Below are 114,324 nucleotides of genomic sequence, written 5' to 3'. Positions count from 1 at the left end.
GTGGGCACTGACGGGAGGGAAGCGACCGGTTCGCCGGACACATGAAGAGTGGCCAGTGCGGTACCGTCCGACTGGTCTGCGGGGCTCCGTGTTCCGCGCCCCGGTCTTATCATTCGCTCCATGGTTCCCCGGTCCTGATAGAACGCGCGGAGGACGGAGCCGCCGGTTGCTGTGGTCACGAGAAGGTCTGCCCGGTTTCCGGGAGTGAGTAGAAGTTCAGCCAGTGTCTTCGGTGTCGGGAAGCGGCCGGAGTCCACGCCAATGAGCTGCAACTGCTGACCGTCGAGCCGTAGCCGGAGGTAGCGGGCAACGCATGCGTTGATGATGCGCCACCTTTCGCGCTGCCCGGGGCGGGCACTGAATTGCGGATTGCTTTGACCGTTGACCAGGATCAGGTCACCCTCCCGGCCCATCATTCGCTCCATTTCCGGGATCGCAGCGATATTGCCCAGGCCGTCCAGAGTGGTGTCCGAAATGACCAGCACCCGCTCCACACTTGACTCGATCGGCGCGAGGTCCTCGACAATGATGGCTCCAAAGAGGCCCGCGAAGATCTGATCGGCGACCATGCCGTGATGGTGGGGGTGGTACCAGTACACGCCCGAGGGGTGATCCACGGGAAGTTTGTATTCGTAGTCGAAGGTTTCACCGGGGTCCACCGAGACGAATACATTGTCTCCGTTGCCTTCCGGGGAGACGTGGAGTCCGTGCACGTGAAGGTTAGTGGCCTGGGCCAGGTTGTTGACCAGCCCGATCCTCAGGACATCGCCCGGCTGTACCCGAAGCGTTGGGCCGGGGATGCCGCCGTTATAGCCAAGGGCTGCGACCTGCTGGCCGGCAAGCAGAATTTTTCCGGGTGCGGCTTCGAGCCGCACCTGCAGCTGGCCATTTGCACTCCGTTCCTCCGGAGGTTGGGTCAGCTCACGTCCCGTAACGGGATTCTGCCGCGAGGTCAGGGCCCAGACCAGCCCGGCACCACCGGCTGCTGTACCTGCAACGCCGAACCCGCCCAGAAACAGAACCTGGCGACGGCTGATGGCTCGCACTATCGGTCCTCACCGAGCACATTGAGGTACTCGCGGTACTGGTCTGCCGTGAGTTCCCCCTTCGCAAATCGCTCATCGAGGATCTGGCGAGCCCTGCTCCCTTTAACCAGTGGCGGGTCGCCTGGCCCCTGTGGGCCTGTAGGCACGTAACCGCCACGGCCGCCGCCTAAGACCCTTATTGCCAGAAGTGCAAGCAAAGCGATGCCGACAACTAGCAGAGGAACCCAAAGCCACATCCACACCATGCCTTGTCCATAACCCCACATCATGATCGGCACCTTTCCCTCCTGGGATTTACTCCCAGTCTTAGCCCGAACCCGAGCCACAAATAGAGTCCGAGGTCCCTGTCCTGCGCTGCTTCGGAATCCTGTTCACCGGCAAAACGGAGTTCGCGGTACGGGTTGTCTGCCAGGATCATGACGCCGTAGTGCTCGGCCAGCCGGACCAGTTCCTTCCAAGGGGGGCATCCGAGCCGTTCAGGAAGTCGATGGACGCTCCGTTGTTAACGAGGACGACGGCGGGAGTTTTCCTCCCGCCGTCGTGCGCTGTTCAGCTTGGCGCCCCGCGTTGTTGGCGCGGCGCTTAGCCGTCAAGCTTGGAATGGTCGCCAAGACGGTGCCATGAACGGTTGTGGTAGACCAGAGCGTCGCCGGGTTCTCCCGCTGGGACCTCACGCATCACGCGGGACTCCAGGGCGTGAACGGCGACGATAGTGGAGGTCCCCACCTCCATGCGATTAATGACGGCGCAGCGCACCCAGGCGCGGACATCGTCATACACCGCTTCGCCGGTTGCCAGGGCCGACCAGCGGTGCGTTTGGTTGAAGCGGTCGGCGCCGGGGGTCGCTCCAAACTTCGCCAAGTCGACGTCGTGCGCGTCCAGCAGGTGCACGACGACGGTGTCGGCGCGCGAAAGGACCTCCGACGCAGAGGACAATGCCGACACCGAGAAAATCAGCAACGGAGGTTCCGCACTCACTGACACCACCGACGATACCGTCAGTGCCACCGGCCCTTCGCCGGCATCCGCCGTGATGACGGCGACACCACCTGGGTGGCCACGAAACAGTGCTTTGAATTCGTCGGCCGAGAGGGAGGACGGGAAGCTCTGGTTCGGAGCCCCGAGCCAAGTGTCTGGGGGGTAGGCGTGAAACATCGTTATGACACCCTGGTGGTGGAGCGGGCGAGTTCCTCGCGAACGATGTCCGTCCCTGCGCTGAGGGCACTGAGTTTGGCCAGTGCGACGTCCCGGGGGAACGGGGCCATGCCGCAGTTGGAGCTGGCGATGAGCTTGTCCGCATCGACGAACTGCAGGGCCTTGCGGAGGGTGTTGGCGACGTCCTCCGGGGTCTCGATGGTCTCGCTTGCGACGTCGATTGCCCCGAGCATGACTTTCTTGCCGCGGAGGAGCTCGATGAGGTCCATGGGCACGTGGGAGTTCTGGGATTCCAGCGAGATGATGTCGATGCTGGAGCTCTGAAGCAGCGGGAACGTTTCCTCGTACTGCCGCCACTGCGACCCGAGCGTCGCCTTCCAGTCATTATTCGCCTTGATCCCATAGCCGTAGCAGATATGCACAGCGGTCTCCGCACGCAGCCCCTCTGCCGCTCTCTCAAGCGCAGCCACGCCCCAGTCCTTGACCTCATCGAGGAAGACATTGAACGCGGGCTCGTCGAACTGGATGATGTCCACGCCGGCCGCCTCCAGCTCTTTCGCTTCCTGGTTCAGGATCGCAGCGAACTCCCAGGCCAGCTTCTCGCGGCTCTTGTAGTGGTCATCGAAGAGCGTGTCCACCATGGTCATGGGACCGGGAAGAGTCCATTTGATCGGCCGGTCGGTGGTTGCGCGGAGGAACTTCGCGTCCTCGACGAACACCGGCCGCTCGCGGCGCACCGGCCCGACGACGGTCGGCACGCTCGCGTCGTAGCGATCGCGGATGCGCACGGTCTTGCGCTGTTCAAAGTCGACCCCGCTGAGATGTTCGATGAAGGTCGTGACGAAGTGCTGGCGGGTTTGCTCGCCGTCGCTGACGATGTCGATGCCGCGTCGGCTCTGCTCGTGGATTGCAATGCGCAGCGCATCCTGCTTGCCCTCGAGCAGCGCATCTCCCTCCAGCTTCCAGGGAGACCACAGGGTCTCCGGCTGTGCGAGCCACGATGGTTTGGGCAGGCTTCCAACAACGGTGGTGGGCAAAAGTGTGTTCATGATTGACGATTCTCCGTGGGTCAGTTGACGAGAGCGGGGTATTTGGCGGTCCACTGGTCCAATAGATCCTTGTGGGGCGTGATGAAGTGTTCCTCCGTGTACTTCGCCTGAGTGACCGCGAGCTGACTACGCTCGACGCGGTCGTAATCGATCTGGGTCCGCGAGTAATCCTGCTCGCCCAGGCTCGGCTGATAGACGACGGCGGCGGCGGAGTTCGCGTTGTAGACCTCCGGGCGGTAGATCTTCTGGAACGTCTCCATGGTGCTGATCGTGCCGATGAGCTGCAGGTTGGAGTAGTCGTTGAGCAGGTCGCCGCGGAAGTAGAAGGCGAGCGGCGCAACGCTGCCGCGTGGCATGAAGTAGCGGACCTGCAGCCCCATCTTTGCGAAGTAGGCGTCCGTCAGTGAGAACTCGTCCTGCTGGTACTCGACGCCCAGGACGGGGTGATGGTTCTCCGTTCGCCGGTACGTCTTGGTCGTGGAGACGCTGATGCACACGACGGGCGGCTGCGGAAAGCGTTCCTGGCATGCCGGGGAATCGAGGAATTGCTGGAACAGTTTGCCGTGAAGATCGCCGAAGTCCTCAGGAACGGTGGGCTTGCCTGCCTCCGCTGATGCCGCTGGCAGTACGACGCTGAAGTCGAAGTCACGGACGTAGGAGGAGAAGTTGTTCCCCACGATCCCTTGGTGGCGGACCCCGTTCAGCTGGTCGACGATCTGGATGTCGAGAACCTCGAACAGGGGGAACTTCTGATCCGTACCTTCGGCAGTGAACTCTATTTGCACGGAAACGATCTCAAGCTCGAGCGTGTAACGGTTCCGGTCCGGGTTGTCCCAGCTGGCGAGATCGTTGAAGCGGCGCCGGATCATGGTCAAGGCGTTGCGGAGGTTCTCCTGGCGGTGCTCGCCGCGTGCCAGGTTGGCGAAATTCGTGGTGATCCGCGATCCTTCCGAGGGGGAGTAGTCCTCGTCGAAGGGGGTCGTGGTGATGCTGAAGGTGAAGTCGTCTGCCATGTGCTGCCATTCCGTTGATGGGCCGGAGACGGCCTTTCCGAAGGTGATGTATCCATGGTGCAGCCTGGGGCGGGGTATCAGGTAACTAGTGGTTGCTATGCATTGATATAGAATTTTCCTATGGCCCAGATTTCGAGCGGATTGACCCTGCAACAGCTCCGCTACTTCATAGAGGTTGCAGCGGAGGGGTCGATCTCCGCGGCTGCCGATCTTCTTTACGTCGCGCAGCCGACAATGTCTGCATCGATGAAGGACCTTGAGGCCAGGGTGGGCCGTGCGCTCCTGGTTCGTTCCGCCCGCGGGGCTACCCTCACCGCCGACGGGGTAGAGTTCCTTGGCTACGCGAGGCAGGTCGTCGAGCAGTTCGCTCTCCTGGAGCAGCGCTACCTTGGCAGGCCACCGAGGCGACGTCTGCTCGGGGTGTCAACACAGCACTACTCGTTCGCAGTGGACGCCTTCGTCCGGATGGTCAAGGCCACTGATGTGGCCGAGTACGAGTTCTCGCTCCGTGAGTCCCGCACGTGGGACATCATCGAGGATGTCCGGACGCTGCGCAGCGAGATAGGCATCCTGTACCGGAACGATTTCAACCGGAAGGTCATCGACAAGCTGCTCCGGGAATCCGGGCTGGCGTTTACTCCGCTTTTCCTCGCCGATCCGCACATTTTCGTTGCACGGAACAACCCGCTCGCCTCAAAAGAGCGTGCGACCCTCGATGATCTCGCCGGCTTGCCGCGGCTGACCTTCGATCAAGGTGCGAACAACTCTTTCTACTTCGCGGAGGAGATTCTCTCCACCATGTCCAGTAAGCAGGAGATCCGGGTCTCTGACCGTGCCACGATCTTCAACCTCATGATCGGGCTCCACGGCTACACGATCTCGACGGGCATCATCAGTGGGCAGCTCGACCCGGAGATCGTCGCCATCCCGCTCGACGTTGACGAACGCATCGAGATCGGCTGGATCGGCCACGCCGCGATTCCGCTCACCGACCAGGCGCAGCACTACCTCAGGGAATTGCGGGCCGTCGTCGCTGAGTTCGGCGTAGCGCTGCTCGACTGACCGCAGGTCAAGCGGGCCGCCAGCGAGGAAAAAATCTGCTGCATCCTGCCGGAAAATCGTGGCCAGTCGCTGGTTCGGGCTAAGGAGCCTCGGGCGGAGATCCCCCGATGCCGCATCACGCCCAGCCACACACAAACGAGCCCTGCCAGCGCGACACCGCACAAGGCCAGAAGAGTAACGATATCCATCGGCGGAAACTCCATCCCTGCCTGCATCCATCACCGCAACGGCAAGATAGGCCGCGATTTCGTCGTAACAATCGCGATTCCCGTCGCAGCGGTTCGGGCTCGCGTTGAATGCTTAGGCATGGCTAACCTAAAGTTCTCGGAGGAGATAGTCCCCACCATCCCCTCTTCCCCAAGAAAGTAGCCCCCATGAAGTTCCGCAAAAATGCGTTGGCCGGAGTCGCACTCGCAGCCACCGCAACCCTAGGCCTCACAGCCTGTGGCTCCGACGCCGGCACCGCACCTGCCGCCTCGGATGCCGCTGCTTCAGGCGATGGCATCACGGTGTACAACGCCCAGCATGAGAGCCTGACCAAGGAATGGATCGACGCCTTCAGCAAGGAGACCGGCATCAAGGTCACCCTTCGGCAGGGCTCGGACACTGAGATGTCCAATCAGATCGTCCAGGAAGGCGCGGCGTCCCCGGCCGACGTTTTCCTCACGGAGAACTCACCTGCAATGGCGCAGGTTGAGAACGCTGGCCTCTTCGCTGATGTCGATGCGGCCACGATCGATCAGGTTCCGGCAGAGTTCCGCCCGTCCACGGGTAAGTGGACCGGCATTGCCGCTCGCTCCACGGTTTTGGTTTTTGACAAGAACAAGATCAGTGAAGACAAGCTGCCCAAGTCCATGCTTGATCTGGCCAACCCCGAATGGAAGGGCAAGTGGGCTGCTTCGCCCACCGGCGCTGACTACCAGGCAATCGTTGCCGCCCTGCTCGAGCTCAAGGGTGAGGCCGCTACGGAAGCCTGGCTCAAGGGCATGAAGGAAAACTTCAAGGCTTACAAGGGCAACGGCACGGCCATGAAGGCGGTCAACGCCGGAGAAGTCGACTCAGCACTGATTTACCACTACTACTATTACGGCGATCAGGCCAAGACCGGCGAGAACTCCAAGAACGTCACGCCGTACTACTTCAAGAACCAGGATCCGGGAGCGTTCCTCTCCATCTCCGGTGGCGGTGTCCTGAAGTCCTCCAAGAAGTCAGCGGACGCCCAGGCGTTCCTGAAGTTCGTCACGGGCAAGGAAGGCCAGGAGATCCTCAAGAACGGTACGTCGTTCGAGTACGCCATCGCATCGCAGGTTGATGCCAACGAGAAGCTTGTTCCCATCAAGGAGCTGCAGGCACCTGCCGTTGACCCGGCCAAGCTGAATTCCACCAAGGTCACCGAACTGATGACCAAGGCAGGGCTGCTGTAATTCCGTGACCGTTCGACTTTCGGCTCCCGGCTCGCAGAGACCGGAAAGCACGACGACGGCGGGTGGGGGCAAGCGCCCCGGCCCGCCTTTCGGCGTTTCCGCTGTGTCCTTGCTGGCAGTGTTCATTGCGCTGTTTTCGCTGGTGCCGTTGGGTTACGTCGTCTATATGACAGCAGCGACAGGCTGGGACACCGCCGTCGAACTTATTGTCCGGCCACGGGTCGGCGAGCTGCTGCTGAACACCATCATGCTGATGGTCCTGACAGTTCCCTTGTGCCTGGTGCTGGGGGTTGGAGGCGCTTGGCTGGTGGAGCGGACCAATCTCCGCGGTCACCGCTGGTGGGCCGTCGCGTTGGCAGCACCCTTGGCAATCCCTGCGTTTGTGAACAGCTACTCATGGGTTTCGGCGGTTCCTTCGCTGGAGGGAGTCTGGTCCGGCGTGCTGATCGCCACGCTGTCCTACTTCCCGCTGGTCTACATCCCCGCAGCCGCCACTCTGGGCAGGCTGGACCCGGCGATCGAACAATCCGCCGCTTCGATGGGTCTTGGCCCGTGGGCCGTGTTTTTCCGTGTGGTGCTGCCGCAACTTCGCATCGCCATGACCGGCGGTGCTCTGTTGGTGGCGTTGCACCTCTTGGCGGAATATGGAGCCTTCGCCATGATCCGTTTCGATACCTTCACCACTGCGATCATGGTCCAGTTCCAGTCGACGTTCAACGGCACGGCTGGAAATATGCTGGCCAGCGTGCTGGTCCTTCTCTGCCTCATTCTGTTGCTCGCCGAGGTGAAGAGCCGCGGCACCGCCCGCTACGCACGCATAGGTTCCGGTGCTCAAGCCAAAGCCACCCGAACTCCGCTTGGACACTATCAAGCGCCGGCGCAACTGGGGTTGTTGAGTCTGACCGTCCTGGCTTTCGGGCTCCCGGTGTGGTTTGTGCTGCGCTGGACCGTAGCTGGAGGGCCGGAGGTTTGGGCAGCGGACGAGTTCGTCCCGGCACTCCTGCAAACCCTCATGTACGGGGCAGCGGGCGCCGCAGTTACCACAGTGGTGGCCTTCCCCCTGGCCTATCTGGCTGTCCGGCATCCGAGCTGGTTCAGCAAAATGCTTGAGCTCGCCAATTACGTGACCAGCTCGATGCCGGGGATCGTGGTGGGCCTTGCGTTCGTCACCGTGAGCATCCGTGCCATTCCGGGTGTCTACCAAACTGCGGGTGTCCTGATCGCTGCCTACGTGCTGCTTTTTGTTCCCCGTGCCCTGGTCAACCTCCGTTCCGGCCTGGCCCAGGCGCCCAAGGAGCTCGACGAGGCCGCCCAGTCCCTGGGTAAGGCTCCGCTGGTGTCCTTCTTCAAAGTAACCCTGCGGTTGACGGCGCCTGCAGCAGCCGGGGGAGCGGCCTTGGTCTTCCTTGCCATCGTCAATGAACTTACGGCCACACTCCTGCTTTCACCCAACGGCACCCGGACGCTCGCAACAGAGTTCTGGAGCAAGAGCAGCGAAATCGACTACACCGGCGCGGCACCCTACGCGCTGCTGATGATCCTGCTCTCGGCCCCCATGACATACCTGCTCTTCCAACAGTCCAAGAAAGTGGCCGGACAGTGACTACTCATTCCACCCCGGGACTCGCGGCTCCGCGCGTTGCACCCTCTGTTGCGCCAACAACGGACACTCACCTCGACATTGCCGGCGTCACCAAGAATTTTGGTCCGCAGGCGGTGTTAGGGGGAATTGACCTCTCCGTATCCAAAGGTGGCACCACGGCCATTGTGGGTCCGTCAGGCTCGGGCAAGACTACGTTGCTCAGGCTCATCGCCGGTTTTGAACATCCCACCAGCGGAGCGATCAGCCTCAACGGAACCCTGGTGGCCGGAAACGGCGTCCGAGTTCCCGCGCACAAACGCCACGTTGGCTACGTCGCCCAGGACGGCGCCCTCTTCCCCCATCTTTCGGTGGGGCAGAACATCTCCTTCGGCCTGGACGTTGGAAATCTCGACGGCGGTCGCCGCAGCGTGCGGGGACGCGTTGAGGAGCTGCTCGCAATGGTTTCGCTCGATGCGTCCATGGCAAAGCGCCGGCCCCATCAGTTGTCGGGCGGTCAACAGCAGAGGGTTGCTCTGGCCAGGGCTCTGGCCCGCGAGCCTGAATTGATGCTGCTCGACGAGCCATTCTCAGCACTCGACGCCGGGCTTCGCGTCGCGACGCGGAGAGCCGTGGCCAAGGTTCTGAACGAAGCGGGTGTGACCACCATCCTGGTCACACACGACCAAGCCGAAGCTTTGTCCTTCGCGGACCAGGTGGCCATCATGCGTGACGGAACACTGGCCCAGATTGGTAACCCGTTCGTTGTCTACACTCGTCCCGCGGACCGTGCCACCGCGGAGTTCCTGGGAGAGGCAGTCATTCTGGACGCCTGGATGGAGGGCTCCCTGGCCACGTGCTCGCTGGGCGGCATTCCCGTGAGGCGACCACCTGCCCAAGGAAAGGTCCAGCTCATGCTGCGGCCGGAACAAATCCGTATCGCCCCGGACGGCCCCATTCGTGGCGTCGTAGTGGACACCGACTACTTCGGCCCGGAAACCACCGTGCGCATCAAACTCGGCGCTTATGCCGCTCCCGACGGAGGAAGTTCCGGCAACGGTCATCGCTACCCTGGCGGCGGCGAAGTGATCACCATCAGGCATTGGAATGCATCCATCACCAAGCCTGGAACGGAGCTCTGCCTGCGAGTGGTCGGTGAGGGCGTCGCGTTCCCGGTGAGCGCTTAGCCAAGGTCATTTTCGTTCCCCAGGCATTATCCAGTTGAGTTAGGTTAGGTATACCTGTCTAATTTCCGACGTGACTATTCAACCGGATTTGGCCGGAGTCTCGTTCGCCGCCAACCTGGCCTCGTTCGGAGACCATACCGCCATAAGCGTCGGGGACCGCTCAATCAGCTATGGTGAGCTGGCCCAAATCGTCGGGTCGATGGCGCTCTCTTTCGGTCCCGCCCGACGGCTGATTGCCTTGGAAGCCGAGAACACACTGTCGGCTTTGACGGTTTATCTCGCCGCTATGGCGTCCGGACATCCATTGCTGATATTACCTCCGGGTGGCGGCCAAGCGTCCGAAGCCCTCATTGCCGCCTATGATCCCGACATTGTTGCCCGTTCAGGCTTGGGCGATTGTGTCCTGGACGTGCGGAGGGATGAGACCCGGCACGATTTACACCCTGAGTTGGCGCTCTTGGTCAGCACCTCAGGTTCCACCGGATCACCGAAACTTGTGCGTCTCTCCGGTGCCTCCGTTCAGGCAAACGCCGCCGCTATCGCCGAGTACTTGCACCTGCGTCCCAGTGACACCGCAGCCACCACGCTTCCCCTCTCGTACTGCTACGGGATGAGCGTGCTCAACAGCCACCTGCTGGTGGGGGCATCGTTGGCACTGACGGACCTTTCGGTGGTGGATCCCTGTTTTTGGGACTTGGTCCGATCACGGCATGTGACGTCATTTGCCGCCGTGCCGTACACTTTCGATCTTCTGGACCGGGTCGGCTTCAAGCACATGGACCTTCCAAGCCTGCGCTACATCACCCAGGCCGGGGGCCGTCTCGCACCGGAGCGCGTCCGTTGCTATGCAGAGCTGGGCCAAAAACGCGGCTGGGACCTTTTTGTCATGTACGGGCAGACGGAGGCGACAGCCCGGATGGCGTACCTGCCACCCGACCAAGCGGTAGTCCGCCCGCACGCTATCGGAGTGCCAGTACCAGGCGGAGCGTTCCGGCTTGAACCAGTTCCGGGGCTCGATGCCAGCGAACTCGTATTCAGCGGCCCCAACGTCATGATGGGCTATGCGGAGCGGCCCGAGGATCTTGCTACTGGCCGCGAAGTCACCGAGCTCTACACGGGAGATCTTGCCCGGCAAGGTCCTGACGGACTCTATGAGATCGTTGGCCGTCGCAGCAGATTCGTCAAGATCGTTGGCCTGCGGGTTGATCTGGGGCGCGTAGAACGGCTCCTTGCAGAGCTTGGCCTTAGCGCCGCCGCTACCGGCTCGGACGAGATGGTGGTGGCGGCCGTGGAAGGGGACCACGACCTCGCCTTGGTTGCCAAAACATTGGCGCACGACCTGGGGGTGCCGCGTGCCGCCGTCGAACTTCATTCTGTACCGTCCATTCCGCGGCTCGCCAATGGGAAACCCGACTACCCGGCCATCCTGGCATTTTCCCGCCAGCCCGATTCAGATCGGCAACCGGAATCGGCAGCACGAACGGGTTCAGCGTCATCGACGGACACAGCGCGGGAGATTTTCGAGGATGTCCTTGAATGCCAGGACGTCAAAGACGCCGACACATTTGTTTCCTTGGGTGGTGACTCGCTTTCCTATGTGGCTGCTTCGGTCCGCCTGGAGCGCGCTCTCGGCTGTGTTCCGACCGGATGGCACGTCATGCCTGTGTGTGAGCTCACGCCCGTCCCTTCATCCGCTGGTCGCACGTCCGGCGCGGTGACCAGCGAAACGGGCAAAGCCAGGACTTTACGGGGACGGCTGTTCGCCCGCATGGAGACAAGTATTGTTCTGCGCGCAGTGGCAATCGTCTTCATAGTGTCCACGCACTTCAAATTCTTCGACTGGGAAGGAACAGCGCACGTCCTGATGGCGCTGGCCGGCTATAACTTTGCCCGCTTCCAGTTGTCCGGTTCCCGCAAGGAGCGGCTGCTGAGGCAGCTGCGTACTATCGGGCGACTCGTGATGCCGAGCGTGGTCGTGATTGCCGTCGCGTTCGTGCTCACGGACGATTATGGCTGGCACAACGTGTTTTTGCTGAACTCTCTCCTGGGTCCCCAGGGGTGGACGGATATGTCCCGATTCTGGTTCGTTGAGGTCCTCGTCCACATCTTGCTCGGCTTGGCTGTGCTGCTCGCGATACCGGCGGCTCACCGGGCCCAGCGCAGGTGGCCCTGGGGCTTCCCGCTGGCATTGGCAGGAGTGGACTTACTGCAGCGCTTCGACGTCGTCGAACTCCCGTATCCCGGGCAGGGGCCTGTGCTGTGGCTCTTTGCGCTGGGGTGGGCGGCCGCAGCGTCGCGAAACGTCCGGCAGCGCGCCGTCGTGACTGCCCTGGCCCTATTGACGATCCCGGGATCATTTTCGGATGAGTACCGCAGTGCAACCATCCTGGTCGGATTCCTTGTTCTGCTCTGGATCCCCACCCTGCCCGTGCCCCGCGGACTGCACCGAATTACGGCTCTGCTGGCTACGTCTTCCCTGTATGTCTACGTCACCCACTGGCTGATTTACCCCCTGTTGGTGGAGGGGGATCAAGGGTTTGCCGTCCTCGCTTCCTTGGCAGTGGGTGTGGCTTACTGGGCTGCCGCCACCCGCGCCATGGCCAGCGCCGAGCGGTGGCTTCGGGTTCGCAGGGCTAACGGTTTCCCACGTTGGCTGCCGTCCCGGTCGTCAGGTGCGCGCTGATTTCTCAGCTTTGGGGCGCGAACGGTACCGGTTGTGGGCGTTGTCCAAGCCGCTAACCACAGTCCTTGCAGCCCCGAGATTGAACCCGACCGCTTCACCTGCTGTGACCGCCAGCATCCACCGCCCCGGAAAAGTGCTGTGCATATTCGTTTGCCTCCGACGCGATGCTCCCACATCCAATATTCGACGCCCCGGAGGCCTTGGCAAGAGCAGCCCCGAGTCTGGTCCTGGGGGAAGGAGAAATTGCCCATGTAACACGGGAAGTGCTGCGGCAAGCTGGACCGGATGTCACCCGGTTGCCCTGGGTCCACGTCGGCTGAATCCGGATCTGGTCTGGAGCGGCGTTAAGGATTCGTCAAGAATCCCCCCGCCGGCATTAAGGAACCGTAAGGATCGTCTTTTCGGCCCCGTTCAAGGGATTGACTGAGGTCAGCCCCGCGAACGGGGCGCTGATGAAAGGACGTTCCAGTGGCCGACGTGGCTGTTGTGGTGATTCTTATGGTGTGCATGGGAATCGTGATGTGGGTTGCCCACCTCTTGGGCAAAATGGTCGACGGCGATGGTCCGGTGAGCGGGCAATGACGCTGGATGCGATCATGTGGATCGGACTGCTCCTGGCAGGCCTCGCAACGATGGGCTATCTGCTGGCAGTGTTGCTTCACCCGGAAAAGTGGTGATGGCCGATGGTCTTCAGCACTGCTTCCTTCATCACTCAAATAGTTGTCCTTTTGCTCGTTCTCCTGCTCTTGCACAAGCCCTTGGGCGTGTATCTGGAGCGGGTTTTCTCGGGCACTGAATCGTCGCGGCCTGAGAGGTTGTTCTACCGCTTGGCCGGGGTCGATGCCGGAACTGAACAGAGCTGGACTGTGTATCTGCGCAGCGTTCTGGTGTTTTCGGCGGTCTCCATTCTGATGATTTTCCTGCTGCAGCGTCTCCAAGGGGTGCTTCCCGGCAGCAATGACCTTCCGGGCGTCGACCCGTGGATCGCGATGAACACGGCTATCTCGTTCGTCACCAATACCAACTGGCAAACGTACGTGCCAGAGGCCACTGTGGGCATTTTCGTCCAGATGTGCTTGCTGGCCGTCCAGAACTTCCTCTCGGCCGCCGTGGGGATCGTGGTGGTGGTCGCCCTGATCCGCGGCATCATGCGAACCAAAACCGACCGTCTTGGCAACTTCTGGGTTGACCTCGCGCGGGCCTCCTTCCGTGTCCTGCTGCCCCTGGCAACCGTGGGGGCCATCGCGTTGGTGATCGGCGGCGTCGTCCAGAACTTCTGGTCCACGGAGGTCACCAGCGCTGCTGGCGGAGTTACCCAGGTGATTCCCGGCGGGCCGGTCGCTTCCCAGGAAGCAATCAAGGTCTTGGGCACCAACGGTGGAGGCTACTTCAATGCAAACTCCGCGCATCCGTTGGAGAACCCGAGCATTTTCACAAGCATGTTCCAGGTCTTCCTGATTCTGCTGATCCCTTCGGCTCTCCCGTACATGTACGGGCGCATGGTGGGGGACCAGCGCCAGGGCTACACCATTGCCGGTGTCATGGCAGCTCTCTGGCTGACGTCCACGGCCTTGATGGGTTGGGCCGTTGCTACGGGCCAAGGAACTGCGACGGCGGCGGCCGGCGGTCTGGGCGAAGGTTTCGAACAGCGTCTGGGACCGGCTGCCAGCTCGATTTTTGCAGCCTCCACCACCCTGACGTCCACCGGAGCGGTCAACGTCGCGCACGACTCGTTATCCCCCCTGGCCGGCGGCATCGCCATGCTGAACATGATGCTTGGTGAGGTGGCCCCCGGAGGAACGGGATCCGGACTGTACGGAATGCTGGTCCTGGCCATAATCGCCGTCTTCATTGCCGGCCTCATGGTGGGCCGCACGCCCGAGTTCCTGGGCAAGAAGATCGGTCCGCGGGAGATGAAACTCGCTGCCCTCTACATCCTGGTGACACCTACTTTGGTGCTGGCCATGGCCGGCGTCACAGTGCTGCTGCCGGACGTCATGGCCAACGCGCCGGCATCCGGCCCGCACCAATTCAGCGAGGTGCTCTACGCCTTTACCTCGGGTGCGAACAACAATGGTTCTGCCTTCGGCGGCATCACCAGTTCCGGCCCCTACCTCTCGGTGATGCTCGGGATCGCCATGCTGCTTGGACGCTTCCTGCCCATCGCGCTCGTGCTGGCGCTGGCTGGTTCCTTGGCCAGGCAGCGCAAGATCCCGGCGTCGTCCGGAACCGTACCCAGCCACGGCTGGCTCTTCGGATCACTGTTGCTCAGCGTGACCGTGATCATGACCGCACTAAGCTACTTCCCGGCCCTCGCACTGGGCCCCCTCGCAGAAGGACTCCTCAAATGACCCGGTCCACCACGGCATCCGCATCGGATACTGCCGCGCTGACCTACGCCGACGGCAACCCTCTTGGTACTCCGGGAGAACATAAACACCACACCAAAGCGCCGGCGAAGCTGAACGCAGCCACTATCCGGTCCGCCCTTCCCGTCGCCCTGAAAAAACTTTCCCCGCGGCAGATGATCCATTCACCAGTGATGTTCGTGGTGCTGGCGGGCGCCGCCATCTGCACGGTGATCTGTGTGGTTAGGCCAGACGTATTCGGCATCGCCGTGACTGTTTGGCTCTGGCTCACAGTGCTGTTCGGCACGCTGTCCGAGGCTATTGCCGAAGGCCGGGGGAAGGCCCAGGCCGATAGTCTCCGGGCCAGTCGCCAGGGTGTTTTCGCGAGGCTCCGTTTGGAGGATGGGAGCACCAAGGAGGTCCCTGGAACGGACCTGGGATTGAACGATGTGGTCATCTGTGAAGCCGGCGACGTCATCCCGTCCGACGGCGAGATCATCGAGGGCCTGGCCAGCGTTGACGAGTCCACCATCACGGGCGAATCAGCGCCCGTGATCCGTGAATCCGGGGGTGACCGTTCGTCCGTCACCGGTGGCACCAAGGTTCTCTCCGACCGCATCCTGGTCCGTATTACGGCAGAGCCGGGGGCCACGTTCATCGACAGGATGATCAAGCTCGTTGAAGGCGCTGTCAGGCAAAAAACGCCCAACGAGATCGCTTTGCACGTACTGCTGGTGTCCCTCACCATCGTCTTCCTGGTGGTCACCATGACGCTGGCGCCATTCGCCTCCTTGGCCGGGGCCACGCCGTCGCCCATCGTGCTGGTGGCCCTGCTGGTCTGTTTGATTCCCACAACTATTGGGGCGCTGGTACCAGCCATCGGCATCGCAGGCATGGACCGGCTGGTCCAGCACAATGTCCTGGCAACCTCCGGGCGTGCGGTGGAAACGGCCGGCGATATCACCACGTTGTTGCTGGACAAGACCGGCACCATCACTTACGGCAACCGGCGCGCCGTCAATTTCTTCCCGGCCAATGACGTGGAACGCTCCGAACTCATCTCGGCCGCACGCCTGTCAAGCTTGGCCGATGAGACCCCGGAAGGGCGCTCCATCGTGGACCTCGCCGGTGACAGGGGCGTGAACGGTCCCGACTTGGAGCAGATCCGGAAAGCCTCCAAGGAGATTGTCATTGTTGAGTTCACGGCCAGCACGCGCATGAGCGGGTTGGACGTTGACGGTCGCCGCATCCGCAAAGGTGCTGCGTCCGCCGTCGAACGTTATGTCACGGAGGCAGGCGGGCGCATGCCCGCAGAGGTCCAGCGTCGGGTGCAGGAGATATCAGCTGAGGGCGGCACGCCGCTGCTGGTAGCCGAAACCACGCACGACGGCGGAGCCCGGGTTTTAGGAACAGTGCACCTGGCCGACGTGGTCAAGCCGGGCATGCACGCCCGGTTCGCCGAACTCCGCAACATGGGGATCCGGACGGTCATGATCACTGGAGACAACCCTGTCACGGCAAAAGCGATTGCGGCGGAGGCCGGTGTCGACGATTTCGTCGCTGAAGCCACCCCCGAAGACAAACTGGACGTCATCCGCCGCGAGCAGGGAGAAGGCCGCCTTGTTGCGATGACCGGCGACGGCACCAACGACGCACCGGCCCTTGCCGCCGCCGACGTTGGCGTGGCCATGAACTCCGGGACACCGGCTGCCAAGGAAGCGGCGAACATGGTGGACCTGGATTCCGATCCCACCAAGCTGATCAACATCGTCGGCATCGGTAAACAGTTGCTCATCACCCGGGGAGCGTTGACCACGTTCTCGGTGGCGAACGACGTCGCAAAGTACTTCGCGATAGTCCCGGCATTGTTTACCGCAGCGTTCCCGGGCCTTGGACTGCTGAACATCATGGGCCTGGCCACGCCGGCCTCAGCCATCCTGTCAGCCGTGATCTTCAACGCCCTCATCATCATTGTGCTGGTGCCGCTGGCCCTGCGTGGGGTGAAGTACCGGGCGGTGTCGGCAAACCAAGCACTCGGACGGAACCTGCTCCTCTACGGACTCGGCGGGCTCGTGGCCCCGTTCATCGGCATCAAACTGATTGACCTGATCATTTCCCTCATCCCCGGCATCGGCTAGGACACCCATCATGAACATGCTGCTCGGCTATTTCCGACAGGCAGGCACCGCCATCCGGTTCCTCCTGCTCTCCACCCTCATCCTGGGACTCGCCTATCCGCTGGCAATCTTCGGAGTGGGACAGGCTGTTGCCCCGTTCCAGGCCAACGGCTCCATCGTCAAAGACGATGCCGGAAATCCGGCGGCGTCAGCACTGATCGCACAGGCCTCCGCAGACGACGCAGGGACACAAGACCCGGCCTGGTTCCACGCGCGTCCCTCGGCCGTTGGCTGGGACCCGGCGTCGTCCTCGGCCAGCAATCTAGGCCCCAACGACGCAGAATTGCTCGACGCCGTCACCGCCAACCGCGCCGCCGTTGCGGAGTTGGAAGATGTCAGCGAGGCCGCAGTGCCTGCAGATGCCGTGACGGCCAGCGGATCCGGACTGGACCCGGACATCTCCGTTGAGTACGCCACACTCCAGATCCCGCGTGTGGCGCGAGCCCATGGGCTCAGTCCCGAAGCTGTTCAGGGCCTCGTGGACAACAACACGAGCGATGGACTGGAAGCATTTCTGAGCCAACCATCGGTGAATGTCACCGAACTGAACCTGGCCGTTGCGGAGGCCGCACGGTGAGGCGCCCGACCGCCGGAGTGGAAAGCGTTCAGGGTGGAAGAATGAGGCTATGGCACGGGCGACACTGAGAATCTTCCTGGGGGCTGCCCCGGGTGTCGGCAAGACTTACGCCATGCTCGAAGAGGCCCACCGGCTGGTGGGCCGCGGCGAGGACGTCGCGGTGGCCTTCGCCATGGATCACGGCCGAAGCGATACGCGGGCACTGACCCAGGGGCTGGAATCAATCCCATCACGGACCATCCAGTACCGGGGGACGGCCTTTGAGGAGATGGATCTCGAGGCCGTTCTGGCCCGGCGGCCTCACACCGCCGTCGTCGATGAGTACGCACACACCAACATCCCGGGCAGCCGCAATGAAAAACGCTGGCAGGACATCGAGGAACTTCTCGAGGCTGGCATCAACGTGCTGTCCACCGTGAACGTACAACATCTGGCGTCACTGGGCGACGTTGTTCTGGCCATCACGGAAGTCCGCCAAGCAGAGACCGTTCCCGACGACGTCGTGCGTCGTGCCGACCAGATCCATCTGGTGGACATCTCCCCGGAACTGCTCCGCCAGCGCCTGGGAGACGGAAAAATCTATGCTGCTGACAAAGTGGATGCAGCCCTGTCGAACTACTTCCGGCTCGGAAATCTGACGGCGTTGCGGGAGCTCGCCCTGCTCTGGCTCGCCGACCGCGTGGATGAAGGACTGGCGAAGTACCGGGCAGAGAACAACATCGACGCCAGCTGGCCAGCCCGGGAGCGCATCGTTATCGGGTTGACCGGCGGTCCCGAAGGCGAAGTCCTGATCCGGCGCGCCGCCAGAATACTCAAACGGGTCAACGGCGGCGACCTCCTGGCAGTCCACGTCCGCGCAGCCGATGGTGTTTCCGCTGAGTCACCACAGGATCTCGAATCGCAGCGGCACCTGATCCGGGACCTCGGCGGGAGCTATCACACAGTGGCGGGGGAGGACCCGGCCCAAGCGCTTCTGGAGTTCGCCCGCAGCGTCAACGCAACCCAAATCGTGGTGGGCGTGTCCCGCCACCGTTCCCTGGCCGGGCGGTTGATGGGCAGCGGTGTCGGTAACAGGGTCGTTCGGGAATCGGGAGACATCGATGTCCACATGGTCTCCCATCCGCTGGGTGGCCAAGGTGTGGACCGCCCCCACCGCGGTGAGCTGGGCAAGGCTCGCGTAGTCGTAGGGTTTGGGCTGGCCGTCGTCCTTCCGACATTGTTGCAGTTTGTCCTGGCGGCCAGTCCATCCCACAACATCGCGACGGCAGTCCTCGTCCAACTCACTGGTTCTGTCGCCGTCGCCTTGGTCGGCGGGCTCTGGCCAGCGCTTCTGGGCGCAGTCTGGAGCAGCCTCCTGGTGAACTACTTCTCCACGCCACCTATTGGAAACCTGACCATCAGCGATCCCCAAAACCTTCTGGCCCTCCTGGTCTTCGTCGGCGTCTCAGCCGCGGTGGCGGCCGTCGTCGACATCTCTGCAAGGCGATCAAAAGAGGCCAGGCGCGCCCGCGCAGAAGCTGCAACCATGGCTGACCTGACACGCGGAGCAACGGACGCGGAGGACACCGTCCAGGGACTGTTGGCGCAGGCCTTGGACGTCTTCCAAATGCGCGGTGCGGCATTGTTCACCGCCGACGACAGGTCGGACCCGGAAGGTGGCTGGAGCCTGCTGGCCAAGGCCGGAGAAACAGCCGCAGTGATACCTGAAAGCCATGAACAGCTTGTCGGCGACACCACGGAGCGGATCGATGATCGGACCAGGCTGGTTCTTTACGGCAGGACGCTTCCAGCGAGCGACCGCCGCTTGCTGGGAGCCTTCGGCACGCATCTTGCTGCCCAGCTCGAGCGCAGGCAGCTTGCGGCCAGTCGCCGCGAAGTCATGCGGCTGGCAGAAAGCAACATCATGCGAACGTCCATCCTTCGAGCCGTTTCCCACGATCTCCGCACGCCGCTGGCCGGCATCAAACTGGCCGTAGGAGGGCTGAAACAACATGACGTGGAGTACACGCCCGAAGAAGAGCAGGACCTGCTGACTACCATTGACGAGTGTTCGGATCGGCTCGACGTCCTGGTGGGAAACCTCCTTGACATGTCCAGAATCACCTCCGATTCCGTCAACGCTCTCATCAAGCCCGTCCGGTGGTCTGAAGTCATCCCGCCCGCCTTGCGCGGAGTACCTGCCGGCAGTGTGCGCGTGGACCTGCCGGCGAACCTCCCCGCCATCGACGCAGATGCGGGCATGCTGGAACGTGTGATTGCCAACATCGCGGAGAACGCCGTCAAGTATGCGCCGGGTTCGGACACAGTGATAGTCGCTTCGGGTGGCGGGTTGAGCACAACGACCTTGGCCGGGCGACCCTCGGGAGAGCTGCGGATCATCGATCACGGCCAAGGTGTTCCCGCCGACGGCGTCGTGCGCATGTTCCAACCATTCCAGCGGCTGGATGACGTGCCCGCGAGCACCGGTGTCGGATTGGGCCTGGCTGTCGCGAAGGGCTTCGCGGAAGCCATGGGAGGCACCTTGACGGCCGAGGCCACACCGGGCGGAGGCCTGACCATGGTCATCCGGATGCCGCTCTCCACGGGGGCGCCGCTGGAACGGGCTTCTGGCGAGGTGCCCATGGAGGGGCAATCTGTGCTGCTTCACCACCCTCATGTCCCACCTGCTGACATCCGGCGGACCGTTTGATGAACAATATTCTGGTGGTGGATGACGATCCGCACATCCTCAAGGCATTGCAGATCACACTGAAGGCCCACGGCTATGGAGTAGCGATGGCCGACAACGGTGAAGCCGCGCTGCTGTCAGCGGCCCAGCACCCGGTCGCCGTCGTCGTCCTGGACCTTGGACTGCCCGACATCGACGGCACCGAGGTCATTATCAGGCTCCGGGAATGGAGCGATGTGCCAATTCTGGTACTTTCCGCACGTCACGGTTCCACCGACAAGGTGGAAGCACTCGATGCCGGAGCAGACGACTACATCACCAAGCCCTTTGGCCTGGAGGAACTTCTGGCCCGCCTTCGCGCGATCCTTCGGCGGACGGTTGAACCCGCTGACGAAGAAGCCCTGGTGGCGACGTCTTCCTTCACCCTCGATCTGTCCGGGCGAAAAGCCAACCGCGATGGTGACGACGTTCGATTGACTCCCACCGAATGGAGCATTCTGGACGTCCTTGTACGGAACCCCGGGAAACTCATCACCCAGCAACAGCTCCTCACCGAGGTATGGGGGCCGGCCTATGCCAAGGAATCAAACTACCTCCGGGTTTACATGGCGCAGCTTCGGCGCAAACTCGAACCGGAGCCAGGGAATCCGCGACACTTCATCACCGAACCCGGGATGGGGTACCGCTTCCAGCCGTGAGTGGTTTGTTGCGGCTGGTACCCGGTGCCGGATCCACAGGCGTCGTTGCGCTACGGTCTCCTGCCAAAGGTCCCTCCGAGTACCCGTAACAACAGTGGCTCCTGCCCGCCGTCGGCGGCTGCTTTGCTGGAACGGACCGAGTTATGCCTTTGAAAAGGACTACCTGCCATGCAAATGAAGAAGCAGGCACTGGTGATGATCACTGCGCTGGCGCTTTCCCTTGCCGGGTGCAGCAGCGCGTCGGACAGCCCGGCCTCGACGAGTACGACCAGCGGGGACACTATCCCCGCGAACCCTACGACGACCCCGCAGGAAACTGCCAGCCCGGAAGGAACAGAAAGGATGACAGCCAGCGGGAACCAGGAAAGGACTCCGATCACCATCCGGATTGACGGCCGGACCGTGAACGGAACCCTGTCAGGGAACGCGACCGCGCGCTCATTGATGGACCAGCTTCCCCTGACGCTGACCTTCAGCGAATTCGGCGGACAGGAGAAGCACGCAGAACTACCTCAGCCGCTGTCGCTCGACGGCGTTCCCGCTGGCGATGACGCTGATCCGCTGACGATTGGCTACTACGCCCCCGGCCGGACCCTTGTCCTCTACTACGAACCCGTGGGGCATTACACCGGGATTGTACGAATCGGAACGTTCGATGACCTCGCGGCAATCCGTGACCGCAGCGGCCGTTTTCAAGCCACCCTGAGCCTCAGGGACTGAGCAGCCCCATAGAAGATACGAAGGCCGGTTCTTCCGACCGGGACCACCGGTTCCCGGGGTCGCCGACACGTTCGACGGCTCCATGTTGGACGGCGCTGCCAAAGTCCAAGCGATCCCGTTCTTCCCCTTGACGCAGCAACACCTGGGCCATCCGGCTGAGGTCAGCGCCGCTTCGGCCGGTAGGTTCGACCAAAACTGCGTTCGGCGCCCTCGTAAATCCGGACGAGTTCCCAGTCGTAGCGGCGCCCGCCGGGGACATCGAAGATGCGGGTGCCATCGCCGAGGAACACTGGGGCTACGAAGACCTGCAGTTCGTCGATGAGGTCGAGCTCCAGTGCTTGTCGGGCGATGTCGGCGCTGATGATCTGAACGTCGTTGTCGCCGGCAATCTCCTGGGCGCGGCGGACCGCCTCCACAACGTCGCAGTTAAGCGCAATGATGGTGGGGTCGTCGGCGATCTCCTCCGGCCGGTGGGTAAGGATGATCTCGGTCCCGGACCAGGCACCGCCATAAGCCTCGGCGGTCATCTGATCCCGCTGGTTCCTTTGGGCTTTCGCGGCGTCGTAGCCGTCCCTGCCGGAGATGATCACGGCGACCTCGCCCGCCATCTGCTCGGTGGTGCCATTGTCGAGTGGTTCGGCATCGGCTAACCAGCTCATGTCATGTCCGGGTCCAGCGATGAAGCCGTCGATGGAGCATGTGAATCCCCAGGCTACTTTGCCCATGTCTGTTCCTCGTCTCCGGTGGTCCGTGCTTGTTCCAAATCGGCCGCGTTGGCAAGCGCCCCGCTCAAGCTATCCCGCTGCTCGTCGATGGATCGGCAGGGCAACAGTGGGACGGTGATCTCACCTGACATGGCTTCATCCTCACGGGTAGGAGAGCAGCAACTCCGCACAGCGTACGGCAAAGTTGCGATGGGTGCTCAGAGGCCCTGGCGGAGGCCCGGGTCCCCGGAGCCTATTTGGTGCGGTCTGGCTGGTTGAAGGTGAGGCCGAGCAGGGCATTTTCGGTGACTTCGGGCAAGGCGGGGTGGATCCAGTATTGGTTGGCAGCGAACTGTCGGACGTCGAGGTCGAAGGCCAGGACGGTGATCATCTGCTGGATCAGGGTTGATGCTTGCGGGCCCATGTAGTGGGCGCCCAGGAGTTTTCCGGTGTCTTGGTCGGCGATGAGTTTGCACATGCCGGTGGTGTCCTCCAAGGCCCAGCCGTAGGCAACATCCCCGTAGTTCTGGACCGTGGTTGTCACGTTGTGGCCGTGTTCGCGGGCTTGGGACTCGGTCATTCCGACGGTGGCGATCTGGGGGTGGGTGAAGACCGCGGCAGGGACGTGGTCGTGCGGCATTTTCTGCAGTTTTTCCGGGTTCAGGAGGTTGTGGCGCACCGCGCGCATCTCGGCGTTGGCGACGTGTTTAAGCATGTAGGGCGAGGAGACGTCGCCGAGGGCCCAGACGCCTGCAGCGGAGGTTGATCGGCCGTACTCATCGACCTTGATGCGCCCGGCGCCTCTCGTCTCGATCCCGCCGGAGGGCAAGTCCAGCAGGTCCCCGTTGGGGATGCGCCCGGTGGCCACCAACAGTACCTCCCCGGTGGCGGAGGAGCCGTCGTCGAGCCTGACGGTTATGCCTTGGTCTGTCTGGTCCGCACCAATGGTGGTCCGGCCGGTGCGGATATCGAAGCGTTCTGCGGCGAGGTCGTTGAACGGGCCGTGAAGGTCCGGATCGAGGTTCCGCAGGAGCGTGGAGCGGGCGATGATCGTGACGTCCGTGCCGAGGGCGTCGAAGACGTGGGCGAACTCCATGGCGATGTAGCCACCACCGATGATGACCAAGGATTTGGGCAGCCGGGGGAGCCGCATGATGTCCTCGTTGGTGTGGTACCGCACACCCGAAGCAGAGATGGCCTCGGGGACGACGGGCCGGGAACCTGCGGCGATGACTACTTGGTCACCTGAGATTATTCTCTGCCGGGCGCCTTGGCCTGTGCGCAAGGTCCGTTCTCCGACGAACACTGCGTGTTGATCGTAGACGTCGATGTTCGGGGTCTTTGGGCCGCGGCGGTACTCCTCACCGGCGGCGGCGATGGGGTTGACCCGGTTCTCGAAGATCCGGCTCACTATGCCCGGCCAGTCTACGGAGTTGACCTCGGCGTGGAGGCCCAGCCGTCCGGACCTGGTGGTCTGCAGCGCGGTATCGGCGGTGTGCACGTACATTTTCGAGGGGATGCAGCCGGCGTTCAGGCAGGTGCCGCCGAACGTCCCTTCCTCGATGATGGCGATCGACTGGTCTTCGAATTCGGGTCCGGGAATGGAGTTCCCTGACCCGGTGCCAATGATGACCAGGTCGTAGTGCTGGTCTACGGCGGTCTTGCCGGCAGCGGTGTGCATAGGGATGGTCCTCACTGTGGGGTCTTCCCAACCCTACTGAACACGACCCAAACGGGATAACCTCACGCAGGTGTACCTGCACGCAAAGGGTGCAGAATGAGGTTCATGAAGATGGCTGCGGGCTTACGGCGCCGCGAACGCAAGAACCGGCATTGATGGACGCGACGACGATGACGGGGACCGCGTACGACGACGCAGTCCGGGCAGTCCGTGGGGGCGGGATCAACGCGGATGAAGCGGCAAACCAGCTGATCGGCCAGATGACGGATCAGGAGATCCTCGGGCTGCTCGACGGCGACTCGCCCAGATTGCTGCTCCCCTTCATCCCGATCCTGTTGGACAGGGTGCCCTTCGTGGCCGGGGCCGTCCCGCGGCTCGGTATACCGGGCATTCGGTTCAGCGACGGGGGTCGCGGCGTAGTGATCGGTGCCTGCACGGCTTTCCCGGTCACTATTGCACGGGCAGCGACCTGGGATCCATCGCTGGAAGAACGCGTCGGAGTCGCCATCGGTCTGGAAACCAGGGCGCGTGGAGCGAACTACTCGGCCTCGGTCTGCGTGAACCTGCTTCGCCACGCAGCATGGGGCCGGGCGCAGGAGTGCTATGGGGAGGATCCAGTACTCACAGCCCGGATGGGATCGGCCCTTACCCGAGGTGTGCGGGTGAACACGATGGCGTGCGTCAAGCACTTTGCGCTCAACTCGATGGAGAACGAGCGCTTTGAAGTGGACGTGGCGGTGGACGAGCACTCCCTGCACGAGGTGTATCTGCCCCACTTCAAAGCGGTCATTGACGCCGGCGCAGACTCCGTCATGAGTGCCTACAACCGTGTGAGAGGCGAGTACATGGATGTCAATCGAGCCCTGCTCACGGACGTTTTGAGGCACGAGTGGGGCTTCTCCGGGTTCGTGACGAGCGACTGGGTGTTCGGGACGCACGACGCGGTGGTCAGCCTCGAGGCGGGAATGGACGTGGAGATGCCCCTCCGGTTGCTGCGCGCCCGCGCCCTGCCGGCCGCGCTGCGCAACGGTGTCTTGGCCCGCGCCACCGTGCTGGAGTCCGCACGCCGCATTCTGCGCACGTGCGTTCAGCACGCCGCCACCCGTGAATCAGCGGTTCCTTCCCGCACCGTCATCGCCTCTCCGGCCCACCGGGCCCTTGCCCACGAGGTCGCGACGGAGTCGATCGTCCTGCTGAAGAACGAAGCCGTCGGCGCGGCGCCGCTGCTGCCGTTGGCTCCCGCTACCCGGCATCTCGCCGTGATCGGACGACTCGCGTCACAAGCGAACCTCGGCGATCACGGCTCGTCACGCGTTCGGCCTCCCTCTACAGTCTCGCCGCTGCGGGGGCTGCGTGCGGCGCTTCCAGGGGTTCGGATCACTTCTACCACCGGGAGGAACGAGCACCGCGCGGCGGCTTTGGCCGCTGCAGCAGAGACGGCGATCGTCGTCGTAGGCCTGGACCAGCACGACGAGGGCGAATCCGTCGTTACCGGAGGGGTCGACGTGGGTGTGCTCGGTCGGGAATTCGGCTCAGGCCCCCTCCGCCGGTTGGTCATCGGACTGGCGCACCTTGCCTCCCGCTTCGTCCGGGGCGGCGACCGCAGCTCGCTGACGCTCCGCCCCTCTGACGAGCGGCTTATCCAGGCGGTCGTCGCAGCGAACCCCCGGACCGTCGTGGTGCTTGTCAGCGGCAGTGCGATCCTCACCGAGGCGTGGCGTGACCGCGTGCCAGCGCTCCTCTTTGCCTGGTACGGCGGTATGGAGGGCGGCCGCGCGCTCGCGAGTGTGCTGACCGGCGGCGAGGAGCCCGGCGGACGGCTGCCCTTTGTGCTGCCAACGGAGGCCGCACACCTGCCATTCTTCGACTCCACGGCAAAGTCTGTTGTCTATGACAACCAATGGGGTCAGCGCAGGCTCGACGGCGAGGGGCATAGGCCGGCGTTCCCGTTCGGGTTCGGCCTGGGCTACACAAGGATCGAGCACCGGCTTCTCGGCCACACGTTCGACAATACAGGGGGCCATGCGGACGTGCTCCTTACAAACAAAGGCGACCGGAAGGGCTCAACAGTCGTTCAGGTCTACGCTGCAGATGTGTCCCTCCGCAGACCTGTGGCTCAGCTCCTGGGATTCCAGAAGGTGTCCCTGCAGCCCGGCGCGGAGACCACTGTGCGGGTCGTTTTGGATGCGGGCCCCACCCTGCAGCGCGATCCGACAACACGGCGCTGGTCTCCCCGCGGAGGGGAGTGGGCCCTGCAAGCGGGCCAGCATAGCCCGGGCAGCTGGGAGAACGCCGTCCGTTTGCGGCACAAGGAGGTTCTGATGGACCAGGAAGATATCCCGGGTCAAGCCGGCCTGATGTAGTCAAGCGTTCCACCATTTAGGCGTTAAGATCGCGGAACGGCACCCACGGCCCTTCGACCCGGACTGGCAGTTCGTCGTCGCCCTGCAGCATGGCGCGGAGCAACCGACGTTCCTCCCAATGCAGAAGCAGGGACGCTTGGCCCGGCCGCAGCACCAAGTCTCCGTCCGACGTCGCGTACCGCTTTTGCAGGTCCGCCAGCTCTTCCTCTTGCAGGAGGGCAACCGTGCTGCCCGAAGTCTGGTCAACGAAACGGACCAAGGACGAGGGCCCCGTGAGATCGGTCGCGACGAAGCGCTGCTCGCTGGCGGCAAGAATTGTCCTTTGAGCCGCCCGCGTCACGACCAGCGGACGGGAGGGCCCGTCCAGCAGGGCGCTTAGTACGTCGGCCGCGGCGTCGGGGCGACCTGTTCTCTGCGCCGCCGCCTGCATCATCTGTAAACGGCCGGGTTCGCGCAGCACTTCATCGATTTTCCAGCCGATGGTTGCAGCTGCGTTGCAGCGGACGGCCGCACCCTGCTCCATGAGGTAATCGCCGTTGCGGACCTCCTGACCAGGGATCGGGTTCACAAGCACCATGGGGAGCCCCGCGGCCATGCATTCCGACGCCGAGAGCCCGCCCGGCTTGCCCACGAACAGGTCCGCGCGCTGCAGTAGTTGCGGCATCTCCGTCGTGAAGCCGAGTACGCTGTAGCGGTCGCCGGCCGGCGCCACGAGCGTCTCGATGCGCTGACGCAGCGCGTCATTGTGTCCGCACACGACTGTGGCTGTGAACGCCGAGCGCATATGCATCGTCTGCCGCACCACCGAGACAGCGTAGTCGCCACCTGTCGCGCCCGCCGAGATGAGCAACATCGGCGGCTTGTCGGCATCGCGCACGGGCGCTGGGGTGAGCTGTTTACTGATCGGAATTCCAGTAGCAGCGACACGGTCGGGAGGAAGGCCGAGCGCCATGAGCTCCACCTTTCCCTCCTCCCTGGCCACAAAGATCTTATGGAAGGCGCCTGAGAGCGACAGGCCCTGGAAGTCATAGTCGGTGGTCACCACAGCGGTTTTCGCGTCGATCACGCCGCGAAGGAGCAGTGAGGCCAACAGCTGGGCAGGGAGGAAATGCGTGCAGATAATTGCGGTGGGCCGGAAACGCTTGATGGCACTGACAACCGGGGCGGCGTTCACCCGCGTCCAGGGGTCGATCGGGCCACGACGCCGGTACGGCGGGTTGCTGATGTCGTAGCCCCACTCGACCAGCCAAGGCAAGTCTTCTACGAGGACGAAGTAGCCCTTGGCCAGCAGTGCACGGTAGAGAACGCTGCTGACCTGCAGCACGTCCAGCACCTGCACTTCGGCGATGTCAGCGCGGGTGGTGCATGCTTGCTGCACCGCCGCCGCGGCGCTGTTATGTCCGGATCCCACGCCTGCGGACAGTATGAGAATGCGCTGTCCGCTGGCAGAGGCTGTGGTTCGTGCCGACGTTGTGCGCATGGGGAGAGGCTAGCAGGCCGCACACCGGGAGGGCGGGGGCGTAGCCCTGTCCTCAGGGCCGCTGTTCGATAAGGGTGAGCTGGGTGCCATCCCGGGTCAGGGGACACGCCAGGGGGCGCCCGTGAAGCACGGACACCCCCTGCCGAGTTACCCAGCCGCCCGATCATGACGTCATGGGGTCAACTTTTTGCTGGCCGGTTCTTCCGGTGGGGTACCCCCGACGCCCTAAGTGATGGGTGCGGGGGGTTGTTCCCCGCTCAGCACTGCGAGGGCGTTGTCGGCGGCGAGCATGGCCATGGCGGTGCGAGTCTCCACTGTCGCCGAGCCAAGGTGCGGCAGGAGCGCAACGTTGTCCAGTTCCAGGAGCCCCGGATGGACCCGCGGCTCCTGTTCGTAGACGTCGAGTCCGGCTCCAGCGATGGTCCGGTCCCGGAGTGCTGTAGCAAGCGCGTCTTCATCGACGATAGGTCCGCGGGCGGTGTTGACGAGGAACGCGGAGCTCTTCATCGCAGCGAGTTGCTCGGCTCCGATCAGGTGATGAGTGGCAGGACCATAGGGGCAGTGCAGTGAGACGACGTCGGAAACGGCCAGGAGCTCGTCGAGATCGACGCGTCGTGCATTCAACTCGGCGGTGATCGTGGGATCGATTTCGCTGCGGGACTGGTACACGATCTCCATGCCAAAGGCCTTGGCCCGACGCGCGGTTGCCTGGCCGATGCCGCCCATGCCCACGACGCCGAGGGTCTTTCCTTGAAGGCTGGACCCCAGCAGGAAGAACATGCCCCACTTCCATGCCTCGCCTGAGCGGATAAGCCGTTCGCCCTCGCCGAGCCGACGGGTCGCCATCAGGATGAGGCCGAACGCGATGTCCGCCGTGGCGTCGGTGAGCACACCGGGAGTGTTGGTGGCAACGACACCGCGTGCGGTGCAGGCGGACACGTCGATGTTGTCATATCCGACGGCGACGTTGGCCACGACTTTGAGCTGTGGCCCGGCGGCGTCGAGCAGTTCGGCATCAACGCGTTCGGTCAGCAGGCTCACGATCGCGTCTGCACCGGCTACGCGACGCAGGAGTTCCTCGCGCCCAATGGACTCCGGGCCACTCCAGGCATCGACGTCGTGCTCGGCGCGAAGCTTTTCGATCGCAGCTTCCGGGATGCGTCCCGTGACGACAACCCGGCTCATGCGGTCACGATCCATTCGCGGAGGCGGCCGAGGCCGTCGCGGATGTCCGCGACGTCGATGCCGGAGTAGGCGAGCCGGATGTACTGCCGTTCTTCTCCAGGTTGGCGTCGGCCGAAGTGCTCGCGAGTGCAGAACGAAACCCCGGTTTTGTACAGAGCGTCGCTGGCGAAGTCGCCCACTGCCGTGTACCCCATTTTCTGCATGACGTCGGTGACGTCGGGGAACAGGTAGAAGGTCGATTGCGGCACGGCGACGTGCATTCCAGGGACGGAATTTACGAGCTCGCAGGCAGCATCCCGGCGTTCACGCAGGATATCCAGCATCTGCTGGACGGGTTCCTGTGTGCCCCGCAGTGCTTCGATGCCTGCCCACTGCACGTAGTGGGTGGTGCATGATTCATCGTTGGTGTTGAGGGTGCTGAGGACTTTTGCGATCTCAAGTGGTGCAACTGCGCAGCCCAGCCGTGAGCCGGTCATGGCGAACTTCTTGCTGAAGGTGTAGAGGATGACAGTACGTTCTGCCATGCCGGGAATGGAGGCGATCGAGCTGGAGACTCCCTCATAGCGGGTCTCGAAGTAAGCCTCGTCGGAGAGTACCCACAGGTTGTGTTCCTGGGCGATCTGCGCGATGGCCTCGCGCTCAGCTGTGGTCGACTCCGCTGAGATCGGGTTTTGCAGGTCGTTGTAAATGATCGCCACCGTGTTGGGGGTGATGGACGCGCGCACCTGATCGAGGTCGATCGAAAAGCCCTGGCTCGTGGGGAGGTAGCGGTAGGGTACGGCTGTGCCTCCGAGGTATTCGATCTGCGACTCATAGATGGGGAAGCCTGGATTCGGGTAGAGCACCTCCTGCCCGGGGTTCATCACAGCTTGAAGGAACTTGGTGATGACCGGCTTGCCGCCCGTCATCACCACGACGTTGTCGGCAGAGAAAGTCATGCCACGGCGTGAGCCGAGGTCCTCGGCGAGGGCTTCACGGAGTTGCGGGATGCCTGGTCCGGGGCAGTAGCCCGTGTAACCGTCAGCGATCGCCTTGGTCATGGCTTCGACGATATGTGGGGCGGTCGGGATGTTGATGTCGCCGAGGTGGAAGGGGTAAACCAGATTTCCCTTCGCCTTCCAGGCGGCCGCAGCTTGGGCGACGCTAAAGGCGGTTTCCGTGCCGAGCCGTTCGAGTCGATGCGCGAGTTGCTGCATGCTGTTTACTCCTCGTTGAGTTTAGGGTCCTTCATAGGCATCTAATACTTAACTAATATATCAAAAGCCGAGCAGCCTGCTCAAGGACTCTCGAATCAGCCGGCTACCCCCATGGCCAATGACCCGGATCCGGATACATGGGCTACCGCACTGGTGGTCCTGGGAGGTTGTGGGTTTGCATGTCATTCGCTGCGCGTATTACTGTCTTGCTACTGAAACCGGCATGGGCACAATCGCCCGGAGGGGAGGAGCGCATCACCGCTGACCAATCCAAGCATTTAGTCCCATTCCCGTTGAAAGCCCCTCCTGAGGGGCTTTCCCTATGTTTCGGGGGATGAGATTTGTAAGTATACTTATCATATTGCCAGTTCGAATATCCCGGCACACGTTGTCGAGGTTTTTGGTCTCCGTCGTTGCGAGGAGTAGTTCATGGTCAGCTTTCGTCCCCTGGCCCGCATCGCCTCGGTTTTTACCACCCCGCTTGCGCCTGAGGATGTCCTGGCGCTGTTTAACCCGGTCTACTCGTCCCGTCAATTGCGTGGAGTCGTCACCGAGGTAGTCCGCGAAACAGCTCAATCAGCCACCATTTTCTTCCGGCCGGGCCGTGGCTGGCATGCCCACCTCGCCGGCCAGTGGGCAAGAATAGGCGTCGAAATCGACGGTGTACGCCAATGGCGGTCCTATTCGCTGAGTGCGCCGGCAGGCAAAGGTCCGGCGATCACGGTTACTGACGTAGGAACCGTGTCCGGAACCTTGGTCCGTAAGACCAAGGTGGGTGACGTTCTCTTCCTGGCACCGCCTCAGGGCGATTTTGTCCTCCCTGAGCACCCCCGTTCGCTTCTCATGCTCACGGCGGGAAGTGGCATCACGCCCGTCATGTCAATGATTCGGACGCTTGTCCCAAGCCGCCCTGACGCGGACGTCGTCCTGATCCACTCCGCCCGTGAAGAAGGCGACAGTATCTTCCGCGAGGAACTGGACGAACTTGCTGACCAATTTCCCAACTTCCGCGTGGTGCAGTGGCTCACCGGTGGACGTGGCCGCATGAACTTCGCGTCTACGGCCGTTCTCGAGGAAGTGTGCCCGGACTGGCGTGACAGGGCGGCGTACGCGTGCGGCCCTGAGTCTTTCCTGGATGACGCCGAAGCCATGTGGAAACAGGCGGCGTTGACTCCTGCCGCCACGTCGGGGAAGACAACCATCGGTGGAACAGGGCACGGCTCGCTCACCATCGAACGGTTCAGCACCGAACTCATGGGAGGGGACGGCAGTGAAGGCGGCATGGTCACGTTCGAAACTTCCGATCGCGAGGTCCAGGCCGACGGTGGCGTTCCCCTCCTCGACGTCGGCGAGGACGCCGGGGTACTGATGCCCAGCGGCTGCCGGATGGGTATTTGTCACAGCTGCCTGACTCCATTGCTTGCCGGCAGGGTCCGTGATCTGCGCACCGGGGAGATTCACGGGGCGCCCGGGGAACTCATCCAAACCTGTGTCTCGGCAGCCGCCGGGCCCGTCAACCTGGAAATCTGAGGAGTACAACCGCATGTCAGTAGTTTCAGCCAAAAGCTCCGCCACCGCCGTCGGAACCAAAACCCGGCCTGGTGCCCTTGCCGACGAGGGAAGGCCCACGGTGAGGCCGCCTGCGGCCGCGCACCTGAGCGACGAGCAAGTAGCCCAACTGGGCCGTGAGCTCGATGCAATCCGTGACGAAGTCCTTGCCAAGCGCGGCTCCAGCGACGCCGCCTACATCAGGCGCATGATCAAGATCCAACGTGGGTTGGAAATCTCAGGTCGAGCCGCACTGCTGGTAGGCAAGAACAAGGCTGCCTGGTTCACCGGGACAACACTCCTCAGCCTGGCAAAAATCCTGGAGAACATGGAACTTGGCCACAACATCCTCCACGGCCAGTGGGACTGGATGCGTGATCCGGACATCCACTCCACCACTTGGGAGTGGGACTTCGTTACCCCCTCGCGTTCGTGGCAGCACACGCACAACGACCTCCACCATCGTTGGACCAACGTCGTAGGCAAGGACCGCGACGTCGGATACAACCTTCTGCGCATGGACCCTGACCAGGAGTGGAAGCCCTTCAACCTGGGCAACCCTCTTTACAACGCCTTGCTTGCGCCCGTTTTTGAATGGGGCATAGCCCTCTACGACTTGGAGATCCCTGAGTACAAGGAAGGGCTGAAGTCGAAAGAGGCCATGAACAAGGACCTCAAAGCCTTGGGACGGAAGGCGCTCAAACAGTTCGCCAAGGACTATGCAGCCACCCCAGCCTTGGCCATGCTGTCGGGCTCCGGGAAGCAAGCGCTCTACGGCACTCTCACTGCCAACGCCATTCGCAACGTATGGGCCCACGCCGTCATCTTCTGCGGCCACTTCCCGGAAGGAACGGACACGTTCACCGAGGAAATGGTGGAAGGCGAGACCCGCGGCGACTGGTACGTCCGTCAGATGATCGGATCCGCCAACATTTCCGGGTCACCGTTCATGCACCTCATGACGGGGAATCTGTCGCACCAGATTGAGCACCATCTCTTCCCTGACCTGCCGTCCAACCGCTACGCCGAGATTGCGCCCAAGGTCCGTGACATATGCCAGCGCTACGGCTTGAAGTACACCACAGGGCCACTGCTGAAACAGGTCGGCTCTGCCTGGGCTAAAGTTTTCAAGCTCGCCGTGCCCTAGTCCTGCCGGTTGAGTGCCCGTCCGAGGCGCAATCCCGGTCCCAGGGCCTCGGTGTACCGGCTTCTACTGTGGCTTGAACGGTGACAGCCGGCTGATCCTCTGTCGTGCGGCAGCTATCAGCGGACGTGCTGCCAAGGCTCCTGACTTCACAGAAGTCAGGAGCTTACCGAGGGCGTCACTGAAGCGTCCCTTGCTTCGCAGGTTTTGCGTCAGTTCCCACGTGGTTCGAATGGAGTGCACGGCGAGGACGACGACGAAGAGTGAGACCACCAGGCCGGCAACTGAGGCGGCCACGATCATCACCCCTGTGATGTGCACCAGGAGCACGGCAGAAATCACAACGGTGTGGGCGTCAAAAAGTTCCATATTCATTTCTCGCGGAGTAGTGGGTGGGGTGGTTTTCGTGGGGGATCCGGTATCCGGAATTCCCTAGAACAGAGGCCAGGGGACCGCCGGCATGTCACCGCTTGGAGCCGGAAACCGTCCAAGCAGGCGCAACCGGGCGCAGCGTGTGGCGAGTGATGCGACTTCTTCGGCGCTCAGCAAGTCCGCCAGGTCTTGACCGAGCCCACCGTTCAGACCCTCAGCGACACGATCTATGCCTTCGAGTTCCCCGGCGGCCAGCGGGTCGCCCAGCCAACCCCACAGCACCGTGCGCAACTTGTGGTCCTGGTGGAATGTCAGTCCATGGTCCACGCCGTGCCGGTGTCCGTCCGGCATGGCAAGAATGTGGTCGCCTTTACGGTCGGCGTTGTTGACGATCACGTCGAAGACCGCCATGCGTCGTAGCGCTGGCAAGTCTTCGTGAATGAGGGTGACCATCCGTCCCTTCTCATCCTGTCCTTCGAGAACGTGCTTCCATCCCGTCTCCGGCGCGTGGTCCTTGACGACCAAGTCGACGGCGCGCTGGGCAGGGTCTTGCTCTTGCCAGAGTTGGACCATTCCTTCACCCAAAGGGCCATCGCGCAGCCAGGTGCGCGGCACGATATCCCCACCGAATACCTGCGATACCAAGTAGGCGGCAACCTCCCGGTGGGCAAGATTTCCATGGGGAAAATCCCAGAGCGGACTTTCGCCTGCTATCGGCTTATAAACGACCTTCACGTCGCCGATGGCGCCCAAGAATGTCGCGTTTGAAGCCGTCGTGATGCGGCCAGTGAGCGTCAGCTCGGTGGCCGCCAAATCAGGCGCCGGCATCACGCCTCGGGAAGGGTGCAACTATGCCCGTCGGCGTCCATGGGGTACCCACAGAGCGGGCACGTCGGGCGCCCGGCTCCGACGATTTCACGGGTGCGCTTGGCGAATGCGCGGGCGGTACCGACCGGCATGCGCACCAGCAGCATTTCCGCTTCGATTGCGCCGTCCTCAACCAGCGGTTCGTCGTTGTCATCAGCATCGACCTCGACCATGGGGTAGGCCTCAATCACTACCTGGGCCGTGGTTGGATCCCAACCCAAGCTCATGGCTCCGGCGCGAAACTGCTCGTCAACTGCCTCAAGGGGATCGTTATCGACAAGCTCAATGGGAGTGCTCGTCGGAACGCTGAACGGGTTGCCCTGAACCGTGATGAGCTGGTCAAGGATCTCGTCGATTTTCTCTGCGAGCTGGGCCGACTGTTGCTTCTCCAGGGCAATGCTCACTATCTGTTTTCCTGCACGCACCTGCAGGTAGAACGTCCGCGACCCTGGAACGCCAATGGTCCCAACTACAACCCGATCAGGCCAGGCAAACTCGTGAACACTTGTAGGCATGTCAGTATTTTAGGCACATAAGGTTCACGGCGCGTTCTGTCCTGCACCGCCGCCCACCGGCGCGTCCCCGGAATGAATGCCGTTGGACAGCCAAGACAGATCACCCGCATCGGTGTTGGTCGCGTAGACGCTCGGCCGATCAGCGCCGTAACGGACGATCGATACGGAGGCGGGACCCACATTAATGCGCTGGAACAGGTCAAGGTGCATGCCGAGCGCGTCGGCAAGGATCGACTTGATGATGTCGCCGTGACTCACCGCCACCCACACTGCCCCCGGCCCATGCTCGGCTTCGAAAGCCGCATCGTGGCGCCTGATGGCTGCCACGGACCTGGCCTGCATTGCCGCCATTGATTCACCGCCGGGAAACACGACGGCGGATGGTTGCGTTTGCACCACCGGCCACAAGTCCTCGGTTGCCAGCTCACTGAGCATGCGGCCCTGCCACTTGCCGTAATCGCACTCGGTGATATCGATTTCGACGGGAGCGTGCGGCGAGCCGGCCTGGTGGGCGAGAATTAGCTCGGCGGTCTCCCGGCAGCGCTCAAGAGGACTCGTCACCACCCCGACTAGCGGCACGGCTGCGAGCCGGTCTGCCGCCAGAGCCGCCTGCTCGCGCCCCGTCTGGTCCAAGCTCACACCGACGGTCCGGCCAGCCAGCAGTCCAGTTGCATTGGCTGTGGTGCGGCCGTGCCGCACGAGAAGAACTGTCGCCATGCAACCAGCCTAGTTCCCCGCACGTCCCGGCGTGATCCGGTGAATCGCGTCTTCCCGTCAGGCCGTCATCAGGGCCGCAGCTTGTTCGGGCAGCAGGAGGCCTTCAGCGACAGCGATGTCGAGGACACTCTGTCCGGACACGACCGCCTTGTGGGCGATGTCGGCCGCAACGGCGTATCCCAGCATTGGGAGCAGTGCCGTGGCTTGTGCTGTGGAGGCCCGTGCCCTTAACCGCAACAACGCTTCGTTCGCTTCGATGCCCTCAACGCACAGATCCCGCAGCACATCGGTTCCGTTGGTGAGCCAGCTCAGTGATTGCAGCAGGGCGTGAGCGATGACCGGTTCGAACGCGTTGAGCTGGAGCTGTCCGTTGTCGGCGGCCATGGTGACGGTGAGGTCGGCCCCGGCGACGAAGAAGGCGATCTGGTTCACGACCTCCGGAATCACCGGGTTGACCTTGCCGGGCATGATCGAGGAGCCCGCCTGCCGAGGAGGCAAGCGGATCTCCGCGAGCCCTGTTTGCGGACCGCTGGAGAGCAGGCGAAGGTCGCTGCAGATCTTGGAGAGCTTGATGGCGGTACGTTTGAGCGCTCCGGAGAACGTCATGAACGCACCGGTGTCCCAGGTTGCTTCGACGAAATCGTGGGCACGGACCAGTTGGACGCCGCTCACGGCTGAGAGCTTGTCGATGATGCGCTCAACATACATGGGGTCGGCGGTGATGCCGGTTCCGATTGCTGTGGCCCCGAGGCTGCACTCGAGCAAAAGTGCGGCCGCTTCGCTTAGCCGCCGTTGGTCTTCCTCGAGCGTGACGGAGAAGGCGGTGAACTCTTGTCCGAGGGTCATCGGCACGGCGTCCTGCAGTTGCGTGCGGCCAACCTTGGGGATGGCTGCGAAGGCCAGGCCCCGTTCGGCGAATGCTGCCGAAAGCAGTGCCAGGCGTTCCAGCAGATCCTCCAGTGCGAACACCAGGGCCAGGCGCACCGCCGTCGGGTAGACGTCATTGGTGGACTGGCATTTGTTGACATGCCCGATCGGGTCCACCACGTCATAGGTGCCGCGGGGGTGGCCCAAGGCTTCCAGTGCGAGGTTGGCCATGACCTCGTTGGCGTTCATGTTGGTGGATGTTCCGGCGCCGCCTTGGATGACGTCCACAGGAAAAGCGTGGTCGACGTCGCCGGCGGCCACAGTGTCGCAGGCTGCGGCGATGGCGTGGCCAATGTCCGCCGGGATGAGGCCAAGTTCGGTGTTGGTCAGCGCTGCGGCTTTCTTCACGAACGCGAGGGCGCGGACAAGGTGTCGGTGGGTTCCGAGTTGCATGCCGCTGATGGGGAAGTTGAGGATGGCCCGTTCGGTGTGGATTCCCCACAGGGCGGATTTCGGGACAGCCAGGGAGCCGAGGCTGTCTTGTTCGATTCTTACGCCTGTGGTCATGAGGCGATCGCGATGACTTTGGGCTGGGTCATTTCCTCGTAGGCAAAGTGGACGCCTTCGCGGCCCATGCTGCCGTACTTGGAACCGCCGAAGGGCATGGCGTCATGCCGGTAGTCGGAGGAGTCGTTGATCATTACGCCACCCGCGTCGATCGCCTTCGCGGTGGCCAAGGCCCGGCCCAGGTCCTTGGTGAAAACCCCTGCCTGCAGGGCGTATTCACTGTCGTTGGCCAGTGCGATGGCTTCCTCGGTGGTGTCGAAAGGCTCGATCAGGACGACCGGGGCGAACAGTTCCTCGCTCCAGGCCTCGCAGTTGCGGGGCACCCCGGTGAGAACAGCGGGTGTGAGGACCGGCCCGTTCAGGTCTCCGCCCGTGAGGAGTTGTGCCCCGGCGGCCACAGCCTCGTCGATCTTCCGTTTCGCTTCGGCGGCGGAGGCATTGCTGATCATGGGCCCGACGTCGGTTTGTTCGTTACCCGGGTCCCCGGTCTTCAGCGCCGCGGTTTGGGTGACGAAGTCCTGCACGAAGGTGTCAAAGACTGATCGTTGGACGAGGATCCGCTGGGCACCGATGCAGTTCTGCCCGGCGGCCCAGAAGGAACCGGAGACGCTGGCATCGACGGCGGCTGGAAGGTCTGCGTCGTCAAAGACGATGACCGGTGCGTTGCCGCCAAGTTCCATGGACAGGCGCTTAAGGCCGGCGTTCGCCGCGATAGCCCGGCCGGTGGCGAAGCCGCCGGTGAAGGAGACCATACGGACCAGTTTGGAAGAAATGATGGTTTGAGCGATCGTGCGGTCGCCCAGGACAACGGTGACGAGCTCCGCGGGCAGCCCGGCCTCGCGGAGAAGGTCCACCAGAAGAATGGCTGTCAACGGAGTCAGCTGGGACGGCTTAAGAATGACGGCGTTCCCACCGGCGATCGCCGGTCCGAGCTTGTGCGCCACCAAGTTCAACGCGTCGTTGTACGGGGTGATCGCTGCAATGAGGCCCAGCGGTTCACGGGTGAACCAGCCCTGCCGGTTTTCAGAACCGGCGAAGGAGTCGAACGGAACGACTTCTCCGACATTGCGACGCGTTTCCGCTGCCGAGAGTTTGAGGGTGTTGACCGCGCGGGAGACTTCCTTGCGGGCCTGCTTGATGGTCTTGCCGGCTTCGGCGACGATCAGTTCCGCGACTTTTTGGGACCGTTCTTGGAGCAGGTCAGCTGCGGTGTCCAAAATCCGGCCACGCTCGTGACGCGGCATGGCGGCCGCTGCGGGAGCGGACGCCGCCGCGCGGATGAGCTCCACGCGGACGTCCGCCTCGGAGCACTGGTCCAAGGTGGCCAGGACGGTGCCGTCAAACTTGTTGCGCACCACCAGTTGATTGACGGTGGCTTCGCTGATGGTCTCGGCGATGGCTGTTTCAGGCACGGACGGCTCCTTTGACGAATTCGTCGACGGCAATGATGTCGGAAATGAGGGCGTACGCGGTCTCGACGCGACCAGCACCCGGACCGGAGACGGTGACGGCCCCGAGCAGGTCGGTGATGAAGGAGACGGCGTTGGTGGCACCGGAAATGCCGGCGAGGGGGTGATCGGCTTCAAGGGCGATGGGCTGGACGCTGGCAACGATGCGGCCGTCGCTCTCGCGGCGGGCTTCGCCGATCAGTTTCCAGCGGAGGCCGTTGGCCAGGGCCTGGGCTACGTCATCGCTGGTGATGTCCTGAATGCCGGTGGTGTGAACGTCACTCGGATGGATGGTGGCGCCGAGAAGTTCGTTGGCCAAAATGGCGACCTTGAGCCGAACGTCGGAACCGCCGATGTCAGCGGTCGGGTCGGCTTCGGCATATCCGAGGTTCTGGGCTTCGGCGATGGCCTCGTCCAGGCGCAGGCCGGCTTCCATCCGGCCCAGGACGTAATTGCTGGTTCCGTTCAGGATTCCCTGCACGGCGTTCAGTTCCAGGCCGCCGAGCATCTTGTGTGCCAGACGGATCACCGGCGTGCCGCTCATGACGGCGCCTTCGTACTCGAACCGGACGCCGTTGCCTGCAGCGAGCTTGGACAGTGACGTGCCCTGCAACGCTACCGGTCCCTTGTTGGTGGTCACCACGTGCTTGCCCGACTCTATAGCCCACCTCACGTGCGAGACCGCGGGTTCGCCGTCGACCGGGCTGGTGAAGGTGGCCTCGACGACGATGTCGGCGGGGCTGTTCTTGATGACCTCTTCGTTGCGGGGGGCGGAGCTGCCGCCCGGAAGCCTGTCGAAAGAAGAACCGCAAGGCATTGCCAGAACAGCTGCAAGGTCAATGCCATCGCCCTGGACCAGTGAGCCAAAGGCGAGGTCGGTGATGGCTACGACGCGGAGCTCGAACCCCAGGGAAGAGAAGCGCTGCGGTTCGTCGCGGATCAGTTCTGCCAGGGCGCGGTTAACGCCTCCGAAACCGATCAGGGCCAGGTTGTAAGTAGTCACGGGATCTCCTTGGGTAGGGCGGTGATGTTGTCCTCTAAGCCTCAGCCCCAGGAGTGTCAGTTACCTATGGGCGAATTGCCCGTCGGAGATGCCGAAACGCCCAAACGCGGACAGTTTGATCCGTGGTCGCTTCACATCGCGAGTATTACAGTGGATGTATGGCTGCAAGCCGCAATCCGCTCGATGAGCTGAGGGAAACCATTGGCCATCTGGCCAATCAGCTCAAGCTGCCTGGTTCAGAACGCGTTGACGACCTGGTGGGCGATTTCATCGGCGCGCGGCCAGGTCCGGCCCGGCCGTTGTCCGAGGTGCAGGCCGAGCTCGATGCGCTGGTCGGGCTGGAGACTGTGAAGGAACAGGTCAGGGCCTTGGTGGCATTGCTCCAGGTTCAGGCCCGTCGCAAAGCCCACGGACTGCCGGAGGTGGCCACATCCCAGCATCTTGTGTTTCTCGGAAACCCGGGCACGGGCAAGACCACCGTGGCGCGGCTCCTGGCCGAAATGTACCGTGCGGTGGGCCTGCTGCAGAAAGGACACCTGGTTGAGGTGGACCGTTCCGGCCTGGTGGGGCAGTACGTTGGGGCAACTGCCATCAAGACGGACCGGGTGATCCGGCGGGCCCTGGACGGCGTCCTGTTCATCGACGAGGCCTACGCGCTTGCCCCGGAGGACGGCCGGATGGACTTCGGCCCCGAGGCGATCGAGGTCCTGCTCAAGCGGATGGAGGACCACCGCCACCGTTTGGTGGTGATCGTGGCCGGTTACCCGCGGCTCATGGAAGCCTTCCTGCTCTCCAACCCCGGGCTGCGCTCCCGGTTCGCCCGCGAGATCACCTTCCCCGACTACTCCGTGGACGAACTCGAAACGATATTCCAGCAGATGCTGGCCCAGCACGAGTACACGCTGGAGCCAGGCGCGGATCACATGCTGCGCCGCATCCTCGCCGGGCTTCACGCGGGAGAAGACTCCGGGAACGCGCGGTTCGCCCGCACCCTGTTTGAGCAGTCACTTAATCGCCAGGCGCTGCGGCTGACGCGCGACGAAGAACCGGGCCTCGACGGCCTTGATCGTGAAGCGGTCATCACGCTCACCGAGGATGACATCGTCGGGGCTGCCCTGGCCCTGGGCCAGGAGCCGCAGCCGGAACCTGCTCCGGAACCGGAACCTTCACGCTGGTGGCGCTGGCTCGCCTGACCTGTCAGATGATGCCCGCCGGGGCAGGCCCACCGGCTGTTTGGATTCTGCGTCAAGCGGCTACGCGCACCCGGGGTAGCGCGGCCTCCCTGCTTCACGCGTCCTAGCCGTTCTTGCGAAGCCCTGCCTGTTCGACGAGTTCGGTCAGCCACGGCCGGTGTCCTTGATGGAACACCATCCCATCGGGCAGTCCCTGCACCGTGGGGACCGAATCGGCAATGTCGATGGTCACCCTGCCGCCCGCCATGGGCGCGTTGGTGATGTGCAAGTCGCCGTAAGAGGCCGGCAGCTGGGGATCCATCCAGAATCCGCCGTGGGACACGTGGGCGTCGTACCTCATCAGGCTCGTGATCAGCTGGATGGGAGAGGTGGCGGCCCAGGCTTGGGGTGAGCAGGCTGTGGGATAGGGCACGGGTTCGCTGTACTCCTCGCGGCTGAACCCGCAGAACAGCTCGGGGAGACGGCCTTCGGAGTGGTCGGCCGCATCGAGCAGGGCTGTGGCGATCCGTTGAGCCTCCTCTACGAATCCGTAGCGCATCAGCCCCGCCGCGATGACTGCGTTATCGTGCGGCCAAACGGATCCGTTGTGGTAGCTGGCGGGGTTGAAGGCACCCATGTCGGTTGCCAGCGTGCGCACACCCCAGCCGCTGAACATCTCTGGTGACATCAGCCGCTCTGCTACGAGGGGCGCCTTGTCCTCGTCCACCAAGCCGACCCAGAGGCAGTGGCCCATGTTGGAGGCGCACGCGTCCACCTGCCGCTTATTACCATCCAGCGCAATCGCGTAGTAGCCCCGGTCCGGCATCCAAAATTGTTCGTTGAAACGTTCCTTCAACAGTGCCGCGCGGTCGGCGAGTTCGCGCGCCAGTGGTGCGTCACCGGCGTCGTAGGCCATCCACGCCCGGGCCATGTACGCGTCATAGACATATGCCTGGACCTCGCACAGCGCGATGGGCGGTTTGGCGAGCCGCCCGTCCGCGAAGTTGATTCCGTCCCATGAGTCCTTCCACCCTTGATTGATCAGCCCGCGATCGTTGAGGCGCTCATATTCGACGAAACCATCGCCATCCCTGTCGCCGTAGTCCCGGATCCATTCGAGGGCACGGTCTGCGTGGGGCAGCAGGGCGGCGATGGTGTCCTTGGCGAAACCCCAGCGGCTCACCGAACCCAGAACCACCACAAACAGGGGAGTGGCATCGATGCTGCCGTAGTAGATGGACTTCCCACCCAGGGCCAGGCTGCTGGAGACGTCCAACCGGACCTCATGCAAAATCTTGCCCGGTTCTTCCTCCGTCACCGGGTCAACCACCGCGCCTTGCCGCTCAGCCAACGTCTGCAATGTTCCCAAGGCAAGCGAGGGATCAACCGGCATGGCCATTTCCGACGCCCACAACGAGTCCCGGCCAAAGAGCGTCATGAACCACGGAGCTCCGGCGGCCACAACCACTCTTTCCGGGTGGGCTGGGTCCTCTATCCGGAGGGCGCCGAGATCGTCATAACTCCGTCGGAGTGTCCTTTCGATCGAGCGGTTACCCATCTGCAGGACGGGAATCTTGGCGACCCACTCTTGCCGGCGTCGATCGCTTCGGGATAATTTGCCAACGGCGGGACGCACCACGGGTGCGGCCGGCGCTGCCGCTTCAAACCCTGGAGTGACCAGGAGTTCGGTGCTCCAGGAGCCTCGCGCCGGGATAGTTGTCCGGTAGCTGAAACCGTCGCGGTTCGCTTCAGCCAGATCAGAACTTACGACGACGGACTTCCGGACTTCCTGCCAACGGGCACGGATTGCCAGTGTGGTGGCGTGGGTTTCGCGGCTTTCTTCCCACAGCGTTTGCACGCGCGCTTCCTTCACCTCGAAGACATCGGCGAAATCGGAAGCTACGGTGAGCGCGATGAAGCAATCCGCCGGCTTCGTCGAATAGTTACGCACGGTGATGTGCTCCACCATGCCGACGCCCAACTCCCGGGCGCGCTCCACGATCAGCGGGGTGTCCGCATATCCGTCGGACGTGGTGATCCGGCCGGCGAAGACCGCTCTGTAAGGTTCCTTCGTCTGGGCTGTCAGGGGTTCCACGGCCTGCCCGTTCACCGTCAGGCCCCATGCGGAGAGTATCCGGGTGTCCTGGAAGAACAGGCCGTGCGGATGATCCGGACTGATATCACCGCTGGGCAGCGAGATGCAGAATGAGGTCCCTTCCACCAGGGTGACGGTACCGGAGCCCAGCGGGCCAGCGGCGGTATCGGCATTCCATCCGGCCATGTCCGGGCTCCTTTGGCGGTCCTGCTGCATCCTCAGTGTCCTGCTGCATTCTTGAAATGACGCTACTCTTGCCCGGCGATGCGGGCCAGAGCTTTGAGGGACGCCTGACGGCTCAATTTCCGCCCACCCGGTTCTATCGGTTGTACCTCCGGTGTCCACACCGTAACCATTTCCACTCAAAGCTATCGTCGATTGTTGACAATTGTTAGGATGGGGCATGTGCTCTTCCAAAGACGGCGGGCACATTTACACGGGTCTGAGACCCAGAAGGAGCAGCAATGGTCAAGGCCACTGTCATGACAAATGCCAACACCCAGGATCCTGGCGAGCACCTGCCAAAGCCCACATCAAGCACTCCCGGTCAGACGGAAGTGTCCCTCCGCCTGTGGGCCAGGGAAGGACTCAAGACCGGTATTTGGGAGGCAACGCCCGGTGTGTCCACGAGTACCAGGCCCGGCTATGACGAGATTTGCCAGATCCTCAGTGGCTCAGCGACCATCACCGAGGAAGATGGAACCAGCTTCGACGTCGGCCCCGGCTCGTTGTTCGTCACGCCGGCCGGTTGGACGGGAACGTGGACCATCCACGAAACACTGCGGAAGATGTGGGTAGTGGCCGATCTTCCCAAGGCCTAACAGCGAAGGTCCCATAGATGAAAGGAGGGGCCCGGTTCAGTGAACCGGGCCCCTCCTTAATACGGAATTCGACGTGACTATGCGGTTATTCCTGTCACTTCAGGTTTGGACGTGAGGTCCTCCACGGCCTTGTGCATGTGGCGTTTGATGGCGTCCTGAAGACCGCTCCGATCACGTGCTTCGAGCAGGTCCAGGATCATCTGGTGCTCCTGCACCAGCGCATCGATGCGCGGGTACGCCACCTCCAGGCTGAGGATACACATCCTGGATTCGGCAGCAAGGGTCTCGTAGATCCGGATCAGGCGTGTGTTTCCGGTTCCGGACACAAACGCCGTGTGGAACTGCATGTCCAGCCGGGCGATAGCCTGCCAGTCCGAAGCAGCAACCTGCTTGGCCATGCCTCGGATGATGCCTTTGAGTTCCCTGCACGTATCAGAGACCTGATCCGGCTCAGAATCCAGAAGTGTGCTGGCGGCTGCCAATTCCACTGCCTCGCGCACGGCGTAGATTTCCTTGACGTCCTCTGTGGAGAGCTCCAGTACGAAGACGCCCCGGTTGCGCTTGCTCACCAGGATGCCCTCCTGGCACAGTCGCTGCAGTGCTTCGCGGAGCGGGCCCCTGGACGTGCTGAGTTGACTGGCCAGTGCAGATTCGTTGACTTGCTGTCCAGGCCTGAAGGCTCCCTGGACAATAAGCTCCCGCAATTGGTCAGCGATCAGCTGCGCCGTGGGCCGGCCCTCCAAAACGAACATTCCCTCCGGTGCCGCCATTGACATCCCCTCATTCCATGCTCGGCAAGTTGAATCTATTAGACCGCTACTGCGGTGTACTTGTATTCCAAAAACTCTTCGATCCCAATTTTGCCGCCTTCGCGGCCCAGCCCTGACTGTTTGACCCCGCCGAACGGCGCGGCGGGATTGGACACCAGGCCGGTGTTCAGTCCGACCATGCCAACTTCCAGGTCAGCCGAGAACCGCAATGCCTTTGCCATGCTCTCGGTGAACACGTACCCCACCAGGCCCCACTCAGTATCATTGGCCAGGCGCAGGACTTCGTCTTCGCTGTCAAACGCCGTGATGGCAGCTACGGGGCCGAAGATTTCCGTGGACATCAGTGCCGCGTTGGCAGGCACATCCACCAAAACTGTGGGTGGGTAGAAGTAGCCCGGTCCTTCCGGACGGGTTCCGCCGGTGAGGATGCGCGCTCCCTTGGAAACGGCGTCCGCAACAAGGCTTTCGACCTTTTCCAGGCCCTTCTGCTCAATGAGGGGTCCGACGTCGGTCCCTGCCGAAGCGCCATTGCCCACCTGCAATTCTGACATCTTTTTAGAGAACTTCCCGCCAAACTCTTCCACCACGGAGCGGTGGACAAAGAAGCGGTTGGCTGCCGTGCACGCCTCTCCCATGTTCCGCATCTTGGCTTTCATGGCTCCGTCAACGGCCTTCTCAATGTCCGCGTCCGCAAGGACGATGAAAGGTGCGTTTCCACCGAGTTCCATGGAGGATCGCATGACGTTGTCCGCGGCCTGCCGCAGGAGAACCTTACCCACTTCGGTAGAACCCGTGAAGCTGATCTTGCGGGCGATGCCGCTGTCAGTCCAGGTCCGGACCACGCCCGAAGCCCTCGACGTCGTCACAACGTTCAGCACGCCGTCGGGAAGTCCTGCTTCCTTGAAGATCGCAACGAGCGCCAACGACGTGAGCGGCGTCAGCTCCGCCGGTTTGAACACCATGGTGCAACCGGCAGCTACGGCCGGAGCGATCTTCCGCGCACCCATGGCGAGCGGAAAGTTCCACGGCGTCACCAGCACTGAAGGCCCAACGGGTTCCTTGGTAATAAGGATGCGTGTGTTGCCGTCCACGGATGAGGTGTTGTCGCCACCGATCCTCACGGCCTCTTCAGAGAACCAGCGGAGCATCTCGGCACCATAGGCCACCTCGCCCCTTGCTTCTGCCAAGGGCTTGCCCATCTCGGCGGTCATGATCGCTGCCAAACGGTCCGTGTTTGCCATGACGAGGTCGAAGGCGCGGCGGAGGATGTCTGCGCGCTCACGGGGAGTGGACTTTCCCCACTCTGCTTGGGCGCGTCCTGCGGCTTCGATGGCCAACGCGGCATCTTCAACGCTGCCGTCGGCAACATGCGCGATGACTTCGTTGGTGGCCGGGTTTTCCACCGCAAAGGTGGCGCCGTTTGCCGCCTGCTGCCAGCGACCGTCGATGAACAAGTCTGTCTGCAGTGAGCTGGAATCAAATGAGGGGGTCATGGTGGCTCTTTCAGGAATCAGGGGGACTAGGAGGTGGCCGACTTGAGTGCTTGCGAGAGCTTGGACAGGCCGACGTGGATCTCGTCGCTGCTGACGTTCAACGCCGGGATGAGGCGGATGACGTTACCGTGCGGACCGCAGGTAAGAAGCAGGAGTTCTTCCTTGATGGCGGCCTGTTGGACAGCCAAAGCAGTCGACGCATCCGGGGTCTTGTCGGCGGCAGTGAACTCGACGCCCTGCATCAGGCCCCTGCCCCGGACATTGCCGATTCCGGCGAATTCTGTTTGCAGTGCCTCCAAACCCGTCCGCAGTTCGTCGCCGCGAAGAAGCGCGTTTTCCACGAGGTTTTCGCGCTGGATGACGCCGAGAGTGGCGACGCCGGCGGCTGCCGCCACGGCGTTTCCACCGTAGGTTCCGCCCTGGGAGCCCGGCCAGGCTTTGCCCATCAGCGCTGCTGAGGCTGCGATTGCCGAGATGGGGAAGCCGCTGGCGAGGCCCTTGGCGGTGATGACGACGTCGGGCGTGATTCCGGCCCAGTCGTGGCCCCAGAACTTGCCGGTGCGGCCCACCCCGGCCTGAACCTCATCCAGGACCAGCACGATGCCGTGCTTGTCGGCGCGTTCGCGGAGTCCTTGGAGGAAGGCTACGGGGGTTGGGATATAGCCGCCGTCACCGAGCACGGGTTCGATGATGAAGCCGGCAGTATCGCTTGGTGCGCTGATGGTCAGCAGGAGGTGGTCCAGTTCCTTCAACGCGAATTCCACGGCGGTGGCCTCGTCCCAGCCGTATCGGTACCAGTGCGGAAACGGGGCGACGTGCACGCCGCCCATGATGGGGGAGAACCCGGAGCGGAACTTGGTTCCGGCTGTTGTCAGCGATGCCGCTGCGACGGTCCGACCGTGGAACCCACCCTGAAAGGAGATGATGTTAGGCCGGCCGGTGGCCATACGCGCGAGGCGAATGGAGGCCTCTACGGCTTCAGAGCCTGATGTGGCGTAGAAGACGCTGTCCAAACCTTGCGGCAAGAAGCTGCCAAGAAGTTCGGTGAGTTCCAGCAGTGGCTTATGCATCACGGTGGTGTACTGGGCGTGGACAATCTTGCCCACCTGTTCGCGGGCAGCGGCCACAACATCGGGGTGGCAGTGACCGGTGCTCGTCACGCCAATCCCGGTGGTGAAATCCAGGTACTTCTTGCCGTCGGTCGCGTGGATCCAGCTACCGGCCGCGTGGTCGACAACCACGGGGGTTGCCTGCTTCAGGATGGGGCTAAGTGTTGCCATGGCTTCATACTTTCTTAGGAACTGTAGATTGTCAACAATATGCGATCAATGAGGTATTCCGCGATCAGGGCAGTACTCGTCAGGACTCTTGGAATCTCTGTGGACGAAGGAAGTCCAAACCGTCAAACCAGCGCTTGCCCAGTGCCTCGCTGGCTGCAATTTCCCCGTAGCCGGTAGCCATCTTGAAACCGGCTCCCGAATACCCCGTCGCGGAGTAAATCCTGCTGGACTCACTGAGGAAGCCCATCAACGGCTGCGAATCCGAAGTGAAGAGGTCCGGGTAGGCATCGGAGCGTACGATACTTGGAATCAAACCAGGGAAGAATTCCGAAACTGTCTCTGTTGTCTCCGAAATCTCGTCAGGGGTGAGATCCCGGGGCACTGAATCGGCGGCGGGAGTTGGTGCTCCTCGGCCATCGAGCGTGGCTTTGACGGTGACGCCATCCACTGCTGGTGCGCCGTACATGGAGCGATCACCGGAAATCCTGATGAAGACCGGAAACTTCTCCGGTGAGAATTGCTCTGCCTCACGGGCGACGAACCATGAAAGGAAGATCCTCTTGGTTTCGGTGTGGGCCCTGAGGTATTCGGGCATGAGCTGTTTGGACCATGCCCCTGAGGCGACAATGACCCGTTCGAAGGTCCAGGAATTGGCACCGGATGTGATAACGACGCCAGTGTCGGTTTCAGTGATGCTGTCAATAGGAGTGTTGGTGTTCACTGTTGCGCCGTTGGCCTCGGCTGCGGTGATGGCCGCGGTGATGGCACGATCGGTTCGCAGGGCGCCGGCATGGGGGTCGTAAACGGCGATGTCGTCGGGCCGGAGGTTGTGTTGCGGGTAGCGTTCCGCCATTTCCCCGCGGCTGAGGACCTGATGGATGGCTCCGGTAACCCGTGTGGTTTCGAGAAGGCTTTTCAGGTATGACCCGTCGCTTGTGCCGATGGAGAGTCCGCCGCAGCGGGTCAGAATACTTTGGCCCGTCTCGGCTTCGAGTTCCGCCCAGAGTTCGCGGGAGCGGCTCAGGATGGGGTAATAGACAGGGTTCCCCCGGTAAATCATCCTGAAGAGCCGGGTGTCTCCGCCGGCGGCGCTGCGTGCGTGGGCAGGGGAGTGCGCTTCGAATCCGACCACGGAGTCGGTGAGCCGGGAGGCTTGCCAGAGGGCCATGCTGCCAATGCTGCCCAAACCGATGATTGCGAGCTTTCCGTCCATGGTTAGAGGACCTGCTTGAGGAAGGCCTGGGTGCGGGGTTCTTTGGGATTGGTGAGGACTTCGCGGGCGTCGCCGCGTTCTACGACGTTGCCGTCGTCCATGAAGATCAGGGAGTCTGCTACTTCGCGGGCAAAACCCATCTCGTGGGTGACGACCACCATGGTCATGCCTTTTTTGGCGAGGTCCTGCATGACGGCCAGGACTTCACCGACCTTTTCGGGGTCCAAGGCGGAGGTCGGCTCGTCGAAGAGGATGATTTCGGGGTTCATGGCCAGGGACCGGGCGATGGCGACGCGTTGTTGTTGGCCCCCGGAGAGTTCGGCAGGGTAGCGGTCACCGAAGGCGCCGAGGCCGACGCTGGTGAGCAGTTCCTGGGCTTGTTTGGCTGATTGCTTTTTGTCGGCACGCTTGACCAGTACGGGCCCGGCCATGACGTTGTCGCGGGCAGTCATGTTGGGGAAGAGGTTGAAGGACTGGAACACCATGCCCACGCGGGTGCGTTGTTGGGCCAGTTTTTTAGGTGGCAGGGCGTGGTAGGCGTTGTCGGTTTCGTAGTAGCCGAAGTTTTCGCCATTGACTTTCAGGATGCCGGAGTCGACGGTTTCGAGGCCGTTGATGCAACGCAGCAGGGTGGATTTCCCGGAGCCGGAGGGGCCGATGATGCAGCAGATTTCGCCGCTGGCGATCTCAAGGTCGACGTCTTTGAGGACTGTCTTGGGTCCGAAGGATTTCCGGATTTTGTGGGCTTGGATGGTGCCGTCAGCGTTCATCGTGCGATGCCTTCCGGTGCGGTGAGTGTCACTTTGCGGGCTTTGCGGGGGACCCGGGCGGAGGTGTGTGAGTATTTTCGCTCGAGTTTTGATTGGGGGTAGCTCAGCAGCATGGTCATCACCAGGTACCAGAGGCTGGCGACGATCAGCAGCGGGATGGTTTCGTAGGTGCGGGCGTAGATGAGTTGAGCGCTTTGGAGGAGCTCGGCGACGCCCAGGACGGAGACCAGGGAGGTGCCTTTGAACATGCCGATGACCTGGTTGCCGGTGGCCGGGATGATGGAGGGCATGGCTTGGGGGATGATGACTTTGCGCATTTTCATGGCCCCGCTCATGCCCAGGGAGTCGGCCGCTTCGATTTGGCCTTTGCCCACGGAGGAGAATCCGCCGCGGATGATTTCGGCCATGTAGGCCGCTTCGTTCAGGGTCAGGCCGATCAGGGCCGCGGTGATGGGGCCCATGAGTGCGTTGGTGTCGATCGCGGTGCCGATGTCGGTGAACGGGATCCCGATGCTCAGGTTCGGGTAGAGGGCGGAGAGGTTGAACCAGAAGATCAGTTGGACCAGGACCGGCGTGCCGCGGAAGATCGTGATGTAGACCCCGGCGAGGGCTGCGATGGGTTTGATGGTGGAGGCCCTCATGATGGCCAGGCCAAGTCCCAGGAGCGTGCCCAGGGCCATGCTTGCCACGGTGAGGAAGATGGTGAGCATCAGCCCGCGCAGGATGGATTCGTGCGTGAAGTACTTCGCTACGACGTCCCATTTGAAGTTCGGGTTCGTCGCGACCGAGCTCAGGACGCCGATCCCGACCAGGATGCACACAACCCAGGAAACGTACTCGAAGGTGCTGCGCCGCTTCAGCCGCGGCTTCAACGCCGAATCCAACCCGCTCATCGCTTTGCTTCTTTCCATGGTCGCTTGCTTCATCGGAGCACCCACTAGTTCAGTTTGGCGTCGGTAATGGCTCCGGACTCCAGGCCCCAGTTGTCGAGGGACTCTTTATACTCCGGAGTCTGAAGAACGGACTGCAGCGCCGTCTGGAAAGCCGGCGTCAAGGGAGAGCCCTTCTTCAAACCGATTGCCGTCAGGTCGCTGGCCCCCACATCAACGCGGCCGACCAGTTCGAAGGATCCCGGCTGCTGCTTCTCAGCCCACGCAAGTGCAGTTGTGTCGTACAGGATGCCGTCAATGCGCTTGGAGTGCAGCTGGGTCAGGGCGTCCTGGACATTGGGCAACGTCACGCCATTGATGGCCGGTTGTCCCTTTGACGTGCAGCTCTGTTCACTGAGTGCAGGGAGGCGCTTAAGCTGGCCTGTTGATCCTTGGGTGACGGCGATGTTCTTGCCGCACAGGGTTTCAACGGTGAGATTGAGCGGATTGCCTTTGGGAACGGCCACGGAGTTGCCGGCCTTGAAGTAGTCGATCATGTCCAGGACCTTGAGGCGCTCTTCAGTCTTGGACATGGTGGTGGCGGTGAAATCGAAGCGGCCGCCATCGAGTCCGGGAACAATGGTGTCGAATTTCGTGTCTACGAACTTCAACTTCAGGTCCAGCTTCTTTGCAATGAGCCTGGCGATATCGGGGTTGAGGCCGATCGCGGTTGTATTGTCCTCGGCCAGGAAGGTGGTGGGCGGGTAGTGCAGGTCCATGGCAACGGTGAGCTCACCTTTGTCCTTGATGGACTGCGGCAAGAGTGCCACGGCAGCTGAGTCCGGCTGGACACCTTCGGAAATGTCGGTGGTGTCAGCGGTCTTGCTGTTATCTGCGGAGTCGCTGTTGGCGGTTCCTCCACATGCGCTCAGTGCCAGGAGGACGGCCAGTCCTGCAGCTGCGGTCTGCGCGTTGGTTCGAATCTTCATGGTGGTTTCCCTTCGAGGGGAGTCTGGGGTGGGGAGGGAGAAGTCTTGAGTTGAAATGTGATCCGGATCTCTCCGTCATCTACTGCAATGCAACCCTCTCAACAGTAGATTGTCAACAATTTACAGAAACTTTTTGACCGGCTCCCTCAGTTGAGAATCATTCCGGTTTTCAGGCAAAACTGTTGACAATTGACAATTTCGGGTCCTAGAGTCGGAACAGCGGTCCAGCATCTTCCCGGCCCGCCGTGCAGGACATTGCGGCGCATCCCCGCCGAATTAGGCACCTTCATGAGCGGCCAGCCCGCCCCCATCCCCGACACGTGATAAGAACGGAATCGACATGGCAGAGACCAACTTCCGGCCGAAGTACATCTCCTTTGACATCTACGGCACCCTGATCAACTTCGACATTGATCCCACCACCCGGCGTCTGCTCGATGGACGGATCTCTGAAGAGCAGTGGCCCACGTTCAAGAAGCAGTTCCGCGGATACCGCTTCGACGAAGTCCTCGGCGACTACAAGCCATACGAGCAGATCCTCCAGGACTCTTTTGACCGTGTGTGCAAGCGCTGGGGGATTGGGCCGACCGAAGGTGCCGGCGCAGCTTTCGCTGACGCAGTCCGCGGCTGGGTTGCCCACGAGGACGTGCCGGCCCCGCTGAAGCTGATGGGTGACAACTACCAGCTCGTGGCACTTTCCAATGCGGACACCAGCTTCCTGGACATCAGCATTCCCAAGCTCGGCGCAAACTTCCACGCAGTCTTCACCGCCGAACAAGCCCAGGCATACAAGCCGCGCTACCAGGCTTTCGAGTACATGTTGGACACCCTGAACGCAAAGCCGGAAGACTTCCTGCACGTCTCCTCCCACACCCGCTACGACATGCATCCCATGCACGACATGGGCTTCCGGAACCTCTGGATGCTGGACCGCGGCTACGACCCCATTGGTCATGGCTACGACCTCAGCACAGCGAAATCCCTGGACGAGATCAACAAGCACCTCGGACTCTAAAAACGACTACGAGGCGAAAGGCCACCCCGTGAAACTTGTTCCCTACTGGCTTGACACTGCAGAGCCATCCGGCGATTACCGCCGCACTCCGGTCCCGGAGAATGTTGATGTTGCGATCATCGGCGCGGGCTTTACCGGGCTATCCGCAGCCCTTGAATTCGCCAAGCAAGGTGCCAGCGTTGCTGTCTTCGAGCGCCACACTGTTGGCTGGGGTGCGTCGGGCCGCAACGGGGGCATGGCTACCACTGGTTTGGCCATTGGTTTCAGTACGGCAGTCAAACGCTACGGAGCTCCCCGTGCCGTTGACATGTTCCGTGAATACAACGACGCCATCGAAACCATCGAGAAGCTGGTGTCCGACAACGGGATCGACTGCGACTTCAAGCGCTTCGGCAAGCTCTCGCTTGCGTTCCACACGTCGCACTACGACGGCTTCTTGAAGTCCCAGGAGCTGCTTGCGAACCTCGTGGATCACCACGTGAAGATCATTCCGAAGGCAGAGATCCACACCGAAATCGGGACGGACTTCTATCAGGGCGCCATGATGGACCCCCTGGGTGCCGGTCTTCATGTGGGCAAGTTCGTACACGGGCTGGCGAAGGCGGCAGCCGACAAGGGCGTGGACATCTGCGAGACCGCAGCCGTCACTGAACTGAACAAGGTTTCGGGCACGGTCCATGACGTCCACACCACCCGCGGCATTACCCGTGCAAAGCAGGTCCTGGTGGCCACAAGCGGCTACACGGGCAACATCACCCCGTGGCTGCAGCGTCGTGTGATTCCGGTAGGCAGCTTCATCATCTGCACTGAGCCGCTGTCCGAAGAGGTGGTCAACCGCATTCTTCCCAACAGGCGACAAGCATCTGACAGCAAGATGCTCACCTACTACTTCCGCATTACCCCGGACAACAGGCTGCTGTTCGGTGGTCGCGCCCGGTTCGCGCTGTCCAGCCCGGATTCCGATGTCAAAAGTGCAGAGATCCTGCACAAGGCCATGACCGAACTTTTTCCCTATCTATCCAACGTCAGGGTGGATTACATCTGGGGCGGCCTGGTGGACCTTTCGATGGACCAGATGGTGCACGCGGGTGTTCATGACGGCCTGTTCTACTCGCTCTGCTATAGCGGACACGGCGTACAGATGGCCGCTCATATGGGTAAGAGGATGGCGCACTACATGGCCGGTGACAAACAGGCGAACGTGTGGGAAGACCTGAAGAACCCGCCCGTGCCCGGCCACTTCGGCCCGCCGTGGTTCCTGCCTTTCATTGGCGGAGCCGCGAAGATCATCGACCGCATCAAATAGGCAGGGCAGGACCCATGAGTTCATCAACAAAAGTGGCTCAAACGCGCCCTGAAACAGGGCAGGAAACGGCGTACAGGCGGGCAAGTATTGCTGCTCTGCCAGGCGGCGCGTTCCTGGAGGGCCGTTGGGAGACGGCTGACAGGATCCTTGAAGTCCGGGACCCCGAAGACGGCGTCCTTTTGGGGACGGTGTGTTCCTCCACTCCACAGGATGTACGGCGGGCGGTTGCCTATGTTTATCGCCATCTGCAGGAAGGTGAGTGGACCCTCCGGGAACGGCGGGAGGCCTTGGACCGTGCTGCAGTGCTGCTAGCGGACCAGTCCGGGCGGTTTGCGGAGATCATTGCCGCCGAAAGCAGCAAGACCATTACCGAAGCTGAGCGTGAAGTCCGCCGATGCATCGAGACGTTGCGGCTGTCCGCTGGGGCGTCGAGCGAACTGACAGGGGAGACTCTGGCGTTTGAAGACAGTATCGCCGGGGGCAATAAAATCGGCTGGTACAACCGGAAGCCCGTGGGCATTGTCGCGGCGATCACACCTTTCAATGATCCGCTCAATCTTGTGGCGCATAAGCTGGGCCCGGCGTTGATCGGAGGCAACGGCGTCGTACTTAAACCCTCAGGACGCACTCCGCTGACCGGGCTTGCCTTCATCCAACTGTTGTTGGAAGCTGGCGTACCTGCCGGTCGCCTGGCGGCCGTTGTCTCGGGGCCCGGCGTCTCGGAAGCTATTGTGACCGATCCCCAGGTGGATCTCATCTCTTTCACGGGTGGGCCGAAGACCGCCGACCGCATCGCGGCCGCCGCAGGAGCGAAGAAGATCCTCTCTGAACTCGGCGGCAACAATGCCACGATCGTCTGCGCAGACGCAGACGCCGAGGCAGCTGCCGAGGCGATAGTGGCCGGCGCCTTCGGCGTGGCGGGCCAAAACTGCCTGTCGGTGCAGCGTGTCTACGTTCATATCTCTTTGTTCGATGACGTCCTGGACAAAGTGGTCGTTGGAAGCCGGGCGCTGCGCGTCGGCGCCAAGCTGGATCGTTCCACGGACGTCGGCCCGCTCATCAGCGAAGCTGAAGCCCGCCGGGTGGAGGAATGGGTGGAGGAGGCCAAAGCGCTTGGTGCCACCGTCCACGTGGGTGGTCAGCGCCGTGGGGCCTTCTATCAGCCGACCGTCCTCACGGACGTGCCGGCTGATGCGCTGGTCATCAGCGAGGAAGTATTTGGTCCGGTGCTCAGCATCATGCCATTCATCCAGGTCTCTGATGCCATCCGTGCTGCCAACGACTCGGACTACGGGCTGCAGGCCGGCGTCTTTACGGAGTCGATCGGACTGGCCCTGGCCATTGCCGAGAAGCTGCACGTGGGTGCCGTGGTCATCAATGGGACCAGCGACGTCCGCATTGACTCCATGCCCTTCGGAGGGTTTAAGAAGTCCGGTGTCGGGCGCGAAGGTGTCAAACACGCGGTACGCGAGATGACCGAACCCAAAAGCACCATCATCGCCTTGGCAGGGACAGCCACCCACTGGCAGCAACTCACCTCAGAACGGAATGAGTCATGACAACCCACAAAATCGCAGTTATCGCGGGGGATGGAATCGGCAAGGAAGTTGTCCCTGCAGCCATCAAATGCCTCGAACGGATCGCGCACCTCCATACCATCAACCTCGAGTTCACGCACTTCGACTGGGGCTCGGACTACTACGTCGAGCACGGGCGGATGATGCCGCCTGACGGTCTGGAGCAGCTCGCGCAGTACGATGCCATCTTCCTGGGCGCTGTCGGCGCTCCGGAGGTTCCGGACGCCGAATCCCTGTGGGGACTCCTGATCCCCATCCGACGTGAATTCCAGCAGTACATCAACCTGCGTCCCGTCAAAACGCTCGACGGCGTCAAGTCACCGCTGGCGAACAAGGAACCGATCGATATCCTCATCGTGCGTGAAAATAACGAAGGGGAGTACTCGGAGGTCGGTGGCCGCGCCTACCGCGGGCTGCCCCACGAGACCGCCGTCCAGGAAACCATCTTCACCCGCCTCGGGGTATCACGGGCCGCGCACTACGCCGCATCGTTGGCATCTTCCCGGAAAGGGCAGCTGACCTCGGCCACCAAGAGCAACGGCATCATCCACACCATGCCCTTCTGGGACGAAGTAGTGGAAGAAACCACCCGCCTCTATCCCGACGTCACGCTCACCAGCGAACTGGTGGACGCGCTGGCCGCGCACCTGGTCCTGAAACCCTGGACCTTTGACGTCATCGTCGCCTCCAACCTGCTGGGCGACATTCTTTCGGACCTGGGCAGCTCCGTCACCGGATCCATCGGCGTAGCCCCCAGCGCCAATCTCAATCCCGAAGGTGACTTCCCGTCCCTCTTCGAGCCCGTCCACGGATCAGCCCCGGACATCGCGGGCAAGGGCCTGGCAAACCCCGTAGGCCAGATCTGGTCCGGAGCAATGATGCTCCAGCACCTGGGCCATCCGGAAGCTGCCGGGCACCTGCAACTGGCCTTCGAGTCAGCCTTGCGGGAGGGCCTGGGCACCCGGGACGTCGGAGGGCCCTCGTCCACCTCGGAGTTCACCGCCGCCGTCCTGGCTGCCATCGACGGCGTGGCGGCTGTCGGCCGGCCGGAAGCCGCCGCAGGAACGAAGCCAGCGGCAGCAGCGGCGTCGTCAACATGACGCCCGCAGGCGTTCAACGACCTACTGTTGCTGTCCTGTACCGGGAAGACTTGCCGCCCCGATTGGACGAGATCGAAGAGCTGGCCGAAGTTCGCCTGACCAAGGCAGAGGGCCTCGCTGCAGCAATGAACGGCGCGGACGTGCTGTATCAGTGGCATTCCTTTTCGCCGGCACTGCGGGAGAACTGGGCTGCAGCTTCGACGCTGAAATGGGTCCACGTTTCAGCGGCCGGTGTCAGTCAGCTTCTGTTCGATGATCTGATCGCCAGCGACGTTGCCTACACGAACTCGCGCGGCGTCCTGAGCCGTGCAATAGCCGAGTTCGCCCTGGGGTTTGTCCTGGATATCGCGAAGGATTCGCAAGGTTCACTCAAGCTTCAGCAGGGCAGGCGTTGGCGGCATCGGGTCACCCGGAAGGTCCAGGGCCAGCGTGCGCTGGTGGTAGGAACCGGCTCCATTGGGCAGGAAATCGCGGAATTGTTCACTGCCGTTGGCCTTCGCGTCAGCGGTGCCGGGCGCAATAGCCGGCCAGGTGACGGGTGCTTTGAAGAGATCCACTCTTCCAAACACCTGGCCCTGGTTGTCCGCGACTTTGACTACGTGGTGCTGGCTGCACCGCTGACCGACGACACCAAAGGCTTGGTGGACAAGGATGTCCTTTCAGCAATGAAGCCCACGGCGCACCTCATCAATGTGGGCAGGGGGGAACTGGTGCGCACCGAGGCGTTGGTGGACGCGCTTCGCTCTGGATCCATTGCGGGGGCCGCACTCGACGTGGTCCATCCTGAGCCACTTCCGGCGGAACACCCGTTGTGGATCATGGACAACGTCATTCTCACCCCTCACATGAGCGGCGATACCCAGGACTATCTTGATGATCTGGGGAAGCTCTTCGTGGAAAACCTTAAGCGGTTCAGCCGGGGTGAACCACTGCAGAATGTGGTGGACAAGAGTCTGGGGTTCGTTTCCGCTCCGTGAATCCCGCTAGGACACCGGACCGTCATGACCTTTGGCAGGCCGGTGACCGGAGATCGCAGCACGGACATCGCCCTCTTTGTGCCCGTCCTTTTTCTTGCCGAACGGCAGCACCTTCAGAAGCGGGTGCAGGATGACCATGATGACCAGGCCCCAGATGGTGCCGAGTATGGCTGAGCACAGTGTGTTGACCAGCCATGCGAGGAAGCCACCCACAACGGGAATTCCGGCAAAGGGTGTCTCGAGGACATGGACAAGGTCGTACGGGCCGTGCCAGCCGAGGTCGTGTGCCCCCTGCAACATGATGTGGCCGCCAACCCAGAGCATGGCGATGGTCCCGATGAAGGTGATCGCGGCCAGGACAGCGGGCATTCCCTTGACGAGAAGCCGGCCGAAGCGTTGGGAGCCCGCGGAGTCCTTGGTGGTCAGGTGCAGGCCGATGTCATCCATCTTGACGATGAGTCCTACCGCACCATAGACGATGACCGTGATCGCGATCGCTACGACGACCAGGATGAACGCCCGGGCCCAGAGAGACTCGGTGGCTACCTCGTTCATGGCGATCACCATGATCTCGCAGGACAGGATGAAGTCGGTGGTGATGGCGCCCTTGGTCACCTTGGCCTCGGCTTCAGGGCCGCGTTGGACAGCCGGTGCTTTCTCGGCATCAGCATGGCCGCGGAGCTTGTGCCAGACCTTTTCGGCGCCCTCGTAGCAGAGGTAGGAACCGCCCAGCATGAGGATGAACGGAATGATTCCCGGGATGAAGGCGCTGACGAGCAGCAGCGCCGGCAGGATGATCACCAGCTTGTTGCGCAGCGAGCCCCAGAAGATCTTTTTGATCATGGGCAGTTCGCGGGATGGGTCCGCCCCGGAGACGTACTGCGGGGTGACGGCGGCGTCGTCGATCACAACGCCGGCGGCTTTGGCCCCGGCCTTGGCGGCTCCTGCTGCGATGTCGTCCACTGAAGCGGCCGCGATGCGGGCCAGGGCAGCAATGTCATCCAAGAGGGCGACGAGACCGCCGCTCACAGAGCTGCTCCGTCCTGGCTAAGGCCGGAAGGCTGGGCATGGATAACTGGTACGAGGAGCATCAAAGGCATGCTCGGATTATACGTTGGCTGGTTAAAACAAGGGTGGGCGTGACGCGCCTTCACCATGACATTGCCACCTGAAATACACCCATGCGCGGGCTTTTCCTGCCGGGTATCGCCGGCGTGATCCACCTATGCTGGCTTCATGTCTACTGATGAAGAGAAGGATCCTCCCGTACCTGCCCACCTTGAGGGCAAAATGCCGAGAAAGGTCCACGACGCCCCCGGCCACGACAAGAAGGAACCAACCAAGGAAGAACCTGACGCACGTTAGTTTGTCGGAGGGGCTCACAGGAGTGTTGACAGACTCGAAGTAACGCGGGTAACCTAAGTCACATGCTCGCTTAGTAACGCGCGTTACCAACTCCGCGTTACCAAGCAGGCGGACCAGACAAAGAAGGTCTGGTCCGACACTCAGAACACCGAAGAACACCGGAGCATTCGATGGCGAAAAGCACCACCCCTGGCACTGCGGCTGTCCGACAGCGCGGGGTCACCATGAAAGACGTCGCCAAACATGCCGGTGTTTCCCGGACTGCTGTTTCCTTTGTGCTGAGCAACCGCGAAAATGCCAGCATCTCAGCGGAAACCCGCACCCGGATCAACGACGCCGTGCAGGAATTGGGCTACCGCCCCAACGCCGGTGCCCGTGCGCTGGCTTCACAGCGCAGTGACTGGTACGGGATCGTCACGGAGATCGTCACGGCACCCTTCGCCGTCGACATCATCAAGGGTGCGCAGGACCAAGCCTGGCTTGACCGCCGGTTCCTGCTCATCGCGCCATCGGACCAGGCCGATGCCGTAGGACCCAACCAGGGCCTGGAGGATGCTGCCATCGAAAAACTGTTGGAGCAACGAGTGGAAGGGCTTCTCTACGCAGCCACTTTTCACCGGGGGGTCCGGGTTCCCGAGACCGCCAATGAAGTACCCACCGTCTTGATCAACTGCTTCGACGCTGATGGAAAGCTGCCCTCGATCGTCCCGGACGAGCGTGGGGGTGGCAGGGTCGCCGTCGAACGTTTGCTCCAAGCCGGCCACCAGCGGATCGGAGTCATCAACCTTGACCCGGTTATTCCTGCTGCAGTAGGGCGGTTGGAGGGTGCGCGCGAAGCACTCTCCACCGCCGGACTGGAACTGGACCCGGAACTGGTGGTGTCCGGATACGCAACGGCGGACGGCGGCTACGACGCAGCATGCCGGATCCTGGACCGCTATCCACCGAAGGACAGGCCAACGGCCCTGTTCTGCCTCAATGACCGCATGGCGATGGGCGCTTATGACGCCATCAAAGAACGGGGCCTGACCATCCCCGGGGACATCGCCGTGATCGGCTTCGACAACCAGGAACTCATTGCGGCCTACCTCAGGCCAAAATTGACCACGGTTGCGTTGCCATTCGAAAAAATGGGCGCCTTGGGCGTCCAAACGCTTGCCGCTCTTACAGCAGGACAGCCGATCCTTGCCGACCAGCAATTGGTCGACTGTCCGCTGCTAGAACGCTCTTCGGTCTGACCGCGAAATCAACCTCGAAGAGCAACCCTTACCCACCCCTTCACCTTGGACGATGAAGATAGGAAAGAGATAACCATCATGACACAACCCCGATTCAGGGCTGCCCGGATAACAGCGGCGAGCCTTGCAATAGGCGCTATGCTGCTCACCGGCTGCACAGCCAACGTTGCCAAGACCAACACCTCCGACGCCGGTGCGAACGCCGGCGCGTTCCTCACCATCCCGCGTGAGGACATGGGCACGTTCGTGCAGAACTTCAACCCCTTCGCGCCCACGGTGAACCCCATGGTTCAGCAATCCATCTACGAATCCCTCCTCATCTTCAATCCGGCCAAGGGTGACACGGTGCCGTGGCTCGCAACCGAGTGGAAGGCAGCCGAGGATGGCAAGTCCGTCACGTTCACCCTCCGTGATGGTGTGAAATGGTCCGACGGGCAGCCTTTCGTTGCAGACGATGTTGCCTATACGTTCGAACTTCAGAAGAAGATCAAGGGCGGCTTCGAGTACCTGGACACCGTCACCGCTGAGGGCAACAAGGTCACCTTCAACTTCAACAAGCCGTGGTCGCCGGCACTTTACGACGTCGGCCAAATCACCATCCTGCCCAAGCACATCTGGTCCGCTCTGACTGACCCGGAAAAGGATGCCAACGCCAAGCCCGTGGGCACCGGACCTTATACCGAGGTAGACAGTTTCCAGGCCCAGTCCTTCGTGCTGAAGAAGAACCCCAACTATTGGCAGCCGGAAAAGCAGAAGATCGCCGGTATCAAGATGCTCGCTTTCGCAGGAAACGACGGCGCCAACCTCGCCGCAGCGAACGGCGACGTGGACTGGGCTCCCCAGTACATCCCCAACATCGAAAAGACCTTTGTCTCCAAGGACAAGGAACACCGTCAGTACTGGTTCCCGGCTACGGGTGCCATGATCAACTGGCAGCTCAACACCACCAAAGCACCGTTCAACGACGTTGATGTCCGCAAAGCACTGAGCATGGCAGTTGACCGTGAGCAAGTTACCAAAATCGGCATGAGTGGTTATGCCAAGCCGGCCGACTGCACCGGACTGTCCGGCAACTACGAGACCTGGAAGAACACCCAGGTCAAGGACAACTGCACGTGGACCAACCACGATGTCCAGAAGGCCAACGAACTGCTGGACAAAGCGGGCTACCCCAAGGGAGCTGACGGGAAGCGCACGCTGAAGGACGGCAAGCCTTTCGAATTCAAGATCTCCGTGGGTGCCACTTCGTCCGACTGGCTGTCCGTGGCCAACGTCATCTCGCAGAACCTGGCCGAAGTCGGCGTCACCACCAAGGTGGAATCCCCGGACTGGGCCGCTGTAGTTGCCGGCTATGAGACCGGCGACTTCGACTCCGGCATTGTCTGGAGCGCCAACGACCCCAGCCCGTACAAGTACTTCAACACCTCCATGGGCACAGGCACCGTGAAGCCCGTGGGCACCAAGACGTTCGATAATTACCACCGGTTCGGCGACACCACGGCGGATGCCTTGCTCGCTGACTTCGCAGCGGAGGCCGATCTGTCCCAGCAGAAGGACATCGCCAACAAACTGCAGGAAGAATACGACGACGTCGCACCCCTGGTGCCGCTGTTCTCCGGCCCTGAATGGGGCGCCTTCAACGACACCCGCTTCACCGGCTGGCCCACCGAGGCGAACCCTTACGCCACCCTCTCGGTCCGTTCACCCACAACGGTGCTGGTTCTGACCACGCTGGAACCGCGCAAGTAACGATTCGTTCGCTTTCGGCCTTGGCAGGCCTCACTCCGCACGCCCGGCGGAACGCCGGCTCACCGGCCAACGCCGCCGGGCGTGCCCCCACACTTTCCGCAATTCCCGAATGGAGGGAACCGTGCGCTTCATCCTGCGCCGTCTGGGTTTCTACCTGATCGCCTTCTGGGCATCCATCACCCTTAATTTCCTGCTCCCGCGGTTCATGCCCGGGGATCCTGTCTCCCGCATGTTCGCCCGCTCCCAGGACCGAATGCAGCCCGAACAAATCGAGGCCCTGCGTAAGCTGCTGGGTGTTGACGATCGACCCATTTGGGAGCAATACGTCGACTACCTGCAGAACATTTTCACCGGGCAGATGGGTGTTTCCATCTCCCGTTTCCCCACCCCGGTCACCGAGGTGATTTCGTCCCAAATCGGTTGGACTCTCCTGCTGGGCGGAACCGCACTCGTGATTGCCGCCGTCGTGGGTAACCTGCTGGGCATCCTGGCCGCGTGGAAGCGCGGCGGTGCGATCGACTCCGCGCTTCCGCCGGTGCTGGTGTTCATTGGCTCGTTCCCGTACTTCTGGCTCGCCATGGGCGCGCTCTACCTGTTTGGCGTGGTGCTGGGTTGGTTCCCGATCCGCCACGCTTTCACTGACGGTCTGGAGCCTGCGTTTACCTGGGAGTTCATCGGCGACGTCGGCGCGCACCTTGTGCTGCCGGCGCTGACGATCGTGCTGGTGTCCATCGGCGGCTGGATGCTCGGCATGCGGAACACCATGATCGCAACGAATTCCGAGGACTACATCACTATGGCAGAAGCCAAGGGACTCCGCCCGGGACGCATCATGCTCCGCTACGCGGCACGCAACGCCATGCTCCCATCGGTGACCAGCTTCGGCATGGGACTGGGATTCGTGGTGGGCGGTGCCCTGCTCACAGAGGTGGTGTTCGCCTATCCCGGGGTCGGATACCAGCTCCTCAACGCTGTCCAAGGCCTCGACTATCCGCTCATGCAGGGCCTGTTCCTGACCATCACCGCCGCTGTTCTGCTTGCCAATTTCCTGGTGGACATCCTCTACGTCCGCCTCGACCCGCGCGTGCGCAGCAACTAGAGGGACCGATCATGACAACCGCACTTTTGAAGCAGCCAACGCAAACTCCGGTCCGCAAGCCGAACCGCAGCTTCGTCCATGGCCTGCTCACCAACAAGAAAGCCCTGACGGGCATGGCCGTGATGATCATCTTCATCGCCCTGGCCCTCCTGGCACCGATCCTGTTTCCCGGCGACCCGTCGCGGATCACGGCCATGGCCTCGCTTGAACCATCGGCCGAGCACTGGCTGGGAACGACGGCCAAGGGACAGGACGTCCTCGCGTTGACTGTCCATGGTTCCCGGAGCTCACTGTTCGTGGGACTGACCGTGGGCTTGGCGTCCACTTTCATCGGCATCCTGGTGGGCCTTGCCTCGGCGTACTTCGGAAAGTTCATTGACGAAGCACTGTCCCTGGTCACCAATGTCTTCCTGCTCCTGCCCGGCCTGCCGCTCCTGGTTATCCTGGCCGCGTTCCTTCCGCCGGGACTGGGGACCGTGATTCTGGTACTTGTGGTGACCGGATGGGCCGGTTCCGCCCGCGTCCTGAGATCGCAGGCGTTGTCCATCCGCTCCAAGGATTTTGTGGCCGCGGCCGTGGTGTCCGGCGAACGGGCCGGCCGGATCATGTTCCGCGAGATCCTGCCCAACATGGCCTCGATCGTCATGGGCACCCTGCTGGCTTGCGTCATCTACGGCATCGGCGCCCAAGCGGGCCTGGAGTTCTTGGGCCTGGGAGACGTCAGCACGGTCTCCTGGGGCAACAACCTCTTCTGGGCCGGCAACGAAGGTGCCCTGCTCACCGGAAGCTGGTGGGTCTTTGTCCCTTCAGGCGTGTGCATCGCGCTGGTAGCTTTCGCCCTTGCCCTCATCAACTACGCCGTGGACGAGGTCACCAATCCGCGGCTTCGGAAGATCAAAACGCCGAAGACAACACCCACCAACACCGAAAGGAGCGCCGCCAAATGACCGTCTCCCAAGTTTCCTTCGGCTCCCACCAACCGGTCCTTGACGTCAGGAACCTCACCGTCAAGTACGTTGGCGACACCCGCTCCACCACCGCCGTCGACCGCGTTTCCTTCAGCATCGGCACCGGTGAGGTGTTCGGCCTTGCAGGGGAGTCCGGCTGCGGGAAGTCCACCATTGCCAACTCCATCATGAGGCTCCTGAAGGATCCCGCAAAGATCGCCGGCGGAAGCATTTCCTTCGGCGGCAAGGACGTCCTGGCCATGAGCCCGGAGGAGTTGCGGCGCTTCCGCTGGCAGGACGTGGCAATGGTCTTCCAGTCAGCCATGAACTCGCTCAACCCGGTGTTGACCATCGGCGAACAGATCGTGGATATCTTCACCACCCACGCCGGTTACTCCCGCAAAGAGTCGATGCGGCGTGCCGGTGAACTGCTGGAACTGGTGAGGATCGACCCCGCACGGCTTAAGTCCTATCCGCACCAGCTCTCCGGCGGTATGCGTCAACGTGCCGTTATTGCCATGGCCGTTGCGCTCAAGCCGTCGCTGTTGATCCTCGACGAACCCACCACCGCGCTGGATGTGGTGGTGCAGCAGGAAATCATGGCTCAAATCAAGGAGCTTCAGCGCGAACTCGGCTTCTCCGTCCTCTTCATCACGCACGATATGTCCCTCATGGTGGAACTCTCGCACCGCATGGCCGTGATGTATGGAGGCCGGATCGTGGAATCCGCCAAAGCGCAGGACGTCTACTCCACCCCGCGCCACCCGTACACCCAGGCGTTGATGGGAGCGTTCCCGCCGCTCACCGGTCCCCGCGTCCCGCTGACGGGATTGCCCGACGGCGTGAAGTTCCGGAACATTCCGGACCTCGCCGAGGTGGCACCCGGCCATTTTGTGGCTCCGTTTGGTGCCGACGCCCCGGTGGTTGACTCAGCAAACCTGGAAGGAGCCGCACGATGAGCCACTCCCTGACGACCCCGGCCGCCGTGTCCACAACCGGCACCGCTGCCCTTGAGATTCGAGGCCTGGGAAAGACCTTCCCGATTGGCAGCTTGTTCTCCCGCGATTCCGTCCGCGCCCTGCATGGGGTTGACCTGACCATTGGCAAGGGCGAAATCGTGGCCCTCGTGGGGGAGTCCGGTTCCGGCAAGAGCACCTTGGCCCGCTGTGTAGCCCGGCTCGAAAAGCCGAGCTCCGGGGAGATTCTCCTTGAAGGGATCGATGTCCTGAAGCGGGATCGTTTCCAAGCGTCACGGGCGTTTCGGTCCCAGCTGCAGATGGTGTTCCAGGATCCTTTCGGTTCCCTGAACCCGGCCCACAGGATCGAGCATTTTCTGCGGCGCTCCCTGGCGATCCACGGAAAGAACGGTGGTTCCGGGGAAGAGACCCAGCGGCGGCTCGCAGAGCTGATGACCACGGTGGGCTTGGAAGCCGACATGCTGAACTCGTATCCGCACGAGCTCTCCGGCGGTCAGCGCCAACGCGTTGCGATAGCCCGGGCCCTCGCCGTTGAACCGCAGGTCATCCTGGCCGACGAGCCTACCTCCATGCTGGACGTTTCCGTGCGGATCGGCGTGCTCAACCTCATGCGCAAACTCCGCGACGAGCAAGGCATCTCCATGCTCTACATCACCCACGACCTCGCGTCCGCCCGGTACCTGGCGGACCGGACGGCGGTCATGTTCGCCGGTGAACTGGTGGAGGAAGGCGAGTCCCTGGACCTGTTGGCCAACCCCGCGCATCCTTACACGCAGCTCCTGGTGTCCGCTGTCCCGGATCCCGCCCGGGCAGGCTCGTACGATCCCGTTCGCAGGGCCGAATTGCGGCAGGCCGTCATGGCCTCCACGCACTGCGCCTTCGACGGCGACCCGGATCAGGCCTGCTCGGCCGAAGAACCCGTCCGCCATCAGGTGGGGGACCCCGAAAACCGTCACTGGGTCCGCTGCCACCTGTACCGCCCCTGGGCTGCTGCCGGCGGCCATGCCCTGGCGAGTGAACCACTCCAACCCGGCCACCCGGCGTCGAACGCTCAAGAAGAGGCTTCCGCATGACTGAACTGACCCATCCGCTCGCTACCGTTCCGCAGGATGAGTTGGTGGCCCGCGCCGAAGCCGATCCCCTGAGGCCGCGGTTCCACTTTGTCTCACCGGCCGGTTGGCTCAATGACCCCAACGGCGTCAGCCACTGGGATGGCACCTACCACCTCTTCTACCAGTACAACCCTGAGGGCGCTTTCCATCACCGCATCCAGTGGGGTCACGCCACCAGCACCGACCTGGTCACCTGGGTTGACCAGCCTGTTGCTTTGGAACCGTCCGAGGGGCCCGACGCCGACGGTTGCTGGTCCGGGGTGCTGGTGAACGACGGCGGCACGCCCACCTTGGTGTACTCGGGACGGGCAGAGGGCAAGGAGCTGCCATGTGTCGCTGTGGGAACCCCTGACTTGCTGAGCTGGACCAAGGATCCCGGGAATCCTGTCATTGGCGCCCCGCCGGCCGGCGTTGATATCACGGCCTACCGCGATCATTGCGTATGGCGCGAGGGAAGCACCTGGCGGCAACTGGTGGGTTCAGGGATTCGCGGCCTCGGCGGCACAGCGTTCCTCTATGAGTCGTCGGACCTGCGGTCGTGGGACTACCTGGGCCCACTGTTTATCGGGGACTCCTCGCAGGGCGATCCCGTCGACACTGATTGGACCGGGACCATGTGGGAATGCGTGGATTTGTTCCGGGCAGGGGAGGGATCGTTGGGGTCTGCGCCCGCCGACGGCGCGCCGGATGTGCTGGTCTTCTCCGCGTGGGACGACGGCGAAACCCGCCATCCGCTGTACTGGACCGGCCGATACATCGGCGATACCTTCGAACCGGAGGCGCTGCACCGATTGGACTACGGGGGCCGTTTCTTCTACGCACCGCAATCGTTCCAGGATGAGTCCAACCGCCGTGTCATGTTCGGCTGGATGCAGGAAGGACGAAGCGATGCCGCCATGGTGGAAGCCGGCTGGTCGGGCGTCATGAGCCTGCCGCGCGTCACCACGTTGGCGAAGGACGGAACCCTGGAGTTCGCACCGGTTCCCGAAGTAGAGAAGCTGCGCAGAAGCCACGTCAGCGTCCCCGGCCACGTGATGGTGGCCGCGGGTACCTCCGTGGAGACCGGTGTGTCCGGACACCAGCTGGACCTCGAGCTGGACATGCAACTTGCCCCCGGTGCGGAGGTTCGGCTCGGAGTGCTCACGTCCCCGGACGGTGCCGAGGAGACGTTAATCGTGCTGAGCCGTGCTGCTGACGGAACCCCCAGCGGTACCCTTCGCCTGGACCGCAGCCGTTCCAGCCGCGACCCTGACGTCGATGGTGAAGACAAGTCCGGGCCCCTTCCCATGACCGACGGACGGGTCCACCTCCGCGTCCTGGTGGACCGGTCCGCCGTCGAAATTTTCGCCAACGGCAAGCCGCTCACCGCCCGTGTCTACCCGACCATGGGCGGCGGGCGCGTGACGCTGGCGGCCACGGAAGGTTCGGTGCGGCTCCTCTCCTTCGACGCCTGGACGATGGCCGGGATCTTTGACAGCGCCCGCAACCTCATCCCTGAAGGACTGTGAACCCATGGAATAGTTAGAAGCCAAAGGCAGGGCCACCCCAGCGGTGGCCCTGCCTTTGGTGCGTATGGCACCGGTCCCTGCGCCCGCGGTTCGGGCTTCCTGTTGCGATGGTGTGCAGGTATGGTTCCCTACGCTTGCCGAACCTGTTCTTCGGCGGTCAGTGAGGTCCAGGACTTACATGATTCCGGTGGGGACCAGCAGTGCCCAGGCCAGGGCGGGGGCTACGAGGACCACTCCGCCGGCGTACATCATCAGTTGCTTGTAGACACGCTGGCGATCATCTTCGCGGGCATTGGCGACAACCAGCGCGCCGTCGGTGGAGAACGGGGATACATCGACGACGGTGGCGGCGATGGCCAGTGCGGCCACTGTGCCCGAGGCGCTCAGTGAGCTGGTGGCAAGCAACGGTCCCGCCAAGGGGATGAAGGCCGTGAGCAGGGCGGTGGAGGATGCGAAGGCCGAACCGACGCCGATGACGTAGCAAAGAACCAGTGCAATCAGCAGCGGGGCTCCGAGTGCCAGGGCCTGCTCGGCGAGCGTGTCAATGACGCCGACGTGCTGCAGCAGGGATACGTAGGTGATCATGCCGGCGACCAGGAGCACGGTGGACCAGGAGACTCCGCCGATGAACGTCTGGTGTTCCTTGATGTTGACCAGTGCCAGGAGGAGTCCTGCGGAGAGAGCCACGAAGCCAATGGGCATATGGAAGCCCAAGGCGCAGACAAGCATGGCGACGATCAGTGCCAGCGTGAGGATCTGCTGGCCGTGCGGCCGGGCGGTCCGTGTGGTGTCCAGGTCAGCGAGTTGGCCTGTGGCGCCGTCGCGGAGTTTGCCCAGGAGGGCAAACAGCACCACGGTCAGGACTGACAGGATGAGGTTCAGCGCAAAGCTGGCGGCGAAGAGTGAGCCTTGCGAGATGGGGAAGCCGTTTTTCACTGCGATATCGTGCACCAGGACACCCGCCACTGACAGCGGTGAGAATCCACCTGCATGTGCACCGTTGATGATGAAGGCACCCATGAGGACGGGGTGGATGCGTGACTCGTAGGCCAGCCCGATGGCGGCCGGGGCCAGAAGGGCGACGGCGGCAGGGGAGAAGGTGCCAAGGGCTGTCAGCGATGCTGCCAGGAGAAAGAACACCCAAGGCAGGAGCATGGTTTTGCCGCGAACCAGCCGAACACACGTCTGGACGATGATGTCGATGGTCCCATTCCGCTGGGCCATGCTGAAGAAGTACGTGACACCGATGATGGTGATGACGATGTTGGCGGGGAAGTCCGCCAGGATTTCCTTGTCCGTCATGCCCAGCATGAAGTAGCCGACACCGAAGGATGCCACCAGTCCCATGACGCCAATGTTCAGCGGCCATTTAGTGGCGACGACGAACATCACCACGAGGATGACCAGCGGGATGATCTGTGTGGCAGTCATGGTCGGCTCCGATTCCGGGGTGGCCGCCGGGTTGAAGATGGCGCCCCCGAACAGGATGGCAACCAGGCCCAGGATCACGGAAGCGGCAACCGTTACCAGCAGGATACGGCGGCGGCGGTTGGGACTGCCGGAATTCTGTTCCCAGGTTTCGCTCTCAGATTCGGGAGCTGGTTGGTAAGTAACTTTAGCCATGGTGGTGTCTCCTCATTGAGTGGCTGATGCTAGCGGGGCTTCGACGGCGCTGCCGAGAGTCTCCGGGAGGTGAATGATGCTGGTCGCGATAGTGCGGGCGGTCCGGTCGACGCCCACCAAGAGGGAACCGTCCCGGTGTTCGGTCCAGGTCTCGATCACGCCGGCCGGTGTGCGGAGTTTCAGCGTGGAGCGGGAAATGGTGCCGGTGATGCGGTTCAGCACTGTTCCCGGGGTGCGGGCGGCAAGTGTCAAAGCGATGCTTCCCGTGATGGCCAACGCCGGATGCGGTTTGCCCATGGAGAGCATCATGACGTTGACGTCGCCTTCCGGATCGTCCCCGGTGGGTGCGCCCACGATCGCAAGCTTGGGGACGGCCCGCGCTGCTTGCGAAGGACTGGGCGCCAATCCCATCCGGACGGCCGCCTGGCGGCGGATCACGTCCAAAGTATCCAGTTGCAGTTCGACGCCGGCGCCCCAGGTTTCATAGCGGGCAGTGTCCAGTCCCAACTCCTCGGCGCTCACCATGACCACCGGCGCTCCGGCGTCGACCATTGATACCGTCCAGCGGGTGCCGCTGGCGACAATGACGTCCGTTGGTGCGCCGGTAGGAAGGAGCTTCCCGGTGGTCTTTCCAGCCGGATCACGGAAACCCAGACCCACCCTGTACCCAGGAAAGACGACGCCGGGCATATCCGCATCCGGAACGATCGGCAGGGCGCCGTCGGGGGTTGAAACCCGCTGGATGATGATCTGGCCCGTATTGGTGTTGCGGGTGACGATGCGGGTGGAATCGCCGTCGGGCGAAACCCAGCCTTTTTCAATGGCGTAGAGGCCCACAACCGCGGAGCAGTTCCCGCAGTTGCTGCCCCAGTCCACGGCTGCCTCTTCGATGCCTACCTGGGCGAAGGTGAATTCGACATCCACTTCATCGTCGTCGGGCCGGCTGAGGATCATCGCCTTGCTGGTGGTGGAGGTGGCACCGCCAACCCCATCGATCTGGCGGGAGTCCGGGCTTCCGAAGAGCCTGGGAAGCAGCTCGTTGACGTCGGCGCCGGCTTGTTCCAGATGGGCAGTTTCAAAGACCCAGCACTTGCTGGTGCCTCCGCGCATCCATTCCGCTTCTATCTTCATGGTGTTCCCTGCATCTCGTTGATGGTGTTCCTGTTACGAGGATGATCCGGATCACAAATGAAGACAATGTTGGATGTATGATGGGGGCTGTAGCGATGCTTAATTCACAAGAGAACCAACGCGAGTGGAATGGATTTTGATGCATCAAAGTCCCGAACAGCAGCCGCTATGGCGACATGGTCCCCAGTAAATGCAGTGAATGAACCACTTGGACAGGAGCATGAACACATGCTTAATGAGGAAAGCCCGGAATTGTTCGACATTCGGCGGCTCGCGCTGCTGGTGGAAGTGGTTGAGCAGGGATCCATCACCGCTGCGGCCGACACCATGATGTATACGCCGTCGGCGGTTTCCCAGCAGTTGCGCAAGCTCGAACAGGAAGTCGGCCAGCCTCTCCTGAACCGCCGTTCGCGCGGCGTAGTCCCCACCGAGGCAGGCCAGATACTGGCAGGGCACGCACGGAAGATCGTTGGACAGATGCGGGCGGCCCGTGCGGACCTGGATCAGATCGCGGGCCTGCGCCGCGGCTCACTGACCGTTGGTACTTTCCCCACGCTGGCGGGATCGTTTCTTCCGCTGGTCATCCGGGCGTTCAAAAAGCGATACCCCGCCATTGGACTTTCTGTTCGCAGTGCCCGCTTCGACGAGTTGGTCTCGGACCTTGAGTCCGGGGTAACGGGACTGTGTTTGCTTTGGGATTATCCGTGGAACCGGTTCAGTGACGAGTCCATCCGCATCACTGAGGTCTTCCAGGAGAGCACGGTGATCCTGGTGGCCAAGGGGCACCCCTTGGCCGACCGTGATGAAGTAAGCATGGGTGAACTCCGCAAGGAGTCATGGATAGTTCGCGCTGAAGCCCATCCGGTAGTGGAAGTGCTACAGCGATCTGCCCACGATGCCGGATTCGAACCAACCATCGGGTTCCTGGCCAACGACTACCAGGAGGCGCAGGCCATGGTCAGCGTGGGCATGGGCGTGGCATTGGTGCCAAAGACGGCTGTGGCACTGCAGCATCCCGACGTCCGCGTCCTCAGTCTGGGCCCGGACGCCCCTTTGCGGCGGGTACTTCTGGCCCAACGCCAAGACAAGGTCTACGCCCCCGCCGAAGTGGCATTCCACTCCACGCTGGTGGAAATTGCCCGCGAACGGGGGCGCGACTACCTGTAATCAGTGGTCGGCGTCGGAATCAGCCTTCCGGGCGCTTTTCTCCGCGTCCTTCTCCGCGCGCACTGCTTCTGCCTCATGTTGCTCTTCTGCCTTTTCCTGGTGGATGACTTCGGCGAAGAGCTTTTCCATTTCCTTGGCCACGCCGGCGGCCGAGGCTGGGTTCTGGCCCGTCACCAAGCGGCCATCCACCGCTACCTTCTCCTCGAAGACCCCTGCGGAGACATGGCGGGCCCCCTGTTCCTCAAGCCGGTCCGCCAGAAAGAACGGGATGACCTTGTCTTTCCCTGCAGCCACTTCTTCGTCGTTGGTGAACGCGGCTACGTCGCGGCCTTCCACCAGCCTGAACCCGTTGTCCAGTTCTACGTTCAACAGGCCGGCCGGCCCGTGGCAGACGGCGCCCACCAGGCCGCCGGCGTTGTACACGCTGGCCACCAGATTCTGCAGGCCTTCGCTGTCGGGGAAGTCCCACATGGTGCCATGGCCTCCCACGAGGTAAATGGCGTCGTATTGAGCGGGATCCACGACGTCGACACGGGCGGTGTTGTACAGTCCGGCGCGCGTTGTCTCGTCTTGGGTAAAGGCGACCTGGATGGGATCGTCCGCGTCCACTTCGTCGCGCGGAGGCTGGCCTCCTTTGATGGAAGCAAAATCGACGAAGTGGCCTGAGTCTTTGAAGACCTTCCAGGGATGTGCGGCCTCGGCCACGTTGTAGCCGGTCTTCTCTCCCGTGTCGCCGAGCTCGGAAACGCTGGTTAGTACCATGAGGATTTTCTTCATGAAGTGCTCCTTTCGTCCACCTCCCACCCTACGCCCCACCACTTCCGGCCCTTGAGTAGGCTGGAGGAGCATCCATACGTTTGTTGTCACATGCGTCAGTTGTTCCCTGGATCAGGAGTGTGAGTGCCATGCCCAAGACCGGCAAGAACGATCATGCCCGGAAAGACGAATTGCCATCGACTCTTCAGCGCTCGGACCGGAAGGCCCAAGACACCTTCGCCAAGACCTACGACTCGGCGATGGATTCCTATGACGGCGACGAGAGCAGGGCTGCCCGCACGGCTTTCGCGTCGCTGAAGCACAGCTACGAGAAGGTGGGCGACCATTGGGAGCCCAAAGAGGAAAGTGGACCTTCCGATGCCCACGCGGCTGAAGGGATCAGCTCGGATAAGCCCACGGCGGGCGGAGTGGACGCCAACGCTTCCAAGGAGCACCTCTACCGGCGGGCCCGCGAGCTGGACATCAAGGGTCGTTCAACCATGAACAAGGAGGAACTGGTGCAGGCACTGCAGAAAGCCAATGACGCGGCTACCCGAAAAGCCCGGGAAGGCTGACCCGGACGCAGAATGCAGGACCGGCGGATGATTGGGCCGGCTTGTTGGGCTGCCTTTTTGGACTGGCGGGTGATGTCAGGCACATTGTGACGCGTCTGCGAAGCGTCCTGTTTTTGGTGTAGCGCCGAGGTAAGGCTAACCTAAATAGTCTCCATTTCCCCATGCCCTCCCGTTCCGGGCATACACCGCAGGCGGTTCCCTTTGCGCACACTCAGCCGTTCCACAGCAGCCCTTGGGGTCGCTGCACTTCTTTCGCTGACCGGTTGTGGTCTTAGCGGTGGACAGCCAGACACCACCGGGAAGGTGGCCGATACCAACCAGCGTATCGTCGTGGATAACTTCCGGGCCCCCGTGGCCAACTGGGCGCTGGAGTCCGACGCCGCGTACATCCTGTCGCTGTCCGGCTGCCTGGAAACGCTGACCAAATACGATTCCGCGCAGGGCAAAGTGGTCCCGTTCCTGGCCACTGAGTGGAAGCAGGTCTCACCGCTGGAGTGGGACTTCACCCTCCGTGAAGGCGTGAAGTTCCAGGACGGCACCGATCTCACCGCAGAGACCGTCGCCGCTTCGCTGAACGCAGTCCTTAAGGCCAAGGTACCTGCAAGGGCCTTCAGCCCGGGTACTGTCAGCGCAGTTCAAGCAACGGACGCCAGGACCGTTCGCGTGACCACGCCGGTGGAGAATCCCTTGGTGCCGTTCCGCTTGGCGAGCGTTAACACTGGCATCCTCGCGCCTGCTGCCTATGCCGGTGCCACGGTTGATCCTTTCGGTCACTGCACGGGGCCGTTTACACCAGTGTCTGAGAAAGCGAAGCAGTCCTTGACCTTGGACCGCAACGAGAACTACTGGGGCGGAAAGGTGCAGTTGGCTGGCGCCGAAATCCGCTTCATCACCAATGGCGCTACCCGGGCCGCGCAAGTACAAACCGGTGAGGCCGACATTTCCTTGTCCATTCCGGCCTCCGCACTGTCCACGCTTGAAAATGCACCCGATGTTTCGGTCCTGAAGGCAGATTCGCCCCGCACGGCTACCTTGTACATGAACAACGGCCGGGCACCTTTCAACAACGTGGATTTCCGCAAGGCACTGCGGTCCGCTCTGGACCTGGAAGCCCTGGCCGCCAGCGTCTACGAAGGCGCGGCGTTGCCTGCAGCCGGCCCCTTTGCACCCTCTGAACCATGGGCATCCAGCGAAGCCACAACGCCCCGGCAGAGCCTGGACGAGGCGAAGAAGCTCTTGGCCGATGCCGGCTACACCGCGGACAAGCCGTTGGAGATCATCGCCATCGTGGAGCGGACCGAGTTCGCCGACGTAGCAACCGTGATTCAGGACAACCTCAAGGACATCGGTGTTCCGGTGGCCATTCAGGCCAAGGAATACGCCTCGGCTGAACCGGACGTTCTGGCCGGCAACTATGACATGATCCTGAGCCAGCGCAACCGGCTGATTGACATCGCCGATCCCATTGGTTTCCTGACGGCTGACTACACCTGCAAGGGCACGTACAACTTGAGCCACTTCTGCAACGAAGAGTACGACGCACTCATTACAGAAGCTGCCCGGACCTCCAACACGGAGGAACGGTACAAGCTGTATGGCACGGCCGGTCAACTCCTGAACGACCAAGCCGTGAACCTGTGGCTGGTCAATGAACAAGCCACGGACGCTGTCCGCAGCAACGTCCTGTCCTACGTCCAGGATCCGCTGTCCCGTTACGTCCTGACCGCGCAAACGGCCAAGGCCGGCTCCTAGCAACGGGCTGAGACAACCGAAGTACGTATGTTCACGTTCCTTGCGAAGCGGACGGCGACCCTGGTGGTCGCCGTCCTGCTGTCGTCTTTTGCCGTCTTCCTGATTCCTTACGTGACCCCGGGGGACCCGGTCCGGAAAATCATCCGTTCCCGTGTCGCCGGGGATGTGGTGGACGAGGCCACCGTTCAGGCACTGGCGGAAAGCCTGGGACTCAACGATCCGCTTCCCGTCCAATATCTGCGGTGGTTGGGAGACTTCTTCACCGGAGACATGGGGTTGTCGCACATCAGCCGTACACCAGTGATTGATCAGGTGTTGCCGGCCTTGGGGATCACGCTCAGCCTTGTGCTGGTGGCTTTGGGCACGGCCGTGCTGGTGTCCTTGCCCCTGGGCATTGTGGCGGCCCTGAAGCAGGGCAGCAAAACCGACAAATTGATCACCACTGTCACACAGTCCTTTATTGCCATGCCCGAATACTGGTTGGCGCCGCTGCTGGTGCTGGTCTTTGCCCTCAAGCTTTCCTGGCTGCCCTCTGCAGGGTGGAACACGGCGTCGTCCATTGTCCTGCCGGCCGCCACGCTGTCCCTTCGGCCCATCAGCTTCTTCACCTCTGCGGTCCGCTCGGGCATGATCGATGCCCTTGAGGCGGAGCATATTCCCGCTGCCCGGGCCCGCGGCCTTAGCCACGTGCAAACTGTCCTGCGGCACGTTGTTCCCAACGGCCTGGTTCCTTTGTCCACGTTGTTCGCGGTGTGGTTCGCGGGACTTCTGGGAGGTTCGGTCATTGTGGAGGTCATCTTCGCGATCCCCGGCATGGGACGCCTTCTCTACGACGCCGTGGTCAACAGTGACATCCCCTTGGCGCAGGGTGGGGTGGTGGTCGTGGTGGCTTTGGCTGTCGCCATCACTACCCTTGCGGACTTCCTGCACCGGATTCTGAGCCCAAAGGTGAGTGGCGCCCTTGCGTAACCGGTCAGTGGCCGACGGCGCCGCCGTCGTTATTCTTGTCCTGATAGTGGCCGCCGTGGCGGCTGCGCCATGGCTGGCACCTTTCCCGCCGGACGACCAGAACCTCGCTGCACGGCTCGCGCCGCCCAGTGCCACACACTGGTTGGGGACGGACCACCTTGGGCGGGATACGCTCAGCCGCTTGCTCGACGGCGGTCGGTTCTCTTTGGTGGTGGCGGCACTGGCCACGGTCCTGACAGGAATCATTGGTTTGGTGGTCGGTGTGCTCAGCGCGCGGCGGAAGGGCTGGGTAGACGAACTGTTCACCCGTACCAATGATGTCTTGTTGGCGCTGCCGGAGATGGTGGTGGCATTGTTCATCGTCGCCGCCATGGGCACAGGCTTTACGTCCCTGCTGGTCGCGCTGACAGTGACTGGATGGACGCCGTTTGCGCGCCTGGCGCGGACGTTGGCCTATGACGTCTCTGCACGCGGGTTCGTCGAAGCAGCGCGCGTGGTGGGCTGTTCGCCGTCGTTCATTGTCTTCCGTCACATCATCCCGCACCTCGCAGCCCCGATGCTGGGGCAGGCGACATTGCGTTTCGGGCAGCTGCTGATCAGCGTGGGAGCCCTGTCCTACCTGGGGTTGGGCGTTCAACCGCCGCAATCCGACTGGGGTTCCATGGTGGCAGCGGCCCAGCCGTACGCGGAGCGGGCACCGTGGGGGATCATTGCCCCGGGCCTCACCATCTTCCTGGTTGCCCTGTGTGTAACGCTGATCGGTCAGCGGACATCACGGCGGGCAGCCGACCCCGTGGATGTCCTGGTGGTGGAGGGCCGGCATGCCTGAACTGGTGATCGAGAACCTAACGGTGATGGGCGCTGACGTTGGGCGTCCGGTTCTTTCGGACGTGAGCCTTGCAGTTCACTCCGGCGAGTTTGTAGCGCTCGTGGGAGGTTCGGGGTCGGGCAAAACCATGACTGCCCGGTCCGTCCTGCAGTTGCTGCCGCAGCAATTGCGGATCGCCTCGGGGTCCATCCATGTGGGCTCCGTCGACGTGACCCGTGCCCCTGAAACTGAACTGAACCGCATCCGGGGTGGCCGGTTGGGGATGCTGTTCCAACAGCCCAGGAAGATGTTCAACCCCAGCAAGACCATTCGTGCCCATCTGGGGGAACCCCTCCGACTCCATTCAGGCCTGCGCGGCAAAGCTGCGGAGGCCAAAGTGCTGGAGCTGCTGGCTGAAGTGGGGTTCGAGGATCCACAGTGGGGCGCCAAGGCCTACCCGCACCAACTTTCCGGTGGCATGGCCCAGCGTGCCATGACAGCCATGGCCTTGGCGGGCCAGCCTGGAATCCTGCTTGCTGACGAACCGACGTCCGCTTTGGACAAGGTCCTGGAACGCCAGATCCTGCAATTGCTGGACCGCGAACGGAGCCAGCGTGGACTGGGGATTCTCTACATCACGCACAACCTTGCCTCTGTTGCGGCCTTCGCAGACCGCGTCCTGGTGATGGACGCAGGGAAGATCGTGGAGTCCGGTACCACTGAGGAAGTATTGGGAAGTCCAAAGAGCGCGTACACGCAAAAGCTTCTGGAAGCATCAAATCTCCTGCCATCAGGGACGGCAAAGCTGGTGCACCCACAGCGGAGCGTCCTGACCCTCAACAGCGTGGTCAAGAATTTCGGCCGCGCCCGGCGGGGTCGCAGTCCAGCACTGGACGCTGTTTCCCTCGAGCTGAAAAAGGGCGAGATCCTGGGGGTGCTCGGCCAATCCGGGTCCGGGAAAAGCACCCTCGCCCGGGCCATCGTTGGTCTGGAGGGAATCAGCAGCGGCAGCATCACCCGGGCTCTGTCAACAGACCGGCTTACAGATCCGACTGCTGTCCAATTGGTGTTCCAGGAACCACATGACGCTTTCGACCCCCGCATGACGCTCCGCACCAGTCTGGAAGCACCCTTGCCACGGCGGCTCCCGTCGAGCGGGAAAACCCGGCGGCTGAACGACGCCATGACAGAGGTGGAACTGGAGCCCGGGCTGCTTGACAGGCGCCCGGGCCAATGCTCCGGCGGCCAGTTGCAGCGGGTCACCATCGCCAGGGCGCTCCTGATGGAGCCCGAAGTGCTCATCTGCGACGAAGCAACGTCCGCCCTGGATGCACTGACACAAAGAACCATCCTTGACCTGCTGCAACGCCTGCACCGCGAGCGGGGGCTGTCCCTGATGATGATCACCCACGACATGGACGTGGTGCGCCACATGTGCCAGCGCGTAGCCGTCCTCTACCAAGGGCGGTTGGTGGAACTCACCGACACCGATAAGTTCTTCGCTGACCCGCAGCACCAGCACAGCAAAGACCTGGTCTCGGCCGCGATTCCCTGCAGGGGACTGCATCTGAAAAAGATGAGGACCGCCCCCTAGCGGCAATTCACGTCAGATGATCGAAGTCTCCCCGCACCCAGGCAGCATGCCGTTCAGCTGAATCGTGCAAAACGGCTTTGGCTCCGGACGCTATGACGTTGTTGAAATTCCCGTAGATGCGATCGAACCCAAGGGTGTCCAACTGAGCGGCGATCCGCAACACCACAGCTCCGGACAATGGCAGGCGGTTCGGGTAGCTGCGCATAAATGAGATGGAACGGCGATCCGGATTGGGAAACACGCTGTCACCGGTCAGCAGAACCCCCAGGCCGGCGGCGCCGGCCGCCCAGTGCGCCACGGCGCTGCCGGGAAAGTGTCCGCCGGTTTGGTGCAGGGTCAGCCCTGGGACGACCAGCATGCTGCCAGACCAATAAGCAATGTTTGGATCATCGCGTCCCAGCCATTGGCGGTCTGCCTCAGCCACCCATACCGGGGCGCCGCCCAGCCGCCGCGACCATTCGACCTGCACTCCGAACATGTGGGGATGGCTGGCGGCGATTGCCAGGACAGGTCCGTACTCCAGCACCGCCTTCACGGCGGTGTCGTCAACGTAGCCCACCGGATCCCACAGCAGCGAGCCTTGGGACGTCACTACCAGCTGGGCCGTCTGGCCGATTCCGACCTTCGGGTCGGTGCTGATGCCCACAAGACCTGGCTCGCTTTCTGAGAGCGACAACCGCTGGCCAGCCGTCCTGAGCTGGTCAAGAGTGACCCACCGTTGCCCTTCCTCAGGGACGTACTGCCGTTCGTCGGCGCAGATGGGGCAGACCTTGGGGACGGGTTCATCACGTTCCACCGCACAGGCAGCGCAAATCAGCATGGATGGTCCTTTCGGAGCTGTCAGTTTTCTGCGGCCCACGGCCCACGGCCTGTGGCCAGCGGCCCGCCGTCCGGCGCAGGCCGTTGGGCCCAGAATATTGCACGCGTGCGACTGTGAGGAAGGGCAGGTTTTCGGGTCCGACGGTGTTGCCAAAGTCAACGGACAGGCTCACAGTGGGTTACGTCAGGTCACGAACACGATCAAGGAACTGTGTATCCGCCGTGGAGGTCCACCATGAGCACCACATCCGACGACGTCTACCAAGCTTCACCCCCTGATGAAGAACCACAGCTCAAGCGGGTTCTGGGACCCAAACTCCTGCTCCTCTTCATTGTGGGCGACATTCTCGGAGCGGGTGTTTACGCGGTCACCGGGACGATGGCAGGGACAGTGGGCGGCATTGTCTGGCTGCCGTTCCTTCTGGCCTTCATCGTGGCGACGCTGACGGCGTTTTCCTACTTGGAACTGGTGACGCAGTACCCTCAGGCGGCGGGTGCGGCCCTGTATGCGCACAAGGCCTTCGGGATCCACTTTGTCACATTCCTTGTGGCGTTTGCCGTGGTGTGTTCCGGCATCACCAGCGCGTCGACTTCCGCGAATGTCCTGGCCCAGAATCTGTTCGGGGGCCTGGAGGTCAACGGGTGGATGGGCGCGCCGGACAAAGGAATGATCACTCTGGTCGCCATGGCTTTCATGGTGTTGCTGGCAGTGATTAACCTCCGCGGGGTTGGCGAAAGCGTGAAGTTCAACGTGGTGCTGACCGCGGTTGAGGTACTCGCCCTGTGCATTGTGATCGGTGTCGGGTTCTACGTGATGGCGCAGGGAACAGGCAACATCCAGGAAATCACGGTGTTCACCGATTATCAGGACAAGGGGTTGTTCCTGGCTGTTACGGCCGCCACGTCCATTGCCTTTTTTGCCATGGTTGGATTCGAAGACTCGGTGAACATGGTGGAGGAGACCAAGAACCCGGAGCGCATCTTTCCCCGAACCATGTTGACTGGCCTCGGCATCGCAGTGTTGCTCTACATGCTGGTAGCGGTGTCTGTTGTCAGTGTGTTGTCGCCCACAGAATTAGGGGAGATCAGGGAATCCGAGGGGGCGGCACTCCTGGAGGTCGTCCACAAGGGCTCCCCGGATTTCCCGATCGACAAGGTCTTTCCGTTTCTGGCAGTCTTCGCGGTGGCCAACACTGCTTTGATCAACATGCTGATGGCGAGCCGGCTGATCTACGGGATGGCCCGCCAGCATGTCCTTCCCCGTGGCCTGGGCAAGGTGTTGCCCGGACGCCGCTCACCGTGGGCCGGCATCACTTTCTCCACCGTGCTGGCCTTGGGACTGATCTGGTACGTCAGCATCGATCCGGACAGCAACATCGTGGCCAACCTTTCGGGGACAACCGCTTTTCTGCTGCTGTGCGTCTTCACTGTGGTCAACGTGGCGTGCGTGGTGCTCCGCCGAAAGAGGGACCCGGACCGCAAGGTGTTTTTCACCTCGCCCGGTCAGTTGCCGTGGGTGGCCGCGATTCTCTGTGCCTTCCTTGCCGGTCCCTGGGTGGGTAGGAACCCCATCCAATACCAGGTGGCCGGCGGGCTCATGGCCATTGGCGTTGTGCTCTGGTTCATCACGTGGCTGATCACCAGAAAGTCCGCCGCGTCAGCAGGGCCACGCGACCGGGAGCCGGGAACTCCTCCGGATGAATCGCGGGGAGAGCCGCTGTGAACGATCAAGCAGGCACTACCGGACCGGTCAACGCCGAGCCTCCGCTGGACGGTGATGAAGCCGCCACCCTGCTTGGCTTCCTTGAGCGGCAGAGGGCGACGTTCGCCTGGAAGACAGGCGGGCTTGACCGGGACAGCCTTGGGACCCGGCATTCACCGTCGTCGTTGACTTTGGGCGGGCTGCTCAAGCACCTGGCCCGTTTCGAGGACGATATGTCCACCGAGTGGCTTCATGGCCGCAGGCAACTTCCCCCGTGGAACTCAGTTGATTGGGACGATGACCCCGACTGGGACTTGAACTCCGCTGCCGGGGACCCGCCGGAGGAGTTGTATGAAAGGTGGCGTGACGCTGTTGCCCGTTCCCGGGTCTTGTTCGAAGCAGCCATGGAAGAAGGCGGCCCGTCCCGGCAAGGCAGCATCGCATCCCGTCCGGACATCGAGTTGCCCAGCCTTCGCTACATCCTCCTGAACATGATTGAGGAATACGCCCGGCACAATGGCCATGCAGACCTTATCCGCGAATCCGTGGACGGCCTCGTGGGGCAGGACCCGCCCGGCTGAGGCTGCGTCCGGCAACGTCCTCAGGAGGGTTTCGCTAAAAAGATCATCATGCTTACTATTGTGGAGCGCTTGAAATCGGAGCTGAACACCACACATTGGAGCGGACATGGCACTGGGCAAGGGAACGCGCGTGGAGTGGAATACCTCCCAAGGCAAGACGCACGGAAAGATTGTGGAGAAGAAGACCAGCGACTTCGTACTGGACGGCAACACCCACCGAGCCACTGAAGACGAGCCGCAGTATGTGGTGGAATCAGACAAAACAGGCGCACGTGCGGCGCACAAAGCCTCTGCTTTGACCGAAAAGAACTAGCGGTATGTCCCATCAGTACGATGTAGTCGTCATCGGCGGGGGCAATGCGGGAGTCTCGCTCGCGGCCCGGCTGAGCAGATACGGGGTCAAGAATATCGGCCTCATTGAACCCAAAGACCATCACCTCTATCAGCCGCTGTTTTCCCACATCGCCGGCGGCAGGGCTGCGGTCAAGGAAGCGACCCGCAGCCAGGCATCCGTGATGCCCAAAGGAGTCGCCTGGATCAAAGACCATGCGGTGGACGTGGACACCACGGCCAACACGGTGATGCTGGCCTCAGGCAGTACCGTGGGCTATCACCATCTGGTGGTGTGTCCCGGGCTCCAGTACCGATGGGATTCTGTGCCGGGTTTGGCCGAGGCTGTCCATTCCCCGTACGGTGCGTCCCACTACGAATTCGAGCTCGCACCCAAAGTCTGGTCGCTCTTGAGCAGTATGCGGTCCGGCACAGCGGTTTTTACCATGCCATCAGGACCTATTAAGTGTGGGGGCGCAAGCCAGAAGCCGATGTACTTGGCGTGTGACTACTGGCGGGAACAAGGTGTCTTGGACAAGATCCGGGTGGTGATGGTCCAGCCCTATCCCACCGTATTTGGCATCCCCGAGGTGGACAGGGAGCTTGAGCGGAAAATTGTTGAATACGGCATTGAGCTCCGGACCAACAGCGAATTGGTGGCTGTGGACGCTGCCGGCAGGCGAGCGACGATCCGCAACAATGTCACCAACACCACTGAGGACCTGACGTACGACGTCCTGAACGCTGTCCCGCCCCAGTCTGCTCCGGAGTGGCTCAAAGCTACGGATCTTCCAGCCCCTGGAGGGCAGGACGGGTTCGTCCACGTGGACACCAAAACGTTGCGCCACGTCCGCCACTCCAACGTGTGGTCCCTGGGCGACGCTGCAGCCACCACCAACTCCAAGGCCGGCGGTGCGCTGCGCAAGCAGACCAAGGTGGTGGCGAAGAACCTCGTGGCAGCCCGCCAGGGAAAACCTCCCGCGATGAAGTACGACGGCTACTCCGTATGCCCCTTCACTGTTTCGCGCACCACGGTGGTCTTCGCTGAATTCGACGACCACAATCGCCCTATGCCTACCATCCCGAAAGTTCCCACGTGGAAGGAAAGCCGGGTGTCGTGGTGGGTGGACCGCATCATGTTTCCCCAGGTCTACTGGCACATGATCCTCAAGGGCAGGGCTTAAGGACGAGTCCATTCCCACCACGTCAGCCACGAAACTGCCGGTTCCCGGCTAGGGCGTGGGGCTGCCGCCGTTGACGTTAAGGGTTTCGCCAACGACGTAGCTGGATTCGGGCGAAGCGAGGAATACGTACGCGGGGGCAAGCTCCGCCGGCTGGCCGGCCCGGCCCAGGGGAGTGGAGTGTCCGAACTCCGGCAAGGCCTCTTTGGGCTGACCGCTGCTCACCTGCAGTGGTGTCCAGATGGGGCCGGGTGCCACCGCGTTGACCCGGATGCCTTTGGGGGCGAGCTGCTGGGCCAGTCCCTTGGTGAAATTGTTAATGCTGGCCTTGGTGGTTGCATAGTCCACCAGTGTGGGCGAAGGGTTGTAGGCCTGGATTGACGTTGTGTTGATGATGGTCGAACCGGCGGGCAGGTGGGGCAGAGCTGCCCTGGTCAGCCAGAACATGGCATACACGTTGGTCTTCTGTGTGTGGTCGAATTGCTCGTCGGTGATGTCTGCGAGGTCTTCCTGTGCCACTTGCTTGCCTGCGTTGTTGACCAGGATGTCCACCCCGCCGAGGACGGCGACGGCGGTGTCCACTATTTCCTGGCATGTTGCGGAATCTTTGAGGTCGCCGGGCACCTTGACGGCCTTGCGGCCTGCGGCTTCAATGATGCCGGCAATCCGGGCGGCGTCTTCTTCCTCTTCGGGGAGGTAGGACAGCACGACGTCGGCACCCTCCCGCGCGAAGGCAATGGCCGTCGCCGCGCCGATGCCGGAGTCCGCGCCGGTGACGATCGCCTTGCGGCCTTCGAGCCGGCCGGTTCCGCGGTAGGTTTCCTCACCAAGATCCGCGGTGGGCGTCAACTCTGCGTCCAATCCTGGCTCGGGTTGGTGCTGCTTCGGTGGGGAGATTTGTTCGTAGGCGGTGACAGGGTTTCGGAAGGTGTACTGATCAGTCATGGTGGTCCTCCTGTTGTCTACGGGAGAAGCGCTGCGGATAAAGCGCCCCTGAAGCTAAGGAAGCTTATGAATCCACCCTAAGCATGGCTGGGTGCGTGCGCAAAACCTGGTGGCGGTTCCTTGTTGCCCGACGCTTGCTGCGCCTAAGTGTCGCTGCCGGAAGCGCCCGACGGCGGGAGGTCGCCGTCGGGCTTCTGCTGGGCTTGTGGACTGATGTCCGACCGCCGTGCCACCGCAGGGGCTGTTGCGTCTTTGCGCTGGAGTTGCATCAGGGCCACCAGGGGGAACAGTAGAACCGAGAGCATTCCGGCGCCTACAAGCGCGGAGGAGAATCCGCTGGTGATGAATCCCTGCTCCCGTCCGATGGTGGTCACGGCCACGATGATGGGCAGTCCCGTTGCCCCGAACAGCAGGATTGCCCGCTTTTGTGCCCGAGTCGAGCCCCGGGGCGCTGCCAACAAGGACGGCAGGCCGCGGATGACCAGCAGGAGGACCAGGAACAGCGGGACCAAAGCGAGGATAGCCGGGCTTGACGTCAACGCGCCGAGGTCAAAATCGATACCGGTATCGATGAAGAAGATGGGCACCAGGAATCCGAAGGCGACAGCATCGATTTTTGTTTCGATGACTCTTCGGTCAGCTTCGGGAGCCCGCGCGATGGTCACCTGCCAGAGGACGCCGGCCGCAAAGGCACCAAGCAGCATGTCCAGCCCCAACACCATGCTCAGGACAACCAGCGAGCTGAGGACCAGCATGATGGACCGCATGGCGAATTGGCTGCTGGTGTGGAGTGTCCTGGTGACCTGGGCGTGGAAGAGGGTGTGGCGGGCCTTCGAAGCGAAGAAGATGGCCACGCCGGTCAGCAGGACAAAACCCAACAACACCACTGAGGCCATTCCCACTTGCTTCCCTGTGAAGAACAGCGAAATCGCAATCAGGGGACCGAACTCACCCACGGCGCCCAAGGCTGCCACGGCAGTGCCGATGGGGGAGGTGGATTCACCGGCATCGCGGATGATGGGCAGCAGGGTTCCCAATGCCGTGGAGCACAAGGCCACTCCGATGATCACGGCTGCCTCGGGAGAGGGAGCCAGCACAAAGCCGGCGCCGACTCCGGCGGCCAAGGAGATCACCCATCCTGCCGAAGCACGTTTGATCGGGCGCCCGCGGATTGCCGTGAAGTCGATTTCGTTCCCTGCAACAAAAAACAGCATCGCCAGCCCGAAATCCGCCAAGGTGTCCGTGAACGGAGTGGATTCGATCCAGCCCAGCAAGCTGGGGCCAAGCAGGATCCCCAAGACAATTTCGAAGACCACAATCGGCACCTTGACCACGGGATCAAGCAGCCGAACTGCTATGGGAGCTACAACTGCCAACGCTGCGATGAGGACCAGTGACGCGGACAGGCCTTGCATGTCAGGACCCGGGCCGTCCGGGCCATGTCTTGCCCGCCCACGGATCGTAATCGGCAAGGAGTTCCCCCTGCGGCGGGCGCTCGCTGTCCGGAACGTGCTGCAGGTTGACCCGAACCCTGTACCAGAGGGAGCTGGATCCCCTCATCCCGTCAATAAGGACGTCTGCCGGGTGCAATGCGGAGACAACGTCCGGGTGCCGTTCTTTCCATTCTTCCAGCGCGGCGAGGGCCTCCGGTTTTGTTTTGGTGCGGGCCACCTCGATGAGCGGCATCGTGGACATCCGGCGGCCTGAGCCGTCCCCGCTCCGCGGAGCCTTTTCTGCCGGACCCAGCTCGGCAGCCAACGCCAGGAGCCCGTCGAGTGACCCCACGGCGTGGTCGATGCCGGCATGCGGATCACCCACATCGGCATAGCGGCCAGGGACAGTGAGGACCGTGAACTGGTCCGGCCGGGCTGAGCGTACTTCTGCCCAGGTCAGTGGTGTTGAGACGCGGGCATCGGGGAGTGACCGGACCGAGTAGGCAGAAGCAACGGTGCGGTCCTTGGCGTTCTGATTGAAGTCGACGAACACGCTTTCACCCCGTTCCTCTTTCCACCATCTGGCGGTGGCGAGCCCCGGAGCGCGGTTCTCCACCTCCCGGGCCAAGGTTTCGGCGGCGAGACGAACCTCGCGGTAGGACCAGTCCGGCGCGATCCGCACCAGGATGTGAAGCCCGCGCGAACCGCTTGTCTTCGGCCATCCCACCAATCCGACGTCGTCGAGTACGTCCTGCGCGACGTATGCGGTATCCACGATCTGTGACCAATCCACTCCCGGCATGGGGTCCAGGTCCACGCGAAGTTCGTCAGGGTGCTCCAGGTCCTCGGCGCGGACCGGGTGCGGATTGAGGTCAAGGCAGCCAAGGTTCACTACCCAGGCCAAGCCCGCGGCGTCCCGGATGACCGTTTCTTCAGCGGAGGTTCCGGAGGAGTAATGGAGTGTAGCTGTGTCGATGAACGGGGGATGGTTTTCCGGTACGCGCTTTTGGAAGAACGGCTCTGCATCGATGCCTTTGGGGAAGCGCTTGAGGACCATCGGCCGGCCGCCGGCTCCCCTCAGCGCACCATCGGCCATCTCAAGGTAGTAGCGGACCAGATCGAGTTTAGTCAGCCCGGGTTCGGGGAAAACCACTTTGTCCGGATTCGAGACGCGAACCTCAGCACCGTCAATGTCGAGGATCTCCGCGGGGGTCTTGGAGGGGCTCATGCGGTCACGCTAGCAACGAACGGCTGTCCCAGCCAGAGGAATGGAAGAAAAAGTGGTTCCATGCCGTTACCGCACCCACCGGAATTGCAGAACTGGCATTTAAATTAAAAGTAGGTATGGTGATGATGAAGCATCTACGAATGGAGTGATCGGAATGTCAGGTAAATCCCCAAACGGAGCAAAGTCGAAAAAGTCTGGAAAGACCATATTGGAGAAGCGTGCGGAAAAGAGGGCAAAGGCTGAGGGCAGCGACAACGTCTTCTCCAAACCGCGAAAGAACCAGAGGTAGCCATGGGTCCGGCTAGTCCTCGTGCGGACGTCCCAGACGTGATGGATTAATCGTTAAGGTCATGAAAGTGCGTTCATGAAGCAAAAAGTCTCGGCACTTATTGTGCCGGCCCGCATATCCTTGCCTGTTGGATTGGAATGGATCGGGCGTGGCCTGGACATTCGGCAGAAATTGGTCAAGGGAAATGTTGAGACAATTAACGGCACGGGATGGCACGTTTTCCTCAATGATGAGGCCAGGTTCATTCCCCTGCCCCTCAACCCGCGCGCAGAGGTGTTGATACGCGAAGCGGGCCTCCGGATTGAGGACACCGTCCGTGGCGACGCCGTCTTCCTCGGTCATGCAAGCAACGGTGAGGACACCTGCGCTCCGGAGCATCTGTTGACCATGGCGGAACGCCTCTTCGGGACCCGTTTGGCGGCGTAGGGGCCACTCAGCCAGAGCAAAGCAAAGCCGACTATATTTGGCCATGTCAGCCCACCACCACACCCTGAGGGAGTCTGCACACTATGGCCAAGGAACTTGCCACCCAACTCATCGAACAACTCCAGGCTGCCGGAGTGCAGCGGATCTACGGCATAGTCGGCGACAGCCTCAACCCGATCGTTGACGCTGTCCGCCAGACCGGAGGTTCGGCAAAGGGAGGCATCGACTGGATCCATGTACGCCACGAGGAAGCCGCAGCGTTCGCCGCCGCTGCGGAGGCGCAACTTACCGGCAGGCTTGCCGTCTGCGCAGGATCGTGCGGCCCTGGCAACTTGCACTTGATCAACGGCTTGTACGACGCCAACCGCACTGGAGCCCCCGTGCTGGCCATCGCTTCGCATATTCCCAGCAAACAGATCGGCAGCGGCTTCTTCCAGGAAACCCATCCGGACCGTCTGTTCACCGAATGCTCGGTGTATTCGGAACTGATCAGTACCGCGGAGCAGGCACCACGGGTCATGCACAGTGCCATCCAGAACGCCATTGCCCTGAGGGGAGTCTCTGTGGTCACTCTCCCAGGCGACATCGCCGGCCTGGAAGCCACGGTCCCCACGCCGGCGCCGGCCACGTTCCGGCCCGCAACGGTGGTGCCCGATCCTACGAGCGTCCAGGATTTGGCCAAGGCCATTAACGACGCCGATAAGGTGGCCATTTTTGCCGGTGCCGGCGTTGCGGGAGCCCATAGGGAACTCATGGCGCTGGCAGAGCTCATCAAAGCTCCCATTGGGCACTCCCTCCGGGGCAAGGACTTTGTCCAGTACGACAATCCGTTCGACATTGGCATGACCGGGTTGCTCGGTTACGGTGCTGCGGCAGAGGGTATTGAGGACGCTGACCTGCTGATCCTGCTGGGCACCGACTTTCCCTACGATCAATTCCTGCCGGATACCCGGACAGCCCAAGTGGACCGGGCCGCGCAGCGGCTGGGCCGACGGACCGACGTCGATATTGCCGTCCACGGCGACGTCCTCCCAACACTTAAAACTCTGCTGCCACTGGTCCAGGCAAAGAAGAGCCGCCGATTCCTCGATCAGATGCTCAAGAAGCACGACCGCCTGATGAACAAAGCCGTGGGTGCCTACACCCGCAAAGTGGAGAAGAAGCAACCGATCCACCCCGAATATGCCGCCTCCTTGCTGGACCAGGTTGCAGCAGAGGACGCCATCTTCACGGCTGACACCGGCATGTGCAACGTCTGGACCGCGCGCTACATCAACCCTTTGGGCACGCGGCGACTGATCGGTTCCTTCCTTCATGGCTCCATGGCCAACGCCCTGCCGCACGCGATTGGTGCGCAAGTGGCGTATCCCGGCCGGCAGGTGGTTTCGGTCTCCGGTGATGGCGGCCTGTCCATGTTGCTGGGTGAGCTCATCACCGTTGCCGCGCACAAGTTGCCCGTGAAGGTGGTGGTGTTCAACAACTCCACGCTGGGCATGGTCAAGCTGGAGATGCTGGTGGATGGACTCCCTGACTTCGGCGTGGATGTGCCGGACGCTGACTACGCGGCAGTTGCCAAAGCGTTGGGCTTCCATGCAGTGCGCGTCACTGATCCAGCGGATATCGAGGCTGCGTACAGGGAGGCCTTTGCGCACCCTGGACCCTCACTGGTGGAGCTCATCACCGATCCGAACGCGCTGTCCATTCCGCCGAAGATCTCCGGGTCCCAGGTCATCGGATTTGCTACAGCCATGTCCAAAGTGGTCCTGAACCGGGGCGCAGGCGAGGCCGTCAGCATGGCCCGCAGCAACCTGCGCAACATCCCGCGGCGCTGACTCACTGCCGGAGCGCGGCAGCCAGGTACGGGGCCGTCCGACTTTCCGCTGAGCGCGCGACGACGGCGGGCGTGCCGGTGGCGATCACCTCGCCACCGGCGTCGCCGCCGCCTGGTCCCAAATCGATCACCCAATCTGCCTCCGCCACCACGTCCATTTCGTGCTCCACCACGATCACGGTGTTGCCGGCATCGACCAGCCTGTGAAGCTGCTTCATCAGCAGCTGCACGTCAGCGGGGTGCAATCCCGTGGTGGGTTCATCCAGCAGGTACAGGGTGTGCCCGCGCTGGACGCGCTGAAGTTCGGTGGCGAGTTTGATGCGTTGGGCTTCCCCGCCGGATAGCTCCGTGGCAGGCTGCCCCAACCGGAGGTAACCCAGCCCCACGTCTTTCAAAGTTTGCAGGCTTCGCGACACGGATGGCAGATCTGAGAGGAACCCGGATGCTGTTGAAACGGTCATGCCCAGGACCTCGGCGATGGTCCGGCCGCGGTAGGTAACTTCCAGGGTCTCCGGGTTGAAGCGGGAACCGTTGCACTCGGGGCAGGGGCCGTAGCTTCCCGGCAGGAACAACAACTCCACCGCCACGAACCCCTCTCCCTGGCATGTTTCGCAGCGGCCGCCGGCGACGTTGAACGAGAACCTTCCTGCGCCGAAACCCCGGGCGCGGGCGCCGTCAGTGGCCGCGAATTCCTTCCGTACACCATCGAAAAGCCCCGTATAGGTGGCCAGGTTGGAGCGCGGAGTGCGGCCGATGGGCCTTTGGTCCACTTTCACGAGGCGATCCAGGCGGTGCAGCCCGGAGACGACCGCGGTCCCCGGTGCCGCGGCGGGCGACTCGCTGTCCGTGGACTCCGGATGCAGTTCGGCGCTGACAACATCGGCCAGGACCTGGCTGACCAACGTGGACTTACCCGAGCCGGAAACGCCCGTCACAGCCGTAAGCACGCCCAAGGGAAAATCAACCGTAAGCCCGCGGAGGTTGTGCCGGGTGATTCCGCGAAGCTCCAGCGACTCATCCCATGAGCGGGCAGCACCTGTACCGGCTAGGCTGCCGTCGGGGAAAAGGAAGGGCCTGGTCACGGAATCCTGCACATCTTCCAGACCGCCCACGGGGCCGCTGTAGAGGACCTGTCCGCCGCCCTCACCGGCATGCGGTCCAACGTCCACCAACCAGTCCGCGGCCCGGACGAAGTCCATGTTGTGCTCCACAACGAACACTGAGTTCCCGGACGCCTTGAGCTGGTTCAGGACCTCAAGCAAGGGTTCGGCATCAGCAGGATGAAGCCCGGCGGACGGTTCATCCAGCACGTAGATGACACCGAAAAGGCCGGAGCGCAGCTGCGTGGCGATCCTGAGCCTTTGCATCTCGCCGGGGGAGAGCGTGGGTGTTGCGCGCCCCAGCGCCAGGTAGCCCAGGCCAAGTTCCAGGAGCACGGTAACCCTGGCGAGCAGGTCACGGGTGATGGCGACCGCCACCTCGTTGCTTTCTCCGGACGTCTGGGTGCGGGACGCCGTACCCGCGGCGGTGAGCCCGGCGGTGGGCTTGATGATCTCTGCCAGTTGGGTCATGGGCAGGGCGTTGAGCTCTGCGATCGTCTTACCGGCGAAGGTGACTGCGAGCGCGTCGGGCCTGAGTCCGCTGCCGTCGCACCGTGGGCACCGGCCGGTCTCCATGAAGCGCAGCACCCGGTCCCGCATGGTGGTGCTCTTGGAGTCCGCGAGCGTGTGGAGGACATAGCTTTTAGCGCTCCAGAACCGTCCTTTATAGGGCTTGGCGACGCGATCGCGTTGGGGTGTCACTTCCACCACTGGCTGGTCTTCGGTGAAGAGGATCCAGTTTCGGTCCTTTTTCGGCAGTTTTTTCCAGGGCGTGTCCACGTCATAGCCCAGGTGGGTGAGGATGTCCCGGAGGTTCTTGCCTTGCCAGGCGCCCGGCCAAGCGGCTATGGCGCCGTCGCGAATGCTGAGGGAGGGATCGGGAACTAAGGATGCTTCGCTGACCGTGTGGGCAACGCCCAGGCCGTGGCACTCGGGGCATGCTCCGGCGGCGGTGTTGGGGGAGAACGCGTCTGAGTCCAGTTGCTTGGCGCCTTGCGGGTAACGCCCGGCCCGGGAGAACAGCATGCGCAGTGAGTTGGAGAGGGTTGTCACTGTACCCACGCTGGAACGTGCGGTAGCGGTGCCGCGGCGTTGTTGGAGCGCGACGGCGGGTGGCAGCCCGGTGATGGTCTCCACCTTGGGGTTGTGGCCCTGTTGGATCAGGCGGCGGGCGTAGGGGGCCACGGATTCGAAGTAGCGGCGCTGTGCTTCGGCAAAGATGGTGCCGAAGGCCAGGGAGGATTTTCCGGAGCCGGAGACGCCGGTGAACGCGACGATCGCATCCCTGGGCACGTCCACGTCAACGGTGCGGAGGTTGTTTTCGCGTGCTCCCCGTACCCGGACGAATCCATCATCGGGTCCGGTAGACGGCGTTGCCGGCATCTCGGGAACGGGCCGCTGGGAATTTGTCAGTACGCTGTCCATTGCTATGACTCTAGCGGCGTTCGCAGCCGGGCGCTTGCCGGGGCCCGCTTCCAGCCTCGGCGCTAAGGGGCGGGAATGATGAAGTCGCGCCTACCGGCAGGTGATGCGTTGCTGTGGTGGTTGAGGGTAGTGCAACAGGGTCCCCAGGAGGACAATGCGGATCATGGCTGACGAAATCCTGGATGAACAGCGCACCAACGAGAACGTGGTCAAGCGGCTGATCGACTGCATCAACGATCACCAGATCGAGGTCATGGATGAGCTGTTCCATGACGACGCCGTGATGCATTGGCCTCAATCCGGGGAAGTGGTTCGCGGGGCTGAGAACCGCAGGGCCATCTACAGCGCCTTCCCGCAACTACCCACCATTACGCCCCGCCGCCTCCTGAGCGGCGGTAACCTGGTGACTGCTGAGGCTCTGCTGGACTATGGCGGACCTACCTTTGAGACAGTCTTCATCTTCGAATTCCGCGACGGCAGGATCACCAAGGAAACCGCCTACTGGAGCGAAGCCTTCCCAGCTCCCGAGTGGCGCGCGCAGTGGGTTGAGGTCAGTAAGGCTTAGTCAGGCTCAGGGCCGCCCGCAATCGTTGCTACTCTGCGGGGGGCCGGCGTCGTTGCTGCTTGGTGGCGGACCTGAGTTCCTTGGCCGCGCGGTGACGGCGAGCCGAGCCGCGGGTGGGTTTGGAAGCGCGGCGTATTGATTCCGGGACAAGGCCGGCCCTGATAATGTCAGCGAGTTTGGCCAGGGCGATCTCGCGGTTCCGCAGTTGCGATCGCTCCTCGGAGGCCGTCACTGTGATGACTCCGTCAACAAGCTTCGGCCCCAGTCGCCTGAGCAGCAGCTGGAGTTGCCCATCCGTCAGGGCCGCAGTCCTGGCAACGTTCCACATCAGTTCGGCCCGGCTGTCGGTGGTGTTGACGTGCTGGCCGCCGGGTCCCGACGACCGCGAAAACCGCCAGGACAACTCCGAGGCGGGAACGGTCACTGCGGGGGAGATGTCCAAGTCCATGGGTCAAGCCTTGCACGTTCCGAGCCATCCGGAGACGGCGTGTGGGAGGCATCCTCCGACACGGTTTTAGAAATTAGGTAAGCCTAAGCTAATCTTTCGTTTTGTGATTGAACTGAGTGAACTCTCCGGGCTTGAAGCCACAGACCTGGTCCTCCGCTATGGGGACAAGGACGTGGTACACGGCGCCGGGCTGCATCTGGAGCCAGGGCGCATCGTGGCTCTGGTGGGTCCGAACGGCAGTGGCAAATCCACGCTGCTGCGTGCGCTCGCCCGGCTGCATGAGGCCTCCTCCGGAAATATCAGGGTCCGGCCGGACGGTGGAGAGGCATCGGATGCGCTGATGATGAAGCGCAGTGACTTCGCCCGCCACGTAACGCTGTTGTCGCAGAGCCGGCCCGTGCCGCACGGACTGAGCGTTCGTGACGTCGTGGAGTTCGGTCGCCATCCGTACCGCGGACGGTGGCGTGCTGCCGATCCCGAGGGACCCGCCGCTGTCCACCGCGCCATGGAGCTGACAGGCGTAGCTGAACTTGCTGATCGTGGTGTCCAGGAACTCTCCGGCGGGCAACTGCAACGGGTGTGGCTGGCTAGCTGCCTGGCCCAGGATACGTCGGTGTTGCTCCTCGATGAACCAACCAACCACCTGGACCTCCGGTACAAAGTGGAGATCTTTGACCTGATGTACGACCTCGCCCGCATCCACGGTGTGGCGGTCGGCGTGGTCCTGCACGACCTCGATGAAGCAGCCGCGCTGGCCGACCATGTGGTGGTTCTCTCGGAGGGTCGGATTGCAGCAGCGGGCCCGGCCCACGAAGCCCTCGACGCAGCGCTGTTGAGCGACATCTATTCAATCCGCATCGTGACCCACACTGATCCGCTGACCGGCCGGCTGCGCACCCGCGCGGTGGGCCGGCACAACGACAGCTGAAGACCTCCAACCAACGTCAGCACCCCAACATGAAAGGGACCCCTGTGTCCATGAAGATCCACAAGGCCCTGGCCGCCACTGCTGCCTTGGCAGTCCTGCTCACCGGCTGCGGCACTACCGAAGGGCCCGCCAGCCAGGCGTCCAACACCGCCGCGGCCGGCGAAGCCATCACCGTGACTGACGCCCGCGGCACCGAGATCAAGCTCGACGGCCCAGCCAAGCGCGTGGTGGGCACCGAATGGAACGTAGTGGAGAACCTGACCACCCTCGGTGTCATGCCGGTAGGCGTGGCGGACGTCAAGGGCTACAACGCCTGGGTTACCGCCGGCAAGCTGGACAGCACTCCCACGGACATTGGAACCCGCAACGAGCCCAGCTTCGACACCATCGCATCCCTCGATCCTGACCTGATCGTTGCGACCACTGATCTCGCTGAACCCGTCATCAAACAGCTCGAAGAGTTGGCTCCAGTTGTTGTGGTGAAATCCGCCGATGGCAGCCGCCAAATTGCGCAGGCTGAAGACAACTTGAAGCTGGTCGCCAAAGCAACCGGCACGGAGAAGAAGGCTGACGAGGCCATCGCAGCGTTTGATGCCGCCGTTATCAAGGGCAAAGCGGAGCTTGAGAAGGCCGGCCTCGGCGGTTCCCGCGTGGCCTTCGCCGATGGCTGGGTTGCTGACGGCAAGGTCTCCATCCGCCCCTACACCAAGGGATCCCTGCTGGCTGACATCAATACCGAACTGGGGCTTGTTGACCCTTGGACAGTTGAAGGTGACCCTGCCTACGGCTTGGGTTCCACGGACGTCGAAGGCCTGACCGCCGTCAACGCCGACCACTTTGTCTACATCACCAACAGTGCCGACGGTGACTTCACCGAGCAGCTGACCGGCAACGCCGTGTGGAAGTCCCTTCCGTTCGTAACCTCCGGCAACGTGCACCGCCTTTCTGATGGCATCTGGATGTTCGGGGGCCCTGCCTCGATGACCCAGTATGTCGACGCGATCGTCGCGTCCCTCACCAAGTAGTCCCACCACATGACCGACACTGTGAAGAGGCCCGCCATGACCGTACCCACGGCCGTGGCAGGTGCTCCCGCCCTCACACCGCCCACCGGACACGGCACCCGCCAAGGCGTTCGGCGTCTTACCGGCCCGGTCCTCGCGGCTGCGGCCGGGATGGTTGTCCTGGTTATGTTGTCGGCGATCCACCTCACGCAAGGAACGGCCGACGTCGGGCCGTTGCAGTTGCTGGGGCTGGTCACCGGTGGCGGAACTGACCAGGAAACCGCAGTGTTGGTCGCCTCGCGCGTACCGCGGCTTTTCGCCGGCCTGTTGGTCGGCATCGCGTTGGGGGTGGCCGGTGCAGCACTGCAGTCGGCCACCCGCAACGTTCTTGCTTCCCCGGACACCCTGGCAGTCAACGCCGGAGCCCACTTTGCCATCGTGGCAGTGGCCGCGTTCGGGCTGACGTTGCCGGCGCTGCTGTCCGGGGGTATCGCCTTCATCGGCGGACTTGCTGCGGCAATGCTGGTTCTGGCATTGTCCGGTGGGGGAGCCAACGGCAACGGCGGTCCCATCCGCTTGGTGCTGGCCGGCACAGCACTGGCCCTCGGCCTGCATTCGGCCACCAGCGCCCTGTTGCTGTTGTTCAGCCAGGAAACCACCGGACTCTACGCCTGGGGGCAGGGCAGCCTTGCCCAGTCACGCACTGATGAGCTGATCCAGTTCACACCGGTCATTCTTCTGGCCATTGCAGGCTTGTTCCTCCTCGCCCGGAGGATGGATTTACTCGGCCTGGGCGACGACGCCTCCCGGCTGGCAGGTGCGGATCCGCGTCTGGCCCGGGTCGGCGCCGTCGTGCTGGCCGTTGGCCTGTCCGCAGCGGCAGTAACCATCGCCGGGCCGATTGGGTTCGTGGGTCTGTGCGCCCCGGCAATCGTTCGGCTGCTGGCCTCCCGGCTCCGCGGCCTGGGACGGCACCGGGCGTTGCTGCCCATCTCCGGGTTGGCCGGTGCAGTGGTGGTCATCGGAGCCGACGTTCTTGTCCGTGGCCTCTTTGGTGCCCAAGCCGGCGTCGAAGTCCCCACCGGTGCGGTCACCACGGTCTTCGGCGCCGTCTTTCTGGTGGTCCTGGCCATGCGGATGTCCGATGCCGGATTGAGTGTTGCAGGCGACGCCTTGGCGCGGCTGCGTTCACGGCGGTTCTTCCTTACTGTCTTGATCGGGCTTCTGGTGGTGCTCACTGGCTTACTGGTGGCCGGAGCGCTGCTGGGCGATGCGAAACTCCTGCTCGGTGATCTGGTCAATTGGCTTACGGGCCAGTCCGGAAACCGCGTCAGTGCCGTGCTGGGTACGCGTATGCCACGGGTCCTGGCAGCGGTTCTTTCCGGAGCTGCCCTGGCTCTTGCCGGTGCGCTCATCCAGGCAGTCTCCCGGAACTCCTTGGCCGAGCCTGGAATTCTGGGGGTGTCCGGCGGCGGCGGACTGGCGGCAATCCTCGTCATCACCACCGTCCCCACTGCCGGCTCATGGGTCATCACGGGCTCCGCGCTGGGCGGCGCGGCATTGTCGGCGCTGCTGGTCTTCGGCCTCGCCTTCCGTGGAGGGCTCCAGCAGAACCGCCTGGTATTGATAGGCATCGGTGTCTCCGCGGGATTGGCCGCCATGATTACTGTCCTCTTGGTGAGCACCGACCCGTTCAACCAGACGAAGGCGCTCACGTGGTTGTCCGGCTCCACATATGGCCGTAACTTCGCGTCGGTCCTGCCGCCGCTCCTAGCTCTACTGGTTTCGCTTCCCGTGCTGGCGGGAATGCGGCGGGACCTGGACCTCATTGCGGTGGATGACGATTCTCCCCGTGTGCTGGGCATCGGGCTGTCCGGATCGCGCCTCCTCCTGCTCTCAATCGCGGTGCTCTTGACGGCGGGTGCTGTTTCATCGGTGGGCGTGATCGCGTTTGTCGGTCTGGTGGCCCCCCACGGTGCCCGTACCTTGGTGGGGGCGCGGCACTCCCGCGTGCTTCCGGTGGCCGCCCTCATTGGGGCCGGCACGGTGGTATTCGCAGACGTGATGGGCAGGACGGTCATTGCTCCCGCGCAGATTCCGGCGGGCATCATGACGGCCCTGGTGGGAGCACCGTACTTCGTCTATCTGTTGTGGCGGTCCCGGGTGGACCGAAACGTCTGACCTCCCGCTTCATGACCTCCCGGACAGCGGCCTCCAGCACATAGGATCGACTCTATGGCCGGTACCGTGGATGTTCTTGGCCCCATTCTGGAAATGATGACCTGGGTGGGGTTTGTCCCGGGTGTGCCGTTGTTGATCATTGCCTGGATCATCGCCAAGCGCCGGTGCGTTTGGGTGACCGCGGACGGTGAGCGTTTCGCCGCGGGCGGATTCATGGGCCTCCACTGGGTTGACCAGTCAGATGAGGAACGCAAAGTCCTGTTGGATGTCCCTGCCGGCGCCGGGGGCTATGAGCCCCGGGCGGTGGTGGTCCACTACGACGTCTGCCACCCTTCGCGCTGCTCGCTTGAACCACCGCGGCACGACCACACAGTGCTGATTGTCGGGTGGATCCTCACTGGAGTCGGCATCCTGAGTACACTGGGCGGATTTGCCCTCCTGGTGTTTTAGCCGCGACCCCCTTGAATGGCTCTCCGCTCCGGGGCTAGCATGGCCCGCACGGTAAATCCGAGGAGGCATCCCATGAGCGAGTCAACCGTCAGTGAGTCATCGGCAACCCTGATGGTGGACCTGATCATCTCCCTGGACGGCTACGCCTCCGCGGAGGGGTGGCCTGGTTGGTGGGGCCTTGAAGGCCCTGAGTACCTTGCGTGGCTTGAGGAGGAAGGCAAAAAGGACCTCACCATGCTGATGGGCGCCAACACCTATCGGGTGATGTCCAGCATGTCCGAGCAAGCCTTGGGGGATGAATCCGGATTTTCCGAAGAGGAAGGCGCCAGCTTGTCAGGTCTGGCGGCCATGCCCAAAGTCATCTTCTCCTCCACCCTCAAAGAACCCTTGGCCTGGCCCAATTCGGAGTTGGTGTCCGGCGATGCCGTTGAAGCGGTGAAGGAAATGAAGCGGACGCGCACGGGCACACTGAGCACCCTCGGCAGTCTTAGCCTCTGCCGGTCAGTGCTGACGGCCGGTCTGGTGGATAGGTATCGGCTGGTGGTTTTTCCCGTCATTACCGGCAAGACCGGGCATGAACGGATTTACGATGGCTACCCGGACGTGGCACTTGAGCTGGTGGACAGCCGGACTTTTGATGGGCGGTCCCAACTACTGGAATACATTCCGAGGGTTATCGACGGACCTCCGGGAAGCCGACAGCCATGAGCCGGACACTGGAAACGATCGTCCAGCAAGTGCATCTGCCCGCTGGAATGGCTGGACCGGACAAGCTCAGCTTCGACGTACGCTGCTTCGTGCTTCCCGTGGCTGAAGGAATTGTCCTGATCGATACGGGCCTGACCGGCAGTATCGTCGAGATCGAACTGGCGCTGGACCGGGTTGGCGCGGGCTGGAGTGATGTCTCGGACGTCGTGCTGACGCATTCGCATCCGGATCACGTTGGCGGTTTGGACGTCGTCCTGTCCAGGACGACGGGAGTTGCGGTGTGGGCCGGCGACGGCGAGTCCGATGCCGTGGTCCCGGGTGGGCTGATGCGGCCAGCCGCTGAGGGTCAGCAGATTCGTGGGCTGCGGGTTATCCGGACACCCGGGCATACCGAGGGCCACATCAGTTTGTTGTTGGAAGATGAGGGCTTGATGTTCGTGGGCGACACCGTGGGTGTCATGGAGGGGATCATGGTGCGACCACCCGCGCCTTTTACCGCTGATCCAGCGGAGGCCGAACGTTCGCTCTGGAAGATCGCCCACATGTCTCCGGACAGGATGGTGTTCTCCCACGGTCCCGAACTCCCGGATGCGGGCTCACGGCTGGTTGCGCTGCTCGAGGAGCCCTCAGCCGCTTCGTAGCGGCTGAGGGATGAGCGGGAAGACAGGATCTTCACCGTGGGTGCTGGACCTGGTTGTCAAAGAAGGGCGCCAGGCAGTCCGCGTAGTGGTTCATTGCCTCGGAAAAGGTGAGCAGCCGGATGGTATCCGGCCCGGCAGTTTCCGTTGCGTGGGCGTCCGCTTCATCAACAAGGCACAGCAGCGGTTCTGCGCTGAAACCGTTAGCGGTTAACGTGGCAATTCCCCAAGGATGGTCGGGATCGGCCACTGAGATGCCTGCTGCGTCAAAGGTGTCCCTGAGGGCATTGCCCGTCACAGTCCGCCACGACTGCAGGTACGGCGGCCTCAGTTGTTCAATGAGGTCCTCATCCCTGGCTTCATAGGCTGAGCCCAGTGCTGTGGTGAGGCCGTCCCACTCCTGGGCGTCGCGGACCATGAGGTGCGCGGCCCGCAGGTGGGCAAGTGTTTCGTCCAACGTCATGGCAGTCCCCAAACTTCCCGTCTTTTGCGTGCCCTGCGGAGGCACGCCTGACCGCCGTCGGCCGTCATCATCAAGGAGAACGGACAACAAGCCGCCATGATTCCCGGCAGGCCGCGTGTTGTGTATTCCTGGCCTTTTACAGACATTCCTTGGCCTCCTAGTAAATCAGTAGTCTTACTATTAGGCTGACCGTTTGGGGAAAGTCCCCGGTACGGAAAAGAGTGAGGCGAGGCATGACAGAAGAGCAGGACATCAAGAAGGTCACGGACATCATCAACGACTCCAGGATCGGAATGCTGACCACCATCAACGAAGACGGCGCGTTGGTCAGCCGTCCGCTCGCCGTTCAGGACGTCAAGGACGACGGCGACATGTGGTTCTTTACGGGATTGGACACCTCGCAGGTGGCGCATGTCCGGCAGGATGCCCGGGTCAACGTGTCCTTCGGCAAGAACACGGAGTGGGTTTCGGTGGCTGGCGCCGCTGAAGTCGTTACGGATCGCCAGAAGATCCGGGATCTGTGGAACCAAGTGGTGGAAGCCTGGTACCCCGATGGGCCTGACACTCCGGAGGTTTGCCTGCTGCACGTCGATTCAGACTCGGCGGAATATTGGACCAGTCCGGGCGGAACAGCCGCAACGGTGCTTCAGTGGGTCAAGTCCAAGGTCACCAACTCCCGGTTCAGCGTGGGCGAGAGCGGGACCGTGGAACTCTGAACCGTCGTGGAGGACTTGGGGCGGTTCAGAGTCCTCCTTGAGGAGGAGCGGGACCGCAAAGTGACACTGGTAACAGCGCTGCGGAGCGACATCACCTCGGTGAGCCTTGCGCGGCAGGACTCCAATGTGGACGACGAGCATGATCCCGAGGGCAGCACCATAGCGTTCGAACTGTCGCAAGCTGAAGCCCTCTTGGAACAAAGCCGTGCCGGCCTGGAGGAGATCAACGCGGCCCTGGAGCGGATTGCCGAGGGCAGCTACGGAAGGTGCCAGGTGTGCGGGGCGGCCATTCCGGTGGCCAGGCTCGAGGCCCGGCCGTGGACGTGCTTCTGCGTGGAGCACGCCTCCGGCCGGCGACGGTGAGCTACGTGGACATGCCCGGCGAGACGGGAATGAATTCGATGGTTTGCTGGACCTTCTTCCGGGGTCCGCGATTGAACCCTTTGGCGTCAAGGTTGTTGCCGGCGCGATAGGCAGCCAGGGCTTCATCGTAGATGTCGTTGAGCCGTTGCCCGGTAAATACTTCCTGGGTGCCGTCAGTGAAGAGTATGGAAACCGAGGCACCGACCGGGAAGTGTCTCTTCATCCGGACGAAGCCTTCGGGGTCTTGCTGCAGGGAGATCAAAGGTGGACCGCGCTTTCTTTAGTGGTTAGTGACAGTTTCCCGCACTTTCCGGCTGCCGCGGTCTTTAGTACCTGGCCGGCTACGGGCAGGTACCCGGGTGACGGCTTCGCGCCGTTCACCAACGGTGTTGAGAATCGAGCCGATGCCGGCCACTGTCATTCCCACGGAATCCCCGGTCTTCAAGGGCGGGGGAGTCTTGGCGCCGTTCCGGCCCCATAGCTCGGCCAGGCATCCGCTGCCGCAGGTTCCTGAACCCAGAACGTCGCCTGGCCGGACCACGGAGTCCTGGGAGGCGTAGGCCACGAGCTCTGCGAAAGGCCACCCCATGTTGGACAGGAGGTCCTGGCCGATGGCCTCGCCGTTGACCTCCACCGCCATGGCGAGGGGAAGGAAACCTTGGTCGTCGTGCAGGTGCTCAAACTCATCAGCGGTCACGATCCAGGGCCCCAGGGTATTGGCGAAGTCCTTTCCTTTGCAGGGGCCAAGGCTGACCTTCATCTCCCGCCTTTGAAGGTCGCGCGCCGACCAATCGTTGAGAATGGTGTAACCGAAGATGTGCCGGTGCGCGTCCGACGCCGACAGATTCCTGCCCTCGCTGCCTGGTACGTGTCCGACGACGGCCGCGACTTCGGTCTCGAAGTCCAGTTCGCTGCAACCACCGGGAATGCCGATCACCTCGCCGGTGCCGGTCACCGTATGCGGATTCGTGAAATAGAACGTCGGCGCTTCGTACCATTCGGCCACCACGCCCGCTACACCATCGATGCTCTTACGAACGCCTTCAACATGTTCCTCGAAGGCAACAAAATCCCTGATGGTTCCCGGTAGCAACGGTGCCAGCAGTTGCACGTTCCCCAAAGCGACAGGATGCACGGTCCGGCACGTTTCCGCGGCGATGGACAACGTCTTTTCCAGGCCGGCCTGCAGCAAGTGCTGGACGGTGCTTCCCCCAGGCAGGGCAAAGCAGTTATCTTCCTCGACAAACCCTTCCCGGGTACCGCCGTCGTAGTTCCAGCGGGCGATCTTGACCATGGTTTCTTCCTTAGGCGGTGGGGCGGGCGGTGAGGGCTGCCGCGGAGGTGATCCCGAGCCGGGCGGCGTTGCCGGCAAGAACGCGGGAGGCATCGGTTTCGGGGAGTCCGGCAGCATAAACCTCATCAACAGGATGGTCCGAGCCCATGTCAAAGGGGTAGTCAGAGCCGAGCATCACCTGGGAGGGCCCGGCTGCTTCGATGAGCGCCCTCAGTTCGCGGGGATGGTGGACCAGCGAATCGAAGTAGATCCGCTGTAGATACGACGACGGCGGTTCGGCGCACCGCCGCGCCTCGGGCCGGACCTTCCAGGCATGGTCCGAACGGCCGATGGTGGTGGGAAGGTAACCCCCGCCGTGGACGGCGAGGACCTGCAGCTGAGGGTAACGGTCCAGGACCCCGCTGAAGATGAGGTGGGACAGGGCCACGGCGTTCTCGGCGGGCTGGGACACAGTGTTGGCAAGGTAGAACCGGTCAAGACGCTCGTCCAGGGAACAACCGAAGGGATGCAGGAAAACCAGTGCGCCCAGTTCCTCCGCCCGGCTCCAGAAGGGTTCCAACCGGGGATCGGACAGCTCCACGGTGGTGCGCTCCGCATCGCCGGGCGTGCCGGCGAACGATCCGATTTCCACGCCCGGCAGCCCGCACTCCTTAACGGCGTGCTCCAGCGCTTCGACCATGAGATGGGGATGCTGCAAAGGAACCAGCCCCAATCCGTTCAACCGGTCCGGCGCCCTGTCGACGAGCTCACGAACAGCCTCATTCGCCTGCTTGGCCAGTGTCAGCGCGAGCTCCGCACCGGCAAAGTAATAGAAATGCGAAGGCGACGGGGAGACCAGTTGGACATCCACGCCTTGGGTGTCCATATCCGCCAGGCGTCGGTCGAGGTCAGTGAGCTGTTGCCAACGCTCCTTGATCATGGCGCCCGAGGCGGCCATGGATTCAGGCCCGTTCCTCAGGACTTCCAGCGCCTGGAGTGCCGCAAATCCTTCCGGGTCGCCCTCCGCCACTGCTTGCTGGAGGGCCGGAATGAGGACGTGTGCGTGGACATCGATGACGGGTTGGTGGTCTGTGGAAAGGGTGTTCACGCGGGTTCCTTCAGCATGGTGGACAGAGAATTCATGAGTCCGGGCACATCTGCGTCCCGGACGCCGTCCAGCATCCACTGGCCCAACTGGACGGACGCGTTAACCACGGCTGTCGCCCGCTCCAAGCGTCGATCCGTGAACTCTTTCCACAAGGTCTCAGTGAGGTGGTCGGCGTTGATCAGGAGTTCCGCAAGCACCGCGGCATCTTCCAAGGCCATGGCCGCCCCTTGGGCAACCGTCGGAGGGCAGCTGTGGGCGGCGTCCCCAATGATGACAGTGCGGCCGCGATTCCAAGGGCCTTCCACCACGTGCGAGGTGAACCATGTGTAATTGATGCGGGCACTGTGGTCCAGATTGGTGCGGATTTCGTTCCACGGGCCACCGTACGCTGCAGCAAGTTCCGCCATGACCTTGGGGCCGTCTTCATGCCTGCGTTCCTGCGCCTTTTCCACGAGGTAGGCGTAGATGGTGTCCGGGCCGGTGGGGCAATAGCCGGCAATGAAGCAGGGGCCACCATAGGTGAGGTCGGTTCGGACCACCCCTTCCGGCCGTTCGACGAAGGCCCGCCAAATGCCCATGCCAGTGGGTTTGGGTTCGACGTCGATGCCGATCGCTGTGCGGACTGCGGAATGGAGTCCGTCAGCGCCTATGAGGAGGTCATAGGCGGCGGTGGCGCCATCGGCCGTGCGGACCGTGACAGTGCCGCCGTCGTCAGTTATGCCGGCCACAGCTTTGCCATAGCTGATCCGGGCGCCGGCTTGTTGGGCGCGGTCCCGGAGGATGGCAGTCAAGTCCGGCCGGTACATTCCCAGCGTTGCCGGAAGATCCTCTCCACCGGTCCGGATATCCTCCAGGACTGCGACGACTGTGCCGGCGGGGTCGGGGGCGCGCAGTCCAAGGGTGCTGAAGGCGTACCCTTGAGCCCGCACCTGATCCCAAACACCCAGGTCGCGGAGGATTCGCAGGGCGTTGCCTTGAAGCGTGATCCCGGAACCCAGGGTTTGCGGCTCCGTGGCCTTTTCAAGGACGTCCACCTCGATGCCTGCCTCGGCCAAGAGGATGGCGGCAGTAAGCCCCGCAGCTCCCGCTCCGACGATTCCGACCCTCTGTACTGCTGCCATCTGAAGACTCCTTTGTGTCGACGGCGTTACTGCCTATTGTGCTGCGTGCGGTGGCGGACGGGGCGTCAGCGGACCGCGATGGGATTGACCGGCGAGCCCACAGCCCCGGTGATGGGGAGCGGGGCGGCAGTGAGCATGAAGTCATACCTGCCATCGGCGGCACACGCGTGAGCCAGTGCGTCAGGATCCCACATTTCCCCCAGGAACAAACCAAGGTTGGGAATGGCGATCTGGTGCAGGGGTTGGAACGCGCCCTCAAACTCATTGGGCCGCACCTCGAAGCCCCAGGTATCCGTGGCGATTCCAGCAATTTCCGAGGTGTGCAGCCATTCGGCGGTGCTGAAGGACAAGCCCGGCGCGAACCCACCGGCGTAATCGCCCCACCCGTCGCGGCGGACCCGGCTGTACTGGCCCGTGCGGATCACCACGATGTCGCCACGGCGAACAGCAGAGGTAGGGCCCTGGAGTTCAATGGTGCGTTCCAGGTGCTCCGGGGTGATCGCGAAACCGTCGGGCAGTTCGCCATCGGTGCTTCCACCATCCGGGCCGAGTGCGCGACCGACGTCCAGCAGCACGCCGCGGGTGACGATCTTGGCCGCGGCGGTTTCGATCCCTGTGACGAGGTCGCCCTCGGAGGTGACCACATCCCCGGCTGCGCGCCCGTTCCAGGCCTTGCCGCGATCAAAAATATGACCCAGCCCATCCCACTGGGTGGAGCACTGCAAGGGCATGGCAATGACGTCATCGGCGCCCCCGAAACCGTGGGGGAAACCTTGGTTGCCCCGCTCGGCATCCACACCGGTGTCCGTCATGGTGTGCACGGGATTGGTTCGGCGACGCCACCCCTTTTGGGGGCCGTTGGTGTCGAAGGGCTGGGACAGGGAAAAGGCCTCGCCGGTGGTGACCAACGCCGCGGCCTCCACCCGCTTACCCGCATCAATGAAATTCAACGTGCCGAGCACGTCACCTTCGCCCCAGCGGCCCCAGTTGTTGTACTGCCTGGCCGCGGCAGTGATACTGGCCAGCGGGTCATTCCGCTGGATCAGGGAAACGTTCACGGCATCAGTGGTCACTGTTCGTCCTTGCAGTGGATCACTTGGGTGCCCAGCCCGGTGATGGTGCCTTCCATGACGTCCCCGTCCTGCAGGAGCCGTCCCCAGTGCTGGCCATTGCCGGCAGGGCTGCCGGTCAACACGAGGTCGCCCGGACGCAGCGGCATGATCTCCGATGCTTCACTGACAAGCTTGGCCACGCCGAAGATCATGTCCTGGGTGGACTCGTCCTGCATGGCTTTGCCGTTGAGCTTCAGTGTGACCTGGACGTCCTGGGGATCACCGAAGAACTTGGCCGGTACCAACAGGGGACCGGTGGGCAGGAAGCCCGGTGCATTCTTGGCGCGGTACCAATCCGAACCAATGGCGGGCATGTCCTTGCGGAACACATACTCGCGCGTGGTGATGTCATTGACCATGGTGTACCCAAAGACATATTCAAGGGCCTCTTCGGGGCTCACGCGGAAGGCTTCCTTACCGATCACGGCCGCGAGCTCCAGCTCCCAGTCGTGGGACTTGCTGTACCCCGGCAGGGTCAGGTCGTCAGTAGCGGAGGCAATCGCCGTCGGGAGGCCAATGAAGAAGTACGGCGTGCCCTGACCTGCGCGCTGGTCCATCATGGCAGCGGTCTTGGTGCGCACCTCCTCGGAATCCTGGCCGGCATCGCGGTGTGCCACCGCGAGATCGATCACGTGCTTGCGGTAGTTGGCCCCTGTTTGCAGAACCTGCGCGGGTTCCACGGGAGCAAGGACCTCGACGCCGGACAACGCCAAGCCGGTTTCGTCACCCGCCGAGGCGGCCATGGCATCCAGTTCGCTTTCGGTAGTGCCCCAGTGCTGGATGAGCGAGTTAATGTCTCCGTCCAGGGGCAGGACACGTTCGCCCACCACAAGACCGGTTTTGGGTTTGGTGTCTCCGGGCTCCTGAAAGCGGACCAGTGCGTAGTTTGGCTGCGTCATTAGCCGCGGCCCTGCTGTGCGTAGGGGTTCAGGAGGGCTTCCTTCATCTCTTCGGAGGCACCTTCCTCCGTGGCCGTGAAGCCCTCTGCCGGCGGGAAGGATTCTGTCATGGAGTGCGGCATGGCACCGTTCTTGTAGAAGTTGTTGGAACCTTCGGACGGCTTCCAGGTGTTGGCATCCCAATCCGGGACGTAGTTGCGGTAGCCGCCGGAGTTCAGCTCCACCCGCAAGCCTGACGGATCGCGGAAGTACAGGAAGTTCTGCTCGCCCACGCCGTGGATGGAAGGGCCGTATTCCATGGGGGTGCCGTTTTCCATCATGACGTCGGCAGTGCGGAGCAGGTCCTCGGTGGCGTCCACCCAGAAGGCGATGTGGTTGACGCGGCCGGCACGCTTGGACGTGTCCAGGACCACTCCGAGGTTGTGGGATTTCTCGTTGGTGGTCAGTACTGAGAAGACGGTGATGGGTGCTTCATCCAGATCTACGAAGGCCATGACGCGGAAGCCGAGAGCTTCGTTGTACCACTGGGCGAATCCCCTGACATCGGAGGCAGCCACCGTGACGTGGTCCAGGAAACGGGGAGCGGCCGCGTGGCTGCTGCGGCGCTCGGGACGGTCCGGATAGGTGGATTCGAAGCCGGGCTCCGCAACGAACTTCTCTACGTCATAAAACAGGCGCATGTGGTGGCCGTAGGGACCGGTGAACTCATAGGCCTTGCCAAAGCCGTGACCACCTGCAGTCCACGTGCCCTGAACACCGGTCGCTTCAACACGGGATGCTGCTGCTTCGAGTGCGGCCTGGGAGTTGGTGCGCCACGCCATCCGGCCCAAGGATGCCTCAGGGCCTTCAGTGATGACCAGGCTGTAGCGGTAGTAATCGCCCCAGCAGCGAAGGTAAACGTTGCCATCCACGCGGTCGATAATGCGCATGCCGAACTTCTCCTCGTAGAACCGTGCCGAGGCTTCGACGTCCGGAGCGGTGATCTCGAGGTGGGCAAGATGGGAGAGGGGAGTTTCCACGATGAATTCCTTCTATGTGCTGATGGCTCGGACAGTTCTCTGCAGGTCCTGTAACCACCATGAGCCACATCACCTATCCGGAGAAGAGCAAGTATCTGATAGGAGCTATCCGTCAAACAGATACTTCGGGGGAGAGGGTTCTATCAGCCGCATGAATACCAGCTATACCCAAACAGCTATTCTCCGATGGAGTGAGCCTTGCCACAGTGAGGGGCATCCCCTCGGCGACCCTGCCGGTACCCGGGACTCTTCAAAGGCGAAGGAACACCCCATGAGCATCATTGATCCCACTGCGCTCGAGTCGCGCCGTCCGGTCCCCATCCGGGAAGCAGGCAAGGCGCAAGCCGCGCTTCTCGTGGCCGGAAGCTGCATGCCGGTCCTGGGCGCCGTCTTGCTGGCACCTGTCCTGCCCACGCTGAACCAGGTTTTCGTGGAGACCGCAGGAGTCGCCATTCTGGTGCCGCTGGTCCTGACGCTTCCAGCGCTGTTCGTGGCCCTGTTCTCGCCCCTCGCAGGCTACGTCGCTGACAGGATGGGCCGGAAGCAGTTGTTGATCTACGCCATGCTGGCCTACGCACTCTTTGGCACGGCACCTCTATGGCTGGACACCCTCGAGTCCATTGCTGTCTCGCGGATCGGCGTAGGTATTGCAGAGGCAGCCATCATGACGTGCTGCACAACCCTGATCACCGACTACTACGCGGGGCAGCAACGGAACAAATACCTGGGCCTCCAAACCATGGTGAGCGCCCTGGCTGCCACGGCATTCTTTGCGCTCGGTGGCGCCTTGGGCAGTATCAGCTGGCGGACGCCGTTCTGGTTGTACGCCGTCAGCGCCGTCCTGGTGGTTCCCATGATCTTCAAGCTCTGGGAACCAGCCAAGAGCCAAGCCGCGGGCCTGGCAGCGAAACAGCCGGTGCCCTGGCGTCAGATCGGTGCACCTGCTGCTGTGACACTGTTTGGCGGCATTGTGTTCTACGCGTTGATAGTCCATCTGCCCTACGTCATCACAGGGTTGGGCGTCCAGGATGCCGCCCTCATCGGCGGTGCGGCTGCGATCGCTTCGCTTGCAACGGCAGCAGGAGCCATCTCATTCCGTTTCCTGGCCAAGCTGGGCACCCGAAAACTGTTGGCAGGCGCTTTCGGCCTCGCCGCCGTCGGGCTCTGCGTTGTTTCCGTGGCAGGCAGCGTTCCGGTGGCCGTCCTTGGGGCAGTGATCGCCAGTGCCGGTACCGGTGTCTTGTTGCCGACGCTGCTGACGTGGGCGGTCAATGGACTGGACTTCTCCCAGCGTGGCAGGGGCACCGGCATCTGGACCGGAACCTTGTTCATTGGCCAGTTCCTGACGCCTATTGTCCTGGGCGCCACAGCCGCGGCACTCGGCAACCTCGGCCTGGCACTCGGGGCGCTGGGCCTGGCATGCGCGCTGGCGTTGCTGGCTGTGCTGATTCGCGGGCCGCGGCTGGTCACGGTCAGCCACTGATGGGGGCCGTGGCTGGATAACCTAGGAGGATGAAGAACCTGGACCTCAACCTGTTGCCCCAATTGCAGGTGCTGCTGGAATTGCGGAACGTTTCCCGGGCGGCTGAGCGGCTCCAACTCAGCCAGCCGGCAACCAGCGCAGCCATGGCCAGGCTCAGGCGGCATTTCGACGACGAACTCCTGGTGCGTCATGGCCGCACGTATGATCTCACGCCCTTTGCGCAGTCGTTGGTCCCGCTGGTGGATGAGGCAATGCTTCATGTCCAGCGGGCCACGCGTGTCCGGTCCGGCTTCGATGCCACCACAAGCGAACGGGAGTTCGTCATTGCGGCGTCCGATTATGCAGCGGCCCTCATCGTGGGGCCGTTGCGGGGCATCCTTCAGCAGGAGGCGCCACGCGTGGTGGTGGACTTCGTGCCAACCTCCGGACTTGAAGGCACCATGGCCGAGTATTCCAAGATGGACCTGTTGGTGGGGCCCACTGGTTACAAGATGCAAGGCGACTCCAAGCAGCTGTTCCGAGACAGTTTTGTGGCAGTGGTCGATGCCGCCAACCCTCTACTCCAGCTGCCCGCCATGACGTTGACGGATCTTGTTGGCGTCCCGCACGCGGTGGGGTACTTCGGTGAGGGCATCAGCACCCCGGCTGACAAGCTTTTTGAGTCCCGGGGCGTTCGACGGCGGGTGGCAGCGACAGTGGCAGGCTTCCTGTCCCTGCCCCTCCTGGTTGAGGGTACAGACTTGGTGGCCTTGGTCCCGCGGATGCTTGCGTCCAGGGCCCAACGTGGGGCGAACATCGAAGTCCTTGAGTTCACCGAAGAGCTCGAAGCTGCGTTGGTGGAGGCCATGTACTGGCATCCCTCCCAGACCGAAGACCCAGCCAACGCCTGGCTGCGGTCAGTGGTTCAGCGGGCCTGTTCCCAGCTGCACGTCATTTTTCCCGTGACGGCACATCCCATACCCGTCGCAGCCACCTATCCCGTTGGGGCGGATGGGTGACGCTGCGAGGGTGCCCATTGCGCGCTATTCCTTCCCTCTACCCCAGGACGCAACAGCATGTTTGATATGACAGACGCAGTGGTGGTGATCACGGGCGCCAACGGCGGCCAAGGCCTGGCCGAAACCCTGCTGCTGGCCACTTCCGGGGCAACTGTGCTCGCGGCAGACCTGACCGCGGAGCCTTCCGCAGCTTTGAAGGCCGGAGCGGTTTCACACCCTGACCGCATTGTCTACCGCCAACTCGATGTCACCGAGCCAGGTGGGTGGGCGGACTTGGCGGAGTTCCTCCACGACGAACACGCCCGGGTGGACGGCTTGGTCAACAACGCCGGCATCACCCGACGCAGCCGCCTGCTCGAGGCAACACCGGCCGATCTCGCCGCGGTATCGGAGGTGAACGTCACGGGGGCCCTGCTGGGAATACAGGCCTGCGTTCCGTTGATGAAGCCCGGGGCTTCCATCGTCAATGTTGGCTCAGTTGCGGCCCTCAGCGGGCATTACCCGGTTGCCTACACCGCCAGTAAATGGGCGCTGCGAGGGCTTACCATCGCCGCCGCCACGGAACTCGGGCCACGGGGCATCCGGGTGAACTCGGTTCATCCCGGATTTATCGAGACGCCCATGACGTCCGGAGCCAACCCGGCCTTCAGGGAAGCCAGCATAGCCGAGACGCCGCTGGGGAGAACCGGGACACCCGAAGAAGTTGCGGCCGTCGTGCTTTTCCTCCTGAGCCCAATGGCCGCTTTCGTCACGGGAGTGGACCTGCCGGTTGACGGTGGACAGAGCAGCCACGGCGGAGCGAAATCAATCTCGGATGCCCTGCAGTGAACCATTCCCGTGACTGGCCATCGCTGAACTCCCAGGTCCTGGGGCCCACCAACCGGTAGTTCAGCAGGACGATTCCGGACGGCTGGCGACGGCACTCCATGAGTTCCAACTTCGTCCACTGGCCCACCCGGCCGAAGAACGGAACACCACCGCCGCCGAACAGGCAGATGTCTTGATACCTCACGACAGGTGTTGGCCCTGGAGGCCATGCCCCCGAATACCTTGCTCACGGCAAGGAATCCGTGTCCGGGGCGGTTTCAGTTGTGATGGCCGTGTCCGCCGCGGCGCCCTGCTTCCGGCTGGCCAGCAGGAACGGCACCGCGATCAGCTCGATAACGCCCGCCACGGCCAAGGATGCCGGGTAGCCGTAAAGATCAGCTCCCCGGCCAAGGAGTGGCTGGATGACCACGCCACCGCTGGAACCCATGAGCGAATCGAAACTGAGTACGGTGGCCCGTTGTTTCGAAGGGATCATGTCATTGATGTACGCCTGTCTGACCGGTGTGGCGGCGGAGCCCACTACGCCCCACAGGGCCAGGAGCGCCAACGCAAGCCAGAAGTTACGGGTGAACCCGAGGATCAGCAGGATGACGGCGCCCACCAGGCCCCCAAGAATCAGGACGGACGTGCGTTTGTGGAACAGTGTTCGTGCGTGGGGAGCGAGCCAGCCGCCCAGGATCTGCGAACCAGCCACGATGGCTGCGGCCAGTCCGGCAATGGAATAGGCGCGCGGGTCGCCGAACAGATCAAGCAGGAACGGCTGAAGGGCGTAGAAAACATAGATTCCGACGCCGGCGCTGAACGGTGCGGCGAGCATCACGTAGCGTACTGGCGGGTTTTTCAAGCCGTTGTCAATGGATGCAGAAAGTACTGCGCGAGTAGCGCGAAGGGGGTGCGTCGAGCGTTCAGGCGAGAACCCGACGTCGTGCATCAGAGCGAACGCCACCCCAAACATCGCTGCCAAAACAGCAACCCGGAGGATGAACGGAACCCCGAGATTGCTTGCCTGGGCTATGACGCCGCCGGCCACGGAACCGAGCAACATGGCCACGCCTTGAACCATCTGCCCCCGGCCCAGCACGCTCTCGAGCCCGCCTTCGTAACCCGAGAAGCGCAAGGCGTCCACAAGCCAGGCCTCCACAGCCCCGGAGAAGAACGTAAAACCCAAGCCGAGCAGGACGGAAACCACCGCCCACATCCAAAACGGCGCCGAGATCTGCCACATCACAAAGTACAGATAGGTGGAAGCGGCCAGTGTCACCGTGCCCAACAAAAAGGAAACCCGTCGGCCCCAACCGTCGGCGATGACTCCGGTAGGAACTTCAAAGAGAACCATGCCTGCCGTGAAGAACGCATTGGCGGCGAATGCCTCAAGGTTGCTCAGCCCGGCATCAAGCAGGAAGAGAGTATTGATCCCCCAGATGAAAGAGGCAGCAATGGTGTTTCCCAGCGTTAGCGTGAGGTAAACGCGTTGGATCTTGCGGGCATCCTGGTTCACTGCGGGCATCCTGGTTCACATCGCTCACCTGCACCATCGACCGAGGGGCGCAGAAGCCGGTTTGCCAACGGGGCCTCCCGCCGACAGAAGTGCCGGAGTGAACAGGACAGCCTGCAGCGTCCCGCGCCAATCGCCCATAGAGCCGTTCTACGCCGAAGCCACCGCGAATGCCAGACCACGGAGAAACGGCCGGTGGCGTTTGAGCCCACCGGCCGTTTTCAAGCGTTGACGCTTCTACGCCTGGATGAGTCCAGCGCCGGGCTGTGAAGCCAACAGCGGCGCGAAAAACCCGCCAAGTTCGGCTGTCGCGGTCAGCGGCAACACGTTGGCGACGTACTGGTCCGGGCGGACAACGACCACGACGCCGTCGCGGCTGAGTCCGCGCAGGTCGAAGATGTCGTTGTTGGGGTCGGTACCGAATACTTTTTCGAGGTAGGTGAGCTTGAAAGGGCCCACCGTGGGTTTAAAGGCCGCGGGTACGGCGTTGATGTCCACGTTGGTGTGGTCCTGCTGGTAGATCACCTTCACGTCGAACCAGGAGTCCCGGTCAGAGCCCGACGGCGTAGCGGCCAGCGGTGATTCCGGCGAGTTCGCGATCCACTCGGCGAAGTCGGCTACCGGACCTGGGCTGCCCGCCTGTGCAGTGTCGGCGAAGACGTAGATCCGCCAGCGGCCGTCTGCTTTGGCGTGGTGGCCAAGGTGCATGGGGTTGGTGTCGCAGACGCGGAGGACGGGCGCTGATTTGAAGCGTTTGCCGACGGGGAAGCCAGTGGCGAGGTCCTGGTGCTGTGCTTCGGCGACCAGCATGGACGGGGCGTATTGGGTCATGAAGCCGGCCGGGAACTCGGCGGTGCTGGTGTAGAAGGTCTCCAGCTCGGCGGGGTCTTCGAACTCCTCGGGTTTCCTGGCCATCAGGGTGGACCATTGCTTGTCGAAGTCGATGAGGTTCTTGGCCACCACCTGGCGTTCCGCCGAGTAGCTGTCCAGCAGGCTTTCGGGGCTGCGGCCTTCCAGGACATGGCCGAGTTTCCAGGCGAGATTGAAGCCGTCCTGCATGGAGACGTTCATGCCTTGGCCGGCTTTGGCGCTGTGGGTGTGGCAGGCGTCGCCGGTGATGAACACCCTCGGGGTGCGCGTACCGCGGTCCTCCGGCAGGACGTCGTCGAACCTGTCCGTCAGCCGGTGGCCTACCTCGTAGACGCTGTGCCAGGCGACGTTGCGGACCTCCAGGGTGTAGGGGTGGAGGATGTCGTTAGCCTTGCCGATGATTTGCTCGATGGTGGTTTTCCGCACGGCACCTTTGTCGTTGGGATTCACTTCGCCCAGGTCCACGTACATGCGGAACAGATGGCCACCTTCGCGGGGGATCAACAGGATGCTGCCACCGGCGCCGGACTGGATGGCGCACTTGGTGCGGATGTCCGGGAAATCGGTGACGGCGAGGACGTCCATGACACCCCAGGCGTGGTTGGCCTGGTCGCCGGCAAGGTGGCAGCCGATGGATTCCCGAACCTTGCTGCGGGCACCGTCAGCGCCCACCACATATTTTGCGCGGATAGTGCGCTCCCGGCCTTCATCGGGACCGGACGTGTGGACCAGTGTGACAGTGACTGGGTAGTCGCCCTCGCCGGTGACTTTGAGGCCCTGGAATTCGTAGCCGTAGTCCGGCGTCATACGCGTGGGGGAGTTGGCCATGAACTCCGCAAAGTAGTCCAGCACGCGGGCCTGGTTCACAATCAGGTGCGGGAACTCACTGATCCCCGCAGGATCATCCACTGCCCTGGCAGCCCGGACAATGCGGGAATGATCGGCCGGGTCCGGTTTCCAAAAGGCCATCTCGGTGATGCGGTAGGCCTCCGCAATGATGCGCTCGGCAAAGCCGAAAGCCTGGAAAGTCTCGACGCTGCGGGCCTGAATGCCATCGGCCTGGCCGATGGCGAGCCTGCCGGGGCGACGCTCCACGATGCGGGTTGTGACGTCAGGAAACTGGGACAGTTGCGCCGCGGTCAACATTCCGGCAGGGCCGGTGCCCACAATGAGGACGTCGACTTCGTCGGGCAGCCCGGTGGGGCGGTTGATGCCGACGCCGGCGGCCGGTTCGACTCGCGGGTCACCTGATACGTAACCGTGGTGGTGGAACTGCACGGGCTTTCCTCACTTCTTTGTGGGCAATCAATCGCTGTGATGTTCGATAATAGAACAGGATGTTCTATTATCGCTCACATAATAGTAATGCCGCTCACAGTAGTCTTCAAGTGTTCGCAGTGACTCACCACCGAATCTGCCAAAGCTTCCTGCCCAAAAGGCTGCAGACATGTCAGGATCAGGTATGCCGCGACTGATGCTTTTGGACACTGCCTCTTTGTATTTCCGCGCCTTTTACGGTGTGCCCGATTCCATCCGCCGACCCGACGGAACGCCCGTGAACGCAGTGCGGGGCCTCATGGATATGATCGCCCGCCTCACCACCGACTACGAAGCCACGCACTTGGTCGCCTGCTGGGACAACGATTGGCGCCCGCAATGGCGCGTGGACCTGATTCCCAGCTACAAGTCGCACCGGGTCGCGGAGATCGTTCCAACCGGTCCGGATGTAGAGGTTGTCCCTGACCCGCTGGAAGCGCAGATTCCCATGATCCGGCGGGTACTGGACCTCGCCGGGATCGCAGTGGTGGGCGTCGACGCGCATGAGGCAGATGACGTCATAGGAACCTATGCGAGCCAGTCCCGGATGCCGACAGATGTGGTCACCGGCGACCGCGACCTGTTCCAGCTCGTCGATGATGACCGTGCGGTCCGCGTCATTTACACAGCGCGCGGCATGAAGAACCTGGAAGTCCTCACCGACGTCGTTGTGGTGGGCAAGTACCGTGTGCTGCCCCAGCAGTATGCCGACTTCGCAACACTGCGGGGCGATGCGTCCGATGGGCTACCCGGCGTCGCAGGCATCGGAGAAAAAACGGCGGCGTCATTGCTTGGCGAACACGGATCGTTGAAGGGGCTGCTGGAAGCGGCGGACGCTCCCGATGGCGGGTTGTCCGCTTCTGTGCGCGCCAAGCTGTCCGCGGCGGCTGACTACCTCAAGGTGGCGCCCGCCGTCGTCAATGTGGTGCGCGACTTGGAAGTGCCGACGCTTGATGAAGCGGGTGCTGGGTTGCGTCCCGTCACCGGAGACGCGCGCACAGAACTTGAGCAGCTGGCGACAGAGTGGAATTTGGGTGGATCCGTCAAGAGGCTTCTGGATGCGCTGGACCGGGTCCACTAAGAAGGCCCCTCACAGGCTCCGGTTCACTTTCACAGCCGAATGACAGGTTGGGAACAGCCCGGGCTGTGGTGCGTCTCCCATTGTGTTAGGGAGGACGGAACCATTGACCGTCCCTCAGACACCAGCCGTACCGACGGCTCATTGAGGAGAGGCACATGTCGAAAGTCAAGAGAATCACGCTGGGCGTAGCAGCCGGAGCACTGGCATTGGGCGCAGGATTGGGCGCGACGAGTATCGCGACGGCGGCCACCACGCCGTCGCCGAGCGCTACGGCGTCCCCGAACGGCACGTCGTCAGCGGACGCAACCACCCCTTCAGACCGTAGTGGAAAGCCTGGTGGGCACGGACGCGATCTGGGACAGATGGCTGCTGAGCTGGCAACCAAGCTCGGTGTGGACGAGGCCAAGGTCACCGAAGCCTTGAAGGCGTTCCGTGAGGCCAACAAACCCACCACGCCGCCTGCCGAAAGAACAGACGGAACCGAAGGAACCAAACCGGACCGGACGGAGCAGGACGCGGCACTGGCGAAATCGCTCGCTGCCGCCTTGGGCGTCGACGAAGCCAAGGTCACCACGGCACTGGGAGAAATCCGGGCCGCGGGCCAAGCTGAACGCTCCGCTGCACTGAAATCAAAGTTGGACCAGGCTGTCGCTGACGGCAAACTCACGCAGGCAGAAGCCGACGCCGTGACCAAAGCCGTGGAGGCTGGAGTCATTGGGGGAGGCGGTCGCTGACACTGCCAAGCTGATCAACTGACGCAAGGGATCCCCTGGGCATTTTCCGGGGATCCCTTGTGGCTTGGTTCTACGGAGTCGCCGCCCAGCATCAGGTCGGCCAGCATCAGGCCGGCCCTCACGTTCTTCGGACAGTCTTGGGCGCCGCCCGGCGCCGTTTTTGGGCGTGTTGATGTTCTGCCGACGCTTTCTATGTTCTGTGGGGTGTTTGGTGGTGGTTGCGTCGGGGTGTTTGGTGTGGGTCGATGTGGGGTGGGGGGATGAACCAGGGGACGCCGGTTTTCATGTCGATGCGCCATTGTTCTTTGTGGATGAGGTGGTGGTGGTGGCTGCAGAGCAGGGTGCCGTTCTCTGTTGAGGTGGTGCCGCCGT

102 protein-coding genes (1 of these 102 only partly in view) are annotated in these 114,324 nt (G+C 62.6%); 56 read left to right on the top strand and 46 right to left on the bottom strand.

The annotated features are described in order from the left end of the window. The 5 genes from ACIQLI_RS17110 to ACIQLI_RS17090 all read right to left on the bottom strand — a co-directional run. On the bottom strand, positions 1-1,046 hold the 5' portion of the coding sequence (locus tag ACIQLI_RS17110) for a multicopper oxidase family protein (protein WP_400390540.1). It extends 415 nt beyond the left edge of the window; 1,046 of the gene's 1,461 nt are visible here — the first part of the coding sequence; the start codon lies at positions 1,044-1,046; its stop codon lies beyond the left edge, outside the window. After that, positions 1,046-1,315, bottom strand: a complete 270-nt coding sequence (locus tag ACIQLI_RS17105) for an SHOCT domain-containing protein (protein ID WP_400390691.1) — start codon at positions 1,313-1,315, stop codon at positions 1,046-1,048. The genes ACIQLI_RS17110 and ACIQLI_RS17105 overlap by 1 nt, the downstream gene beginning before the upstream one ends. 313 nt (positions 1,316-1,628) lie before the next feature. Then, complete coding sequence (locus ACIQLI_RS17100) at positions 1,629-2,201, bottom strand: flavin reductase family protein (RefSeq protein ID WP_400390538.1); 573 nt, start codon at positions 2,199-2,201, stop codon at positions 1,629-1,631. A 2-nt stretch (positions 2,202-2,203) separates the two neighbouring features. Beyond that, entirely contained in the window at positions 2,204-3,250 is a 1,047-nt protein-coding gene (locus ACIQLI_RS17095; protein ID WP_400390536.1) for a methionine synthase, read from the bottom strand. Between the two features lie 20 nt (positions 3,251-3,270). Beyond that, positions 3,271-4,263 (bottom strand): DUF1852 domain-containing protein, encoded by a 993-nt coding sequence (locus ACIQLI_RS17090; protein ID WP_400390534.1) that lies wholly within the window; start codon positions 4,261-4,263, stop codon positions 3,271-3,273. A 120-nt stretch (positions 4,264-4,383) separates the two neighbouring features. On the opposite strand from ACIQLI_RS17090, the gene ACIQLI_RS17085 reads away from it, so the two are divergent. From ACIQLI_RS17085 to ACIQLI_RS17030, 12 genes are all read left to right on the top strand, one after another. After that, on the top strand, positions 4,384-5,325 hold the full coding sequence (locus tag ACIQLI_RS17085) for a LysR family transcriptional regulator (protein ID WP_400390532.1): 942 nt from the start codon (positions 4,384-4,386) through the stop codon (positions 5,323-5,325). Between the two features lie 374 nt (positions 5,326-5,699). After that, positions 5,700-6,749, top strand: coding sequence for an iron ABC transporter substrate-binding protein (locus tag ACIQLI_RS17080; RefSeq protein WP_400390530.1), 1,050 nt, complete (start codon positions 5,700-5,702; stop codon positions 6,747-6,749). A gap of 4 nt (positions 6,750-6,753) precedes the next feature. Beyond that, entirely contained in the window at positions 6,754-8,352 is a 1,599-nt protein-coding gene (locus ACIQLI_RS17075) for an ABC transporter permease (protein WP_400390528.1), read from the top strand. Continuing rightward, positions 8,349-9,515, top strand: coding sequence for an ABC transporter ATP-binding protein (locus ACIQLI_RS17070; protein WP_400390526.1), 1,167 nt, complete (start codon positions 8,349-8,351; stop codon positions 9,513-9,515). Before ACIQLI_RS17075 ends, ACIQLI_RS17070 begins: the two co-directional genes overlap by 4 nt. A 70-nt stretch (positions 9,516-9,585) precedes the next feature. Then, positions 9,586-12,198: an AMP-binding protein gene (locus ACIQLI_RS17065; protein ID WP_400390524.1), complete on the top strand. Its 2,613-nt coding sequence runs from the start codon at positions 9,586-9,588 to the stop codon at positions 12,196-12,198. Between the two features lie 578 nt (positions 12,199-12,776). Beyond that, on the top strand, positions 12,777-12,875 hold the full coding sequence (locus tag ACIQLI_RS17060) for a potassium-transporting ATPase subunit F (RefSeq protein WP_400390522.1): 99 nt from the start codon (positions 12,777-12,779) through the stop codon (positions 12,873-12,875). 6 nt (positions 12,876-12,881) lie between these two features. After that, on the top strand, positions 12,882-14,549 hold the full coding sequence (gene kdpA, locus ACIQLI_RS17055) for a potassium-transporting ATPase subunit KdpA (protein WP_400390520.1): 1,668 nt from the start codon (positions 12,882-12,884) through the stop codon (positions 14,547-14,549). Then, the gene (gene kdpB / locus ACIQLI_RS17050; protein ID WP_400390518.1) at positions 14,546-16,684 is read left to right on the top strand and encodes a potassium-transporting ATPase subunit KdpB; all 2,139 of its coding nucleotides are present in this window, start codon (positions 14,546-14,548) and stop codon (positions 16,682-16,684) included. The genes kdpA and kdpB overlap by 4 nt, the downstream gene beginning before the upstream one ends. 10 nt (positions 16,685-16,694) lie before the next feature. Next, a complete protein-coding gene (gene kdpC, locus ACIQLI_RS17045) occupies positions 16,695-17,300 on the top strand; it encodes a K(+)-transporting ATPase subunit C (protein ID WP_400390516.1) in 606 nt (201 codons plus the stop codon). Positions 17,301-17,349: 49 nt separating this feature from the next. Then, a complete protein-coding gene (locus tag ACIQLI_RS17040; protein WP_400390514.1) occupies positions 17,350-19,989 on the top strand; it encodes a DUF4118 domain-containing protein in 2,640 nt (879 codons plus the stop codon). Further along, a complete protein-coding gene (locus tag ACIQLI_RS17035) occupies positions 19,989-20,666 on the top strand; it encodes a response regulator (protein ID WP_400390512.1) in 678 nt (225 codons plus the stop codon). Before ACIQLI_RS17040 ends, ACIQLI_RS17035 begins: the two co-directional genes overlap by 1 nt. Before the next feature lie 168 nt (positions 20,667-20,834). Next, positions 20,835-21,386: a cyclophilin-like fold protein gene (locus ACIQLI_RS17030; RefSeq protein WP_400390510.1), complete on the top strand. Its 552-nt coding sequence runs from the start codon at positions 20,835-20,837 to the stop codon at positions 21,384-21,386. A 161-nt stretch (positions 21,387-21,547) separates the two neighbouring features. On the opposite strand, the gene ACIQLI_RS17025 is transcribed toward ACIQLI_RS17030, so the two are convergent. Further along, a complete protein-coding gene (locus ACIQLI_RS17025) occupies positions 21,548-22,111 on the bottom strand; it encodes a dihydrofolate reductase family protein (protein WP_400390508.1) in 564 nt (187 codons plus the stop codon). Between the two features lie 232 nt (positions 22,112-22,343). Next, positions 22,344-23,771 (bottom strand): mycothione reductase, encoded by a 1,428-nt coding sequence (gene mtr / locus ACIQLI_RS17020; RefSeq protein ID WP_400390506.1) that lies wholly within the window; start codon positions 23,769-23,771, stop codon positions 22,344-22,346. Between the two features lie 155 nt (positions 23,772-23,926). Between mtr and ACIQLI_RS17015 the strand changes: the two genes are divergently transcribed. Beyond that, complete coding sequence (locus tag ACIQLI_RS17015) at positions 23,927-26,134, top strand: beta-glucosidase (protein ID WP_400390504.1); 2,208 nt, start codon at positions 23,927-23,929, stop codon at positions 26,132-26,134. Between the two features lie 16 nt (positions 26,135-26,150). On the opposite strand, the gene ACIQLI_RS17010 is transcribed toward ACIQLI_RS17015, so the two are convergent. The 3 genes from ACIQLI_RS17010 to ACIQLI_RS17000 all read right to left on the bottom strand — a co-directional run bounded on the left by ACIQLI_RS17010 (position 26,151) and on the right by ACIQLI_RS17000 (position 29,995). Further along, positions 26,151-27,614: a glycosyltransferase gene (locus ACIQLI_RS17010; protein ID WP_400390502.1), complete on the bottom strand. Its 1,464-nt coding sequence runs from the start codon at positions 27,612-27,614 to the stop codon at positions 26,151-26,153. Positions 27,615-27,839: 225 nt separating this feature from the next. Beyond that, positions 27,840-28,799: a 2-hydroxyacid dehydrogenase gene (locus ACIQLI_RS17005; RefSeq protein WP_400390500.1), complete on the bottom strand. Its 960-nt coding sequence runs from the start codon at positions 28,797-28,799 to the stop codon at positions 27,840-27,842. Beyond that, a complete protein-coding gene (locus tag ACIQLI_RS17000) occupies positions 28,796-29,995 on the bottom strand; it encodes a pyridoxal phosphate-dependent aminotransferase (RefSeq protein ID WP_400390498.1) in 1,200 nt (399 codons plus the stop codon). The genes ACIQLI_RS17005 and ACIQLI_RS17000 overlap by 4 nt, the downstream gene beginning before the upstream one ends. Before the next feature lie 429 nt (positions 29,996-30,424). On the opposite strand from ACIQLI_RS17000, the gene ACIQLI_RS16995 reads away from it, so the two are divergent. Beyond that, positions 30,425-31,525: a ferredoxin reductase gene (locus ACIQLI_RS16995; RefSeq protein ID WP_400390496.1), complete on the top strand. Its 1,101-nt coding sequence runs from the start codon at positions 30,425-30,427 to the stop codon at positions 31,523-31,525. Positions 31,526-31,538: 13 nt separating this feature from the next. Then, entirely contained in the window at positions 31,539-32,690 is a 1,152-nt protein-coding gene (locus tag ACIQLI_RS16990) for a fatty acid desaturase family protein (protein WP_400390494.1), read from the top strand. Between the two features lie 63 nt (positions 32,691-32,753). On the opposite strand, the gene ACIQLI_RS16985 is transcribed toward ACIQLI_RS16990, so the two are convergent. The 7 genes from ACIQLI_RS16985 to ACIQLI_RS16955 form a co-directional block, all read right to left on the bottom strand. After that, complete coding sequence (locus ACIQLI_RS16985) at positions 32,754-33,056, bottom strand: hypothetical protein (protein WP_400390492.1); 303 nt, start codon at positions 33,054-33,056, stop codon at positions 32,754-32,756. Between the two features lie 63 nt (positions 33,057-33,119). Next, positions 33,120-33,887: an SCO1664 family protein gene (locus ACIQLI_RS16980; RefSeq protein WP_400390490.1), complete on the bottom strand. Its 768-nt coding sequence runs from the start codon at positions 33,885-33,887 to the stop codon at positions 33,120-33,122. Further along, a complete protein-coding gene (locus ACIQLI_RS16975) occupies positions 33,887-34,441 on the bottom strand; it encodes a DUF3090 domain-containing protein (protein WP_400390488.1) in 555 nt (184 codons plus the stop codon). The genes ACIQLI_RS16980 and ACIQLI_RS16975 overlap by 1 nt, the downstream gene beginning before the upstream one ends. Positions 34,442-34,465: 24 nt before the next feature. Continuing rightward, positions 34,466-35,158 carry a histidine phosphatase family protein gene (locus tag ACIQLI_RS16970; RefSeq protein WP_400390486.1) on the bottom strand — a complete coding sequence of 231 codons (693 nt, stop codon included), beginning with the start codon at positions 35,156-35,158 and terminating at the stop codon, positions 34,466-34,468. A 57-nt stretch (positions 35,159-35,215) separates the two neighbouring features. Further along, positions 35,216-36,592 (bottom strand): aspartate ammonia-lyase, encoded by a 1,377-nt coding sequence (locus ACIQLI_RS16965; protein WP_400390484.1) that lies wholly within the window; start codon positions 36,590-36,592, stop codon positions 35,216-35,218. Then, positions 36,589-38,004: an aldehyde dehydrogenase family protein gene (locus ACIQLI_RS16960; RefSeq protein WP_400390482.1), complete on the bottom strand. Its 1,416-nt coding sequence runs from the start codon at positions 38,002-38,004 to the stop codon at positions 36,589-36,591. Before ACIQLI_RS16960 ends, ACIQLI_RS16965 begins: the two co-directional genes overlap by 4 nt. Continuing rightward, the gene (locus ACIQLI_RS16955; RefSeq protein ID WP_400390480.1) at positions 37,997-39,043 is read right to left on the bottom strand and encodes a homoserine dehydrogenase; all 1,047 of its coding nucleotides are present in this window, start codon (positions 39,041-39,043) and stop codon (positions 37,997-37,999) included. The genes ACIQLI_RS16960 and ACIQLI_RS16955 overlap by 8 nt, the downstream gene beginning before the upstream one ends. A gap of 158 nt (positions 39,044-39,201) precedes the next feature. On the opposite strand from ACIQLI_RS16955, the gene ACIQLI_RS16950 reads away from it, so the two are divergent. After that, positions 39,202-40,236, top strand: a complete 1,035-nt coding sequence (locus ACIQLI_RS16950) for an AAA family ATPase (RefSeq protein ID WP_354226406.1) — start codon at positions 39,202-39,204, stop codon at positions 40,234-40,236. A gap of 103 nt (positions 40,237-40,339) precedes the next feature. Here ACIQLI_RS16950 and ACIQLI_RS16945 read toward each other — a convergent pair whose 3' ends face one another. Further along, complete coding sequence (locus tag ACIQLI_RS16945; protein ID WP_400390478.1) at positions 40,340-42,496, bottom strand: glycogen debranching N-terminal domain-containing protein; 2,157 nt, start codon at positions 42,494-42,496, stop codon at positions 40,340-40,342. 278 nt (positions 42,497-42,774) lie between these two features. Here ACIQLI_RS16945 and ACIQLI_RS16940 point away from each other — a divergent pair, with 278 nt between their 5' ends. After that, positions 42,775-43,131 carry a cupin domain-containing protein gene (locus tag ACIQLI_RS16940; protein WP_400390476.1) on the top strand — a complete coding sequence of 119 codons (357 nt, stop codon included), beginning with the start codon at positions 42,775-42,777 and terminating at the stop codon, positions 43,129-43,131. A 77-nt stretch (positions 43,132-43,208) separates the two neighbouring features. On the opposite strand, the gene ACIQLI_RS16935 is transcribed toward ACIQLI_RS16940, so the two are convergent. The 7 genes from ACIQLI_RS16935 to ACIQLI_RS16905 all read right to left on the bottom strand — a co-directional run bounded on the left by ACIQLI_RS16935 (position 43,209) and on the right by ACIQLI_RS16905 (position 50,515). Continuing rightward, entirely contained in the window at positions 43,209-43,901 is a 693-nt protein-coding gene (locus ACIQLI_RS16935; RefSeq protein WP_354226411.1) for a GntR family transcriptional regulator, read from the bottom strand. Positions 43,902-43,939: 38 nt separating this feature from the next. After that, positions 43,940-45,394 carry an NAD-dependent succinate-semialdehyde dehydrogenase gene (locus ACIQLI_RS16930; RefSeq protein ID WP_400390474.1) on the bottom strand — a complete coding sequence of 485 codons (1,455 nt, stop codon included), beginning with the start codon at positions 45,392-45,394 and terminating at the stop codon, positions 43,940-43,942. Between the two features lie 26 nt (positions 45,395-45,420). Further along, positions 45,421-46,674 carry an aspartate aminotransferase family protein gene (locus ACIQLI_RS16925; RefSeq protein ID WP_400390472.1) on the bottom strand — a complete coding sequence of 418 codons (1,254 nt, stop codon included), beginning with the start codon at positions 46,672-46,674 and terminating at the stop codon, positions 45,421-45,423. A 79-nt stretch (positions 46,675-46,753) separates the two neighbouring features. Further along, positions 46,754-47,887, bottom strand: a complete 1,134-nt coding sequence (solA, locus tag ACIQLI_RS16920; RefSeq protein ID WP_400390470.1) for an N-methyl-L-tryptophan oxidase — start codon at positions 47,885-47,887, stop codon at positions 46,754-46,756. Between the two features lie 2 nt (positions 47,888-47,889). After that, complete coding sequence (locus ACIQLI_RS16915; RefSeq protein ID WP_400390469.1) at positions 47,890-48,657, bottom strand: amino acid ABC transporter ATP-binding protein; 768 nt, start codon at positions 48,655-48,657, stop codon at positions 47,890-47,892. After that, a complete protein-coding gene (locus tag ACIQLI_RS16910; protein WP_400390467.1) occupies positions 48,654-49,550 on the bottom strand; it encodes an amino acid ABC transporter permease in 897 nt (298 codons plus the stop codon). The genes ACIQLI_RS16915 and ACIQLI_RS16910 overlap by 4 nt, the downstream gene beginning before the upstream one ends. Positions 49,551-49,594: 44 nt before the next feature. Then, positions 49,595-50,515: an ABC transporter substrate-binding protein gene (locus tag ACIQLI_RS16905; protein ID WP_400390465.1), complete on the bottom strand. Its 921-nt coding sequence runs from the start codon at positions 50,513-50,515 to the stop codon at positions 49,595-49,597. A 340-nt stretch (positions 50,516-50,855) separates the two neighbouring features. Between ACIQLI_RS16905 and ACIQLI_RS16900 the strand changes: the two genes are divergently transcribed. Genes ACIQLI_RS16900 through ACIQLI_RS16880 form a run of 5 tightly spaced genes read left to right on the top strand, consistent with a single transcriptional unit; the run spans position 50,856 to position 56,490 of the window. Then, entirely contained in the window at positions 50,856-51,530 is a 675-nt protein-coding gene (locus tag ACIQLI_RS16900) for a haloacid dehalogenase type II (RefSeq protein WP_354226425.1), read from the top strand. Between the two features lie 28 nt (positions 51,531-51,558). Then, entirely contained in the window at positions 51,559-52,836 is a 1,278-nt protein-coding gene (locus ACIQLI_RS16895) for an NAD(P)/FAD-dependent oxidoreductase (protein ID WP_400390463.1), read from the top strand. A gap of 14 nt (positions 52,837-52,850) precedes the next feature. Further along, entirely contained in the window at positions 52,851-54,395 is a 1,545-nt protein-coding gene (locus ACIQLI_RS16890; protein ID WP_400390461.1) for an aldehyde dehydrogenase family protein, read from the top strand. Then, the gene (locus ACIQLI_RS16885; RefSeq protein ID WP_400390459.1) at positions 54,392-55,513 is read left to right on the top strand and encodes a tartrate dehydrogenase; all 1,122 of its coding nucleotides are present in this window, start codon (positions 54,392-54,394) and stop codon (positions 55,511-55,513) included. The genes ACIQLI_RS16890 and ACIQLI_RS16885 overlap by 4 nt, the downstream gene beginning before the upstream one ends. After that, a complete protein-coding gene (locus ACIQLI_RS16880; protein WP_400390457.1) occupies positions 55,510-56,490 on the top strand; it encodes a D-2-hydroxyacid dehydrogenase in 981 nt (326 codons plus the stop codon). The genes ACIQLI_RS16885 and ACIQLI_RS16880 overlap by 4 nt, the downstream gene beginning before the upstream one ends. A 6-nt stretch (positions 56,491-56,496) precedes the next feature. Here ACIQLI_RS16880 and ACIQLI_RS16875 read toward each other — a convergent pair whose 3' ends face one another. After that, positions 56,497-57,519: a DUF808 domain-containing protein gene (locus tag ACIQLI_RS16875; RefSeq protein WP_400390455.1), complete on the bottom strand. Its 1,023-nt coding sequence runs from the start codon at positions 57,517-57,519 to the stop codon at positions 56,497-56,499. A 207-nt stretch (positions 57,520-57,726) separates the two neighbouring features. Between ACIQLI_RS16875 and ACIQLI_RS16870 the strand changes: the two genes are divergently transcribed. The 8 genes from ACIQLI_RS16870 (at position 57,727) to ACIQLI_RS16835 (ending at position 66,485) form a co-directional block, all read left to right on the top strand. Next, positions 57,727-57,855 (top strand): hypothetical protein, encoded by a 129-nt coding sequence (locus ACIQLI_RS16870; RefSeq protein WP_400390453.1) that lies wholly within the window; start codon positions 57,727-57,729, stop codon positions 57,853-57,855. A 170-nt stretch (positions 57,856-58,025) separates the two neighbouring features. Beyond that, complete coding sequence (locus ACIQLI_RS16865; RefSeq protein WP_400390451.1) at positions 58,026-59,093, top strand: LacI family DNA-binding transcriptional regulator; 1,068 nt, start codon at positions 58,026-58,028, stop codon at positions 59,091-59,093. Positions 59,094-59,171: 78 nt separating this feature from the next. Next, entirely contained in the window at positions 59,172-60,842 is a 1,671-nt protein-coding gene (locus tag ACIQLI_RS16860) for an ABC transporter substrate-binding protein (protein ID WP_400390449.1), read from the top strand. A gap of 121 nt (positions 60,843-60,963) precedes the next feature. Then, on the top strand, positions 60,964-61,941 hold the full coding sequence (locus ACIQLI_RS16855; RefSeq protein ID WP_354226443.1) for an ABC transporter permease: 978 nt from the start codon (positions 60,964-60,966) through the stop codon (positions 61,939-61,941). An 11-nt stretch (positions 61,942-61,952) separates the two neighbouring features. After that, a complete protein-coding gene (locus ACIQLI_RS16850) occupies positions 61,953-62,888 on the top strand; it encodes an ABC transporter permease (RefSeq protein WP_354226445.1) in 936 nt (311 codons plus the stop codon). Continuing rightward, positions 62,885-63,847, top strand: coding sequence for an ABC transporter ATP-binding protein (locus ACIQLI_RS16845; RefSeq protein WP_400390447.1), 963 nt, complete (start codon positions 62,885-62,887; stop codon positions 63,845-63,847). Before ACIQLI_RS16850 ends, ACIQLI_RS16845 begins: the two co-directional genes overlap by 4 nt. Beyond that, a complete protein-coding gene (locus tag ACIQLI_RS16840; RefSeq protein WP_400390445.1) occupies positions 63,844-64,938 on the top strand; it encodes an ABC transporter ATP-binding protein in 1,095 nt (364 codons plus the stop codon). Before ACIQLI_RS16845 ends, ACIQLI_RS16840 begins: the two co-directional genes overlap by 4 nt. Further along, positions 64,935-66,485 (top strand): glycoside hydrolase family 32 protein, encoded by a 1,551-nt coding sequence (locus ACIQLI_RS16835; RefSeq protein WP_400390443.1) that lies wholly within the window; start codon positions 64,935-64,937, stop codon positions 66,483-66,485. Before ACIQLI_RS16840 ends, ACIQLI_RS16835 begins: the two co-directional genes overlap by 4 nt. Before the next feature lie 174 nt (positions 66,486-66,659). Here ACIQLI_RS16835 and ACIQLI_RS16830 read toward each other — a convergent pair whose 3' ends face one another. Both ACIQLI_RS16830 and ACIQLI_RS16825 read right to left on the bottom strand, forming a co-directional pair. Beyond that, on the bottom strand, positions 66,660-68,108 hold the full coding sequence (locus ACIQLI_RS16830) for an SLC13 family permease (RefSeq protein WP_400390441.1): 1,449 nt from the start codon (positions 68,106-68,108) through the stop codon (positions 66,660-66,662). Between the two features lie 12 nt (positions 68,109-68,120). Next, positions 68,121-69,239 carry a PrpF domain-containing protein gene (locus tag ACIQLI_RS16825; protein WP_400390439.1) on the bottom strand — a complete coding sequence of 373 codons (1,119 nt, stop codon included), beginning with the start codon at positions 69,237-69,239 and terminating at the stop codon, positions 68,121-68,123. 228 nt (positions 69,240-69,467) lie between these two features. Here ACIQLI_RS16825 and ACIQLI_RS16820 point away from each other — a divergent pair, with 228 nt between their 5' ends. Continuing rightward, positions 69,468-70,406, top strand: a complete 939-nt coding sequence (locus tag ACIQLI_RS16820) for a LysR substrate-binding domain-containing protein (RefSeq protein ID WP_400390437.1) — start codon at positions 69,468-69,470, stop codon at positions 70,404-70,406. Here ACIQLI_RS16820 and ACIQLI_RS16815 read toward each other — a convergent pair whose 3' ends face one another. Further along, positions 70,407-71,183, bottom strand: a complete 777-nt coding sequence (locus ACIQLI_RS16815) for a type 1 glutamine amidotransferase domain-containing protein (protein WP_354226459.1) — start codon at positions 71,181-71,183, stop codon at positions 70,407-70,409. Positions 71,184-71,311: 128 nt separating this feature from the next. Here ACIQLI_RS16815 and ACIQLI_RS16810 point away from each other — a divergent pair, with 128 nt between their 5' ends. The 5 genes from ACIQLI_RS16810 (at position 71,312) to ACIQLI_RS16790 (ending at position 76,860) form a co-directional block, all read left to right on the top strand. Next, positions 71,312-71,737 carry a ChaB family protein gene (locus tag ACIQLI_RS16810; protein WP_354226461.1) on the top strand — a complete coding sequence of 142 codons (426 nt, stop codon included), beginning with the start codon at positions 71,312-71,314 and terminating at the stop codon, positions 71,735-71,737. 201 nt (positions 71,738-71,938) lie between these two features. Beyond that, positions 71,939-73,489, top strand: a complete 1,551-nt coding sequence (locus ACIQLI_RS16805; protein ID WP_400390434.1) for an ABC transporter substrate-binding protein — start codon at positions 71,939-71,941, stop codon at positions 73,487-73,489. A 27-nt stretch (positions 73,490-73,516) separates the two neighbouring features. Next, positions 73,517-74,458: an ABC transporter permease gene (locus ACIQLI_RS16800; RefSeq protein ID WP_400390432.1), complete on the top strand. Its 942-nt coding sequence runs from the start codon at positions 73,517-73,519 to the stop codon at positions 74,456-74,458. After that, positions 74,442-75,287 (top strand): ABC transporter permease, encoded by an 846-nt coding sequence (locus tag ACIQLI_RS16795; RefSeq protein WP_400390430.1) that lies wholly within the window; start codon positions 74,442-74,444, stop codon positions 75,285-75,287. Before ACIQLI_RS16800 ends, ACIQLI_RS16795 begins: the two co-directional genes overlap by 17 nt. Then, positions 75,280-76,860, top strand: a complete 1,581-nt coding sequence (locus tag ACIQLI_RS16790; RefSeq protein WP_400390428.1) for an ATP-binding cassette domain-containing protein — start codon at positions 75,280-75,282, stop codon at positions 76,858-76,860. The genes ACIQLI_RS16795 and ACIQLI_RS16790 overlap by 8 nt, the downstream gene beginning before the upstream one ends. 7 nt (positions 76,861-76,867) lie before the next feature. Here ACIQLI_RS16790 and ACIQLI_RS16785 read toward each other — a convergent pair whose 3' ends face one another. Next, positions 76,868-77,680 carry a hydrolase gene (locus ACIQLI_RS16785; RefSeq protein WP_400390426.1) on the bottom strand — a complete coding sequence of 271 codons (813 nt, stop codon included), beginning with the start codon at positions 77,678-77,680 and terminating at the stop codon, positions 76,868-76,870. Positions 77,681-77,914: 234 nt separating this feature from the next. Here ACIQLI_RS16785 and ACIQLI_RS16780 point away from each other — a divergent pair, with 234 nt between their 5' ends. From ACIQLI_RS16780 to ACIQLI_RS16765, 4 genes are all read left to right on the top strand, one after another. Further along, on the top strand, positions 77,915-79,402 hold the full coding sequence (locus ACIQLI_RS16780) for an APC family permease (RefSeq protein WP_400390424.1): 1,488 nt from the start codon (positions 77,915-77,917) through the stop codon (positions 79,400-79,402). Next, complete coding sequence (locus ACIQLI_RS16775) at positions 79,399-79,962, top strand: DinB family protein (RefSeq protein ID WP_400390422.1); 564 nt, start codon at positions 79,399-79,401, stop codon at positions 79,960-79,962. The genes ACIQLI_RS16780 and ACIQLI_RS16775 overlap by 4 nt, the downstream gene beginning before the upstream one ends. Before the next feature lie 106 nt (positions 79,963-80,068). Continuing rightward, positions 80,069-80,275 (top strand): DUF2945 domain-containing protein, encoded by a 207-nt coding sequence (locus ACIQLI_RS16770; protein ID WP_400390420.1) that lies wholly within the window; start codon positions 80,069-80,071, stop codon positions 80,273-80,275. A 4-nt stretch (positions 80,276-80,279) separates the two neighbouring features. Then, positions 80,280-81,476 carry an NAD(P)/FAD-dependent oxidoreductase gene (locus ACIQLI_RS16765; RefSeq protein WP_400390418.1) on the top strand — a complete coding sequence of 399 codons (1,197 nt, stop codon included), beginning with the start codon at positions 80,280-80,282 and terminating at the stop codon, positions 81,474-81,476. 48 nt (positions 81,477-81,524) lie between these two features. On the opposite strand, the gene ACIQLI_RS16760 is transcribed toward ACIQLI_RS16765, so the two are convergent. The 3 genes from ACIQLI_RS16760 to ligD form a co-directional block, all read right to left on the bottom strand. Next, positions 81,525-82,418 (bottom strand): glucose 1-dehydrogenase, encoded by an 894-nt coding sequence (locus ACIQLI_RS16760; RefSeq protein WP_400390416.1) that lies wholly within the window; start codon positions 82,416-82,418, stop codon positions 81,525-81,527. A gap of 143 nt (positions 82,419-82,561) precedes the next feature. Beyond that, positions 82,562-83,833: a cation:proton antiporter gene (locus ACIQLI_RS16755; RefSeq protein WP_400390414.1), complete on the bottom strand. Its 1,272-nt coding sequence runs from the start codon at positions 83,831-83,833 to the stop codon at positions 82,562-82,564. 1 nt (position 83,834) lies between these two features. Then, positions 83,835-85,079, bottom strand: a complete 1,245-nt coding sequence (gene ligD, locus ACIQLI_RS16750) for a non-homologous end-joining DNA ligase (RefSeq protein WP_400390412.1) — start codon at positions 85,077-85,079, stop codon at positions 83,835-83,837. A gap of 364 nt (positions 85,080-85,443) precedes the next feature. Between ligD and ACIQLI_RS16745 the strand changes: the two genes are divergently transcribed. Both ACIQLI_RS16745 and ACIQLI_RS16740 read left to right on the top strand, forming a co-directional pair. Then, on the top strand, positions 85,444-85,794 hold the full coding sequence (locus ACIQLI_RS16745) for a hypothetical protein (RefSeq protein WP_400390410.1): 351 nt from the start codon (positions 85,444-85,446) through the stop codon (positions 85,792-85,794). A gap of 83 nt (positions 85,795-85,877) precedes the next feature. Continuing rightward, a complete protein-coding gene (locus ACIQLI_RS16740) occupies positions 85,878-87,626 on the top strand; it encodes a pyruvate dehydrogenase (protein ID WP_400390409.1) in 1,749 nt (582 codons plus the stop codon). A gap of 1 nt (position 87,627) precedes the next feature. On the opposite strand, the gene uvrA is transcribed toward ACIQLI_RS16740, so the two are convergent. Beyond that, on the bottom strand, positions 87,628-90,108 hold the full coding sequence (gene uvrA, locus ACIQLI_RS16735) for an excinuclease ABC subunit UvrA (protein ID WP_400390689.1): 2,481 nt from the start codon (positions 90,106-90,108) through the stop codon (positions 87,628-87,630). A gap of 205 nt (positions 90,109-90,313) precedes the next feature. Between uvrA and ACIQLI_RS16730 the strand changes: the two genes are divergently transcribed. After that, positions 90,314-90,715 (top strand): nuclear transport factor 2 family protein, encoded by a 402-nt coding sequence (locus ACIQLI_RS16730; protein ID WP_400390407.1) that lies wholly within the window; start codon positions 90,314-90,316, stop codon positions 90,713-90,715. A gap of 28 nt (positions 90,716-90,743) precedes the next feature. On the opposite strand, the gene arfB is transcribed toward ACIQLI_RS16730, so the two are convergent. After that, the gene (arfB, locus tag ACIQLI_RS16725; protein WP_354226490.1) at positions 90,744-91,163 is read right to left on the bottom strand and encodes an alternative ribosome rescue aminoacyl-tRNA hydrolase ArfB; all 420 of its coding nucleotides are present in this window, start codon (positions 91,161-91,163) and stop codon (positions 90,744-90,746) included. Between the two features lie 103 nt (positions 91,164-91,266). On the opposite strand from arfB, the gene ACIQLI_RS16720 reads away from it, so the two are divergent. The 6 genes from ACIQLI_RS16720 (at position 91,267) to ACIQLI_RS16695 (ending at position 97,075) form a co-directional block, all read left to right on the top strand. Continuing rightward, positions 91,267-92,091 (top strand): ABC transporter ATP-binding protein, encoded by an 825-nt coding sequence (locus ACIQLI_RS16720; RefSeq protein WP_400390404.1) that lies wholly within the window; start codon positions 91,267-91,269, stop codon positions 92,089-92,091. 44 nt (positions 92,092-92,135) lie between these two features. After that, the gene (locus tag ACIQLI_RS16715; RefSeq protein ID WP_400390687.1) at positions 92,136-93,116 is read left to right on the top strand and encodes an ABC transporter substrate-binding protein; all 981 of its coding nucleotides are present in this window, start codon (positions 92,136-92,138) and stop codon (positions 93,114-93,116) included. Between the two features lie 9 nt (positions 93,117-93,125). Beyond that, a complete protein-coding gene (locus ACIQLI_RS16710) occupies positions 93,126-95,276 on the top strand; it encodes an iron ABC transporter permease (protein ID WP_400390402.1) in 2,151 nt (716 codons plus the stop codon). 54 nt (positions 95,277-95,330) lie between these two features. Beyond that, positions 95,331-95,726 (top strand): hypothetical protein, encoded by a 396-nt coding sequence (locus tag ACIQLI_RS16705; protein ID WP_354226496.1) that lies wholly within the window; start codon positions 95,331-95,333, stop codon positions 95,724-95,726. 72 nt (positions 95,727-95,798) lie between these two features. Further along, entirely contained in the window at positions 95,799-96,434 is a 636-nt protein-coding gene (locus ACIQLI_RS16700) for a dihydrofolate reductase family protein (RefSeq protein WP_400390400.1), read from the top strand. Next, positions 96,431-97,075, top strand: coding sequence for an MBL fold metallo-hydrolase (locus ACIQLI_RS16695; protein ID WP_400390398.1), 645 nt, complete (start codon positions 96,431-96,433; stop codon positions 97,073-97,075). Before ACIQLI_RS16700 ends, ACIQLI_RS16695 begins: the two co-directional genes overlap by 4 nt. Before the next feature lie 31 nt (positions 97,076-97,106). On the opposite strand, the gene ACIQLI_RS16690 is transcribed toward ACIQLI_RS16695, so the two are convergent. Continuing rightward, positions 97,107-97,535 (bottom strand): hypothetical protein, encoded by a 429-nt coding sequence (locus ACIQLI_RS16690; RefSeq protein WP_400390396.1) that lies wholly within the window; start codon positions 97,533-97,535, stop codon positions 97,107-97,109. A gap of 233 nt (positions 97,536-97,768) precedes the next feature. Here ACIQLI_RS16690 and ACIQLI_RS16685 point away from each other — a divergent pair, with 233 nt between their 5' ends. Together ACIQLI_RS16685 and ACIQLI_RS16680 are read left to right on the top strand one after the other, a co-directional pair. After that, positions 97,769-98,251 (top strand): pyridoxamine 5'-phosphate oxidase family protein, encoded by a 483-nt coding sequence (locus tag ACIQLI_RS16685; protein WP_400390394.1) that lies wholly within the window; start codon positions 97,769-97,771, stop codon positions 98,249-98,251. A 6-nt stretch (positions 98,252-98,257) separates the two neighbouring features. Beyond that, positions 98,258-98,614 (top strand): TraR/DksA family transcriptional regulator, encoded by a 357-nt coding sequence (locus ACIQLI_RS16680; RefSeq protein ID WP_400390392.1) that lies wholly within the window; start codon positions 98,258-98,260, stop codon positions 98,612-98,614. A gap of 1 nt (position 98,615) precedes the next feature. Here the strand turns inward: ACIQLI_RS16680 and ACIQLI_RS16675 are convergent, their stop codons facing one another. From ACIQLI_RS16675 to ACIQLI_RS16645, 7 genes are all read right to left on the bottom strand, one after another. Continuing rightward, positions 98,616-98,876: a hypothetical protein gene (locus ACIQLI_RS16675; protein WP_354226508.1), complete on the bottom strand. Its 261-nt coding sequence runs from the start codon at positions 98,874-98,876 to the stop codon at positions 98,616-98,618. A gap of 18 nt (positions 98,877-98,894) precedes the next feature. Beyond that, positions 98,895-99,908, bottom strand: a complete 1,014-nt coding sequence (locus ACIQLI_RS16670) for a fumarylacetoacetate hydrolase family protein (RefSeq protein WP_400390390.1) — start codon at positions 99,906-99,908, stop codon at positions 98,895-98,897. Positions 99,909-99,918: 10 nt separating this feature from the next. After that, on the bottom strand, positions 99,919-100,995 hold the full coding sequence (locus ACIQLI_RS16665) for an amidohydrolase family protein (RefSeq protein ID WP_400390388.1): 1,077 nt from the start codon (positions 100,993-100,995) through the stop codon (positions 99,919-99,921). Further along, the gene (locus ACIQLI_RS16660) at positions 100,992-102,116 is read right to left on the bottom strand and encodes an FAD-dependent monooxygenase (RefSeq protein ID WP_400390386.1); all 1,125 of its coding nucleotides are present in this window, start codon (positions 102,114-102,116) and stop codon (positions 100,992-100,994) included. Before ACIQLI_RS16660 ends, ACIQLI_RS16665 begins: the two co-directional genes overlap by 4 nt. 65 nt (positions 102,117-102,181) lie before the next feature. Continuing rightward, the gene (locus ACIQLI_RS16655) at positions 102,182-103,189 is read right to left on the bottom strand and encodes a cyclase family protein (protein WP_400390384.1); all 1,008 of its coding nucleotides are present in this window, start codon (positions 103,187-103,189) and stop codon (positions 102,182-102,184) included. Next, positions 103,186-104,127, bottom strand: a complete 942-nt coding sequence (locus ACIQLI_RS16650) for a fumarylacetoacetate hydrolase family protein (RefSeq protein ID WP_400390382.1) — start codon at positions 104,125-104,127, stop codon at positions 103,186-103,188. The genes ACIQLI_RS16655 and ACIQLI_RS16650 overlap by 4 nt, the downstream gene beginning before the upstream one ends. Continuing rightward, positions 104,127-105,146, bottom strand: coding sequence for a VOC family protein (locus tag ACIQLI_RS16645; RefSeq protein ID WP_400390380.1), 1,020 nt, complete (start codon positions 105,144-105,146; stop codon positions 104,127-104,129). Before ACIQLI_RS16645 ends, ACIQLI_RS16650 begins: the two co-directional genes overlap by 1 nt. A 271-nt stretch (positions 105,147-105,417) precedes the next feature. Here ACIQLI_RS16645 and ACIQLI_RS16640 point away from each other — a divergent pair, with 271 nt between their 5' ends. From ACIQLI_RS16640 to ACIQLI_RS16630, 3 genes are all read left to right on the top strand, one after another. After that, on the top strand, positions 105,418-106,629 hold the full coding sequence (locus tag ACIQLI_RS16640; protein ID WP_400390378.1) for an MFS transporter: 1,212 nt from the start codon (positions 105,418-105,420) through the stop codon (positions 106,627-106,629). Positions 106,630-106,658: 29 nt separating this feature from the next. Further along, complete coding sequence (locus ACIQLI_RS16635) at positions 106,659-107,627, top strand: LysR family transcriptional regulator (protein WP_400390376.1); 969 nt, start codon at positions 106,659-106,661, stop codon at positions 107,625-107,627. A gap of 66 nt (positions 107,628-107,693) precedes the next feature. Continuing rightward, positions 107,694-108,455, top strand: coding sequence for an SDR family NAD(P)-dependent oxidoreductase (locus tag ACIQLI_RS16630; RefSeq protein WP_400390374.1), 762 nt, complete (start codon positions 107,694-107,696; stop codon positions 108,453-108,455). A 226-nt stretch (positions 108,456-108,681) separates the two neighbouring features. Here ACIQLI_RS16630 and ACIQLI_RS16625 read toward each other — a convergent pair whose 3' ends face one another. Further along, positions 108,682-109,962, bottom strand: coding sequence for an MFS transporter (locus ACIQLI_RS16625; RefSeq protein ID WP_400390372.1), 1,281 nt, complete (start codon positions 109,960-109,962; stop codon positions 108,682-108,684). Positions 109,963-110,187: 225 nt separating this feature from the next. Next, positions 110,188-112,098 (bottom strand): FAD-binding monooxygenase, encoded by a 1,911-nt coding sequence (locus ACIQLI_RS16620; RefSeq protein ID WP_400390370.1) that lies wholly within the window; start codon positions 112,096-112,098, stop codon positions 110,188-110,190. A gap of 169 nt (positions 112,099-112,267) precedes the next feature. Between ACIQLI_RS16620 and ACIQLI_RS16615 the strand changes: the two genes are divergently transcribed. Both ACIQLI_RS16615 and ACIQLI_RS16610 read left to right on the top strand, forming a co-directional pair. Beyond that, the gene (locus ACIQLI_RS16615) at positions 112,268-113,218 is read left to right on the top strand and encodes a 5'-3' exonuclease H3TH domain-containing protein (RefSeq protein ID WP_400390368.1); all 951 of its coding nucleotides are present in this window, start codon (positions 112,268-112,270) and stop codon (positions 113,216-113,218) included. Positions 113,219-113,373: 155 nt separating this feature from the next. Next, on the top strand, positions 113,374-113,952 hold the full coding sequence (locus ACIQLI_RS16610) for a hypothetical protein (RefSeq protein ID WP_400390366.1): 579 nt from the start codon (positions 113,374-113,376) through the stop codon (positions 113,950-113,952). 190 nt (positions 113,953-114,142) lie between these two features. On the opposite strand, the gene ACIQLI_RS16605 is transcribed toward ACIQLI_RS16610, so the two are convergent. Then, on the bottom strand, positions 114,143-114,324 hold a 182-nt coding region (locus tag ACIQLI_RS16605; RefSeq protein WP_400390364.1), incomplete at its 5' end, for an HNH endonuclease.

The sequence above is a fragment of the Paenarthrobacter sp. NPDC091669 genome (genome assembly GCF_044756725.1).
Classification (GTDB): Bacteria; Actinomycetota; Actinomycetes; order Actinomycetales; family Micrococcaceae; genus Arthrobacter; species Arthrobacter bambusae_C.
Note: the sequence above shows the minus strand (reverse complement) of the source record. Positions and strands in the feature narration are given on the sequence as shown.

Excerpts from the sequence above, each read along its gene's own strand:
- ACIQLI_RS17105 (WP_400390691.1), bottom strand. The coding sequence starts at position 1,315 with ATGATGTGGGGTTATGGACAAGGCATGGTGTGGATGTGGCTTTGGGTT.
- ACIQLI_RS17100 (WP_400390538.1), bottom strand. The coding sequence starts at position 2,201 with ATGTTTCACGCCTACCCCCCAGACACTTGGCTCGGGGCTCCGAACCAG.
- ACIQLI_RS17095 (WP_400390536.1), bottom strand. The coding sequence starts at position 3,250 with ATGAACACACTTTTGCCCACCACCGTTGTTGGAAGCCTGCCCAAACCA.
- ACIQLI_RS17090 (WP_400390534.1), bottom strand. The coding sequence starts at position 4,263 with ATGGCAGACGACTTCACCTTCAGCATCACCACGACCCCCTTCGACGAG.
- ACIQLI_RS17085 (WP_400390532.1), top strand. The coding sequence starts at position 4,384 with ATGGCCCAGATTTCGAGCGGATTGACCCTGCAACAGCTCCGCTACTTC.
- ACIQLI_RS17080 (WP_400390530.1), top strand. The coding sequence starts at position 5,700 with ATGAAGTTCCGCAAAAATGCGTTGGCCGGAGTCGCACTCGCAGCCACC.
- ACIQLI_RS17060 (WP_400390522.1), top strand. The coding sequence starts at position 12,777 with ATGACGCTGGATGCGATCATGTGGATCGGACTGCTCCTGGCAGGCCTC.
- kdpA (WP_400390520.1), top strand. The coding sequence starts at position 12,882 with ATGGTCTTCAGCACTGCTTCCTTCATCACTCAAATAGTTGTCCTTTTG.
- kdpB (WP_400390518.1), top strand. The coding sequence starts at position 14,546 with ATGACCCGGTCCACCACGGCATCCGCATCGGATACTGCCGCGCTGACC.
- kdpC (WP_400390516.1), top strand. The coding sequence starts at position 16,695 with ATGAACATGCTGCTCGGCTATTTCCGACAGGCAGGCACCGCCATCCGG.
- ACIQLI_RS17040 (WP_400390514.1), top strand. The coding sequence starts at position 17,350 with ATGGCACGGGCGACACTGAGAATCTTCCTGGGGGCTGCCCCGGGTGTC.
- ACIQLI_RS17035 (WP_400390512.1), top strand. The coding sequence starts at position 19,989 with ATGAACAATATTCTGGTGGTGGATGACGATCCGCACATCCTCAAGGCA.
- ACIQLI_RS17030 (WP_400390510.1), top strand. The coding sequence starts at position 20,835 with ATGCAAATGAAGAAGCAGGCACTGGTGATGATCACTGCGCTGGCGCTT.
- ACIQLI_RS17025 (WP_400390508.1), bottom strand. The coding sequence starts at position 22,111 with ATGGGCAAAGTAGCCTGGGGATTCACATGCTCCATCGACGGCTTCATC.
- mtr (WP_400390506.1), bottom strand. The coding sequence starts at position 23,771 with ATGCACACCGCTGCCGGCAAGACCGCCGTAGACCAGCACTACGACCTG.
- ACIQLI_RS17015 (WP_400390504.1), top strand. The coding sequence starts at position 23,927 with ATGGACGCGACGACGATGACGGGGACCGCGTACGACGACGCAGTCCGG.
- ACIQLI_RS17010 (WP_400390502.1), bottom strand. The coding sequence starts at position 27,614 with ATGCGCACAACGTCGGCACGAACCACAGCCTCTGCCAGCGGACAGCGC.
- ACIQLI_RS17005 (WP_400390500.1), bottom strand. The coding sequence starts at position 28,799 with ATGAGCCGGGTTGTCGTCACGGGACGCATCCCGGAAGCTGCGATCGAA.
- ACIQLI_RS17000 (WP_400390498.1), bottom strand. The coding sequence starts at position 29,995 with ATGCAGCAACTCGCGCATCGACTCGAACGGCTCGGCACGGAAACCGCC.
- ACIQLI_RS16995 (WP_400390496.1), top strand. The coding sequence starts at position 30,425 with ATGGTCAGCTTTCGTCCCCTGGCCCGCATCGCCTCGGTTTTTACCACC.
- ACIQLI_RS16990 (WP_400390494.1), top strand. The coding sequence starts at position 31,539 with ATGTCAGTAGTTTCAGCCAAAAGCTCCGCCACCGCCGTCGGAACCAAA.
- ACIQLI_RS16985 (WP_400390492.1), bottom strand. The coding sequence starts at position 33,056 with ATGGAACTTTTTGACGCCCACACCGTTGTGATTTCTGCCGTGCTCCTG.
- ACIQLI_RS16980 (WP_400390490.1), bottom strand. The coding sequence starts at position 33,887 with ATGCCGGCGCCTGATTTGGCGGCCACCGAGCTGACGCTCACTGGCCGC.
- ACIQLI_RS16975 (WP_400390488.1), bottom strand. The coding sequence starts at position 34,441 with ATGCCTACAAGTGTTCACGAGTTTGCCTGGCCTGATCGGGTTGTAGTT.
- ACIQLI_RS16970 (WP_400390486.1), bottom strand. The coding sequence starts at position 35,158 with ATGGCGACAGTTCTTCTCGTGCGGCACGGCCGCACCACAGCCAATGCA.
- ACIQLI_RS16965 (WP_400390484.1), bottom strand. The coding sequence starts at position 36,592 with ATGACCACAGGCGTAAGAATCGAACAAGACAGCCTCGGCTCCCTGGCT.
- ACIQLI_RS16950 (WP_354226406.1), top strand. The coding sequence starts at position 39,202 with ATGGCTGCAAGCCGCAATCCGCTCGATGAGCTGAGGGAAACCATTGGC.
- ACIQLI_RS16945 (WP_400390478.1), bottom strand. The coding sequence starts at position 42,496 with ATGGCCGGATGGAATGCCGATACCGCCGCTGGCCCGCTGGGCTCCGGT.
- ACIQLI_RS16940 (WP_400390476.1), top strand. The coding sequence starts at position 42,775 with ATGGTCAAGGCCACTGTCATGACAAATGCCAACACCCAGGATCCTGGC.
- ACIQLI_RS16935 (WP_354226411.1), bottom strand. The coding sequence starts at position 43,901 with ATGGCGGCACCGGAGGGAATGTTCGTTTTGGAGGGCCGGCCCACGGCG.
- ACIQLI_RS16930 (WP_400390474.1), bottom strand. The coding sequence starts at position 45,394 with ATGACCCCCTCATTTGATTCCAGCTCACTGCAGACAGACTTGTTCATC.
- ACIQLI_RS16925 (WP_400390472.1), bottom strand. The coding sequence starts at position 46,674 with ATGGCAACACTTAGCCCCATCCTGAAGCAGGCAACCCCCGTGGTTGTC.
- solA (WP_400390470.1), bottom strand. The coding sequence starts at position 47,887 with ATGGACGGAAAGCTCGCAATCATCGGTTTGGGCAGCATTGGCAGCATG.
- ACIQLI_RS16915 (WP_400390469.1), bottom strand. The coding sequence starts at position 48,657 with ATGAACGCTGACGGCACCATCCAAGCCCACAAAATCCGGAAATCCTTC.
- ACIQLI_RS16910 (WP_400390467.1), bottom strand. The coding sequence starts at position 49,550 with ATGAGCGGGTTGGATTCGGCGTTGAAGCCGCGGCTGAAGCGGCGCAGC.
- ACIQLI_RS16905 (WP_400390465.1), bottom strand. The coding sequence starts at position 50,515 with ATGAAGATTCGAACCAACGCGCAGACCGCAGCTGCAGGACTGGCCGTC.
- ACIQLI_RS16900 (WP_354226425.1), top strand. The coding sequence starts at position 50,856 with ATGGCAGAGACCAACTTCCGGCCGAAGTACATCTCCTTTGACATCTAC.
- ACIQLI_RS16890 (WP_400390461.1), top strand. The coding sequence starts at position 52,851 with ATGAGTTCATCAACAAAAGTGGCTCAAACGCGCCCTGAAACAGGGCAG.
- ACIQLI_RS16885 (WP_400390459.1), top strand. The coding sequence starts at position 54,392 with ATGACAACCCACAAAATCGCAGTTATCGCGGGGGATGGAATCGGCAAG.
- ACIQLI_RS16880 (WP_400390457.1), top strand. The coding sequence starts at position 55,510 with ATGACGCCCGCAGGCGTTCAACGACCTACTGTTGCTGTCCTGTACCGG.
- ACIQLI_RS16870 (WP_400390453.1), top strand. The coding sequence starts at position 57,727 with ATGTCTACTGATGAAGAGAAGGATCCTCCCGTACCTGCCCACCTTGAG.
- ACIQLI_RS16865 (WP_400390451.1), top strand. The coding sequence starts at position 58,026 with ATGGCGAAAAGCACCACCCCTGGCACTGCGGCTGTCCGACAGCGCGGG.
- ACIQLI_RS16860 (WP_400390449.1), top strand. The coding sequence starts at position 59,172 with ATGACACAACCCCGATTCAGGGCTGCCCGGATAACAGCGGCGAGCCTT.
- ACIQLI_RS16850 (WP_354226445.1), top strand. The coding sequence starts at position 61,953 with ATGACAACCGCACTTTTGAAGCAGCCAACGCAAACTCCGGTCCGCAAG.
- ACIQLI_RS16845 (WP_400390447.1), top strand. The coding sequence starts at position 62,885 with ATGACCGTCTCCCAAGTTTCCTTCGGCTCCCACCAACCGGTCCTTGAC.
- ACIQLI_RS16840 (WP_400390445.1), top strand. The coding sequence starts at position 63,844 with ATGAGCCACTCCCTGACGACCCCGGCCGCCGTGTCCACAACCGGCACC.
- ACIQLI_RS16835 (WP_400390443.1), top strand. The coding sequence starts at position 64,935 with ATGACTGAACTGACCCATCCGCTCGCTACCGTTCCGCAGGATGAGTTG.
- ACIQLI_RS16830 (WP_400390441.1), bottom strand. The coding sequence starts at position 68,108 with ATGGCTAAAGTTACTTACCAACCAGCTCCCGAATCTGAGAGCGAAACC.
- ACIQLI_RS16825 (WP_400390439.1), bottom strand. The coding sequence starts at position 69,239 with ATGAAGATAGAAGCGGAATGGATGCGCGGAGGCACCAGCAAGTGCTGG.
- ACIQLI_RS16820 (WP_400390437.1), top strand. The coding sequence starts at position 69,468 with ATGCTTAATGAGGAAAGCCCGGAATTGTTCGACATTCGGCGGCTCGCG.
- ACIQLI_RS16815 (WP_354226459.1), bottom strand. The coding sequence starts at position 71,183 with ATGAAGAAAATCCTCATGGTACTAACCAGCGTTTCCGAGCTCGGCGAC.
- ACIQLI_RS16810 (WP_354226461.1), top strand. The coding sequence starts at position 71,312 with ATGCCCAAGACCGGCAAGAACGATCATGCCCGGAAAGACGAATTGCCA.
- ACIQLI_RS16800 (WP_400390432.1), top strand. The coding sequence starts at position 73,517 with ATGTTCACGTTCCTTGCGAAGCGGACGGCGACCCTGGTGGTCGCCGTC.
- ACIQLI_RS16790 (WP_400390428.1), top strand. The coding sequence starts at position 75,280 with ATGCCTGAACTGGTGATCGAGAACCTAACGGTGATGGGCGCTGACGTT.
- ACIQLI_RS16785 (WP_400390426.1), bottom strand. The coding sequence starts at position 77,680 with ATGCTGATTTGCGCTGCCTGTGCGGTGGAACGTGATGAACCCGTCCCC.
- ACIQLI_RS16780 (WP_400390424.1), top strand. The coding sequence starts at position 77,915 with ATGAGCACCACATCCGACGACGTCTACCAAGCTTCACCCCCTGATGAA.
- ACIQLI_RS16770 (WP_400390420.1), top strand. The coding sequence starts at position 80,069 with ATGGCACTGGGCAAGGGAACGCGCGTGGAGTGGAATACCTCCCAAGGC.
- ACIQLI_RS16765 (WP_400390418.1), top strand. The coding sequence starts at position 80,280 with ATGTCCCATCAGTACGATGTAGTCGTCATCGGCGGGGGCAATGCGGGA.
- ACIQLI_RS16760 (WP_400390416.1), bottom strand. The coding sequence starts at position 82,418 with ATGACTGATCAGTACACCTTCCGAAACCCTGTCACCGCCTACGAACAA.
- ACIQLI_RS16755 (WP_400390414.1), bottom strand. The coding sequence starts at position 83,833 with ATGCAAGGCCTGTCCGCGTCACTGGTCCTCATCGCAGCGTTGGCAGTT.
- ligD (WP_400390412.1), bottom strand. The coding sequence starts at position 85,079 with ATGAGCCCCTCCAAGACCCCCGCGGAGATCCTCGACATTGACGGTGCT.
- ACIQLI_RS16745 (WP_400390410.1), top strand. The coding sequence starts at position 85,444 with ATGAAGCAAAAAGTCTCGGCACTTATTGTGCCGGCCCGCATATCCTTG.
- ACIQLI_RS16740 (WP_400390409.1), top strand. The coding sequence starts at position 85,878 with ATGGCCAAGGAACTTGCCACCCAACTCATCGAACAACTCCAGGCTGCC.
- uvrA (WP_400390689.1), bottom strand. The coding sequence starts at position 90,108 with ATGCCGGCAACGCCGTCTACCGGACCCGATGATGGATTCGTCCGGGTA.
- ACIQLI_RS16730 (WP_400390407.1), top strand. The coding sequence starts at position 90,314 with ATGGCTGACGAAATCCTGGATGAACAGCGCACCAACGAGAACGTGGTC.
- arfB (WP_354226490.1), bottom strand. The coding sequence starts at position 91,163 with ATGGACTTGGACATCTCCCCCGCAGTGACCGTTCCCGCCTCGGAGTTG.
- ACIQLI_RS16710 (WP_400390402.1), top strand. The coding sequence starts at position 93,126 with ATGACCGACACTGTGAAGAGGCCCGCCATGACCGTACCCACGGCCGTG.
- ACIQLI_RS16705 (WP_354226496.1), top strand. The coding sequence starts at position 95,331 with ATGGCCGGTACCGTGGATGTTCTTGGCCCCATTCTGGAAATGATGACC.
- ACIQLI_RS16700 (WP_400390400.1), top strand. The coding sequence starts at position 95,799 with ATGAGCGAGTCAACCGTCAGTGAGTCATCGGCAACCCTGATGGTGGAC.
- ACIQLI_RS16695 (WP_400390398.1), top strand. The coding sequence starts at position 96,431 with ATGAGCCGGACACTGGAAACGATCGTCCAGCAAGTGCATCTGCCCGCT.
- ACIQLI_RS16690 (WP_400390396.1), bottom strand. The coding sequence starts at position 97,535 with ATGACGTTGGACGAAACACTTGCCCACCTGCGGGCCGCGCACCTCATG.
- ACIQLI_RS16685 (WP_400390394.1), top strand. The coding sequence starts at position 97,769 with ATGACAGAAGAGCAGGACATCAAGAAGGTCACGGACATCATCAACGAC.
- ACIQLI_RS16670 (WP_400390390.1), bottom strand. The coding sequence starts at position 99,908 with ATGGTCAAGATCGCCCGCTGGAACTACGACGGCGGTACCCGGGAAGGG.
- ACIQLI_RS16660 (WP_400390386.1), bottom strand. The coding sequence starts at position 102,116 with ATGGCAGCAGTACAGAGGGTCGGAATCGTCGGAGCGGGAGCTGCGGGG.
- ACIQLI_RS16650 (WP_400390382.1), bottom strand. The coding sequence starts at position 104,127 with ATGACGCAGCCAAACTACGCACTGGTCCGCTTTCAGGAGCCCGGAGAC.
- ACIQLI_RS16640 (WP_400390378.1), top strand. The coding sequence starts at position 105,418 with ATGAGCATCATTGATCCCACTGCGCTCGAGTCGCGCCGTCCGGTCCCC.
- ACIQLI_RS16635 (WP_400390376.1), top strand. The coding sequence starts at position 106,659 with ATGAAGAACCTGGACCTCAACCTGTTGCCCCAATTGCAGGTGCTGCTG.
- ACIQLI_RS16630 (WP_400390374.1), top strand. The coding sequence starts at position 107,694 with ATGACAGACGCAGTGGTGGTGATCACGGGCGCCAACGGCGGCCAAGGC.
- ACIQLI_RS16625 (WP_400390372.1), bottom strand. The coding sequence starts at position 109,962 with ATGCCCGCAGTGAACCAGGATGCCCGCAAGATCCAACGCGTTTACCTC.
- ACIQLI_RS16615 (WP_400390368.1), top strand. The coding sequence starts at position 112,268 with ATGTCAGGATCAGGTATGCCGCGACTGATGCTTTTGGACACTGCCTCT.
- ACIQLI_RS16610 (WP_400390366.1), top strand. The coding sequence starts at position 113,374 with ATGTCGAAAGTCAAGAGAATCACGCTGGGCGTAGCAGCCGGAGCACTG.